At 68.7% G+C, this 112,547-nt stretch carries 112 protein-coding genes, 4 tRNA genes, 1 other RNA gene and 2 pseudogenes (1 of these 119 running past the window's edge); 43 read left to right on the forward strand and 76 right to left on the reverse strand.

Going from position 1 to position 112,547, the window contains the following annotated elements; all coding sequences use genetic code 11:
• Positions 1-533 precede the first annotated feature (533 nt).
• The 4 genes from ACPW96_RS14625 to sigK all read right to left on the reverse strand — a co-directional run bounded on the left by ACPW96_RS14625 (position 534) and on the right by sigK (position 3,847).
• Positions 534-1,418 carry an aminodeoxychorismate lyase gene (locus ACPW96_RS14625; protein ID WP_425883953.1) on the reverse strand — a complete coding sequence of 295 codons (885 nt, stop codon included), beginning with the start codon at positions 1,416-1,418 and terminating at the stop codon, positions 534-536.
• A gap of 278 nt (positions 1,419-1,696) precedes the next feature.
• On the reverse strand, positions 1,697-2,326 hold the full coding sequence (locus ACPW96_RS14630) for a DNA-directed RNA polymerase subunit beta (protein ID WP_425820834.1): 630 nt from the start codon (positions 2,324-2,326) through the stop codon (positions 1,697-1,699).
• Between the two features lie 28 nt (positions 2,327-2,354).
• Entirely contained in the window at positions 2,355-3,260 is a 906-nt protein-coding gene (locus tag ACPW96_RS14635; RefSeq protein WP_425883955.1) for an anti-sigma factor domain-containing protein, read from the reverse strand.
• The gene (gene sigK / locus ACPW96_RS14640; protein ID WP_425883956.1) at positions 3,257-3,847 is read right to left on the reverse strand and encodes an ECF RNA polymerase sigma factor SigK; all 591 of its coding nucleotides are present in this window, start codon (positions 3,845-3,847) and stop codon (positions 3,257-3,259) included. The genes ACPW96_RS14635 and sigK overlap by 4 nt, the downstream gene beginning before the upstream one ends.
• A gap of 285 nt (positions 3,848-4,132) precedes the next feature.
• On the opposite strand from sigK, the gene ACPW96_RS14645 reads away from it, so the two are divergent.
• Positions 4,133-4,798, forward strand: a complete 666-nt coding sequence (locus tag ACPW96_RS14645; protein ID WP_425883958.1) for a fasciclin domain-containing protein — start codon at positions 4,133-4,135, stop codon at positions 4,796-4,798.
• 70 nt (positions 4,799-4,868) lie between these two features.
• Here ACPW96_RS14645 and ACPW96_RS14650 read toward each other — a convergent pair whose 3' ends face one another.
• Positions 4,869-5,276 carry a VOC family protein gene (locus tag ACPW96_RS14650; RefSeq protein ID WP_425820831.1) on the reverse strand — a complete coding sequence of 136 codons (408 nt, stop codon included), beginning with the start codon at positions 5,274-5,276 and terminating at the stop codon, positions 4,869-4,871.
• A gap of 10 nt (positions 5,277-5,286) precedes the next feature.
• Positions 5,287-5,727 (reverse strand): helix-turn-helix transcriptional regulator, encoded by a 441-nt coding sequence (locus ACPW96_RS14655; protein ID WP_425883959.1) that lies wholly within the window; start codon positions 5,725-5,727, stop codon positions 5,287-5,289.
• A 71-nt stretch (positions 5,728-5,798) separates the two neighbouring features.
• Here ACPW96_RS14655 and ACPW96_RS14660 point away from each other — a divergent pair.
• A tRNA-Lys gene (locus tag ACPW96_RS14660) sits at positions 5,799-5,874 on the forward strand.
• A gap of 156 nt (positions 5,875-6,030) precedes the next feature.
• Positions 6,031-7,185 (forward strand): S8 family peptidase, encoded by a 1,155-nt coding sequence (locus ACPW96_RS14665; RefSeq protein ID WP_425883961.1) that lies wholly within the window; start codon positions 6,031-6,033, stop codon positions 7,183-7,185.
• A gap of 34 nt (positions 7,186-7,219) precedes the next feature.
• Here ACPW96_RS14665 and ACPW96_RS14670 read toward each other — a convergent pair whose 3' ends face one another.
• From ACPW96_RS14670 to ACPW96_RS14685, 4 genes are all read right to left on the reverse strand, one after another.
• Entirely contained in the window at positions 7,220-8,095 is an 876-nt protein-coding gene (locus ACPW96_RS14670; RefSeq protein ID WP_425883963.1) for a helix-turn-helix domain-containing protein, read from the reverse strand.
• Between the two features lie 73 nt (positions 8,096-8,168).
• Positions 8,169-8,858 (reverse strand): DNA alkylation repair protein, encoded by a 690-nt coding sequence (locus ACPW96_RS14675; protein WP_425820827.1) that lies wholly within the window; start codon positions 8,856-8,858, stop codon positions 8,169-8,171.
• Complete coding sequence (locus ACPW96_RS14680; RefSeq protein WP_425883965.1) at positions 8,859-9,443, reverse strand: isochorismatase family protein; 585 nt, start codon at positions 9,441-9,443, stop codon at positions 8,859-8,861.
• Positions 9,440-11,671: an MMPL family transporter gene (locus tag ACPW96_RS14685; RefSeq protein WP_425883967.1), complete on the reverse strand. Its 2,232-nt coding sequence runs from the start codon at positions 11,669-11,671 to the stop codon at positions 9,440-9,442. The genes ACPW96_RS14680 and ACPW96_RS14685 overlap by 4 nt, the downstream gene beginning before the upstream one ends.
• A 57-nt stretch (positions 11,672-11,728) precedes the next feature.
• Between ACPW96_RS14685 and ACPW96_RS14690 the strand changes: the two genes are divergently transcribed.
• Entirely contained in the window at positions 11,729-12,676 is a 948-nt protein-coding gene (locus ACPW96_RS14690) for an EamA family transporter (protein WP_425884213.1), read from the forward strand.
• A 5-nt stretch (positions 12,677-12,681) separates the two neighbouring features.
• Here ACPW96_RS14690 and ACPW96_RS14695 read toward each other — a convergent pair whose 3' ends face one another.
• The gene (locus tag ACPW96_RS14695; RefSeq protein ID WP_425820824.1) at positions 12,682-13,086 is read right to left on the reverse strand and encodes a hypothetical protein; all 405 of its coding nucleotides are present in this window, start codon (positions 13,084-13,086) and stop codon (positions 12,682-12,684) included.
• A gap of 193 nt (positions 13,087-13,279) precedes the next feature.
• Here ACPW96_RS14695 and ACPW96_RS14700 point away from each other — a divergent pair, with 193 nt between their 5' ends.
• Positions 13,280-13,768 (forward strand): GNAT family N-acetyltransferase, encoded by a 489-nt coding sequence (locus ACPW96_RS14700; protein WP_425883969.1) that lies wholly within the window; start codon positions 13,280-13,282, stop codon positions 13,766-13,768.
• Positions 13,769-13,775: 7 nt separating this feature from the next.
• Here ACPW96_RS14700 and ACPW96_RS14705 read toward each other — a convergent pair whose 3' ends face one another.
• A complete protein-coding gene (locus ACPW96_RS14705) occupies positions 13,776-14,642 on the reverse strand; it encodes an alpha/beta fold hydrolase (protein WP_425883971.1) in 867 nt (288 codons plus the stop codon).
• Between the two features lie 107 nt (positions 14,643-14,749).
• Positions 14,750-15,454 carry a TetR/AcrR family transcriptional regulator C-terminal domain-containing protein gene (locus tag ACPW96_RS14710; protein WP_425883973.1) on the reverse strand — a complete coding sequence of 235 codons (705 nt, stop codon included), beginning with the start codon at positions 15,452-15,454 and terminating at the stop codon, positions 14,750-14,752.
• A gap of 142 nt (positions 15,455-15,596) precedes the next feature.
• Between ACPW96_RS14710 and ACPW96_RS14715 the strand changes: the two genes are divergently transcribed.
• Together ACPW96_RS14715 and ACPW96_RS14720 are read left to right on the forward strand one after the other, a co-directional pair.
• Entirely contained in the window at positions 15,597-16,292 is a 696-nt protein-coding gene (locus ACPW96_RS14715; RefSeq protein WP_425820820.1) for a hypothetical protein, read from the forward strand.
• Between the two features lie 69 nt (positions 16,293-16,361).
• Complete coding sequence (locus ACPW96_RS14720) at positions 16,362-17,138, forward strand: DUF2382 domain-containing protein (RefSeq protein ID WP_425883974.1); 777 nt, start codon at positions 16,362-16,364, stop codon at positions 17,136-17,138.
• Between the two features lie 190 nt (positions 17,139-17,328).
• On the opposite strand, the gene ACPW96_RS14725 is transcribed toward ACPW96_RS14720, so the two are convergent.
• The 10 genes from ACPW96_RS14725 to ACPW96_RS14770 all read right to left on the reverse strand — a co-directional run bounded on the left by ACPW96_RS14725 (position 17,329) and on the right by ACPW96_RS14770 (position 26,594).
• Positions 17,329-17,404, reverse strand: a tRNA-Thr gene (locus ACPW96_RS14725).
• Between the two features lie 80 nt (positions 17,405-17,484).
• Positions 17,485-19,035 (reverse strand): alpha/beta hydrolase, encoded by a 1,551-nt coding sequence (locus tag ACPW96_RS14730; protein WP_425883976.1) that lies wholly within the window; start codon positions 19,033-19,035, stop codon positions 17,485-17,487.
• Positions 19,032-20,222 (reverse strand): DNA polymerase III subunit delta', encoded by a 1,191-nt coding sequence (locus ACPW96_RS14735; protein ID WP_425883978.1) that lies wholly within the window; start codon positions 20,220-20,222, stop codon positions 19,032-19,034. Before ACPW96_RS14735 ends, ACPW96_RS14730 begins: the two co-directional genes overlap by 4 nt.
• Positions 20,223-20,257: 35 nt before the next feature.
• A complete protein-coding gene (gene tmk, locus ACPW96_RS14740) occupies positions 20,258-20,932 on the reverse strand; it encodes a dTMP kinase (protein ID WP_425883980.1) in 675 nt (224 codons plus the stop codon).
• On the reverse strand, positions 20,929-23,625 hold the full coding sequence (gene topA, locus ACPW96_RS14745; protein WP_425883981.1) for a type I DNA topoisomerase: 2,697 nt from the start codon (positions 23,623-23,625) through the stop codon (positions 20,929-20,931). The genes tmk and topA overlap by 4 nt, the downstream gene beginning before the upstream one ends.
• Before the next feature lie 51 nt (positions 23,626-23,676).
• Positions 23,677-24,000, reverse strand: a complete 324-nt coding sequence (locus ACPW96_RS14750) for an Rv3654c family TadE-like protein (RefSeq protein WP_425820814.1) — start codon at positions 23,998-24,000, stop codon at positions 23,677-23,679.
• A complete protein-coding gene (locus ACPW96_RS14755) occupies positions 24,000-24,338 on the reverse strand; it encodes a TadE family type IV pilus minor pilin (protein ID WP_425820813.1) in 339 nt (112 codons plus the stop codon). The genes ACPW96_RS14750 and ACPW96_RS14755 overlap by 1 nt, the downstream gene beginning before the upstream one ends.
• The gene (locus ACPW96_RS14760; RefSeq protein WP_425883983.1) at positions 24,335-24,553 is read right to left on the reverse strand and encodes a DUF4244 domain-containing protein; all 219 of its coding nucleotides are present in this window, start codon (positions 24,551-24,553) and stop codon (positions 24,335-24,337) included. The genes ACPW96_RS14755 and ACPW96_RS14760 overlap by 4 nt, the downstream gene beginning before the upstream one ends.
• Before the next feature lie 92 nt (positions 24,554-24,645).
• A complete protein-coding gene (locus ACPW96_RS14765) occupies positions 24,646-25,545 on the reverse strand; it encodes a type II secretion system F family protein (RefSeq protein WP_425883985.1) in 900 nt (299 codons plus the stop codon).
• Positions 25,536-26,594, reverse strand: a complete 1,059-nt coding sequence (locus tag ACPW96_RS14770; protein ID WP_425883988.1) for a TadA family conjugal transfer-associated ATPase — start codon at positions 26,592-26,594, stop codon at positions 25,536-25,538. The genes ACPW96_RS14765 and ACPW96_RS14770 overlap by 10 nt, the downstream gene beginning before the upstream one ends.
• Positions 26,595-26,992: 398 nt before the next feature.
• Here ACPW96_RS14770 and acs point away from each other — a divergent pair, with 398 nt between their 5' ends.
• Positions 26,993-28,963 (forward strand): acetate--CoA ligase, encoded by a 1,971-nt coding sequence (gene acs, locus ACPW96_RS14775; protein WP_425883990.1) that lies wholly within the window; start codon positions 26,993-26,995, stop codon positions 28,961-28,963.
• A gap of 29 nt (positions 28,964-28,992) precedes the next feature.
• Here acs and ACPW96_RS14780 read toward each other — a convergent pair whose 3' ends face one another.
• On the reverse strand, positions 28,993-29,460 hold the full coding sequence (locus ACPW96_RS14780; RefSeq protein ID WP_425820808.1) for a RidA family protein: 468 nt from the start codon (positions 29,458-29,460) through the stop codon (positions 28,993-28,995).
• 83 nt (positions 29,461-29,543) lie between these two features.
• Positions 29,544-29,684 (reverse strand): annotated as a pseudogene (locus ACPW96_RS14785) (DUF4177 domain-containing protein); the annotation flags it as partial.
• Between the two features lie 98 nt (positions 29,685-29,782).
• On the opposite strand from ACPW96_RS14785, the gene ACPW96_RS14790 reads away from it, so the two are divergent.
• From ACPW96_RS14790 to ACPW96_RS14805, 4 genes are all read left to right on the forward strand, one after another.
• Positions 29,783-32,374 (forward strand): transglycosylase domain-containing protein, encoded by a 2,592-nt coding sequence (locus ACPW96_RS14790; RefSeq protein ID WP_425883991.1) that lies wholly within the window; start codon positions 29,783-29,785, stop codon positions 32,372-32,374.
• Positions 32,374-33,345 (forward strand): metallophosphoesterase, encoded by a 972-nt coding sequence (locus ACPW96_RS14795; RefSeq protein WP_425883993.1) that lies wholly within the window; start codon positions 32,374-32,376, stop codon positions 33,343-33,345. The genes ACPW96_RS14790 and ACPW96_RS14795 overlap by 1 nt, the downstream gene beginning before the upstream one ends.
• A 51-nt stretch (positions 33,346-33,396) precedes the next feature.
• Positions 33,397-33,473 (forward strand) — tRNA-Pro (locus ACPW96_RS14800).
• Positions 33,474-33,524: 51 nt separating this feature from the next.
• Complete coding sequence (locus tag ACPW96_RS14805) at positions 33,525-34,292, forward strand: HAD-IIB family hydrolase (protein ID WP_425820804.1); 768 nt, start codon at positions 33,525-33,527, stop codon at positions 34,290-34,292.
• Here ACPW96_RS14805 and ACPW96_RS14810 read toward each other — a convergent pair.
• Positions 34,289-35,569: an alpha-hydroxy acid oxidase gene (locus ACPW96_RS14810; RefSeq protein WP_425820803.1), complete on the reverse strand. Its 1,281-nt coding sequence runs from the start codon at positions 35,567-35,569 to the stop codon at positions 34,289-34,291. The genes ACPW96_RS14805 and ACPW96_RS14810 overlap by 4 nt on opposite strands.
• A 13-nt stretch (positions 35,570-35,582) precedes the next feature.
• The gene (locus tag ACPW96_RS14815) at positions 35,583-36,308 is read right to left on the reverse strand and encodes a FadR/GntR family transcriptional regulator (RefSeq protein WP_425820802.1); all 726 of its coding nucleotides are present in this window, start codon (positions 36,306-36,308) and stop codon (positions 35,583-35,585) included.
• Positions 36,309-36,403: 95 nt separating this feature from the next.
• Between ACPW96_RS14815 and ACPW96_RS14820 the strand changes: the two genes are divergently transcribed.
• The gene (locus ACPW96_RS14820) at positions 36,404-37,246 is read left to right on the forward strand and encodes a DUF1295 domain-containing protein (protein WP_425883996.1); all 843 of its coding nucleotides are present in this window, start codon (positions 36,404-36,406) and stop codon (positions 37,244-37,246) included.
• A gap of 2 nt (positions 37,247-37,248) precedes the next feature.
• Here the strand turns inward: ACPW96_RS14820 and galE are convergent, their stop codons facing one another.
• From galE to ACPW96_RS14850, 6 genes are all read right to left on the reverse strand, one after another.
• A complete protein-coding gene (gene galE, locus ACPW96_RS14825; RefSeq protein ID WP_425820800.1) occupies positions 37,249-38,268 on the reverse strand; it encodes a UDP-glucose 4-epimerase GalE in 1,020 nt (339 codons plus the stop codon).
• A gap of 51 nt (positions 38,269-38,319) precedes the next feature.
• On the reverse strand, positions 38,320-38,952 hold the full coding sequence (locus tag ACPW96_RS14830) for a thymidine kinase (protein ID WP_425883997.1): 633 nt from the start codon (positions 38,950-38,952) through the stop codon (positions 38,320-38,322).
• 71 nt (positions 38,953-39,023) lie between these two features.
• Positions 39,024-40,496, reverse strand: coding sequence for a malate:quinone oxidoreductase (locus ACPW96_RS14835; protein ID WP_425883998.1), 1,473 nt, complete (start codon positions 40,494-40,496; stop codon positions 39,024-39,026).
• 140 nt (positions 40,497-40,636) lie between these two features.
• The gene (locus ACPW96_RS14840) at positions 40,637-41,713 is read right to left on the reverse strand and encodes an aspartate-semialdehyde dehydrogenase (RefSeq protein ID WP_425820797.1); all 1,077 of its coding nucleotides are present in this window, start codon (positions 41,711-41,713) and stop codon (positions 40,637-40,639) included.
• Positions 41,714-41,811: 98 nt separating this feature from the next.
• Complete coding sequence (locus tag ACPW96_RS14845) at positions 41,812-42,396, reverse strand: DM13 domain-containing protein (protein ID WP_425883999.1); 585 nt, start codon at positions 42,394-42,396, stop codon at positions 41,812-41,814.
• A gap of 156 nt (positions 42,397-42,552) precedes the next feature.
• The gene (locus tag ACPW96_RS14850; protein WP_425821065.1) at positions 42,553-43,863 is read right to left on the reverse strand and encodes an aspartate kinase; all 1,311 of its coding nucleotides are present in this window, start codon (positions 43,861-43,863) and stop codon (positions 42,553-42,555) included.
• Between the two features lie 133 nt (positions 43,864-43,996).
• On the opposite strand from ACPW96_RS14850, the gene ACPW96_RS14855 reads away from it, so the two are divergent.
• Positions 43,997-44,488, forward strand: coding sequence for a hypothetical protein (locus ACPW96_RS14855; protein WP_425884000.1), 492 nt, complete (start codon positions 43,997-43,999; stop codon positions 44,486-44,488).
• A gap of 3 nt (positions 44,489-44,491) precedes the next feature.
• Here the strand turns inward: ACPW96_RS14855 and ACPW96_RS14860 are convergent, their stop codons facing one another.
• The 8 genes from ACPW96_RS14860 to ffs all read right to left on the reverse strand — a co-directional run bounded on the left by ACPW96_RS14860 (position 44,492) and on the right by ffs (position 55,394).
• Entirely contained in the window at positions 44,492-45,421 is a 930-nt protein-coding gene (locus ACPW96_RS14860) for a DMT family transporter (RefSeq protein WP_425820794.1), read from the reverse strand.
• Positions 45,421-46,014, reverse strand: coding sequence for a recombination mediator RecR (gene recR / locus ACPW96_RS14865; RefSeq protein WP_425820793.1), 594 nt, complete (start codon positions 46,012-46,014; stop codon positions 45,421-45,423). Before recR ends, ACPW96_RS14860 begins: the two co-directional genes overlap by 1 nt.
• Positions 46,015-46,016: 2 nt before the next feature.
• Entirely contained in the window at positions 46,017-48,254 is a 2,238-nt protein-coding gene (locus ACPW96_RS14870) for a DNA polymerase III subunit gamma and tau (RefSeq protein WP_425884002.1), read from the reverse strand.
• A 104-nt stretch (positions 48,255-48,358) separates the two neighbouring features.
• A complete protein-coding gene (locus ACPW96_RS14875; protein WP_425820791.1) occupies positions 48,359-50,884 on the reverse strand; it encodes a glycoside hydrolase family 65 protein in 2,526 nt (841 codons plus the stop codon).
• 31 nt (positions 50,885-50,915) lie between these two features.
• Positions 50,916-51,647, reverse strand: coding sequence for an HAD family hydrolase (locus ACPW96_RS14880; RefSeq protein WP_425820790.1), 732 nt, complete (start codon positions 51,645-51,647; stop codon positions 50,916-50,918).
• 198 nt (positions 51,648-51,845) lie between these two features.
• Positions 51,846-53,096, reverse strand: a complete 1,251-nt coding sequence (locus tag ACPW96_RS14885) for an acetate/propionate family kinase (RefSeq protein ID WP_425884004.1) — start codon at positions 53,094-53,096, stop codon at positions 51,846-51,848.
• 2 nt (positions 53,097-53,098) lie between these two features.
• Positions 53,099-55,234: a phosphate acetyltransferase gene (gene pta, locus ACPW96_RS14890; protein WP_425884006.1), complete on the reverse strand. Its 2,136-nt coding sequence runs from the start codon at positions 55,232-55,234 to the stop codon at positions 53,099-53,101.
• A gap of 63 nt (positions 55,235-55,297) precedes the next feature.
• An RNA gene (gene ffs, locus ACPW96_RS14895) (signal recognition particle sRNA small type) lies at positions 55,298-55,394 on the reverse strand.
• A gap of 209 nt (positions 55,395-55,603) precedes the next feature.
• Here ffs and ACPW96_RS14900 point away from each other — a divergent pair.
• The 4 genes from ACPW96_RS14900 to ACPW96_RS14915 all read left to right on the forward strand — a co-directional run bounded on the left by ACPW96_RS14900 (position 55,604) and on the right by ACPW96_RS14915 (position 60,194).
• Positions 55,604-56,587 (forward strand): AAA family ATPase, encoded by a 984-nt coding sequence (locus tag ACPW96_RS14900; protein ID WP_425821064.1) that lies wholly within the window; start codon positions 55,604-55,606, stop codon positions 56,585-56,587.
• Entirely contained in the window at positions 56,584-57,822 is a 1,239-nt protein-coding gene (locus ACPW96_RS14905; protein ID WP_425820787.1) for a DUF58 domain-containing protein, read from the forward strand. The genes ACPW96_RS14900 and ACPW96_RS14905 overlap by 4 nt, the downstream gene beginning before the upstream one ends.
• Entirely contained in the window at positions 57,809-60,085 is a 2,277-nt protein-coding gene (locus ACPW96_RS14910) for a transglutaminaseTgpA domain-containing protein (RefSeq protein ID WP_425884008.1), read from the forward strand. The genes ACPW96_RS14905 and ACPW96_RS14910 overlap by 14 nt, the downstream gene beginning before the upstream one ends.
• A gap of 24 nt (positions 60,086-60,109) precedes the next feature.
• A tRNA-Ser gene (locus ACPW96_RS14915) sits at positions 60,110-60,194 on the forward strand.
• Between the two features lie 388 nt (positions 60,195-60,582).
• Here ACPW96_RS14915 and ACPW96_RS14920 read toward each other — a convergent pair.
• On the reverse strand, positions 60,583-61,818 hold the full coding sequence (locus ACPW96_RS14920; RefSeq protein WP_425884010.1) for a tyrosine-type recombinase/integrase: 1,236 nt from the start codon (positions 61,816-61,818) through the stop codon (positions 60,583-60,585).
• Between the two features lie 10 nt (positions 61,819-61,828).
• Positions 61,829-62,410 (reverse strand): hypothetical protein, encoded by a 582-nt coding sequence (locus ACPW96_RS14925; RefSeq protein ID WP_425884012.1) that lies wholly within the window; start codon positions 62,408-62,410, stop codon positions 61,829-61,831.
• 128 nt (positions 62,411-62,538) lie between these two features.
• On the opposite strand from ACPW96_RS14925, the gene ACPW96_RS14930 reads away from it, so the two are divergent.
• Complete coding sequence (locus tag ACPW96_RS14930; RefSeq protein WP_425884013.1) at positions 62,539-62,718, forward strand: excisionase family DNA-binding protein; 180 nt, start codon at positions 62,539-62,541, stop codon at positions 62,716-62,718.
• Positions 62,719-62,737: 19 nt separating this feature from the next.
• Complete coding sequence (locus ACPW96_RS14935) at positions 62,738-63,451, forward strand: hypothetical protein (RefSeq protein WP_425884014.1); 714 nt, start codon at positions 62,738-62,740, stop codon at positions 63,449-63,451.
• Between the two features lie 208 nt (positions 63,452-63,659).
• On the opposite strand, the gene ACPW96_RS14940 is transcribed toward ACPW96_RS14935, so the two are convergent.
• The 5 genes from ACPW96_RS14940 to ACPW96_RS14960 all read right to left on the reverse strand — a co-directional run bounded on the left by ACPW96_RS14940 (position 63,660) and on the right by ACPW96_RS14960 (position 67,888).
• Positions 63,660-64,301: a DUF1345 domain-containing protein gene (locus ACPW96_RS14940; protein ID WP_425884015.1), complete on the reverse strand. Its 642-nt coding sequence runs from the start codon at positions 64,299-64,301 to the stop codon at positions 63,660-63,662.
• 104 nt (positions 64,302-64,405) lie between these two features.
• On the reverse strand, positions 64,406-64,963 hold the full coding sequence (locus tag ACPW96_RS14945; RefSeq protein ID WP_425884017.1) for a type 1 glutamine amidotransferase domain-containing protein: 558 nt from the start codon (positions 64,961-64,963) through the stop codon (positions 64,406-64,408).
• Positions 64,963-66,123, reverse strand: coding sequence for a glutathione-independent formaldehyde dehydrogenase (locus ACPW96_RS14950; protein ID WP_425884018.1), 1,161 nt, complete (start codon positions 66,121-66,123; stop codon positions 64,963-64,965). The genes ACPW96_RS14945 and ACPW96_RS14950 overlap by 1 nt, the downstream gene beginning before the upstream one ends.
• Before the next feature lie 131 nt (positions 66,124-66,254).
• Positions 66,255-67,424 carry a zinc-dependent alcohol dehydrogenase gene (locus ACPW96_RS14955; RefSeq protein ID WP_425884020.1) on the reverse strand — a complete coding sequence of 390 codons (1,170 nt, stop codon included), beginning with the start codon at positions 67,422-67,424 and terminating at the stop codon, positions 66,255-66,257.
• Positions 67,421-67,888, reverse strand: coding sequence for a hypothetical protein (locus ACPW96_RS14960; protein WP_425884021.1), 468 nt, complete (start codon positions 67,886-67,888; stop codon positions 67,421-67,423). The genes ACPW96_RS14955 and ACPW96_RS14960 overlap by 4 nt, the downstream gene beginning before the upstream one ends.
• 405 nt (positions 67,889-68,293) lie before the next feature.
• Between ACPW96_RS14960 and ACPW96_RS14965 the strand changes: the two genes are divergently transcribed.
• Both ACPW96_RS14965 and ACPW96_RS14970 read left to right on the forward strand, forming a co-directional pair.
• The gene (locus ACPW96_RS14965) at positions 68,294-68,992 is read left to right on the forward strand and encodes a TMEM175 family protein (protein WP_425884023.1); all 699 of its coding nucleotides are present in this window, start codon (positions 68,294-68,296) and stop codon (positions 68,990-68,992) included.
• Between the two features lie 381 nt (positions 68,993-69,373).
• Positions 69,374-69,754, forward strand: a complete 381-nt coding sequence (locus ACPW96_RS14970) for a hypothetical protein (protein ID WP_425884025.1) — start codon at positions 69,374-69,376, stop codon at positions 69,752-69,754.
• Between the two features lie 184 nt (positions 69,755-69,938).
• Here the strand turns inward: ACPW96_RS14970 and ACPW96_RS14975 are convergent, their stop codons facing one another.
• Both ACPW96_RS14975 and ACPW96_RS14980 read right to left on the reverse strand, forming a co-directional pair.
• The gene (locus ACPW96_RS14975) at positions 69,939-71,972 is read right to left on the reverse strand and encodes an HAD-IC family P-type ATPase (protein ID WP_425884214.1); all 2,034 of its coding nucleotides are present in this window, start codon (positions 71,970-71,972) and stop codon (positions 69,939-69,941) included.
• Positions 71,973-72,130: 158 nt separating this feature from the next.
• A complete protein-coding gene (locus ACPW96_RS14980; RefSeq protein WP_425884027.1) occupies positions 72,131-73,015 on the reverse strand; it encodes a CPBP family intramembrane glutamic endopeptidase in 885 nt (294 codons plus the stop codon).
• A 342-nt stretch (positions 73,016-73,357) separates the two neighbouring features.
• Between ACPW96_RS14980 and ACPW96_RS14985 the strand changes: the two genes are divergently transcribed.
• The 4 genes from ACPW96_RS14985 to ACPW96_RS15000 all read left to right on the forward strand — a co-directional run bounded on the left by ACPW96_RS14985 (position 73,358) and on the right by ACPW96_RS15000 (position 76,057).
• Complete coding sequence (locus ACPW96_RS14985) at positions 73,358-73,612, forward strand: hypothetical protein (protein WP_425884029.1); 255 nt, start codon at positions 73,358-73,360, stop codon at positions 73,610-73,612.
• A 159-nt stretch (positions 73,613-73,771) separates the two neighbouring features.
• Positions 73,772-74,329, forward strand: a complete 558-nt coding sequence (locus ACPW96_RS14990; RefSeq protein WP_425884030.1) for a flavodoxin family protein — start codon at positions 73,772-73,774, stop codon at positions 74,327-74,329.
• A gap of 82 nt (positions 74,330-74,411) precedes the next feature.
• Positions 74,412-75,629, forward strand: coding sequence for an Acg family FMN-binding oxidoreductase (locus ACPW96_RS14995; protein WP_425884031.1), 1,218 nt, complete (start codon positions 74,412-74,414; stop codon positions 75,627-75,629).
• Positions 75,626-76,057, forward strand: a complete 432-nt coding sequence (locus tag ACPW96_RS15000) for a hypothetical protein (protein ID WP_425884033.1) — start codon at positions 75,626-75,628, stop codon at positions 76,055-76,057. The genes ACPW96_RS14995 and ACPW96_RS15000 overlap by 4 nt, the downstream gene beginning before the upstream one ends.
• Positions 76,058-76,164: 107 nt before the next feature.
• Here the strand turns inward: ACPW96_RS15000 and ACPW96_RS15005 are convergent, their stop codons facing one another.
• The gene (locus ACPW96_RS15005) at positions 76,165-77,496 is read right to left on the reverse strand and encodes a hypothetical protein (protein ID WP_425884034.1); all 1,332 of its coding nucleotides are present in this window, start codon (positions 77,494-77,496) and stop codon (positions 76,165-76,167) included.
• A 343-nt stretch (positions 77,497-77,839) separates the two neighbouring features.
• Positions 77,840-79,201, reverse strand: a complete 1,362-nt coding sequence (locus ACPW96_RS15010; protein WP_425884036.1) for a hypothetical protein — start codon at positions 79,199-79,201, stop codon at positions 77,840-77,842.
• A gap of 144 nt (positions 79,202-79,345) precedes the next feature.
• On the opposite strand from ACPW96_RS15010, the gene ACPW96_RS15015 reads away from it, so the two are divergent.
• Both ACPW96_RS15015 and ACPW96_RS15020 read left to right on the forward strand, forming a co-directional pair.
• A complete protein-coding gene (locus ACPW96_RS15015) occupies positions 79,346-80,650 on the forward strand; it encodes a molybdopterin-dependent oxidoreductase (RefSeq protein ID WP_425820756.1) in 1,305 nt (434 codons plus the stop codon).
• A gap of 50 nt (positions 80,651-80,700) precedes the next feature.
• Positions 80,701-81,132, forward strand: coding sequence for a hypothetical protein (locus tag ACPW96_RS15020; RefSeq protein WP_425884038.1), 432 nt, complete (start codon positions 80,701-80,703; stop codon positions 81,130-81,132).
• A 45-nt stretch (positions 81,133-81,177) separates the two neighbouring features.
• Here the strand turns inward: ACPW96_RS15020 and ACPW96_RS15025 are convergent, their stop codons facing one another.
• Genes ACPW96_RS15025 through ACPW96_RS15035 form a run of 3 tightly spaced genes read right to left on the reverse strand, consistent with a single transcriptional unit; the run spans position 81,178 to position 83,152 of the window.
• Positions 81,178-81,882 carry a class I SAM-dependent methyltransferase gene (locus ACPW96_RS15025; RefSeq protein WP_425820754.1) on the reverse strand — a complete coding sequence of 235 codons (705 nt, stop codon included), beginning with the start codon at positions 81,880-81,882 and terminating at the stop codon, positions 81,178-81,180.
• The gene (locus ACPW96_RS15030) at positions 81,879-82,496 is read right to left on the reverse strand and encodes a TIGR04282 family arsenosugar biosynthesis glycosyltransferase (protein WP_425820753.1); all 618 of its coding nucleotides are present in this window, start codon (positions 82,494-82,496) and stop codon (positions 81,879-81,881) included. Before ACPW96_RS15030 ends, ACPW96_RS15025 begins: the two co-directional genes overlap by 4 nt.
• Positions 82,493-83,152: a glycosyltransferase family 2 protein gene (locus ACPW96_RS15035; protein ID WP_425884039.1), complete on the reverse strand. Its 660-nt coding sequence runs from the start codon at positions 83,150-83,152 to the stop codon at positions 82,493-82,495. The genes ACPW96_RS15030 and ACPW96_RS15035 overlap by 4 nt, the downstream gene beginning before the upstream one ends.
• Positions 83,153-83,263: 111 nt before the next feature.
• Between ACPW96_RS15035 and ACPW96_RS15040 the strand changes: the two genes are divergently transcribed.
• Together ACPW96_RS15040 and ACPW96_RS15045 are read left to right on the forward strand one after the other, a co-directional pair.
• Positions 83,264-84,007, forward strand: coding sequence for a response regulator transcription factor (locus ACPW96_RS15040; RefSeq protein ID WP_425884040.1), 744 nt, complete (start codon positions 83,264-83,266; stop codon positions 84,005-84,007).
• A complete protein-coding gene (locus ACPW96_RS15045) occupies positions 83,994-85,169 on the forward strand; it encodes a sensor histidine kinase (protein WP_425884042.1) in 1,176 nt (391 codons plus the stop codon). Before ACPW96_RS15040 ends, ACPW96_RS15045 begins: the two co-directional genes overlap by 14 nt.
• A gap of 2 nt (positions 85,170-85,171) precedes the next feature.
• Here ACPW96_RS15045 and ACPW96_RS15050 read toward each other — a convergent pair whose 3' ends face one another.
• The 5 genes from ACPW96_RS15050 to ACPW96_RS15070 form a co-directional block, all read right to left on the reverse strand.
• A complete protein-coding gene (locus ACPW96_RS15050) occupies positions 85,172-86,221 on the reverse strand; it encodes an NAD-dependent epimerase/dehydratase family protein (protein WP_425884044.1) in 1,050 nt (349 codons plus the stop codon).
• A complete protein-coding gene (locus tag ACPW96_RS15055) occupies positions 86,218-87,030 on the reverse strand; it encodes an MTAP family purine nucleoside phosphorylase (RefSeq protein WP_425884046.1) in 813 nt (270 codons plus the stop codon). Before ACPW96_RS15055 ends, ACPW96_RS15050 begins: the two co-directional genes overlap by 4 nt.
• Positions 87,031-87,165: 135 nt before the next feature.
• Positions 87,166-87,381 carry a hypothetical protein gene (locus ACPW96_RS15060; protein ID WP_425884048.1) on the reverse strand — a complete coding sequence of 72 codons (216 nt, stop codon included), beginning with the start codon at positions 87,379-87,381 and terminating at the stop codon, positions 87,166-87,168.
• A 273-nt stretch (positions 87,382-87,654) separates the two neighbouring features.
• Positions 87,655-88,512 carry a MerR family transcriptional regulator gene (locus tag ACPW96_RS15065; protein ID WP_425884050.1) on the reverse strand — a complete coding sequence of 286 codons (858 nt, stop codon included), beginning with the start codon at positions 88,510-88,512 and terminating at the stop codon, positions 87,655-87,657.
• A 15-nt stretch (positions 88,513-88,527) separates the two neighbouring features.
• Positions 88,528-89,319 (reverse strand): alpha/beta fold hydrolase, encoded by a 792-nt coding sequence (locus ACPW96_RS15070; protein ID WP_425884052.1) that lies wholly within the window; start codon positions 89,317-89,319, stop codon positions 88,528-88,530.
• Between the two features lie 352 nt (positions 89,320-89,671).
• Here ACPW96_RS15070 and ACPW96_RS15075 point away from each other — a divergent pair, with 352 nt between their 5' ends.
• On the forward strand, positions 89,672-90,628 hold the full coding sequence (locus tag ACPW96_RS15075; protein WP_425884053.1) for a serine/threonine-protein kinase: 957 nt from the start codon (positions 89,672-89,674) through the stop codon (positions 90,626-90,628).
• Here ACPW96_RS15075 and ACPW96_RS15080 read toward each other — a convergent pair.
• The gene (locus tag ACPW96_RS15080; protein ID WP_425820744.1) at positions 90,625-91,443 is read right to left on the reverse strand and encodes a YhjD/YihY/BrkB family envelope integrity protein; all 819 of its coding nucleotides are present in this window, start codon (positions 91,441-91,443) and stop codon (positions 90,625-90,627) included. The two genes, ACPW96_RS15075 and ACPW96_RS15080, sit on opposite strands and share 4 nt — an antisense overlap.
• Positions 91,444-91,799: 356 nt before the next feature.
• On the opposite strand from ACPW96_RS15080, the gene ACPW96_RS15085 reads away from it, so the two are divergent.
• Positions 91,800-92,954: a glutamate--cysteine ligase gene (locus tag ACPW96_RS15085; RefSeq protein ID WP_425884055.1), complete on the forward strand. Its 1,155-nt coding sequence runs from the start codon at positions 91,800-91,802 to the stop codon at positions 92,952-92,954.
• A 148-nt stretch (positions 92,955-93,102) separates the two neighbouring features.
• Entirely contained in the window at positions 93,103-93,318 is a 216-nt protein-coding gene (locus ACPW96_RS15090) for a hypothetical protein (RefSeq protein WP_425884057.1), read from the forward strand.
• A 17-nt stretch (positions 93,319-93,335) separates the two neighbouring features.
• Here the strand turns inward: ACPW96_RS15090 and ACPW96_RS15095 are convergent, their stop codons facing one another.
• Positions 93,336-93,659, reverse strand: coding sequence for a hypothetical protein (locus tag ACPW96_RS15095; protein ID WP_425820741.1), 324 nt, complete (start codon positions 93,657-93,659; stop codon positions 93,336-93,338).
• 154 nt (positions 93,660-93,813) lie between these two features.
• Here ACPW96_RS15095 and ACPW96_RS15100 point away from each other — a divergent pair, with 154 nt between their 5' ends.
• The 5 genes from ACPW96_RS15100 to ACPW96_RS15120 all read left to right on the forward strand — a co-directional run bounded on the left by ACPW96_RS15100 (position 93,814) and on the right by ACPW96_RS15120 (position 98,615).
• Positions 93,814-94,152: a hypothetical protein gene (locus ACPW96_RS15100; RefSeq protein ID WP_425820740.1), complete on the forward strand. Its 339-nt coding sequence runs from the start codon at positions 93,814-93,816 to the stop codon at positions 94,150-94,152.
• Between the two features lie 96 nt (positions 94,153-94,248).
• Positions 94,249-94,452 carry a hypothetical protein gene (locus ACPW96_RS15105; RefSeq protein WP_425884059.1) on the forward strand — a complete coding sequence of 68 codons (204 nt, stop codon included), beginning with the start codon at positions 94,249-94,251 and terminating at the stop codon, positions 94,450-94,452.
• A gap of 193 nt (positions 94,453-94,645) precedes the next feature.
• The gene (locus tag ACPW96_RS15110) at positions 94,646-94,849 is read left to right on the forward strand and encodes a hypothetical protein (protein WP_425884061.1); all 204 of its coding nucleotides are present in this window, start codon (positions 94,646-94,648) and stop codon (positions 94,847-94,849) included.
• A gap of 116 nt (positions 94,850-94,965) precedes the next feature.
• Positions 94,966-97,332 (forward strand): arylsulfatase, encoded by a 2,367-nt coding sequence (locus ACPW96_RS15115; RefSeq protein WP_425884062.1) that lies wholly within the window; start codon positions 94,966-94,968, stop codon positions 97,330-97,332.
• 101 nt (positions 97,333-97,433) lie between these two features.
• A complete protein-coding gene (locus ACPW96_RS15120; RefSeq protein WP_425884064.1) occupies positions 97,434-98,615 on the forward strand; it encodes an AI-2E family transporter in 1,182 nt (393 codons plus the stop codon).
• A 49-nt stretch (positions 98,616-98,664) separates the two neighbouring features.
• Here the strand turns inward: ACPW96_RS15120 and ACPW96_RS15125 are convergent, their stop codons facing one another.
• From ACPW96_RS15125 to ACPW96_RS15145, 5 genes are all read right to left on the reverse strand, one after another.
• On the reverse strand, positions 98,665-99,489 hold the full coding sequence (locus ACPW96_RS15125; protein WP_425884065.1) for an MBL fold metallo-hydrolase: 825 nt from the start codon (positions 99,487-99,489) through the stop codon (positions 98,665-98,667).
• Between the two features lie 150 nt (positions 99,490-99,639).
• Complete coding sequence (locus ACPW96_RS15130; RefSeq protein ID WP_425884066.1) at positions 99,640-100,224, reverse strand: pyridoxamine 5'-phosphate oxidase family protein; 585 nt, start codon at positions 100,222-100,224, stop codon at positions 99,640-99,642.
• Positions 100,115-100,531: an arsenate reductase ArsC gene (locus ACPW96_RS15135; protein WP_425884068.1), complete on the reverse strand. Its 417-nt coding sequence runs from the start codon at positions 100,529-100,531 to the stop codon at positions 100,115-100,117. Before ACPW96_RS15135 ends, ACPW96_RS15130 begins: the two co-directional genes overlap by 110 nt.
• Positions 100,532-100,579: 48 nt before the next feature.
• Entirely contained in the window at positions 100,580-101,488 is a 909-nt protein-coding gene (locus ACPW96_RS15140; RefSeq protein ID WP_425884070.1) for a metalloregulator ArsR/SmtB family transcription factor, read from the reverse strand.
• A gap of 84 nt (positions 101,489-101,572) precedes the next feature.
• Positions 101,573-102,889, reverse strand: a complete 1,317-nt coding sequence (locus ACPW96_RS15145; protein WP_425884071.1) for an NAD(P)-binding domain-containing protein — start codon at positions 102,887-102,889, stop codon at positions 101,573-101,575.
• An 86-nt stretch (positions 102,890-102,975) separates the two neighbouring features.
• Here ACPW96_RS15145 and ACPW96_RS15150 point away from each other — a divergent pair, with 86 nt between their 5' ends.
• The 4 genes from ACPW96_RS15150 (at position 102,976) to ACPW96_RS15165 (ending at position 105,126) form a co-directional block, all read left to right on the forward strand.
• Complete coding sequence (locus ACPW96_RS15150) at positions 102,976-103,326, forward strand: metalloregulator ArsR/SmtB family transcription factor (protein WP_425820730.1); 351 nt, start codon at positions 102,976-102,978, stop codon at positions 103,324-103,326.
• Entirely contained in the window at positions 103,323-104,012 is a 690-nt protein-coding gene (locus tag ACPW96_RS15155) for an aquaporin (protein ID WP_425884073.1), read from the forward strand. The genes ACPW96_RS15150 and ACPW96_RS15155 overlap by 4 nt, the downstream gene beginning before the upstream one ends.
• 106 nt (positions 104,013-104,118) lie before the next feature.
• Positions 104,119-104,823, forward strand: coding sequence for a TIGR00266 family protein (locus ACPW96_RS15160; RefSeq protein ID WP_425820728.1), 705 nt, complete (start codon positions 104,119-104,121; stop codon positions 104,821-104,823).
• A 96-nt stretch (positions 104,824-104,919) separates the two neighbouring features.
• Complete coding sequence (locus ACPW96_RS15165; RefSeq protein WP_425884075.1) at positions 104,920-105,126, forward strand: three-helix bundle dimerization domain-containing protein; 207 nt, start codon at positions 104,920-104,922, stop codon at positions 105,124-105,126.
• Between the two features lie 26 nt (positions 105,127-105,152).
• On the opposite strand, the gene ACPW96_RS15170 is transcribed toward ACPW96_RS15165, so the two are convergent.
• From ACPW96_RS15170 to ACPW96_RS15180, 3 genes and pseudogenes are all read right to left on the reverse strand, one after another.
• The gene (locus ACPW96_RS15170) at positions 105,153-105,338 is read right to left on the reverse strand and encodes a hypothetical protein (protein WP_425884077.1); all 186 of its coding nucleotides are present in this window, start codon (positions 105,336-105,338) and stop codon (positions 105,153-105,155) included.
• 141 nt (positions 105,339-105,479) lie between these two features.
• On the reverse strand, positions 105,480-106,325 hold the full coding sequence (locus tag ACPW96_RS15175) for an SGNH/GDSL hydrolase family protein (protein WP_425884216.1): 846 nt from the start codon (positions 106,323-106,325) through the stop codon (positions 105,480-105,482).
• Between the two features lie 48 nt (positions 106,326-106,373).
• Positions 106,374-107,456 (reverse strand): annotated as a pseudogene (locus tag ACPW96_RS15180) (glycosyltransferase family 4 protein); the annotation flags it as partial.
• A 138-nt stretch (positions 107,457-107,594) separates the two neighbouring features.
• Here ACPW96_RS15180 and ACPW96_RS15185 point away from each other — a divergent pair.
• Positions 107,595-108,185, forward strand: a complete 591-nt coding sequence (locus ACPW96_RS15185; protein WP_425820724.1) for a DedA family protein — start codon at positions 107,595-107,597, stop codon at positions 108,183-108,185.
• A gap of 88 nt (positions 108,186-108,273) precedes the next feature.
• Here the strand turns inward: ACPW96_RS15185 and ACPW96_RS15190 are convergent, their stop codons facing one another.
• The 6 genes from ACPW96_RS15190 to ACPW96_RS15215 all read right to left on the reverse strand — a co-directional run.
• Positions 108,274-109,038: an ABC transporter permease gene (locus ACPW96_RS15190; protein ID WP_425820723.1), complete on the reverse strand. Its 765-nt coding sequence runs from the start codon at positions 109,036-109,038 to the stop codon at positions 108,274-108,276.
• Positions 109,035-109,862: an ABC transporter ATP-binding protein gene (locus tag ACPW96_RS15195; RefSeq protein WP_425820722.1), complete on the reverse strand. Its 828-nt coding sequence runs from the start codon at positions 109,860-109,862 to the stop codon at positions 109,035-109,037. Before ACPW96_RS15195 ends, ACPW96_RS15190 begins: the two co-directional genes overlap by 4 nt.
• Positions 109,859-110,233: a DUF1048 domain-containing protein gene (locus tag ACPW96_RS15200; RefSeq protein ID WP_425820721.1), complete on the reverse strand. Its 375-nt coding sequence runs from the start codon at positions 110,231-110,233 to the stop codon at positions 109,859-109,861. The genes ACPW96_RS15195 and ACPW96_RS15200 overlap by 4 nt, the downstream gene beginning before the upstream one ends.
• A 2-nt stretch (positions 110,234-110,235) precedes the next feature.
• Positions 110,236-110,580: a PadR family transcriptional regulator gene (locus ACPW96_RS15205; RefSeq protein WP_425820720.1), complete on the reverse strand. Its 345-nt coding sequence runs from the start codon at positions 110,578-110,580 to the stop codon at positions 110,236-110,238.
• A 176-nt stretch (positions 110,581-110,756) separates the two neighbouring features.
• Positions 110,757-112,040, reverse strand: coding sequence for a DUF6716 putative glycosyltransferase (locus ACPW96_RS15210; RefSeq protein WP_425884079.1), 1,284 nt, complete (start codon positions 112,038-112,040; stop codon positions 110,757-110,759).
• Positions 112,037-112,547: the 3' portion of an N-acetylneuraminate synthase family protein gene (locus ACPW96_RS15215; RefSeq protein ID WP_425820718.1), read on the reverse strand. It continues 362 nt past the right edge of the window; 511 of the gene's 873 nt are visible here — the last part of the coding sequence; its start codon lies off the right edge, out of view; it ends in the stop codon at positions 112,037-112,039. The genes ACPW96_RS15210 and ACPW96_RS15215 overlap by 4 nt, the downstream gene beginning before the upstream one ends.

Consider the following 112,547-nt stretch of genomic DNA (forward strand, 5'->3'; position numbering starts at 1 on the left):
GCGGCCGTCGGGTGCACCATTCTCGCGCGGACGGCGGCTCTCAGGGGACTCCGCCGACCGTGTCGGCAGCACAACGGAGGGGATTGTGCGCGACACTCCGAGCACGGATGCCGAGGGCCGGCGTGTCCCGAGGGATCCCCGCCGTTGTGCTGACAGCGGCCGTCGGGTGCACCATTCTCGCGCGGACGGCGGCTCTCAGGGGACTCCGCCGACCGTGTCGGCAGCACAACGGCGGGGATTGTGCGCGACACACCGAGCACCGATGCCGAGGGCCGGCGTGTCGCGAGGAATCCCCGCCGTTGTGCCGGCAGCGGCTGTCGGGTGCACCATTCTCGTGCGGACGGCCGTTCCCAGGGACTCTGCTGACCCGGTTGGCAGCACAGCGGCGGGGATCCTAGGCGACACACCCGTCACGGATGCGCCGGGCGGGCGTGTCGCGACGGATCCCCGCCGTTGTGCTCGCCGAGCCCCGCCCGTGTGCGGTGCTCGGCGAGCCCGCGCGTGTGCGGTGCTCGGCGAGCCCGCCGGCCGACTCAGTCCCTGGGCGACAGCAGGTAGGCGTTGATCTCGCCGGTCAATTCCGCATCGTGGGCGACAGGGGCGCCGTCGATCGCCGTGATCGGGGCGGCGAGTCGCACGCTGGACACGAGCCACGCGGCATCCGCCGTCGCGAGCGACGCCGCGGGCACGGCCTCGTACGCCGTCTCGAAGCCACGGCCCTCGAGGAACTCGAACAGGCTGACCTGGGTCGTCCCCTGCAGGATCGATCCGCTCGGTTCCGGCGTGACGAAGCGGTCGCCGATGCGCAGGATCACCGAGGCGGTCGGGGCCTCGAACACGATGCCGTCCGAGGACACGAAGATCGCGTCATCCGCCCCCCGGCGCTTCGCCTCCCGGATCGCCGCCATGTTGACGGCGTATGACAGCGTCTTGGCGCCGAGCAGCAGCCACGGAGCCCGCGCGGCCGCTCCGCTGTCGAGTCCCCGATCGAGGGTCACGATGCGGATGCCCCGCTCGCGCACAGCCCGGAAATCCGCAGCGTGCGCCGCCGTCACCCACGCCGTCGGTGCCGGACCATGCTCAACGCCCCGGCTCAGGATGAGCTTGATGACCGACTCACCCGGCTCGCACGACGCCGCGGCGACCTCGATCGCCGCTCGCCACTGGGCGAGGTTCGGCTCTGGCAGATCGCACAGCCGGGCCGAGTGCACCAGCCGGTCGAGGTGCGCCTGCACCTCTTGCGCGTGACCGCCGACGACACCGATCGACTCGAAGATCCCGTCGCCGCGCTGCGTGCTGAGCTCGCCGACGCTGAGCGCGGGCGCGGAGGGGTCGACGCGCTGGAAGGTGGCGCCGAAATCCTCGCGGGTGTCATCGGATGCGGCTGGTTCGATCATGAGCGCGAAACGCCAGGTCATGAAACCGAGCCTATCCGGGCACAAACGAGCCGGGCCGCAGAACGCCTCTGTGCCCTTTTCGGAGAGGCGTTCCGGGCACAAAAGTGCCGGGCCGCAGAACGCCTCTGTGCCCTTTCGGAGAGGCGTTCCGGGCACAAAAGTGCCGGGCCGCAGAACGCCTCTCGGCGCGAGGCCGCTCACAGCGGCAAGTATTGGAGCCCGGGGTTACTGCGGCCCGGCTATTCGATTGTAACGGATGCCGCCGGACGGGTATTCCTATCGGTCCGAGATCCCCGAGCTCAGAGCAGTGAGCCGGTGCGCCACAGGCGCGCCGCCCCATCGAGGTCGCCCGCGTACGTGGACAGACGGAGCGCCCGCGTCGTGAGGGCGCTGGCGCGCTCGGTCTCGGTGAACTCGTAGTCGTCGGCGAGATGCGTGGCCCCGGATGCCTGCACCCGGCAGAAGGAGGCGGCGCGGTCGAGCGCCACCGCGAAGTCGCCCTCGAACACGCCTCGGAGGATCGTGTCGCTCAGTGCGATCAGCTCCTCGGGCCCTGCGGGCGACGGGGCGCCGGCCACGACGGCGTCGACCGACCCGAGCTCTGCGCGCCCCCGTTCGTAGAGCAGGCTCGCGGTGGCGGGGTCGGCGTGGATCATCAGCTGCAGCAGGTAGATCCGCCACAGCGTGCCGGGGAGCGTCTTGGCAGGCGACCGAGACCACAGCTCCGCGATGGTGTCGATGCCATGCTCGTCGGTGAAGGCCACGAGCCGGTCGATCACCTCACCCTCGGGTTCCTCCCGCACCCGAGCCATGAGGGCCTGTGCGGTCTGATGCGCCACGCGGGACACCTCCGCGGGGTCCTCACTCCCGAAGAGACGATCGAAGAGTTCGCTGGGTCGCCGCACGGGCTTGTGGAAGGCGTCGCTCACCCTTCCAGGCTAACGGGGCCCGGGCCGCTCAGGCCGTGGAGATCACCACGATGGGATCGGTGGTGGGCGCGCCGGTCGGCGACCCACCCGCCGGCTCTACGGTCATCGCCACGGCGTCGCCGGGTTGGATGCCGGGTTCCAGCACGGCCGTCGTCGAGGCGGATGACGCATCGAACGTGCCCGCCGAGATCGCCGTATCGCCTCGCACGTACCAGAGCTCGAAGGTCTGATCGCCGGCCAAGGTCGGCAGACCGTCCGACACGAGCACGGCCTCGCCCAGTGAGGGCGACCAGTGCAGCGTGGCTTCGCCGCCGCCCTCGATCTGCGCCTCGGCGGTCTGGGCGTCCGGCGCGTCCTCGATGCGTTCGAGGGCCACGACGGATGCCGGCCGCGTGAGGCTCTGGACGAGACTGGTGACGCCGACACCGACTCCGAGCAGCAGGGCGATGGATGCCGCGAGCGCGAACCACGTGCGCGCCGCGCGACCGCCGCGCCGAGGGGTCTCCCGCGTGGCGCGTCGAGAGGAGGCGTCTGGGCGCGCACCGACATCCGGTCGGGCAGCGGTCGCCGAATCTGCGGCATCCGCCGGTGGCAGGGCATCCGCGACATCCGAGGCACCCATGACGTCTGCGGAACCCGTGACGTCGGCGGCACCCGTGCCGGCCGCGGCACGGGTGCCGCCGACCGCACCCGCTCCATCCACAGCGTCCGGCGCAGCGTCGAGCCGGGCGAAGAGCGCGGTCTTCACCGTCTGCGGGGGCGGCACCTCGTCCACCATGTCGGCGAGCCGGGCGACGACGGCCAGATCGCTCTCCGCGACCGCGGCCCACTCGGGGTGCGCGACAAGAGCGGCCTCGAAACTGCGCTCATCGTCGGCGCTCAGCGCACCGAGCGCGTGTCCGGCCGCAAGCTCTGCGAACTCTCTCTGGTTCATGTCGTCACCCCCATCTCCACCCTCAATCGGCTCAGCCCATCCCGCATCCTGGTCTTGACCGTCCCCAGCGGCGCCCCGATCAGCGCCGCGATCTCGCTCTGACTGTAACCCCCGAAATATGCGAGCACGATGGCTTCGCGCTGCAGCTCGGGCAGGGCCGTGAGTGCCTTCGCGACCTCTTCGCCTTCGATGCGCAATTGCGCCTCCTCGGCGACGGAATCGTGAGCCACCTCCGTGTCACGAATGCCCACCCGGTAGTCGCGATCGGTGCTCGCCTGGGCGGCGCGCACTCGATCGACGGCTCTGCGGTGGGCGATCGTGAGAACCCAAGATCTTCCCTGACCCCTATTCGGAGCGAAGCGCGCCGCGGATTGCCACACTTCGAGGAAGACTTCCTGGAGCACTTCCTCGCTCTGCGATCGATCGACCAGCACGCGCAGGATGAGACCGAAGGCTCGCGGCGACAGCATGTCGTACAGGTCGCTGAATGCTGCGCGGTCTCCGGCCGCCACGCGCTCGAGCAGCACGCCGGCGTGGTCGACAGCACCACTCCCGTCGCCGGGCACCTCGAAGCCGTCGATAACCATCGACTCCAGCATGCCCCACGCGGGCGCCCACGCGCGCGCGACCCGGCCGATCGCGCCTCGTCCGGGCAGGCCGCGGGCCGGCGGGTGGGCGTCTCGCACACCCGCCGTCGCCGCCGCGAGCGGTGCTGCCGCGGCATCCGGTGTCGCTCTCCGAAATCCGATCCCGAATTCTCCAATCCGATTCCCGAGCCGTCCCGAAGACCCTGTGTAGGCCGCCTTCCGGGTGACCACAGCACCGCTCGCATCTGCGACGCCTTCCGGCGCCGCATCACCAAGGAGGACCAGATGTCCCGCAAGAAGCTGTATCTGCTCGGCCCCATCGCTTTCGCCGCGGCGATCGCGCTCAGCGCCTGCTCGCCCATGGCCAGCGGCAACACCACCGAGGAGTCCTCGGCTCCGCCGGCCGCCACCGAGGAGTCGGAAGCTCCGATGGCCGAGGAGATGGACCCTGCCGCCAACCTCGTCGGCGCCGGCTGCGCCGGCTACGCGGAGGCCGTTCCCGATGGCGCCGGCTCTGTCGCCGGCATGGCCCAGGACCCGGTGGCCACGGCCGCCTCGAACAACCCGATCCTCACGACGCTCACCGCGGCCGTGTCCGGTCAGCTGAACCCGGAGGTCGACCTGGTCGACACGCTCAACGGCGACGAGTTCACCGTCTTCGCGCCGGTCGACGACGCCTTCGCGAAGATCGACCCGGCGACCATCGAGACGCTGAAGACCGACACCGCGCTGCTCTCGGCGATCCTGACGTACCACGTCGTCCCCGGCCAGATCGTGCCGGATGACATCGCCGGTATGCACACCACCGTCAACGGTGCCGACCTCGAGGTCACCGGCAGCGGAGATGACCTGATGGTCAACGGCCAAGCCGCAGTCATCTGCGGTGGGGTCCAGACTGCAAACGCCACCGTGTACCTGATCGACACGGTGCTCATGCCGCCCGCGAGCTAGGGGGACACAGCTCGCGGGTTGGGGGGCGGAAGAAGCCGCCGGCGCTGATGCGTCGGCGGCTTCTTCGCGCCTATGCGGCCTGATTGATGCGGATGATGTTGCCGGCGGGATCGCGGAACGCGCAGTCCCTCGGTCCCCACGGCTGGTCCATCGGCTCCTGCAGCACCTCGCCGCCGGAGGCCATCAGACGCTCGAACGTCGCGTCGAGGTCGTCGGTCGAGAAGACGTAGGGCCCGAGCGAACCCTTGGCCAGGAGGCGATGCAGGGCCTCTCCGTCATCCGGCGAGCGCCCCGCACCCGGTTCTGAGAGCACGATCTCGAGCCCCGGCTGTGTCGGGAACCCCAGGGTGACCCAGCGGAATCCGTCGGAGGCGACGTCGCCCCTCGTTTCGAGGCCGAGCGCGTCACGGTAGAAGGCGATCGCCGCGTCGACGTCGTCGACGGTGATCGGGCAGTACTGGAATGCGATGGTGGTCATGCCATCGAGGCTAGCCATCGCCGCGATCCGCGGCTTCTCCGATCCTGCTCGATGTGACCCGCAGGGGCCGAGTGAGAAGCCTCGCGATACACGCGGGCATCGCCTCCGTCGCCTCGTGCGGCCGGGCGCGGTAGGCGCTCGGCGTCTCCCCCACCAGCTCTGTGAACCGGGAGCTGAACGAGCCGAGCGAGGTCGCACCCACGGCGATGCACGCATCCGTCACGCTGGACCCGGCCCGCAGCAGCGCCATCGCGCGCTCCACCCGCCGTGTCATCAGGTAGGCGTAGGGCGTCTCTCCGTAGGCCTCACGGAATTCGCGCGAGAAGTGCGCGGGCGACATGAGGGCCTTCTTTGCCATCGTCGGCACGTCGAGCGGCGCCGCGTACTCGCGGTCGATCAGGTCGCGCGCCCTGCGCAGGTGGGCGAGGGTCTCCGGGCTCTGGGGTGGCACGATGCGAAGGTAGCAGGATGCCGGAGGCACGGCTCTCGCTTGCTCCGCACCTGCCGTAGATTGGATGCATCGGGCCTGTAGCTCAGTTGGCAGAGCATCGGACTTTTAATCCGCGGGTCGAGGGTTCGAGCCCCTCCGGGCCCACCACATGTGTTAAGAGCACGTAAACCCTCAGGGAAAGGGTCGCGCGCGCTTCGCCGGGCGTCCTATCGTCGGGCTATCACCTTCGCGCTGGGTGTCGGACCAGTCCACCGCGACGCACCGCCGCTAGCAGTTCAAGCCCCCTTGACGATCGGACGGACCATGCGGAACTCGACGCGCTCTCGCTGGAAGCTCGCGCTGGCGAGCTCGACCATCATCACCCTCACGGCGCTCGCCTCTGCAGCCGCGAGCCCCGCCACAGCGGCGGTCCCCGCGTCCACTGCGGCAGGGGCGATCGAGGGCAGCTACATCGTGATGCTGAAGTCCGGCGCTCACGTGGACACCATCCTCGCCAAGCTGGGGAGCGTCCTGCCCGCCGGGGTCGTCACCCAGACCTTCGGGGCGCTGGGCGGATTCGCGGCCAACCTCTCACCGGCACAGGTCGCCGCCGTACGGCAGAGCCCGCTGGTCGACTTCGTGGAACCGGACTCCCTCATGACGACGCAGGAGACCTGGGGCCTTGACCGGATCGATCAACCGAGCCTGCCGCTGGACGACAGCTACACCCCGGCGGGGACGGGCGCCGGTGTTCGTGCCTACATCATCGACACGGGCATCCAGAGCACCCACCCGAACCTCGGCGGTCGCGTGAAGAGCGGATACACAGCGATCCAGGATGGTCGCGGAACGCAGGACTGCAACGGTCACGGCACGCACGTCGCCGGCACCGTCGGCAGCAGCACGTATGGCGTGGCCAAGTCCGTCTCGCTCATCGCCGTCCGCGTTCTGGGGTGCAACGGATCAGGATCCACCTCCGGGGTGATTGCGGGGATGGACTGGGTGGCCACTAACGCGACGCGGCCCGCCGTGGCGAACATGAGCCTCGGCGGGGTCTACAGCGGCGCCACCAACGCCGCCGTGAAGCGGCTGACCGACAGAGGCATCACCATCGCTGTCGCCGCGGGCAACGACAGCCTCTCCTCCTGCTACTTCTCCCCCGCCTCTGCGGCGACGGCGCTCACCGTGGCGGCCACGACCCGCAGCGACGCGCGCGCGTCCTTCTCGAACTACGGCGGCTGCGTCGACCTGTTCGCCCCCGGCAAGGACATCACCTCCACCTGGCTCTCCGGCGGCACGAAGACCATTTCGGGCACCTCGATGGCGTCCCCGCACGTCGCAGGGATCGCCGCGCTCGTGCTGCAGGCGAACCCCACGGCCTCTCCCTCGACCGTCGCAGGCATCGTGAAGGCGGATGCCGCGAGGGGCAAGGTGACGAGCGCGAACGGGACGCCGAACCTGCTCGCACAGGTGCCCTGAGCCGACGCCGTCCACGGGGCCGCAACGCCCGGGATCAGCGCGGAACCGGCTCAGTTCCTTCGTTGGTCGCCGTCCAGCTCGCGAGCATCTGCAGCCCGTCCTGACTGCGCGAGCCGGCCTCGGCGGTGTACGCGATCAACAGCAGAGCCCGGTCGTTGCTGAGCTGCATGCCCTCGTACGCGAGGTCGAGGTCCCCGACGACGGGGTGGCGCACGAGCTTGATCCCGGTGCGATGCTCCCGCACGTCGTGTGCGGCCCACATCACCCGGAACGCCGCACTCTCGGCCGACAGCTCGTCGACGAGCTGGGCCAGCACGCGGTCATAGGGCGCCCGCCCGGTCTCGGCCCGGAGCAGGGCCACGGTCTGATGCGCGGCGTCCTCCCAATCCCGGTAGAACCGCTGCGCGGCGGGTTGAGTGAAGACGAAGCGTGCGAAATTCGGCCCAGCCGTCGGCGACAGGTCCACGTCTGAGAAGAGCACAGCGGCGAGCGCGTTGGCCGCGAGGATGTCGAGCCGTCCGTTCTGCACGATCGCCGGCACCCCGGACATGGCATCCAGCAGCCGCCGGACCCCGGGCGAGACCTGCTGCGGCGCCGACCTGCTGCCGCGCGGTGAACGCACGCCGGGATTGGCCGCCCGCACCAGTTCGCCCAGGTGCGCGTGCTCGGCGTCATCGAGCTGCAGCGCCCGGCTGATTCCGTCCAGCACCGCCTGAGAGACGCCCTTGGCGTTGCCTCGTTCCAGACGCACGTAGTACTCGACGCTCATCCCCGCCAGCAGCGCGACCTCTTCCCGGCGCAGCCCGGGAACCCGGCGTCGGCCGCCGAAGTCCGGCAACCCGGCCGCCTGAGGGGTCAGCCGCGCTCGCCGGGAGACGAGGAACTCGCGGATGTCGCTGCGGCCGTCCATCCCTCAACGGTACGGCGGTGCACCGCATCGTGGGAGGCTCCCGGATTAACCCTCAGCGCGGCGCCCGTGCGGCTCAGAGCGCCGAGCGCGCGGTTCGGCGCGCCTCGGCGGAGAGATCCGCGCCCCGCCGTGCGAGGAACTCCTCGAGACGGGAGCGATCGATCCGCCCGATCTCCCGCAGCGCCACGCCGACGTTCGTCTGGACGAAGCGCTCCGGATCGGCGGCGAGCAGCTCGCAGAGGGCGAGGGCATCGTCGGTGTCGCCGGAGCGGATGATCAGGAAGGTCGCCGTGATGGCGGCCCGCCGATGCCACCATGTGCTCGAGTGGGCGAGCTCGAACAGCTCGTCGCGGGGCTTGTCGATCAGCCAGAGTCCGACCACGCGCGGTGCCGAGCGGTCGATCAGGTCCCAGGAGTCGATCCGGTCGATCCGGCGCATCCAGAGGTCGTGCAGCTCCCGGCGCTGCTCGTCGGTGACACCCCTCTCGCGCACCCGGAAGTCCATGATGCTGACGGCCGCGAGGCGCGCTTCGTAGAGCTCGGAGTCCAGCAGGCGGTCGATCTCGGCCGGGTCGAGGCGGGAGTGCGCCTTGGCGATAGCGAAGACCGTTGCCATCCGCACGCCGATCACCCGGGTGTCGGGACGCGTGATGCGCTTCTGGATCTTGGTCTTCTCATCGGCGGATGCCTCGGCCTCGAGCTGCCCGATCACCTCGGCGGCGCTCGCTCCCGGCGCCGCATCCATCCCCGGCTGGGCGCTCATCTACGGCTGCGTGACCGCGAGTTCGGCTCCCGCATGGGCGAGCTCGGCGAGGGCCGCGTCGCTGGAGGCCGGTGCGACTCCTGCCACCAGATCGGTGAGGATGCGCACCCGCCGACCATGTTCGATGGCGTCCAGCGCCGAGGCACGCACGCAGTAGTCCGTCGCGATGCCGGCGATGTCGACGTCGAGGATGCCGCGCTCGGCGAGCAGCTCGGCGACGGTGCGGCCGTCATCCGTCGTGCCCTCGAAGACCGAGTAGGCCGGCACACCCTGTCCCTTCTTCACGTGGTGGGTGACGGCTGCCGTGTCGAGCCCCGGGTCGTACTCCGCACCCGGCGTGCCGGCGACGCAGTGCGCGGGCCATGTGTCGACGAAGTCGGGTTCGCCCTCGACGGCGAAGTGCCCGCCGTTGTCGTGGTCCGGGTGGTGCCAGTCGCGCGATGCGACGACGAGCGCGTAATCGTCGGCGTGGGCGCTCACGAATTCGGTGATGCGCTCGGCGACCGCGTCGCCGCCCTCCACGGCGAGCGCTCCGCCCTCGGTGAAGTCGTTCTGCACGTCGACGATGAACAGCGCCTTGGTCATGAATCGAGGGTACGCGCCGCCTGCGCATCCGTGCGAGAGAGCCCGCTCGGCCACCAGATCGCCTTGCCGATGTCGTAGGAGACGGCCGGCACGAGCAGCGACCGCACGAGGAACGTGTCGAGCAGTACACCGAAGGCGACGATGAAGGCCAACTGCGCGAGGAACAGGATGGGAATGACCCCCAGCGCGGCGAAGGTCGCCGCGAGCACGAGTCCCGCGGACGTGATCACCCCGCCCGTCGCGACGAGTCCCCGCAGAATGCCCGGTCTCGTGCCGTGCACGAGCGACTCCTCACGCACCCTCGTCATGAGGAAGATGTTGTAGTCGATGCCCAGCGCAACCAGGAAGACGAAGCCGTACAGCGGCACCGCGGGGTCGGCACCCGGGAAACCCAGCACGTTGTTGAAGACCAGCGCACTGACGCCCAGCGCGGCGCCGAACGACAGGATCACGCTGAGGATCAGCAGCACCGGAGCGAGGATCGCCCGCAGCAGCAGCATCAGGATCAGCAGGATGACGAGCAGCACCACCGGGATGATCAGGGTGCGGTCACGGATGGACGTGTCGTTCGTGTCGATCGCCACCGCGGTCACTCCGCCGACCAGAGCGGCGCCCGTCCCCAGCTCACTCTCGAGGTCGTCGCGCAGGTCGACGACGGTCGCCTCCGCCTCGGCGGAGTCCGCGGCCGCGTCGAGGGTGAGCACCAGCAGCACCTCACCGTCGACCACGGTGGGTTCTGGAGCGGCCGACCCCGGAGGGCCTGGCACCGTCAGCACGGCCTCGCCGCCGTCGACTTCGACCGTGGCCTGCCCGGTCGGAGAGTCCTCCGACGCCACTGCGACCGCATCGATCCCCTTCACGCCGGTCGCGACATCCGCCGCCGCCGCCAGATCGTCCTCCGCCACCACGACGTACGCGGGACTCCCCGAGCCACCGGGGAAGTGCTCGGCGAGCACCTCCTGACCATCGCGCGCCTCGCTGTACCCCAGCACCAGGTCGCTCGAGGACACGCCGTCGGCCTTGAGCTGGAAGACGCCGACGGATGCCACGAGCAGCAGCACGGTGGAGAGGATCCAGATCACCCGTGACCGGCGCGCGATGAAGCGCGCCGTCTTCGGCCAGAGCCCTCGGACGGGGGCGGTCAGGTCGTCGGGGATGTCGTGGCGCGTGTCGCCGGGCTTGGGCGCGAACGGCCAGAACGCCGCCCGGCCGAAGACGGCGAGCAGCGCAGGAAGGAAGGTCAGAGCGGCCAGCACCGAGAACACGATGCCGATGGAGGCTATGGGCCCGAGGGCGCGGTTGGTTGCGAGATCCGAGAGCAGCAGGCACAGCAGACCTGCGATCACCGTGCCGCCCGACGCGATGATCGGCTCGAAGGCGCCGCGCCAGGCCGCCTTGGTGGCATCCCAGCGCGCCAAGCCCGATCCGATCGCCTCCCTGAAGCGCGCGACGTAGAGCAGGGCGTAGTCCGTCGCGGCGCCGATCACGAGGATGAACAGGATCCCCTGCACCTGCCCGTTCAGTACCACGATGCCGGCGTACGCCAGCCACCACACGGTCAGCAGCGCGACGCAGAGGGCGAAGACAGACGTCAGCAGCACGAGCACCGGCAGCAGGGGTGAGCGGTAGACGATGATGAGGATGAGGAAGACGGCACCGAGGGCAACGCCGAGCAGCAGACCGTCGATGCCGGTGAAGCCCTTGACCAGATCGGCCGTGAAGCCGGCGGGACCCGTGACCCATACCTCCACCCCGTCCGGAAGCACGTCGGTCACGCTCGCGCGCACCGCCGCGACGGTCTCCCGCGAGTCGTCGGCGTCGATCGGCACGAAGATCTGCACCGCTTCGCCGTCCTCCGAGACGATCGGCGGCGACACACCCTCATTGACGCCGTCGAGGTCCGCGAGAGCATCGGCGAGCCCCTGCAGATCGCTCAGCTGGGCGTCGGTGAGCTCTCCGTCGCCGGTCGCGACCACGACGGCGGGGATGCTGTCGGCGCCCAGGAAGTCCGGCAGCACATCGGCCACCTTGGTCGCATCCGCACTCTCGGGGAGGAAGGAGGACTGGTCGTTGGTCGATACTTCGTCCACCTTCCCGAAGTACGGCCCGCCGATGGATCCGCCGACGAGCCACACCAGGATAAGCAGGACCGGGATGCCGATACGCACCCAGCGCGAGATGGGCCGAGGGGCGGCCTGGCGAAGCGACCGGCGAGTAGTCTGCGACATATCGCTAGCTTATCTAGCAAAATCGGATCCCGCACGCCGCCTTAGGCTGTGACGACGATGTTCACCGTGGCGATTGGCCTGATCGGTGCTCTCGTCTACGGGGGCGCCGATTTCTTCGGCGGTCTGGCGGCCAGGCGTCTGCCGTCCGTGCTCGTCACGGCCATCGCCGCAGCGACCGGGCTGGCGCTCTTTCTGGTGGCGGCGCCGGCGGTCGGTGGCACGTGGTCGGCTGAGGCCGCCGGGTGGGGCGTGCTCTCCGGCGTCTTCGGCGCTGTCTCCGTCGCACTGCTCTACGCGTGCCTCGCCATCGGCCCGATGAGCATCCTGTCGCCGCTCACGGCGCTCGTCTCCGCCGTCGCCCCCATGGTGTGGGGACTTCTCGTCGAGGGTGAGGATCTCGGCGCCCTCGGCTACGCGGGCATCGCCATAGCGCTCGTCGCAGTGGTGCTGATCGGCTTCATCCCGGGAGAGAGAATCGTGCGACCGACGGCCCGCGCGGTGGTGATGGCGATCGGCGCGGGGATCTCGATCGGAGCATTGCTGATCACGCTCGACCAGCCGTCGGGTGACAGCGGCTTGGTGCCGCTCATCGCCAGCCGGGCCGCGAATCTCACCCTGATGGTGGCGGTCATCGCTCTCATGGCGCTCGTCGCGCGGGTGCGCCCCGGGGTGTCGGGTCCCTTCGCGTCGCCCGCCGCCGGCATCCCCTACAGGGGAGCGCTCGGTGGCCCCGCCCATGACAAGAGCGCGGTCGCCGCGCCCGCCGCTGTTCGTGGCGCTGTCGCCATCGCGGTGCTGTGCGGGGTGCTGGATGCCGCGGCTAACGCGCTGCTGCTGTTCGGCCTGCGGCTGGGCGAATTGGCGGTGATGTCGGTGCTGACCGCCATGTACCCCGCCGGAACGATCCTGTTGGCGGCGGTGGTGCTGCGGGAGCGCATTGCGCCGGTGCAGTGGGCGGGTCTGGTGCTCGCGCTGACCGCCGGTGGTCTCTTCGCCGTGGCCTGAGGGCCTCAGCCCTCGAGGAAGAGCAGAACGAGCGACAGCGCCGCTGCGAACAGGCCGAGGGCGGCGAAGCCCACCGCGAGCAGGCCGATCGAGCGCACGGCCGGCGAGCCCCGGTGCAGCCGCATCCGGTCGCTGCGGCCGACCCGGTAGAAGATGTCGGCCATGTCGGCGCCGTGCAGTGACGTGTGCTGCGCATGCGAGAGCGGCGCTTCGCCGATCTCGCCGTCCTGATCGATCCAGCGGACGAGGTGACCGTCGCCATCCGGCTCGACCACGCCCCGGGCGGGCAGCCAGGTGCCGTCGGCCAGCTTCACGATCAGAGCGGTCAGCGCGAGAAGCACTCCCCCGCCGAGGCCGATCCACGTGAAGATCTCGGCGATGGCGCCGATCACGTCCGAGGTTGAATTCACTGAGCCACCTAAGGGAATCGAACCCTTGACCTATTCACTACGAGTCAGATCCCTGCCGACCAGTGCCGGGTGGCTGGACCTCGAGGCTGCCACCTCGAAGAAGCTATGCGTGACCGGGCATTTAGCGCCCGATCCGTCCTCGTGCGTTGGCTCTCAGTGTATCGGATCGTCGCCGGCGAGTAGTGTCGCCGCTGTGACTGCTCTTCATCACCGTCGGCCGGAGGAGTCCGACCACATCCGAGTCGTCGAAGCCATCCCCGTCTGGTGGGGGATGCCGCCCGAAGCTGCACCGAGCCGCTTGCTCCCGCGACTGTTCTTCCAGCACTTCGCGGACACGTCCATCCTCGTGGAAGACGACGGCGGACAGCTCGCGGCGTTTCTGATCGGGTTCCGTTCAGCATCCCGGCCGCACACCGCGTATATCCATTTCGTCGGCGTGGCTCCCGGGCTGCAACGGCGGGGAGTCGCCCGAGATCTCTACGAACGATTCTTCGCGATGATGCGAGAACGAGGATGCACCAGAGTCGACGCCATCACGGGTCCCATCAACCGGCCCTCGCAATCGTTCCACCGCGCGCTCGGGTTCGCTCTGGGCGGTGACACGGAGATCGAAGGCGTGCTCGCCTACCTCGACTACGACGGACCCGGCGAGCACCGAGTGACCTTCAGCCGTTCACTGTGACGAGGTTTCAGGGCTGGTCCAGCACCTCGCGGAGTTTTGCAGCGAATGCCTCGGGCTGGCCGGCATAGCCGAACTCGCCGCCCATGAAGCCGCCGTGGTGGCTGGGGAAGATCGTCGCGTTCTGGCCGAGCTGTTCGGCCAGCGCGATCGCCGTCCGACCTGTGTAGACCTTGACCGACTCCTCCCCGACCGCCACCACGATCCGTGTCGGCGCCGCCTTCAGGGCCTCGAGATCCGGCTGGTAGAGGGGCACCGCCCAGGACCGCTCTGACAGCAGCGGATCCTCGCGCCCGCCGTCGTCCTCGCTCGGCATCCCGAACGCGGCCGGGTCCGGCGCCGGCTGGGCGAGGTACTCGTCGGTGATCTCGCCCTCCCACGAGGTCATCGCGATGAATGCCGCCATCCCCGCGCCCCAGCCTTTGTCCTGGTAGACCTGCGTGTAGGCCGCCCGGGCGAGCTGGACGGCCTCCGCATCCGGCAGCACACAGTCGATGGGCGGCTCGTGTGCGACCAGCGTCGACACGTCGTCCGGGTGCGCCGCGACCAACGCGAGCGCGGTCACCGCGCCGCCGCTGCTGGCGAGCATCTCCACCGGGCCGGCTCCCAGTGCCTCGATGATCGCGTGGACGTCCTCAGCCTGGGTCTCCGGCTCGTTCGTGACCCCACCGTCCTTGCGCGTGCTCCGGCCGAGCCCGCGCGGGTCGTAGGTCACGACCGTGCGGTCATCGAACAGCTTCACCTGGGCCTGGAACCCGCTCGCGTCCATCGGCTGGCCGATCATCACCAGCGGCGGCCGGCCATCCGCGGTCGGCAGCGGCCCGTGGACGTCGTAGACGAGGTCGACCTCTGCCAGCTCGAGGGTGTGTTGCGTCACCTGCGGCTCCTCTATAGCGAACGGACTCACCGGATGCTACGACGCGGTATCCGCAGGGCGCCAGCCCGGATCATCCGCTCATCGCATTCCCGGATACTGGCACGCCGTCATTGGGAGAGCTGCTGGCTCAGGCGGTCGAGCAGGACCTCGAGGGACACTTCGAACTCCTCGTCGCTTCGGTCCTGGCTCAGCAGGGGGCGCAGGCGAAGAACCTCGGGTGCGACCTCCAAGGAGAGTTGACCGTCGCCCTCCGGGATGGTCGCGCCACCTTCGTCGAGCGGTTCCTCGACCGGTCCTGTCTCTGCGCCGCGGACCGCGGACTCGAGGAGCAGCTGACCGAGCAGGAAGCTGCTGAAGGATCGGTAGGCGTCAACGGCCTGCTCGTCGGTGAACCCGTGGCCGAGCAGGGCGCTGAGGAACGTGTTGACCACCTCCACGCTGCGCAGCGGCGGCCGCAGCCACGGCGCGGCCGGGTGGCGGGTGGCAACGAGCGGGAACGCCTTCGGATGCTCGATCGCGATCCGGCGGACCTGGTGAGCGACCGTCTGCAGGAACCCCTGCCAATGCTCGGCCAGCTCCTCGTCCAGGCTCGAAGTCAGATCGCCCATGAGCAGTGCGACGACGCCCTCGAGCAGGTCCTCTCTGCCGTGCACGTAGCGATACAAGGACATCGCTTCGACGCCGAGCTCCTGCGCCAAGGACCTCATCGACAGTCCCTGCGCCCCGGACCGGTCGATCTGGGCCAGGGCGGTCTCGACGATCAGCTCACGACTCAGACGACGCGCCGAGGTTGCTGCCGGCTTCTTCTTCACGCGCTGTTCCATACCGCACTCTCCCGCATCCACGCAAGGCCACCGCACGCGGTGAGCCGTGCGGATACGCTCACGCTAGTCCCGCTTACGGTGTAAGCCTGCAGACAGGCTCAGCCGTGAGACATCTATCCAGGAGGCAATCATGGCCAACTACAGATCGAACAATCCGAACAGTACGTCAGCACGCCCCGCCACGATCGAGAACGACACCGCGAAGGAATCGCTCGTGGGCACCGAGCGGCGCGGGCGCCCCGCGAACGTCTCGTGGGGATCCATCATCGCCGGGGTCGTGACGTTTCTTGCGGTGACAGTGTTGCTCTCGCTGGTCACCGCGGGCATCGGTCTCGGCGGCTCCGGCGTGGGTGCGGGCATCTGGAGCGTGATCGCCCTGGCGATCGCTCTCGCCGCAGCCGGCTTCGTCGCCGGTGCCCTCGCCGTTCGCAGCGGCCTGCTGCACGGGTTCCTGACCTGGGCGACCTCCCTCGTCGTCGCTCTCGCCCTCACCGTCTGGCTCAGCGCCAGCCTGCTCGGCGCCGTCGGCGGCGTGGTCAGCTCCGCCACCCAGGCCCTCTCCGGCACCGATGTGACGCAGGTCGTCGAAGACGTGCAGGGCAACGTCGACGAGGAAGAGGCCCAGGACCAGGCAGACGAGGCATTGGATGACGCTCAGCAGACCGCGGAGGACGCCGCCGACACCGCGCAGGCGGGCTCGTGGTGGGGATTCGTCGGCCTGCTGCTCGGCGCGGTCATCGCGGCCCTCGGCGGGATGTTCGGAGTACGCACCGTCGTCAACCGCGACCGCGAGAACGACGCCGTGATCGTCAGCGGCACCCGCTGACCGCCCGCACCCGACCTGTAACCGCAACAACCCGAAAAGCCTCGCCGCGACACACACTGGAGGAAACAAATGATCAGCACTGACAACATCGGCGCCCTCGTCGGCAGCACCGTGATCGGCTCGGACGGCGACAAGATCGGCACCGTCGGCCAGGTCTACGTCGACCCCGACACGGGACGGCCGAACTGGATCACCGTGCGCACCGGGCTCTTCGGCATGCGCGAGTCCTTCGTCCCGCTCGACGCCGCCGAGCAGACGGGCGACGACATCCGCGTGCCCTACTCGAAGGACTTCGTCAAGGACGCCCCCAACATCGACCACGAGGGAGCGCTCGAAGAAGACGAGACCGACAACCTCTACTCGTACTACGGCGGGGGCTCGGCCGGCTACTCGCGCACCGCCGACGACGACCGCGGAGCCGACACAAACGGCACCGTCGGCCACGACACCTCCGGCCCCAACACGGACGACGCGATGACCCGCTCAGAGGAGCGGCTGCACGTCGGCACCGAGAAGGTGCAGACCGGTCGCGCGCGACTGCGCAAGTACGTCGTCACCGAGAACCAGACCGTCACGGTTCCGGTCACTCGCGAAGAGGTGCGCATCGAGCGCGAGCCGATCACGGACGCGAACGTCGGCGACGCCCTCAGCGGCCCCGACATCAGCGAGGAGGAGCACGAGGTCATCCTGACCGAAGAGCGCCCCGTCGTCGCCAAGGAGACCGTGCCCGTGGAGCGCGTCCGCCTGGACAAGGAGACCGTCACCGAGAACGAGACCGTCACAGGAGAGGTCCGCAAGGAAGAGATCGAGTTCGACGACGAAACCACCCGCACTGACCGACGCTGACCGTCCCCGCACTCCCCGGGTTCGCCGTGAATGGCGGCCCCGGGGGTGTGGCATGTCACGCGGCGCTCCAGCGGCGCGAACGCGCCGACAGTGGCGGAACCAACGACGAGAGCCCGGCCGATGGCCGGGCTCTCGTCGTTGGTGACACATGTCGCGACTCGGATGAGACGCATGTGGCGACTCATCGCAGTGGAGCCACCTAAGGGAATCGAACCCTTGACCTATTCATTACGAGTGAATCGCTCTGCCGACTGAGCTAAGGTGGCGCGCCTCGCTCGCGCGATGCACAAGCATCGATATTACCTTGTCACGAGGGGTGCCGCGGACCAGCCCAAGATGCGGCGGGCTACTCGCAGCGAATGTCCTCGGCAGGTGCGTTACCCTCCAGAAGATACGCTTCCACCGCGTCGTCCACGCACGCGTTGCCCTTATTGAAGCCGGTGTGTCCCTCCCCGACGCGGGTGACGAGCACCCCGGAATCGAGCTGACCCGCGAGGGCGACCGCCCACTCGTAGGGAGTGGCGGGGTCGTTCGTGGTCCCGATGACCAGGATCGGCGCGGCGCCGGCGGCCGCGATCGGGCCCCGCGTGCCGGTCGGCGGGTAGGGCCACGGGCCGCAATTGCCGGAGAGGTTCCAGTACGGCGCGATGGTCGGTGCCTCATCTTCGAGGATCGCCTCAGCGGCGGCCTCGTCCTCCGCGGTCCAGTCGACCGGGTAGTCCATGCAGTTGTAGGCGTGGAACGCCTCCGAGAAGTTCGCGACGTAGACCCCGTTCGCGCGGTCGTTGTACCCGTCGGCCGAGAAGAGGATCGCCTCCGGGTCACCGGCCAGCGCATCGACGAGCGCCCCCGTCAGGAACTCCCAGCTGCCCTGCGAGTAGAGCGGGTAGACGATCCCTGTGAGCATGGTGTCCGCGCCGACCTCGCGCCCGTCCGCGGCCTGCATCGGGGACCGGTCCACGCTCGCGAGCAGCGCTCCGATGTCCGCCATCGCCTCATCGACCGTTCCCCTGAATGGGCACTCGCTCCCTGCGAGGCAGGCCCTCATGTAGGCGCGGAGCGCCGACTCGAAGCCGAGCGCCTGGGTCGTTCCCGCCTCCAGGAGGGAGGTGGAGGGATCCACGGCGCCGTCGAGCACCATCCTGCCGACGCGATCGGGGAACAGCTCCGCGTAGGTCGCCCCGAGGAACGTGCCGTAGGAGTAGCCCAGGTAGTTGAGCTTCTCGTCGCCCAGCACGGCCCGCAGCAGATCCAGATCACGGGCCGCGCTGTCGGTCGTGATGAATTCGAGGATGCCGTCGCTGTTCGCCTGGCAGGCCTCCGCGAACCGGCGGTTGCCGTCATCCAGGTGCGCCTCCCATTCGGGCGTTCCACGGGGCGCAGGGGGGATGTCGTAGAGGTAGGCATCCATCCCGGCGGCGTCCAAGCAGGTGACGGGCGTGGACTCGCCCACGCCCCTCGGATCGAAGCCGATCACGTCGTAGTCCTGCATCAGCCGCTCGCCCACCGCGAAGCTTGCGGAGTCGCGGATCAGATCCACGCCGCTGACCCCGGGACCGCCGGGGTTGGTGAGCAGCGACCCGATGGCATCGCCGCCGGTTGCCGGCTGGCGGATCACGGAGAGCTCGACCTCGCCGGCCGAGGGGTCGGCCCAGTTCAGCGGCGCCGTCACCATGGTGCAGTCGAAGCCATCGCAATCGGTCCACTGGAGAGTCTGGCCGTAGAAGGGCATCAGCCCGGCTGCGACACCGTCGGTGTCGGGCGTGGCAGTGGGGATCGGCCCCGTCCGCTGGCCCGGGATGAGCGAGTAGAGACAGCCGGACAGGGCGATGGATGCGGCGGCGAGTCCCGCGACTACGGCGAGACCGCGGCGCACGCGGGACGGGAACTGCTTCACGGAGTCCTTCCGCTCGTGACCGTCACGAGCCAGCTTTCGAGGGCCAGGGTGGGCGCGACGTTCTGCTCGAGAGCCAGACGCGTGTCTGCCAGGTGATCGAGTACGACCAGGGTGCGTTCGGGCGTCCACGCGTCGGCGAGCGCCTGCAGTTCCGGCCGGAGTTCGCGATTGATCAGGTCGTCGTCTCGGCCGAACTGCAGCAGCACGACGTCGCGGAACATCGACTGCAGGTCGGTCAGCACGCGGTCGATGCCGTCGCGCAGACTGCGAGTGGCCCGCCGCTTCTGCTCGTCCTCGAGCGCGGACAACTGGGATCGGACCGCCGGCGGGATGGCGGCCCCTTGTGCGACGCCCACCGTGCGCAGCAGCGACGAACGCTCGGCGTCATCACGCTCGGCGGTCAGAGCCTTCGCGTCCTCGGTGGCGGCGGCCACAATGCGCCCGGCGACGTCGACCACGTCGCCGACGCCTCTCGCCCGCAGCACGGCGCGCAGGGTGTCGTCCCGCCGTGCCCGCGACGCCGGATCGGTGGCCAGGCGCTGTGCCATGCCGATGTGCCGCTGGGCGTGCCGGGCGGACTGTTCCGCGACCGCCATGTCGACGCCCGTGCGGGTCGCGATGAGGCGGGCCACGTCGTCGATGCTCGGCTCGTGCAGGCGCAGTCCGCGCACCCTCGAGCGGATGGTGGGGAGGAGGTCTGCCTCGCTGGGAGCGCAGAGCACCCATACCGTGCGCTCTGGCGGCTCCTCCAGGGCCTTCAGCAGCACGTTGGACGTGCGCTCCGTCATGCGGTCGGCGTCTTCCACCACGATCACCCGATGCCGGCCGGCGGCCGGCGCGAAGTACGAGCGCTCGACGAGCGCCCGGGCATCCTTGATGGAGATGATCACGCCCTCCGTGCGGAGGGCGGTGAGATCCGGGTGCGTGCCGGCGATGACCTGCCGCATCGTGGCCTCGTCACCCTCGTGCTCCGCGATGAGGGCGGCGGCGAAGGCGTACGCCAGCGTCGAGCGACCCGATCCGGGCGGGCCGGTCAGCAGCCACGCGTGGGTCATGCTCTCGGGTTCTGCCACGGCGGATCGGAGCGCGTCGACGGCGTCATCCTGACCCCAGACGGCGCCCCACGGGAGCCCGGGCGGGCGGTGGGTGGCGTCGCCGCCGACGCCCGCTCGCTCCTCCACCTGCATGCCGACCAGCCTAACCGCGGGCACCGACGGCCCGGCTAACGCGCAAGGGCGCCGGCGACGCGGTCGCGCACGGCCGCCGCGAGCCGGTCGACGGGCAGCGTCGCGTCGAGCACCAGGAAGCGGTCGGGCTCGGCGGCGGCGAGCGCGAGGAAGCCCTCGCGCACGCGAACATGGAACTCGTCCCGCTCGGCCTCGAGGCGATCGAATGGCTTGTGGTCTGCGTGCAGCCGGTCGCGCGCGACAGCGGGGTCGAGATCGAGCAGCACGGTGACATCCGGCAGCAGCCCGCCGGCGGCCCAGAGAGAGAGGTCGCGGACCTCGCCGGCGTCGAGCACGCGTCCGGCACCCTGGTAGGCGACGGACGAGTCGAGGTACCGGTCCTGGATCACGACGTCGCCGCGCTCGAGCGCGGGGCGCACCAGGGTCGCGATGTGGTGAGCGCGGTCCGCGGCATAGAGCAGGGCCTCGGCGCGGGGCGCGATGTCGCCGCGGTGGTGCAGCACGATGTCGCGCACCAGCACTCCGACGTCGGTGCCCCCGGGCTCCCGCGTTCTCAGGACACTGCGGCCCGTGGAGGTGAGCCATTCGCCGAGCAGGGTCGCCTGGGTCGTCTTGCCCGCCCCGTCACCGCCTTCGAGGGTGATCCAGACGCCGCGCCGGGTTCCGCTGCTCGCCTCGGTCTGCTGCCCCCGCGGTACGGGGTCGATCACTTCTTCTTCGCCGGGGCCTTGCGCGCCGGAGCCTTGCGCGTGGCCATGCGCTTGGGCGCCGGTCCATTGGCGCGCTTGTCGGCGAGCATCTCCACTGCGCGTTCGAACGTGATCTCCTCGACCGTGGTCCCGCGCGGGATGGTGACGTTCGTCTCCCCGTCCGTCACGTACGCGCCGAATCGGCCGTCGCGCACCCGGATCGGTTTGCCGCTCGTGGGGTCGGCCTCGAACTCCTTGAGGGCGCTCGATGGCCGGCGCGCCCCGTACTTCGGCAGCGCGTAGATCTCGAGCGCCTGTTCGAGTGTGACCTCGAAGAGCTGGCTCTCGCTGTCGAGCGAGCGGGAGTCCGTCCCCTTCTTGAGGTAGGGGCCGTACCGGCCGTTCTGCGCGGTGATGACCTCTCCGGACTCCGGATCGGTGCCGACGACCCTCGGCAGGTCGAGCAGTCGCAGTGCCGTCGGGAGGTCGACGGTCTCGACGGACATGTCCTTGAACAGCGACGCCGTGCGGGGCTTCGGAGCGACATCCTTCTTCGCCGCAGTCTTCTTCTTGGGCGCGTCGACGATCTCGCCGGTCGACTCGTCCACCGCTTCGGGGTCCTCGGGCTCGAGCTCGGTGACGTAGGGGCCGTACCGTCCGTCCTTCACGACGACGAGCTTGCCGTTCTCGGGGTTCTCTCCGAGCACGCGGTCTCCGGCGACGGGCGCCTCGATGAGCTCCTGGGCCTTCTCGCGGGTGAGCTCGTCCGGCGCGAGGTCGTCCGGGATGTTGACGATCCGGGGCTTGCCCTCGGGATCCTCGGGATCGAGCACCTCGAGATAGGGCCCGTACTTGCCGAAGCGCAGCGTCGCCGTGTCGGTGATCGGCGTGGAGTTGAGCGCCCGCGCATCGATCTCGCCGAGATTGTCGACGATGTTCCGCAGCCCGACCTGTCCCTCGGAGCCGAAGTAGAACGACCGCAGCCACTCCACGCGCTTCTGCTCGCCCCGTGCGATGGCATCGAGGTCGTCCTCGAGCGCGGCTGTGAAGTCGTAGTCGACGAGGTCGGCGAAGTGCTCTTCGAGCAGGCGCACGACGCTGAACGCGAGCCAGCTGGGCACGAGGGCCTGACCCCGCTTGGCGACGTACCCGCGCTCGATGATCGTGTCGATGATGCTGGCGAAGGTGGAGGGGCGCCCGATGCCCTTCTCCTCCAGCGCCTTGACGAGGCTCGCCTCGGTGTAGCGCGGCTTGGGTGTCGTCGAGTGGCCCTTCGGCTCGACGTCGGAGACGCCGAGCGCGTCGCCGACGGCGACCACGGGCAGGGACTGGTCGTCGGCCTTGTCGGCGTCGCTGCGCTTCTCGTCGCGCCCCTCCTCGTACGCCTGCAGGAAGCCCTTGAAGGTGTAGACGGTTCCGGATGCCGTGAACTCGGCGACCCGGCCGCCGGCGTTCACGTCGAGCGTGACCGTCGTTGTCTCATAGGTGGCGTCGGACATCTGGCTGGCGACGGTGCGCTTCCAGATGAGGTCGTAGAGGCGATGCTCGTCGCGGTCCAGCTCGGAGGAGAGCGAGGCGGGGGTGCGGAACTCCTCGCCGGAGGGCCTGATGGCCTCGTGCGCCTCCTGTGCGTTCTTGCTCTTGCTCTTGTACACCCGCGGGTTCAGCGGCACTGCGCCCTCGCCGTAGAGCGCGACCGCCTGCGACCGCGCCGCCTCGATCGCCTGCGCGCTCAGCGCGACCGAGTCGGTGCGCATATAGGTGATGAACCCCTTCTCGTAGAGGCGCTGGGCGGTGGACATCGCCTGCTTGGCGCTCATCGAGAGCTTGCGCCCGGCCTCCTGCTGAAGGGTCGAGGTGGTGAACGGGGCGTATGGCCGCCGGGTTCCTGGCTTGGCCTCCACCTTCGAGACGGATGCCCGTCCGGCGGCCTCGATGGCTTTGGCGAGGTCGCGAGCCGCCGTCTCGTCGAGGACGACGACGGCCTTCTTGAGCTGCCCGAGGTCATCGAAGTCGGTGCCGCGCGCGATGGGGGCGCCGTCCAGGCGAGCGAGGCGGGTCAGGAAGGACTGCTCGTCCTTGGCGGCGAGCGCCTCGACGTCCCAGTAGCCGGCGGAGACGAATGCCATCCGCTCGCGCTCCCGCTCCACGACCATCCGGGTTGCGGCCGACTGCACGCGACCTGCGGAGAGGCCCGTCTGCACCTTGTACCAGAGCACCGGGGAGACGTCCCAGCCGAAGAGGCGGTCGAGGATGCGACGGGTCTCCTGTGCATCGACCAGGGCGAGATCCAGCTCGCGGGTGTTGCCGACCGCGGCCTGGATCGCGTCCTTGGTGATCTCGTGGAAGACCATGCGCTTGACGGGAACCTTCGGGTTCAGCACCTGCAGCAGGTGCCACGCGATGGCCTCGCCCTCGCGATCCTCATCAGTTGCCAGCAGGACCTCGTCTGCGCCCTTGAGCGCGCGCTTGAGTTCGCTGACCGTCTTCGTCTTGCGATCACTGACGACGTAGTACGGGTCGAAGTCGTTCTCGATGTCGATGGAGTACTTGCCGTAGGCCTGCTTGTGCTCCGCCGGGATGCTCTTCTTGTCGGCGAGGTCGCGGATGTGCCCCACCGAGCTCAGCACCTCGTAGTCGTCGCCGAGGTAGCCCTGGATCGACCTCATCTTCGTCGGGGACTCGACGATGACGAGCTTCTTGCCTTGTGCCAAGGGGCATCCTTTCTTCGAAGCACACCATACACACCCCTTACTGGGTGCGGCTCACAGCGTCGGCGGCGGAGCGGCCCGGGCGGAGGCCCGGACAGCCATTCCCGCATACGTGTCCTCTACCGTGACGGTGGCGACCAGACCTTCCACCTCGCAGGCGGTGACTCGTGCGCCGTTCGCCGCCGCGACGTGGGCGGCCCTCGTGCAGGGCTCTCCGAGAACAGCACCGGATGCCGCGTCCGCGGCGGCCAGCGCCGCCGCGTCCGCCGTTCCCGCCGCGCGCTGGCCGGCCACCGTGGCGCCGCCCACGACGGCGAGCCCCAGGGTGAAGCAGGCCAGGCACGCCAGGGCGCCGACGGTGACGACCGCGCCCGCCATCAGAGCCCGCCGGCCAGGGCACAGCTTGTCGCCCGCAGGGTGAGGGGAAGCAGACCGGCGGCGCGGACGGCGGCCGATGCGGTCACGCAGACGAGGTCCCCACGCCGCTCGATGTCGGCCCCGGCATCCGTCACCGCTGCCGCGACCACCGCACCTGCCCTCCCCTCGGCTTCGCCGCGCGCCACCAGGCGGGCGGCATCCGCCGCCGCATCCTGCAGGCGCACCTGCTGCGCCCCCGCCGCGAGTGCTCCCGCACCCAGCGCGAGGGTGAGCAGGATCGCCGGAAGCACCACGGCGAACTCGGCGGCGACCGACCCACCGTCATCCGCTCGCCTCATGCCACGGTGAGGGCGCGGCGCACGAGGTCCGTGAGCATGCCACGTACCTCGTCGCTGCGCATGATGACGACCAGCATGCCGGCGAATGCCACGGCCGCCATCGTGGCGATCGCATACTCCGCCGTGGCCGCGCCCGTGTCGTCGCCGAAGATCTGCGTGGCACTGCGGCGGGTGAGCCGGGGGATGCCGTGTGCCGTGGGCTTCCAGGGATTCATGGTTCTCCTCTTTCTTAGGTGTCGAGTTCTCTTGGGAGTGCTTGCGGGTCGAGTTGTCTGGTGGATGCGACGGAGTCCGTGCGGGCGGGCTGTCAGAGCGAAAGCGGGGTGGTCGTCAGGACGCTCAGCATCATGGGCGCGACTCCGAGCAGGAGGAATGCGGGCAGCGTGCACACGCCCAAGGGAAGAAGGAGCTTCGATGCCAGATGCGACGCACGGAGCCGGCCTTCGGTGCGAGCCGCGTGCCTCGCGGACGCCGCGGACGCACGGAGCAGGTCGACCGCGGGCACTCCGGCCGCACGCGAGAGAGCGAGGATCGGCTCGATGTGATCTCCGGGGCCGGGGCTGCTGCCGGGCGCAGCCGTCACCAGTCGGCGGGCGCGCTCGACCGAGACTCCGCCGCTGAGCGCGATCGCCACCAGTTCGGCATGCAGCCCCGGAATGAACGCCGGCGGCTGGGCCTTGCGGACGAGCGAGGCGGTCCATCGTCGGGCCAGCAGGAGCAGCCCCACTCCCCCCACCAGGCATGCCCAGCCGAGCGGTCCGCCGACGAGCACGCGAAGCGTCTCGAAACCCAGCGCCGACCCGAGCGCGACACCGACAACCGGCAGCCACAGCATGAGGCGGGCGCTGCCGGCAGGTTCGGCGAGGGCGATGCGCACGTCGTCGGCCGCCTCGTGCGCGTCGCGCAGCGCCTCGGCGAGCCCGCGCAGGCTCTCGGCCAGCGGCGCGCCGACGGTGGTCGCGACCTCCCAGGCGGCCGCGACGTCTTTCCAGGCGCCACCACCGGCGAGGATCGCCTCCGGAACCGTTTCGCCCGCCGCGATTCCGGCCACGACCCGCAGGGCGGCGGGGTCCCCCGATTCGCCGAGGTGACGCCACGCACCGGCGGGGACGATTCCCGCCTGCAGCAGCACGGCCAGCCGCAGCACACTGTCGGCCACCGACGCCGGCGCCGGCTCCTTGGATCGAGCCCGCCGTGTCAGGACCACAAGGTGACCTCCTCAACAGTGAGTCGGCCGTCATCCAGTGTGAAGCGGCCGGCGTGCGCGAGCCGGCGGACCCCCGACGGCGACCGCTCCAGGTGCAGCACCAAGCCGATCGCGCTCGTGACCTGACGAGCCAGGGCCCGGTCATCCAGTCCGGCGAGCGCACCGAGAGCCTCGAGTCGGGCCGGCACATCTCCCAGACCGCTGGCGTGCAGAGTGCCGGCACCACCGTCGTGGCCCGTGTTGAGGGCAGCCAGCAGCTCACGCACCTCTTCTCCGCGGCACTCCCCCACCACGAGCCGGTCCGGGCGCATGCGGAGCGCTTCGCGCACCAGCCGGGCGAGGCCGATGGCACCGGCGCCCTCGAGGTTCGCCTGGCGCGCCTCCAGCGCCACGTGGTGAGGATGCCGGATGCGAAGCTCCGCAACATCCTCGATCGTGACGATCCGCTCCGTCGCCGGGGCCTCCGCGAGCAGCGCGGCGAGCAGGGTGGTCTTGCCGGTGCCGGCGGCGCCGGTGATCAACAGATTGGTGCGTGCTCGGACCGTCTCGACGAGCCACTCGCGCATCCCGGGCACGAACGCGCCATGCCTCTCGAGCTCGTCAAGACTCGGCTGGGCGAGGCTGGGCACCCGCACGGACACCACGGTTCCCGACGTGGACACCGGCGGGAGGACCGCGTGCACACGGATGCCGCCCTCGAGTCGCACATCGACGCACGGCGCGGCTTCATCGATGTGACGACCGCCGAGGGCGATGAGGGCGGTGGCGAGTTCGCGCACCTCCCTCTCCGCGGCACGCCACTCCGGGTCGCGCACGGAACCGGCGCCCCGATCGACGAAGAGGCCGTCGGATCCGTTCAGGAAGAGGTCCGTGACGTCCGGATCTGCGAGGTACGGTCCGAGCGCCCCGAACTCGGGCCCCGGCACGCGGAGCGGCGGCCGGCCAGGCCGGGAACCGCCCGGTGCGAATGCGGGCGGACGCTCGGCGGTCACCGAAGAGGCGGTGCTCCCCTCGATGCCGCGGGGAATGACGACGAAGCGCTCGGGCATACGCCGAAGCTAGATGCGCGGTGCAAGCGGCAGCACCGGCGCTCGGCGATCGGTGCGCGATCGATTCTCCGACGAGCCTGGGGAGGAGAGGGCCGGGAAACGAGAAGGCGGCATCCCATGGGGGGAATGGGATGCCGCCATGCGCGACACATGATCGGGGGGTGATCGGGTGTCACAATGCCAGAACCGAACGTTCGGCCGGTGATGAGCATACGCATACATCCGTTCACCTGCCAAACAAATCCCGGGTTTACGGAACCGGTATATCGGTCGTGTCGGGAAACGAGGCATCCACCGACTTTCGGCGGTAGCCGCCGAAGCACCTCGGAGATAGATTTCACCGTGTCGTCAGAAGAACCGGGCACCGCCGGGATCCGCCGCAAGGGAGCGCGCAGCGCATGAGCAGTCAGATCGATCACCTCTTCAACGAGACCCGGCGCTTCGCGCCGCCGGAGGAGTTCGCCGCCGGGGCCGTCGCAACGGCCGAGCTCTACGAACGAGCCGCCGAAGACCACGAGGAGTTCTGGGCCGAGCAGTCCCGCGCGCTGCTGCACTGGCACACTCCGTTCAGCCGGACCCTCGACTGGTCGAACCCGCCCTTCGCGAAGTGGTTCGACGACGGCGAGCTGAATGTGGCCTACAACTGCCTCGACCGGCACGTGGAGGCCGGGAACGGCGATCGACCGGCGCTGCTCTGGGAGGGCGAGCCGGGCGACGCCAGGGTCGTCACCTACGCCGAGCTCACAGAGGAGGTCAAGCGGGTCGCGAACGTCCTGACCGATCTGGGGGTCGGCGCTGGCGACCGCGTGGCCATCTATCTGCCGATGATCCCCGAGGCGGTCGCCGCCATGCTCGCCGTCGCCCGCGTCGGCGCCATCCACTCGGTCGTGTTCGGGGGGTTCTCCGCCGACAGCCTGCGCGCCCGGATCGATGACGCGGGCGCGAAGCTGGTCATCACGGCGGACGGCGGCTATCGCAAGGGCAAGGTGTCCGCGCTCAAGCCGGCCGTCGACATGGCCCTCGCCGACCGCAACGGGTCGGGGGAACAGCAGACCGTCGAGCACGTGCTCGTGGTGCGCCGCGGCGAGAACGACGTGGACTGGGTCGATGGTCGCGACATCTGGTGGCACGACGTGGTGCCGGCGGCATCCGCCTCGCACGAGGCGCAGCCGTTCCCCGCGGAGAATCCGCTGTTCATCCTCTACACGTCCGGCACCACCGGCAAGCCCAAGGGCATCCTGCACACCTCCGGCGGCTACCTCACCCAGGTCGCATTCACCCACCGGAATGTGTTCGACCTCAAGCCCGAGAGCGACGTCTACTGGTGCACGGCGGACATCGGGTGGGTCACCGGCCATTCCTACGTGACGTATGGTCCGCTCGCCAACGGCGCCACGCAGGTGCTCTACGAGGGGACGCCCGACACACCGCACCCAGGACGGTGGTGGGAGATCATCGAGAAGTACAAGGTCTCGATCTTCTACACGGCGCCCACGGCGATCCGGTCCTTCATGAAGATCGGGCGCGCGATCCCCAAGAAGTTCGACCTCTCGTCCCTGCGCCTGCTCGGCTCCGTCGGAGAGCCGATCAATCCCGAGGCGTGGATGTGGTACCGCAAGATCATCGGCGGCAAGACGGCGCCCATCGTCGACACCTGGTGGCAGACCGAGACCGGCGCGATCATGATCTCGGCGCTGCCGGGCGTCACGGAGACGAAGCCCGGATCGGCCCAGGTTCCGCTCCCGGGAATCGAGATCGAGGTCGTGGACGAGTCCGGCGACCACGTCGGCGAGGGCAACGGCGGACTGCTGGTCGTGACGAAGCCGTGGCCGAGCATGCTCCGAGGCATCTGGGGCGACCCGGATCGGTTCGTCGAGACCTACTGGGAGAAGTTCCGCGACAAGGGCTACTACTTCGCCGGCGACGGCGCCCGGCTGGATGAGGACGGCGACGTGTGGTTGCTGGGCAGGGTGGATGACGTGATGAACGTCTCGGGACACCGGCTCTCCACCGCCGAGATCGAATCAGCCCTCGTCGCTCACGAGGCGACCGCCGAGGCCGCCGTCGTCGGGGCCTCCGATGAGACGACGGGGCAGGCGGTCGTCGCCTTCGTGATCATCAAGGAGAGCTACCTCGCCGAGCACTCCCCCGAGGGGCTTGCCAACGCCCTTCGTCAGTGGGTCGGCGAGCAGATCGGACCGATCGCGCGCCCCCGGGACGTCTACATCGTGGCCGAGCTGCCGAAGACCCGGTCGGGCAAGATCATGCGACGGCTGCTGCGGGATGTCGCGGAGGGCCGCGAGATCGGCGACACCACGACGCTCGCCGACACGGCCGTGATGAGCGTCATCTCGGCGCAGGTGCACTGACCGGTCCAGTGCGGTGACCGGACATCGGGTCACGCGAAGGTGAAGACGACCTCTACTTCGACGGGGCTGTCCAAGGGAAGCGCGGTCACACCCACGGCGGATCGGGCGTGCCTGCCGGCCTCGCCGAAGATCTCCCCGAGCACCTCACTGGCGCCGTTGATGACACCGGGCTGGCCGGTGAACTCCGGGACCGAGGCGACGAAGCCGGTGAGCTTCAGCACCCCGCTGAGGCGATCCACTCCGCCGACGGCCGCGGCGGCGGCGGCCAGCGCGTTCAGGGCGCACTGACGGGCGTACCCCTTCGCATCGGCGGCGCCCACCAGCCCGTCGCCCTCCCCGACCTTCCCCGTGCCGGGCATGGCGCCCGCGACCATGGGCAGCTGGCCGGAGGTGTAGACCAGGTCGCCATATGCCTTCGCCGGTACGTATGCGGCCACGGGCGGCACCACCTCGGGCAGCTGGATGCCCAGATCGACGAGTCGCTCGGAAACGGTCACCGGGGGTCTCCCTCGAACTGCCTCGCCGCCTGCGCGGCGGCAGCGATTCCGGCGGCGTTGCCGGCCGGCTCGACGCCGACCGGACGCTTCAGATACGCCACCAGTCCGCCCTCGGGGCCGGTGACCACCTGAACCAGTTCCCAGCCCTGTTTGCCCCAGTTGTTGAGGATGGCGGCGGTGTTGTGAATCAGCAGCGGCGTGGTGAGGTATTCCCAAGTGGTCAATGGAACTCCCGGTGGATCGGCGGAAAACCGGGGGCCGAAGCGGCGCAACCCCGCGCCCGTAAAGGGTTCGCTCAGGTATCTCCCCTACGATCAAGCCTATGCCTGTTAAGAAACGGACGGCTACGGGCGTGCTCGGCGGACTCGCCGGCCTCGTAGGCCTGAGCGCTGTCGCCGGTGTATTGATCACCGCGACCGTGACCCCCGCCATCGCCGTTTCCGGCGCCGCCGCATCGAGCGCGATCACGATGTTCGACCAGCTGCCGAGTGCGCTCGAGATCGATCAGCTCATGCTGCCGACCACGCTGTACTACAAGAATCCCGACACAGGCGAGGACATCGTCCTCACGAAGTTCTGGGATCAGAACCGCATCCCGGTCTCGTTCGAGGAAGTCCCCACCGTCATGTACGACGCGATCCTCTCCAGTGAGGATCCTCGCTACTACGAGCACGGGGGTGTCGACCTCATCGGCACGACCCGCGCCGTGCTGACCAACATCCGAGGCGGATCGGAGACCCAGGGCGGGTCATCCATCAGCCAGCAGTACGTCAAGAACGTCCTGATCCAGCGCTGCGAGGCGGACGCGGAGACGGAAGAGGCGAAGGCTGCCTGCTTCTACGAAGCCACGCAGTCCAGCGGCACGGAGGGCATCCAGCGCAAGCTTCAGGAGATGCGCTACGCCATCCAGCTGGAGAAGGAGTACTCGAAGAACGAGATCCTGCTCGGCTACCTCGACATCGCCAACTTCGGCGGCACCAACTACGGCATCGGTGCCGCGGCGCAGTACTACTTCGGCGTCCCGGCGAGCCAGCTCAGCCTTACGCAGGCCGCCACGCTGGCCGGCATGGTGCAGAATCCGAACAGCTACCGGATCGACCAGCCGACCAACGAGGTCAACGGCGCCGCCGACGGCTACTCGAAGGCGAAGGGCCGCCAGACGTATGTGCTCGGCCGCATGCTCGAAGACGGGAAGATCACCCAGGAGCAGCACGATGCCGCGGTGGCGGAGCCCATCACCCCCAACATCGTGCAGCCGCAGACCGGCTGCGCTGCGGCCCTCGGATCGGCCTACTTCTGCCAGTACGTCAAGACGATCATCCAGAGCGACCCCGCCTTCGGCGCCACTGACAAGGATCGCGAAGAGGCGCTCAAGCGAGGGGGGCTGAACGTCTACACCTCGCTCGACGTGCGCCTCCAGCTGCCCGCGGAGCAGGCGATGCGCGACTGGGCTCCGGGCAGGATCGACGGGATGAGCTTCGGCGCGGCCTCGGTGAACGTCGAGGCCACGACCGGCCGCGTCCTGTCGATGGCCCAGAACACGACATTCACGGAGGACCTCGCCCTGTCGGCAACCGACCCCGCCTACTCCTCGTTGGTCTACGCCTCGGACAAGGCGCACGGAGGTTCACAGGGCTTCCCCGTCGGCTCCACCTACAAGCTGTTCACGCTGATCGACTGGCTCGAGAAGGGCCACTCGCTGAACGAGACACTCAACGGCGTCAACCGTGTGTTCCCGCGCATGAAGGCCAATTGTCAAGGCGATTGGGTCAACACGACCAGGACGAAGATCGACAACTTCGCCAAGGACGGTGGCTACACCGGCACCGTCTCGCAGTTCACGAAGGCGTCCCTGAACAGCGGATTCCTCGCGATGGCCGAGAAGCTCGACCTGTGCGACATCAACAAGGTCGCCGACCGGATGGGCGTGAAGACCGGAGACGGGCAGCTCACCTACCAGAGCAACCCTGACGTCGGATACATCGCGAACGTCGCCTTCGACGTGCTCGGCTCCAAGAACATCTCGCCGCTCGCCATGGCCGGCGCCTACGCCACGGTGGCCAATAAGGGCATCTACTGCACGCCCAAGGCGATCGACCGGGTCACGGACGCGAACGGCCAGGAAATCGCGCCGCCGGTGTCGACCTGCACCCAGGTGATCGCCCCCGAGGTCGCTGCGACGGCCGCGTACGCCCTCCAGGGCGTCATGAACTCCGGCGGCACCGGTGCCGCCTCGAACCCCCGCGATGGCACTCCGCTGATCGGCAAGACGGGAACGCACAACACGTACCAGACCATGATGATCGAGTCGAGCACGAACGCGACGACCGCCGTCTGGGTCGGCAACGTCAAGGACGAGGCGACCCTCTACAAGCGCTACTACAACGGCGTGGAACTCGCCCAGCTGCGCCACAGGATCGCTCCGGTGATCCAGCGAGCGGCGAACGCCGTGTACGGCGGCGACGAGTTCCCGCGACCCGACAACAACCTGACGCGCCAGGTCCTCACCAACTTGCCCAGCACCGTGGGGATGCCGGTCGACCAAGCGCGCGCGACGCTTCAGGAAGCGGGCTTCACCGTGCTCGTCGGCGAGGCGGTCGATTCCGGCGAGGCCGAGGGCATCATCGCCCGGCAAGACCCGGCCGGCGGCCGGATCGCCGGTGGGGCGACAGTGACCATCAACCCGAGCAACGGCCAGGGGATTTCGGTCCCCGACGTCTCGGGTCAACGACCGGAGCAGGCGCTGAGCGCCATCCGCGGCGCGGGCTTCGGCAGCGCCGCACCCGGCACCTGCACGGAGGACGCCAATGCCGATAAGGCGGGTGTGGTCACATCGACGAACCCGGCGGCCGGCTCCGTGACCAACCGCAACGCACAGATCAGCGTCAACTACTCGCGCGACAAGTGCCCCTGATGGCGGGTGTCACCCGCTCCCCCGCCGTGACCGCGGTCGCGGCGGCGGCAGCTCTGGGCGCGGCCGCCGCAGTGTGGGGCGTCGGGATCGAACGACACCTGTTCACCATTCGGCGTGCCACCGTGCCGATCCTCGAACCGGGCTCGGAACCGATCCGGGTGCTGCACATCTCGGACGTGCACATGGCGCCGTGGCAGCGCCGCAAGCAGGGGTGGATCGCCTCGCTCACCGCGCTCGACCCGGACCTCATCGTCAACACCGGCGACAACCTGGGGCACGCCGACGGACTGCGCGGGATCCGCGCGGCCTTCGCCGGGTTCCGCGGCATCCCGGGCGTCTTCGTGCACGGGTCCAACGACCACACCGCACCGTCGCCTCGCAACCCGCTGCGTTACTTCACCGGGCCGTCCAAGAAGCACCCCACGTCCGAACCGCTCGACACCGACGGGCTGGACACCTTCATGTCCTCCACGCTCGGCTGGCAGGACGTCAACAACACCGCGACGAGCATCGAGGTGCGGGGGCACCGAATCGACGTGTTCGGCGTCAGCGACGCGCACCGCGAGTGGGACCGGCTCGATGTGCTGCCGGGAATGGTCGAGGACCTTCGTCAGGGCGAGGTCGACCTGAACGGCGATGAATACGGCCACGACGGCGAAGACCGGCATCCGCTCACGCTCGGAGTCACCCACGCGCCGTACCGACGCGTGCTCGATGCCTTCACCGGTCTCGGCGCCGACATGATCTTCGCCGGCCACACCCACGGCGGGCAGGTGCGCGTCCCCGGGTTCGGGGCGCTCGTCGCCAACTGCGACATCCCGCTCAAGCAGTCGCGCGGGTTGAGCTCGTGGACGGACGGCCGGACGGTGCCCCTGAACGTCAGCGCCGGCCTCGGTCACTCCATTTACGCGCCGGTCCGCTTCGCCTGCCTTCCGGAGGCATCGCTGCTGACTCTGGTGCCGCGGTCGTGAACCCGGTGGACGAGGGCGGTCTGCCCATCGGGTAGACTCGGAGGGTTGCCACGGGGTGTGGCGCAGCTTGGTAGCGCGCGTCGTTCGGGACGACGAGGCCGCAGGTTCAAATCCTGTCACCCCGACCAGCAAAGGGGCTTCGCCGACAGGCGGGGCCCCTTCCCGGTAGAAGGAGAAGCATGAGCATCCCCCAACTCGTGGCGTTCGACCTCGATGACACCCTGGCCCCTTCGAAGAGCGCGATCGACCCGCAGATCGGCGCGTTGCTGATCGCGCTGGCCGAGCGCGTCGAGGTCGCCATCATCTCGGGCGGGCAGATGGGCCAGTTCCGCGCGCAGGTCATCGACCGGCTGCCGGATGCTCCTGCCGAGACGCTCGAGCGCATCCACCTCATGCCGACCTGCGGCACCCAGTACTTCCGGTACGACGGCACCGACTTCACTCCCGTCTACGCCCATCACCTCACGGAGGACGAGAAGGCGCGAGCCCTCGCCGCCGTCGAGGAGGAGGCCCGCCGCCTCGGCCTCTGGGAGGAGCAGACCTGGGGTCCCATCCTCGAGGACAGGGGCTCGCAGATCACCTTCTCGGCGCTCGGCCAGGCCGCTCCCCTCGACGCCAAGACCGCCTGGGACCCGACCGGCTCCAAGAAGTCGGCGCTCCGCGACGCCGTCGCTGCGCGCGTCCCGGACCTCGAGGTCCGCTCGGGCGGGTCGACATCGGTCGACATCACCCATCGCGGGATCGACAAGGCGTACGGGATGGGGAAGCTGTCGGACCAGACGGGCATCGCCCTCGATGACATGCTCTTCTACGGCGACCGGCTCGACCCCGACGGCAACGACTATCCCGTACTCGCCCTCGGCGTGCCATGCGAGGCCGTGGAGGGCTGGGAAGACACCGCCGCCCACCTGGAGCGGCTGCTGCCCGCCCTTCCCGTCCGGGTCTAGATCTTCGCGGTCGGCACACGCCGCGGCGCACGCGCCGGAGCGGGCGGGGCGATCGGTGCCAGACGAGCGAGCTGGGTGACGTGCTGCGGACCGAGCTCCTCGAGCGACGCAACCCCGAGCAGCGTCATGGTGCGCTCGATCTCGCTGCGCAGGATCCCGATCATGCGGTCCACTCCCTCGCGACCGCCGGCCATGAGGCCGTAGAGGTACGCGCGACCCACCAGGGTGAACTTCGCTCCGAGGGCGACGGAGGCGACGATATCCGCGCCGTTCATGATGCCGGTGTCGATCATCACCGTCGCGTCGTTGCCGACCTCGCGCACGACCTTCGGCAGCAGGTGGAACGGGATCGGAGCGCGGTCGAGCTGCCGACCGCCGTGGTTGGAGAGGATGATGCCGTCGACGCCGGCGTCGATCAGCCGCACCGAGTCCTCGACGGTCTGCACGCCCTTGACGACGATCTTGCCGGGCCACATGCCGCGGATGACATCCAGATCGTCGAAGCTGATCGTCGGGTCCATCGCGGCGTTCAGCAGTTCGCCGACCGTGCCGCCGGTGGTGCTCAGCGAGGCGAACTCGAGCTTGGGAGTCGTGAGGAAGTCGTACCACCACCACGGACGCGGGATGGCGTTGACGATGGTCCCCACGGTCAGCTGGGGCGGGATCGAAAACCCGTTGCGCTTGTCGCGCAGGCGGGCGCCGGCGATCGGGGTGTCGACGGTGAACTGCAGGGTGTCGAAGCCGGCCTCCGCGGCACGGCGCACCAGGCCGTATGAGATCTCACGGTCGCGCATGACGTAGAGCTGGAACCAGTTGCGGCCGTGCGGGTTCGCCCTCTTGACGTCCTCGATCGACGTCGTCCCCAGCGTGGAGAGGGTGAACGGGATGCCGGCGGCTGCCGCCGCCGACGCCCCCGCACTCTCTCCCTCGGTCTGCATGAGCCGGGTGAAGCCCGTGGGCGCGATGCCGAACGGCAGCGCGCTCGGCCCGCCGAGGATCGTCGTGGACGTGTCGATGTCGGCGGCGCCGCGCAGGATGCCGGGGTGGAACTCGACGTCCTCGAACGCCTGCCGGGCGCGTGAGAGCGAGAGCTCACCCTCGGCCGCGCCGTCGGTGTAGTCGAACGCGGCCTTCGGGGTGCGGCGCTTGGCGATCGCGCGCAGGTCGCCGATCGTGAGCGCCGCCTCGAGGCGGCGCTTGCGCCCATCCAGTTCCGGCTTCTTGAACTGCATGAGCTCCAGAAGCTCGGTCGGCTTGGGCAGCTGGCGTTTCACCATGGTGATCCTCTCGTCACGCGCCGAGGCGCGTCTGGGTGTAATACCCCGTGATGTGGTCGTGGATGAGGGTGCGGGAGAGCTCGGCATCGTGGCGTGCGATGGCGTCGACGATGCCTCGGTGCTCGCCACGAAGGCGGTCGGCCGTGGCCGACCAGTCGGTGATGGATGCGGCGGCGGCGCGCACGTAGGACTCGACGGACGTGCGCAGACCCGCCATCATCGCTGCGACCACGACGTTGCCGGATGCCTCCGCCAGGGACAGATGGAACTGGGCGTCGAGAGTCAGGAACTCATCGGGGGTGAGGTCGACGGCATCCATCGCCGAGAGGGCCTCGTGCACGGGACCGAGATCCGGCTCGTCCGCGGCAGCCACGTCGGCGGCGACCGCCATCTCGAGCAGGAGCCGCGTGGCGACCACGTCGGCCAGCGGGAAACCCTGCGCCGCGACCTGCAGGCGCAGCAGCGCGGACATCCCGCCTCGGGGGGTGGCGATGATGATCGCTCCCGACGTCGGACCGGAGCCGGTTCCGGTGCGGACGAGGCCAAGCACCTCGAGCACGCGAAGCGCCTCGCGCACGCTGGAGCGGCCCACTCCGAGCCGGGCGGCGAGCTCCCGTTCCGGCGGGAGGCGGTCGCCCGGGGCCAGGCGGCCGTCGAGCAGCTCGGCCTCGATGTGCTCGAGGACCCAGCGCCACGCGCGCGTGCCGGACGGCGGAGCCGTCAGATCGGTCGCTGCCATGCGTCTCCGTCCTTCGCCGTCGGTGCTGTGGTGTGACCACACTAGCCTGTGTGGTCTGACCACAGCAAGCTCCGGCGGGGTCTAAGGTGAGCGGCGTGGACCCCCTCGCCCTCGTCCTCCTCGTCGCGTCGCTCAGCTGCGTCGCGTGCTGGCTCGCCTCGCTGATCACCAAGGACACCTCGTGGGTCGACCGCCTCTGGTCGGTCGTACCGGTGGTCTATGTCTGGATCTTCGCCGCTGCCGGGTTGGTGGACGGCGGCGACCCGGCCAGGCTGCTGCTCATGGCCGCCCTCGGAACGGCATGGGGCGTGCGCCTCACCTTCAACTTCGCGCGCAAAGGCGGCTACACCGGCATGGAGGACTACCGGTGGGCTGTGCTGCGCGCACGCATGAAGCCGTGGCAGTTCCAGATCTTCAACCTGTTCTTCATCGTCCTCTACCAGAACGCGCTGCTCGTCCTGATCACCCTTCCGGCCATGGTGGCGTGGCAGAACCCCGCGCCGTTGAACGCGTGGGACGTCGCCTTGGCGTTGATCTTCGCGGCGTTCCTCGCCGGCGAGACGGTGGCGGACCAGCAGCAGTGGAGCTTTCAGGCGGCGAAGCGACAGGCCGGCGGCACCCTCGAGCCGGGTTTCGTGACCACGGGCCTCTGGCGTTTCAGCCGGCATCCGAACTTCTTCTTCGAGCAGGCGCAGTGGTGGGCGTTCTACGCGATCGGCGCCGGTGCCGCTGTGGCGTCGGGCCTGGGACTCTGGGGCGGAGCGCTGAACGCGACCATCGTGGGACCGGCTCTGCTCACGCTGCTGTTCCTCGGCTCGACGGCCTTCACCGAGTGGATCACCAGTTCCCGCTATCCGCGCTACCGCGAATATCGGAGAACGACGTCGATGCTGGTGCCGCGGCCCCCGCGGCGCGCCCAGGCACCGCGCACCGCCTGACCTCAGGCGGTCGCGTATCCCTGCGGGTTCTTGGTCTGCCAGTTCCAGTAGTCGCCGCACGCGTCGTCGATGGAGCGCGTGGCAGCCCACTCGAGTTCTGCCCTCGCCTTGCTCGGATCTGCGTAGCTGGCGGCCACATCGCCGGGCCGACGCGGCTGCACCGCACGCGGAATCGGCCGGCCGCTGGCGCGTTCGAAGGCCTCGATCAGCGTCAGCACGCTGACCGGCTCGCCGGTGCCGAGGTTGTAGATCTCGTAGCCCGGCTGAGCGCGCTCGAGCGCGGCCACGTGACCGGCGGCCAGATCGACCACGTGGATGTAGTCGCGCAGGCCGGTGCCGTCCGGAGTGTCGTAGTCGTCGCCGTAGACCGCCACCTGGGGCAGCGCCCCGATCGCGACGCGCGAGACCACGGGCATCAGATTGTTGGGGATGCCGCGAGGATCCTCGCCGATCAGCCCGCTGGAGTGGGCGCCGACGGGGTTGAAGTACCGAAGGCTCACCGCGCGGAGGTCCGGGTCTGCGGTGGCCGCGTCGTGCAGGATCTCCTCGATCATGCGCTTTGTCTTGCCGTAGGGATTGGCCAGATCGATGCCCGTGGGCGACGTCTCGGTCAACGGCAGGGACTCGGGCTCGCCGTACACCGTCGCCGAGGAGGAGAAGACGATGGTCGGGATGCCCTCCGCCTTCATCACCTTGAGGACCGCGATCGAGGACCCGACGTTCACGTCGTAGTAGCGGACCGGCTCGGCGACCGACTCGCCCACCGCCTTCAAGCCGGCGAGGTGCACGACGGCGTCGACGGGTGCGTTGTCGCGGACGAATGCGGCCAAGGCGTCCTCGTCGCGCGCATCCGATACCAGGAGCGGCACGCGGGCACCCGTGATGCGCTCGATGCGCCGAACGGCTTCTTCGCTGGAGGCGGAGAGATCATCGACGACGAGGACGTCGTGACCGGCCTCGACGAGGGCGACGGCCGTGTGTGCCCCGATGTACCCGGCTCCGCCGGTGAGAAGAACGCGCATGTCTCCAGCCTAGCGAGCGGCGGAGTGAGCGCCCGTCCCGGTGCGGTGAGGTCAGCGGCCGTCCAGGTGGCCTCCGGACTCCTGCAGGTAGCAGAGTCCGCAGAGCGACTCGTACGTCACCTCGATGTCCGCATCCGGTGCCGAGGCCGTGTCGATCGCGACCTGGTCGCCGTCGAAGACGAAGCGCCCGCCGATGACCCGCCCGTTGAAGATCGCCTTGCGGCCGCAGCGGCAGATGGTCTTCAGCTCTTCGAGGGTGTGTGCGATCTCAAGCAGGCGACGAGAACCGGGGAAGGCGTCGGTTCGGAAGTCCGTGCGGATGCCGTAGGCGAGCACCGGGATGTCATCGAGCACCGCGATGCGGAAGAGATCGTCGACCTGGTCCGGGGTGAGGAACTGCGCCTCATCCACGAGCAGGCACGCCACCGCCTGACCTGTCTCCTTCAGCACACGAGCCGCCTCACGCGCGAACGCCTCCCGAGCGCCCTCTCCGGGCGCCAGGAGGAAATCGACCGTGCGGGACACCCCCAGCCGGCTCTCGATCTGATCGGCGGCCTTCGTGTCGATCGCCGGCTTGGCCAGCAGCACGTTCTGATGCCGCTCCTCGTAGTTGTACGCGGCCTGGAGAAGAGCTGTCGACTTGCCGGAGTTCATCGCCCCATAGCGGAAGTAGAGTTTGGCCACCCGCCGAGTCTACGAAACCTCCGTCCTGCTCCCGGCCAACAGCACAGCGTACGGATGGAGACGGCGGATGCTCAGGCGGAGATCGCGAGCACCTGAGCGGTCTGCGTGACCGAGGCCCGGGCGACCGCCGGATCGACGTTCAGCGACCTGCCGTAGCTCGGGATGAGCTTCTCCAGGCGAGGCTCCCATGCGGCGATCTGGTCGGGGAAGCAGGTCTTCAGGAGACCCAGCATGATCGAAACCGCGGTCGATGCACCGGGCGAGGCGCCGAGCAGGCCGGCGATCGTGCCGTCCGCGGAGGTGACGACCTCCGTGCCGAACTGCAGCACGCCGCCCTTCTTCGGGTCGCGCTTCATGACCTGGGCGCGCTGCCCCGCGCCGAGCAGCTCCCAGTCCTCGTCTTTCGCCGTGGGCATGAACGTGCGAAGGCTGTCGACCTTGGCGTGGTGATTCTTCAGCAGCTCGCCGACCAGATACGTCAGCAGCGAGGGATTGTCGATGGCGACCTTCATCATCGGCCACAGGTTCGATGGCCGCACCTGACCGACGATGTCGAACATCGACCCGTTCTTGAGGAACTTCGGGCTGAACGTCGCGAAGGGACCGAACAGCAGCGATGCATCGCCGTCGACCACTCGCGTGTCGAGGTGCGGGACGGACATCGGGGGCGCACCGACCGATGCCTGCGAGTACACCTTCGCCTTGTGCTGGGAGACCAGCGCGGGGTTGCTCGTCTTCAGCCACTGCCCGCCGATCGGGAAGACGCCGTATCCCTTGATCTCGGGGATGCCGGAGCGCTGGAGCAGCTTCAGCGCCCATCCGCCGGCCCCGACGAAGACGAAGCGGGACTTCAGCTGCCGGGGCGTGCCGCCGATCGTGTCGCGGGAGCGGATCAGCCAGGTGCCGTCCTTCTGCTGCTTGAGCCCGCGCACCTCACGGTTAGTGAACACCTGTACGCCGTTGTCCTTGAGGTGATCGAACAGCTGGTGCGTCAGCGCGCCGAAGTCGACATCCGTCCCCGCGGGCACACGGGTCGCCGCGAACGGCACGCCCCTGCGGCGCCGCTTCATGAGCAGGGGTGCCCACTGGTGGATGACTCGGGAGTCCTCGCTGTATTCGATCCCGGCGAACAGCGGCTCCTTCTTCAGCACCTCGTAGCGCTTCTTGAGGTACGCGACGTCCTTCTCGCCCTGCACGAACGTCATGTGCGGTGTGGCGTTGATGAACGTCTTGGGCTCGTCGAGGATCCCGGCCTGCACCAGTGACGCCCACAGCTGCCGGCTCTGCTGGAACTGCTCGTTGATCTGCACGGCCTTGGCCGGATCGAGCTTGCCGTCGGCGCCTTCCGGCATGTAGTTCAGTTCGCAGAGGGCGGCATGGCCCGTTCCGGCGTTGTTCCAGGCGTTGGAGCTCTCGAGCGCGACGTCATGCAGGCGCTCGTAGGTCACGATCTTCCAGTCCGGCTGGAGTTCGTGCAGGAGTGTACCCAGGGTGGCGCTCATGATGCCGCCACCGATGAGGACGACGTCGACGGATTCGGTCACCGCTCAAGTCTAGGGGCGCGCGTCAGCAAGCCGGGGGCGTGGGGCGGAGCCCCACAAAGAACGCGCGTCAGCAAGCCGGGGGCGTGGGGCGGAGCCCCATCAAGAGAAGTGCGCGCCTCGGACAGACCCGCCCGGCCCGCTCACACCGCGGCGGTCGTTCCGAGCCGCGCGGCGACGACCTCTGCGATCTGCACCGCGTTGAGGGCGGCGCCCTTGCGCAGATTGTCGTTGCTGATGAACAGCACGAGGCCCTTGCCATCGGGGGCGGATTGATCCGCCCGGATGCGGCCGACGAAGCTCGGGTCCTTGCCTGCGGCCTGGAGCGGCGTCGGAACCTCTTCGAGCGCGACCCCGGGGGCGCCGGCGAGCACCTCGCGGGCACGGTCGGGGGTGATGTCGCCGGCGAACTCCGCGTGGATGCTCAGGGAGTGCCCGGTGAAGACGGGTACCCGCACGCAGGTGCCCGCAACGCGGAGGTCGGGCAGCTCGAGGATCTTGCGGCTTTCGTTGCGGAGCTTCTTCTCCTCGTCGGTCTCGTTGTCGCCGTCATCGACGAGGTTGCCCGCGAAGGGGATCACGTCGAACGCGATCGGCGCGATGTACTTCTCGGGCTGAGGGAAGTCGATCGAGGACCCGTCGTGCACGAGCCGCAGCGTGTCGCCCTGTGCGAGCACGCCCTCGACCTGCCCGAGCAGCTCCTCGGCGCCGGCCAGTCCGGAGCCGCTGACGGCCTGGTACGTGCTGACGATCAGCCGCTCGAGACCGGCCTCGGCGTCGAGCACCTTGAGCACCGGCATCGCGGCCATCGTCGTGCAGTTCGGGTTCGCGACGATGCCCTTGCGCGCCTCGTCGATCGCGTGGGGGTTGACCTCGCTGACCACGAGGGGGACGTCGGGGTCCATGCGCCAGGCGCTGGAATTGTCGATGACGAGCGCGCCCGCGTCCGCGAAGCGGGGCGCATGCGCCCGGCTGCCGGTGGCGCCGGCAGAGAAGAGGGCGATGTCGATACCCGCCGGATCGGCGGTCTCGACATCCTCGATCACGACCGTCTTCCCCGCGAACTCCACGGCCGTCCCGGCTGACCGCGCGGTCGCGAACAGGCGCAGCTCGCGGATCGGGAATGCGCGCTCCGCGAGGATCTGACGCATCACGGTGCCGACCTGGCCGGTGGCGCCGACGACGGCGACGGAGAGTCCGGTATCGGAGATGTGTGTCATGAGCGTGGTCCTCTGCTCTCTCGGCGTAACTGCCCATTCTACCGTGGCACTCCGCGCGGCCGTCGTCGCATGACGGCGGATGCCGGGCGCCGACCTTGTCAGGAGAGCGCCGCAGCCCCGAACGACACGGAGAACTGCACGCACCAGAGGTCGACGCTTCGGAACACATCGAGATCGACGTCATCCGGAATGTCGTAAAGTTGATCGCCGAGATTCCCCTTGATCATCCCCAGATCGACGAACGGGTGCCCGCCGGCGGTGAACCAGCCGTCCGTGCCTTCCACGACCGGCCCCGCACTCAGCCACACGTGCACGTCGGGACCGTTGGTCGTCGCGAGCGATTCGAGAGCGAGCTGCCGACGGCCGTCGGGAAGGAGTATGACCCGCGCCGTGCCCGTCGTCTCGTGCTCATGACTGAGAAAGGTCCCCGCGAGCAGGTCGACAGGTTCTGTGCGCTGGGGCGCCTCGGGTGTCGATGCGGGCTCGAGCGGGGTCGCCGACGACGGCGTGGGAACGGCAGCCGTCGGAGTCGCCGCGGCCGGAATGTCGTCGTCCACGCGCACGTCGATGAACAGAAGCCACGGCTGGAACACCAGTCCCCCGACGACCAGCGCGCAGATCGCCAGCCCGGCAGCGATCCCCCACAGCCACCGCGCCCGGCCCGACATCCCGCTGCGAGCCACTGCGCACCCCCTCGACGCGCCGACGCTACCTCCAGCCGCTGGAGTGCCGCTGGGAATCGATGCCGAAGACAGGACTTCCGGGGAGCGCAGGACGAAACCATAAGAATCGTCCTGGGGCGGCGATATCTCCTGGTCTGGGGGCGGCGGCCGAGCCGCTCAGCGGCCGGTACCCGCGTGCACCGTCGCCTCGACGTCGCCGTCCAGCCCGTACGCCGTGTGCACCAGGCGCGCGGCTTCGGCCAGATCGTCGGCGCGAACGAGCACCGAGATGCGGATCTCGCTCGTGGAGATCATCTCGATGTTGACTCCGGCGATCGACAGCGCCTCGAAGAGGGTCGCCGAGACGCCGGAGTGGGTGCGCATGCCGACCCCGACCACCGACAGCTTGCCGATCTGGTCGTCGTGCACGAGGCTCTCGAAGCCGACCTCCGCCTGGTGGGCGGAGAGAGCCCGGAGCGCCGTCGCCGCATCCGCCTTCGGAAGCGTGAACGAGATGTCGGCGACCCCGGTCGCGGCGGACGAGACGTTCTGCACGATCATGTCCACGTTGGCACCGGAGCGGGCGACGATCTTGAAGATCTCCGCCGCCTTCCCCGGCACGTCCGGCACGCCGATGATGGTGATCTTCGCCTGGCTGAGATCGGTCGCGACTCCCGCGACGATGGGCTCTTCCATGCCTTCTCCCTCTCCGTCGGCGCCCAGGGCGCTCAGTGCGACGCCGTTCAGGCGCATCCCCTCGCCCCACACCAGTGTTCCCTCACCTGAGGAGAACGTCGATCGGGCGTGGATCAATACCCCGTGCCGGCGTGCGTATTCGACGGCGCGGATGTACAGCACCTTCGCGCCGTTGGCGGCGAGTTCGAGCATCTCCTCGCTCGAGACCCGGTCGAGCTTGCGGGCTCGGGGAACGACGCGGGGGTCGGCGGTGAAGATCCCGTCGACGTCGCTGTAGATTTCGCAGACGTCGGCCTCGAGGGCTGCGGCCAGGGCCACGGCGGTGGTGTCCGAGCCGCCACGACCCAGAGTCGTGATGTCCCGGGTGTCCCGGTTGAATCCCTGGAAGCCGGCGACGATGACGATGGCTCCCTCGTCGAGGGCCTCCCGCAGGCGGACCGGAGTGACATCCACGATCCGCGCCGCGCCGTGCTGGGCATCCGTGATCATGCCCGCCTGGCTGCCGGTGAAGGAGCGGGCCTCGAATCCCATGGAGTGGATGGCCATCGCCAGCAGCGCCATCGAGATGCGCTCACCGCTGGAGAGCAGCATGTCGAGTTCGCGAGGAGCGGGAATAGGCGCGACCTGGTTCGCCAGATCGAGAAGCTCGTCGGTGGTGTCGCCCATCGCGCTGACCGCGACGACGACATCGTGCCCGGCGCGGCGGGTGTCGACGATCCGCTTCGCCACGCGCTTGATGCTCTCGGCATCGGCGACGGACGAACCGCCGTACTTCTGCACGATCAGCGCCACGATGAGACCCCCGGGAAGCGTCGGCGCGGGATGCCGCACCCGAAGATCCATCTTAGGGACGGGCGCATTCCCGCGAGCCCATATGACGTCACCGCGGCTGCCGCGCCATGACCGCCGCCGCTAGAGTGCAGCCATGGATGCCGGGCTCGAGCAGTGGACCGACTTCAATGTGGCGATGCTCGGCGCCACGGCGGCGCTGGCGGGCCTCGTGATCGTCGCGGCGAGCGTCAACATCCGCGAAATCATCACGTCCGGCACGCTGACGCCGCGACTCGCGGCGGGGATCTCGGCACTGGTCCTCGCCCTGATCGTCTCGGGCATGGCCCTCGTCCCCGAGATCGACCCCGTGTGGTTCGGCGGGCTGATCATCTTCGCGACGGCCGTCGCGGGGGCATTCCAGCTCAATGCGACGCGCGTGATCGCGCGGGACCCCGCCACGGAGGATCGGGCCCGGGTCGCCAAGTCGGTGGCCGGGTTCCTGCCCATCGCCGCCTACCTCGCCGCGGGCGTGCTCTTGGTCGCAGGTCAGCCCGGCGGACTGATCATGGCGGCGGCCGGCGCGCTTCTTGCGATCGTGTCGGCGATCCTGATCTCGTGGATCGTGCTCGTCGAAGTGCTGCGCTGAACCTCAGCCGGGTGCGATCGGTGGCACGCCCTCCGGTGCGCGCCGCACGCGCAGACCGCCCGTCGCCGCCAGCCAGCAGCCTGCCAGCACGATCGGGAAGCCGAGCAGCAGCGCCGGACTCAGGTCCTCGCCCAGCACGATCACGCCGAGCGCGATCGCAACGATCGGATTGACGTAGGTGAACAGCGGCGCCCGGGCGGGTCCCACCCTGCCGATCAACGCGAAGAATGCGATGAATGCGACCGCCGTGCAGAGCACGCCGAGCAGCACGACGGCGACGGTGGCCTCGACGCTCGGAGTGGGATGAGGGGTGAGCAGCGCGATCGGAAGATAGAAGATCCCCACGGCGGCGAGCGAGATGGTGATGGTGCCGAGTGCCGGAACCGCGCCGAGCTTGCGGGCCACGATGAACGGCGCGATCGCGTAGCAGATCGCCACCAGGAGCACCTCCCCGATCGCGACCAGCCCGGCGCCGCCGTCGATCCCGAGCCCCGGTCCGACCACGATGATGGCGACACCCAAGAACCCGATGACCAGGCCGGCGAGGCGCGCGGGCTTGAGCGACTCCCGGTCTCCGCGGGTGAATGCGAAGAGTGCGGCGAACAGCGGAACCGTCGCGACCAGCAGACCGGTCAGTCCGGAAGGCAGAGTCTGCTCTGCATGGCCGAGAAGCAGGAACGGACCCGCCATCTCGAGAGCGGCGAAGGCCAGCACCCATCGCCATTTCTCGATCGCGGGCCGGAGCGCTTCCTGACGCAGGGCGAACGGCAGGAGCAGCAGCGCTCCGATGAGCGTGCGGCCGCTCACGATGGCGGCGGGCGAGTACGACTCGACGGCGACCTTGATGAACAGGTACGGCACCCCCCACAGCAGCGCCATGGCGGAGAAGAGCAGCCAGGCACGCGTGTCGTACCGTTGCAGCACGGTGGTCATCAGACGGTACGGCGGCCTTCGAACGCCCGGCCCAGCGTCACCTCGTCGGCATACTCGAGGTCGCCACCCACGGGAAGGCCGGATGCGAGGCGGGTGACCCGGATCTCGAGGGTGGTCAGCAGGCGGCTGAGGTAGGTGGCCGTCGCTTCGCCCTCGAGGTTCGGGTTGGTGGCGAGGATGACCTCCTGCACGGTGCCGTCGGCGAGGCGGTGCATCAGAGAGGTGATCCGCAGGTCGTCGGGGCCGACGCCGGCGATCGGGCTGATCGCGCCACCGAGCACGTGATACAGACCACGGAACTCCCGGGTCCGCTCGATCGCCGCCACGTCCTTGGCGTCCTCCACGACGCAGATCAGGGTCGCGTTGCGACGCGGATCGCGACAGATCGCACATCGCGTCTGCTCCGAGACGTTGCCGCAGATCTCACAGAACCGCACCTTCTCACGCACCTCGGCCAGCAGCTGGGCAAGGTGCGAGACGTCGAAGGAGGGCGTCTGCAGGATGTGGAACGTGATGCGCTGCGCCGACTTCGGGCCGATCCCGGGCAGGCGACCGAACTCGTCGATCAGGTCTTGGACGATGCCGTCGTACATGCCTAGTTGAACCTCGTCGGCGGCTCGTACGGCTCTTCGCGTACGAAGCGCGCGCCGAGCACCTGTCGGACGACGGGCTCGCCGTATCGCTGCACGCCCGCGGACCGGGCCGCCGCCTTCTGCACCTCGCGGATCGCCGCGGGCGCGGGTGCGGCAGGGCCGAGGGCGTCCACATCCGGTTCGTCGCGGTCCTCTTCCGGCAGCGGTTCGAGCTCGTCCGGGATGACCTCGCCCTCCCGCTCGGGCGCCAGGGTGGCCACGCGCGCCGGCGCGGGCGCGGGTGCCGCGTCTTCCGGTTCGTCGTCGACGGCGAACTGGCCGACCGCGGACGGCCCGGCGGCGGTATCGGTGTCGGTGGGGATCGTGGCGACCGCCCATTCCGTCACGGAGGCCGTGCTGGCCGCGGTGACGGACCGGCCGGGATGCGGCGGCGTCTCCATCACCGGGGTCCGTGGGGCGGCCGATCGGCGAGGGGCATCGGCCGGCGGCGACGCATCCCCACCGACCGGAGGGGCTTCGGGCGCGGATGCGTCCGTCGCGTCGGAGTCGTGCCGGGCGAGGTATTTCACCCGCACCCCGAGCACGCCGAGGATCGCGTTGCGCAGATCTTCGCTGACACCCTGACCCCCGGTGAGCTGCCGGAACTTCGCGACGTCGCTCTGACTCTGGAACGCGAGGGTCAGCACATCGGCCTCGAACGCGAGCACTCGTGCGTTGCTCGCCACGAGCCACGATGGCCGGCTGATGTCTTCGAGCCGGGCGAGCACCTCGGGCCACGCGTCGCGCAGCCGCTGCACGGTGACCGGCGCGGTGGGGGCGGGCATGCGGGTGGAAGCCGGTGGATGCGTTGCGGCGGGCTCGGCCGCAGTCGGTGTCGACGCTTCGACAGGCTCAGCGACCGGAGTGGGGGCGGCGGGGGCCGGGGCGGGGATCGGTGCCGGCGTTGCGAGTCGGGCAGTGGCAGCCGGGGGTGCGAGAGCCGAAGCGGGAACAGCGGCCGAGCTCGCAGCGGCCGAGCTCGCAGCGGCCGAGCTCGCAGCGGCCGAGCTCGCAGCGGCCGAGCTCGCAGCGGCTGGGCTCGCAGCGGCCGAGCTCGCAGCGGCCGGGCTCGCAGCGGCCGAGCTTGCGGCGGCGGGGCCACCTGCAGAAGCGAGCACGCGGGCGACCATGAGCTCGAGCTGCAGCCTGGGCGAGGTCGCGCCGGTCATGGCATCGAGCGCGGCGCTGACCAGGTCGGCGGTGCGCGAGAGGCGTTCGGACCCGAAGATGTTCGCCTGCCGGGACATGCGCTCGAGTTCATCGGCCGGGACGCCGCGCAGCACGGCGGCGGCGCCCTGCCCGGTCGCGGCGATGACGATGAGGTCGCGCAGGCGCTCGAGCAGGTCGTCGACGAACCGCCGCGGGTCCTGCCCCGTCTGGACCACGCGGTCCACCGCCTGGAAGGCCTCGGAGGCATCGCCCGACGAGAACGCGTCGACGACCTCGCCGAGCAGCTCCGCGTGCGTGTAGCCCAGCAGGGAGACGGCCCGCTCGTAGGCGACGACGTCGCCCTCCGACCCCGCGATCAGCTGGTCGAGCAGCGACAGCGTGTCGCGCGGGGACCCGCCCCCGGCCCGCACGACGAGCGGCAGCACACCCGGCTCGACCGTCACGCCCTCGGCCTCGCAGAGCGAGGCGACGTACTCGAGCATGGCCGCCGGCGGCACCAGGCGGAACGGGTAGTGGTGGGTGCGCGAGCGGATGGTGCCGAGCACCTTGTCGGGCTCGGTCGTCGCGAAGATGAACTTGATGTGCGGCGGGGGCTCTTCGACGAGCTTCAGCAGGGCGTTGAAGCCCTGCGGCGTCACCATGTGCGCCTCGTCGAGGATGAAGATCTTGAACCGGTCGCGCGCCGGCGCGAAGATCGCGCGCTCCCTCAGGTCACGGGCATCGTCGACGCCGTTGTGGCTGGCCGCGTCGATCTCGACGACATCGAGGGAGCCCCCGCCGTCCCGCGAGAGCTCGACGCAGCTGTCGCAGGTGCCGCACGGGGTGTCGGTCGGGCCTTCCGCGCAGTTCAGGCAGCGGGCCAGGATGCGGGCCGACGTCGTCTTGCCGCATCCGCGAGGGCCGGAGAACAGGTAGGCGTGACCCACACGATCGGCGCGCAGCGCCGTCATGAGAGGCTCGGTGACCTGCGCCTGACCGATCATCTCGCCGAAGGATTCCGGCCGATACCGGCGATACAGGGCTGTGGTCACGCACCCAGCCTAGAGCGTGCCTCCGACACCGTTCTCCGGCGGACGGAAACGGCCCCCCGGCAACCGGCAACCGGTCGGCACGCGCCGCCTCAGCGGCATCCGATTCAGCTGTCGGCGCCGACCGTCGCGTCCGATCCCGCGATCAGCATCGAGTCCGTGATGACCGGGATCGCCGCCGTCACCGTGGGGACGGATGCCGTCAGCAGCGTGCCGTCGTCCCTCCGGATGTCGGCCCACTGCCGCAGCGACGGACGCCCCGGCCGAACCGGCCCTTGACCCCTGAGCGGGGCCACCGCGTCCTTGCCGGGCGAGGCGGTGTACGAGACACCCCGCACCTCGAATGTCACCGGGTCGCCGGACGGGACACGGGCGGTCAGCGCTTCACGGGTGATCGAGACGTGCAGCGGGGACCCGTGCCAGTGCAGCGTGAACGAGAGTTCGGGCCAGTCCGCCGGAAGACGAGGATCGAAGGTGAGATCGCCGAAGTGATCCCGCATCCCGCCGAAGCCGGCGACGAGCGCGGTCCACACCCCGCCCGCCGACGCGACATGCACCCCGTCGGCGGCGTTGTGATGGAGGTCCGCGAGGTCGACGAAGATCGACTTCTGGAAGTACTCGAGCGCGAGGTCCTGATATCCGACCTCGGCCGCGAGGATGGACTGCACCACCGCCGACAGCGTCGAGTCGCCCGTGGTCAGCGGGTCGTAGTAGTCGAAGTCGGCGAGCTTCTCCTCCGCCGTGAAGTGGTTGCCCTGCAGGTAGAGCGCCAGCACGACATCCGCCTGCTTCAGCACCTGGAACCGGTAGATGACGAGCGGGTGGAAGTGCAGCAGCAGCGGACGCTGCTCCTTCGGCGTGTGCTCGAGGTCCCAGACCTCCCGCTCGAGGAAGAGCGAATCCTGCGGGTGGATGCCGAAGGCCGGGCTGTAGGGAATGTGCATCGCCTCGGCGGCACGCTCCCACGCCTCGGGCTCTGCCGGATCGAGGCCGACCCGCTCGACCATGTGCCGGTACGACTCGGGCGCGTCCGTCGCCATGTCGCGCACGACGTGCGCGGCGAAGCGCAGGTTGAAGCGCGCCATGACGTTCGTGAACAGGTTGTCGTTGACGACGGTCGTGTACTCGTCCGGACCGGTCACGCCGTGGATGTGGAAGGTCTCCTCGCCGTCGCTCTGCCGCCAGAACCCGAGAGTGGACCAGAGGCGGGCCGTCTCGACGGCCACATCGATGCCCTCGCGGTAGAGGAATTCGACATCCCCGGTGGCTCGCACGTACTTGGCCAGCGCGAAGCTCACGTCGGCGTTGATGTGGTACTGCGCCGTGCCCGCCGCGTAGTACGCGGATGCCTCTTCTCCGTTGATCGTGCGCCACGGGAAGAGAGCCCCCGCCTCGTTCAGCTGCCGAGCCCGGCGGCGCGCGGCGGGCAGCATGAGCGTGCGCATCCGAAGCGCGTTCCGCGCCCAGAGCGGCGTCGTGTAGGTGAGGAACGGGAGCACGTAGATCTCGGTGTCCCAGAAGTAGTGCCCGCTGTAGCCGGAGCCGGACACGCCCTTCGCGGGGACGCCGGCGCCGTCGGCCCTCGCCGCCGCCTGGGCGAGCTGGAACAGGCACCAGCGGGTCGCCTGCTGCAGGTCGTCGTGGCCGCCGATGCAGACGTCAGAGCGCTCCCAGAAGCCGCGCAGCCACGCGCGCTGCTTCTCGTACTGGGCCTCGACGCCCTCCGCCTCCGCACGGTCGAGCGTGCGGCGGCAGCGGTCCACGAGCTCGCGGGCGGGCACGCCGCGGGACGTGTGGTAGCTCACCACCTTGCTGAGACGGATCGGGACGCCGGCCTTCGCCTGGATGCGGAAGACGTTCTTCGCGATGTCGGGCTCGATCAGGCTGCGGGCGTTGTACTGGTTCTCGGTCTCGATGAGGTGATCCGCCACGACGGCGATCGTCATCCCGGAATCGTTGACGCGGTAGCTGAGGGCGGAGCGCGTGCCGTCCTGCCAGTACTCCTCCGGCTGCAGCACCCGCTCGGCGATCCGCTCGGCCTTGCGGGGGTCGAACCCGCCCTTCTTCGTCGCGTTCGGGGTGCCGCCGTAGACGTCCTCGCCGTCCTGCCGGTTCAGCAGCTGACAGTTGATCGTGACGGGGGCATCGGCGTTCAGCACGGTGACCTCGAGGCGCATCACCGTCAGGTGCTTCTCCTCGAACGACACGAGCCGGTCGTAGTCGATCTGCACCTCCTTGCCGCTCGGGGTGCACCAGTGGATGCGCCGGCGCAGGACGCCGTCGCGCATGTCGAGCTCCCGCTCGTAGGAGCGCACGTCGGCGACGTCGAGCGAGAGCGGCTCGTCGTCGACGTAGACCCGCATGACCTTGGCGTCGGGCGCGTTGACGATGGTCTGCCCGACCTCCGCGAAGCCGTAGGCCTGCTCCGCGTGCCGGATCGGCCAGGTCTCGTGGAAGCCGTTGATGAAGGTGCCCTGCTCGTGCGCCTGGCGGCCCTCCGGGTGATTTCCCCTCAGACCCAGGTAGCCGTTCCCCACCGAGAAGAGCGTCTCGGTGACGCCGGCATCGTCGAACGAGTACCGGGTCTCGATGAGACGCCACGGGTCGACGGGAAAGCGATCGCGATCGATCATTCGGTGCCTTACTGATTCAGGATTCGGAAGTTCAGTGGACGAAGGCCGACAGGTCGTCGACGACGACGTGGGCACCCGCTTCTCGGAGCGCCTCCGCGCCGACGCCGCGATCGACGCCGACGACGAGGCCGAAGCCGCCCGCTGCGGCGGAGGCGACGCCGCTGATGGCGTCTTCGACCGCGGCGCTGCGCGCCGGATCCACGCCCAGCATCCGCGCCGCCTCGACGAAGACGTCCGGCGCGGGCTTGGACGGCAGGTCGTCCCGCTCGGCGACGACCCCGTCCATCACGACGGGGAATCGGTCGCGCAGTCCCGCGACCGCCAGCACCTCTTCGGCGTTCTTCGAGCTGGAGACGACGGCGATCGGGGTTCCGGTGGCCGACAGCTGGTCGAGCAGCGCCAGCGACCCGGGGTAGGGCTGCATCCCCTCCGCGCGCAGCACGCGCGAGAAGACGATGTTCTTGCGGTTGCCGATGCCGCAGATCGTGTCGGCCTCCGGGGAATCCGATGGGTCTCCCCACGGCACCTCGACGTCGCGGCTGCGCAGCAGGCTCGCGACACCGTCGTAGCGCTTCTTGCCGTCGACGTAGTCGAAGTAGTCCTGATCGCTGTACGGCGGCGTGATGTCCCATGCCTCGAAGAGCTCGTCGAACATCGTCTTCCAGGCGTGCATGTGCACCTCGGCCGTCGGCGTCAGCACGCCGTCGAGGTCGAAGAGCACGCCTTCGTACGATGCGAGGTCGGGCAGGGCGTCGTCGGTCACGTAACCTCCGGGTGTCCGTCAGCGTTGGGCGAGGGCGGCGGGTGCCGCTGGGTGGAAGGAGGACATCGGCTCACCGTCGGGCCTGGGCCGGCGACGTGCACGGATCGCCGCCGCCATCGATCAAGCGTAGTGCGGGCGCACGGGCGGGTCGACCGTCACCGGGCACATGCACACGCAAGTTTCCTGGGCGTTTCGCCGTCAGGCGTTCGCGGCCGCAAGCGCCTGACGCGCGATCTCCAGTTCTTCGTTCGTCGGCACGACCAGCACGCTGACTTTCGAGGCATCCGTCGAGATGGTGCGGATGCCGCGGGCCGGCGTCTCGTTGCGCTCCGCATCGATCTCCACTCCTGCGAAGCCGAGCGTCTCGAGCGCCGCCGCGCGCACCGCCGGAGTGTTCTCGCCCACACCTGCGGTGAAGGAGATCACGTCCACGCCGCCCAGCTGGGCGAGGTAGGCGCCCGCGTAGCTCCGTAGCCGGTGGACGTACACCTCGAAGGCGAGCATCGCCCTGCCGTCCCCGCGCTGGATGGCCGTGCGGATGTCCCGGTAGTCGGAGTACCCGCTGATGCCCAGCAGTCCGCTGCGCTTGTTGAGCAGGTCATCGAGGTCGTCGATCGTCATCCCCGCCCGCCGGGCGAGGTGGAAGAGCACGGCAGGATCGATGTCGCCGGAGCGGGTGCCCATCACGAGGCCCTCGAGGGGGGTGAGGCCCATCGAGGTCTCGACCGAGCGGCCGCCGTCCACAGCGGTGACCGACGCGCCGTTGCCCAGGTGGAAGACGATCTGCTTGAGCTCCCCCAGCGGTCGGCCGAGGTAGGCGGCCGCCTCTTCCGACACGAACTTGTGGGAGGTTCCGTGGAACCCGTAGCGGCGGATGCGGTGGGTCTCAGCGAGCTCGGCGTCGATGGCGTACGTGTAGGCCGCCGGGGGCAGGGTCTGGTGGAACGCCGTGTCGAACACCGCGACATGCGGCACCGAGGGGAACGCTTTCCTCGCCGCGACGATCCCCTCGAGATTGGCCGGGTTGTGCAGCGGCGCGAGGACCGACAGCTCGTCGATGTTGATCTCGACCAGCGGGGTCACGATCGTCGGCTCGAAGAACCGGGCGCCGCCGTGCACCACCCGGTGCCCCACGGCGACGGGCGGATGCTCGGCGAGCGACGGACCGTTCTCGGCGAAGGCGTCGAGCATGACCTGGAATCCCGCCGTGTGATCGGGGATCGGCACCTCGCGGGTGTACGTCGCGTCGAGCATCGTCGGCGCCGGTGCGGGGCCGCCCTCCGTCGCGGAGCCTGCCGATGGTGCGAACACGGTGTGCTGCGACATCCCTCCCGTCGGTGCCCCGATCCGCTCGACGAGGCCGGTCGCCAGCACACGCTCGGTCTCGACCTCGAGCAGCTGGTACTTGAAGGAGGACGATCCGCTGTTGACGACGAGGACGATCGACATGGCTAGGCGTCCTGCGCCTGGATCGCGGTGATCGCCACGGTGTTCACGATGTCATCGACGAGCGCGCCGCGGGAGAGGTCGTTGATGGGTTTGTTGAGGCCCTGCAGCACCGGCCCGATCGCCACCGCCCCCGCGGAGCGCTGCACCGCCTTGTAGGTGTTGTTGCCCGTGTTGAGGTCGGGGAAGATGAACACCGTCGCGCGACCGGCGACGGAGGACCCGGGCATCTTCGCGGCGGCGACGGCGGCGTCCGCCGCGGCGTCGTATTGGATCGGGCCCTCGACGAGAAGCTCGGGTGCCCTCTCTCGCACGAGGGCGGTTGCGACGCGCACCTTCTCGACGTCGGCGCCCGAGCCGGACTCCCCCGTCGAGTACGAGAGCATGGCGATGCGCGGCTCGATGCCGAACTGGGACGCGGTGGCGGCGGAGGAGACCGCGATGTCTGCGAGCTGGTCGCTCGTGGGGTCGGGGATCACGGCGCAGTCGCCGTAGACGAGCACCCGGTCGGCGAGGGCCATCAGGAACACGGACGAGACGACCGAGACCCCCGGCTTGGTCTTGATGATCTCGAACGCGGGCCGGATGGTGTGCGCGGTCGTGTGCGCAGCCCCCGACACCATGCCGTCGGCCAGTCCCATGTGCACCATGAGGGTGCCGAAATACGAGACATCCGTCACCGCGTCTGCCGCTTGCGCGTAGGTGACGCCCTTGTGTGCGCGCAGCCGTTCGTACTCCCGGGCGAATCGGTCGACGTGGACGGGATCGAACGGGCTCAGGATGCGGGCGTCGCGGATGTCGATGCCGAGTTCGATCGCGCGGCTGCGGACCTCGATGTCCTCACCGAGGATCGTGAGCTCGGCGACGCCGCGCGAGAGCAGGGTGGCGGCGGCTCGCAGGATGCGGTCGTCATCGCCCTCGGGCAGCACGATGTGGCGCCGCTGGGCACGGGCTCGTTCGATCAGCCCGTACTCGAACATCAGAGGTGTGACGACGGTCGCCCGGGCGACGCCCAGCGACACCGTCAGCTCCTCGGTGTCGACGTAACGCTCGAACATCGCGAGCGCCGTGTCATAGCGGCGCTGCGAGTCCGCGGCGAGGCGCCCCCGCGTGTTCATGACCCGGACGGCGGTCTCGTAGGTCCCCAAGTCGGTCGTGATGATCGGCACGTTCGAGCCCAGCCCGTCGATCAGGCGGTCGATGGACTCCGGGAGCGGGAACGGGCCGTTCAGCACGATCCCGGCGATCGACGGGAAGGTTCCGGAGGAATTCGCGAGGAGCGTGGCGAGCAGCACCTCGGTGCGGTCGGCGGGGATGATGACCACCGCGCCCTCGGTGAGGCGGGGAAGGACATTGACCATGGACATGCCGGCCACGACCACCCCCAGGGCCTCACGGGTGAGCAGTTCGGGATCGCCCTTGATGAGCGTCCCCTCGACCGAGCGCAGGATGCCGCGGATGGAGGGGGCGACGAGGAAGCGGTCCTCCGGGAGCGCCCAGACGGGCACGACCCGGCCGCGCCCGGCGGCTCCCTCGGCGGCGTCGACCGAGTTGCGGATCGCGGCGACGATTCCCGCGAGGTCTTCGGGGTCGGCGCGATTGGCGACCACGGCGAACAGCTGTGCGCGGCCGTGCGCGAGTTCGGTGAGTGCGAGGTCTGAGATCTGGCCCATCTCCGCGGCCGTGCGCGCGGTGCTGGTGCCCAGCTGCTCGCCCCGGCCCTGCAGCGCGCGGCCGCCGAGCACGAGCAGCACGGGAGCTCCGAGGTTCGCGGCGATGCGAGCGTTGTAGGCCAGCTCGGCCGGGCTGCCGACATCCGTGTAGTCACTGCCGACGATGACGACGGCGTCGCAGCGAGCCTCGACCGCCTTGTAGCGACGCACGATGGTCGCGAGCGCCGCCTCCGGATCTGCGCGGACGTCGTCGTAGGTGACACCGACGCAATCCTCGTACGGCAGATCGACGCCGTCGTGGGCCAGCAGCATCTCGAGCACGTAGTCCGGCTCGGCGGTGGAGCGGGCGATCGCCCGGAAGACTCCGACGCGGGGCGTTGCGCGCGAGAGGGTGTCGAGCACGCCCAGAGCGATCGTGGACTTGCCCGAGTGTCCTTCGGCCGACGTGATGAAGATGCTCTGCGCCACCGGTTCAGCCTACGGGGCGAGGTCGCCGGCACGGCGGTCGGAGCTTCGATGCGTCCCCGGGAATGGAAAGACTCTCCGCGCACCCGGCAGAGCCTGGTTACCCTTGCTACGTTTCCGTCCTGGGGGAGTTGGCCTGGATACCGCCGCGCGGAGAGCTGAGAGCAGTCTAACAAGGGCCGACGGGACATTCGAATCCGCTCCCGCACCCATACGGGATCAGGCACTTCCCAGGAGCCGACTCGTCCCGCGCGGGATACGATCGAAGAACTGGGGCGAGGTCGCCCTTCACGACGGATGCGAGGGGGTCGCATGAAGCAGGCCGCGATGACGGATGCGGCGGCTCCCGCTTCAGGGACGACCGCGACTCTCATGTCGCCCGGGGAGATGAACGGTCAGCGTTTCGAGCGCGCGATCAGCGGCATCCTCGACTCCATCGGCAAGGTGATCGACGGCAAGCCGGAGGCCGTGCGCAGCGCGGTCGTCACCCTCCTCGCCGAGGGCCACCTGCTCATCGAAGACGTGCCGGGCGTCGGCAAGACCATGCTCGCCCGCGCCCTCGCCGCAACCATCGACGCCACCGTTCGTCGCATCCAGTTCACGCCCGACCTGCTGCCGGGAGACGTCACCGGGGTCAGTGTGTTCAATCCCGTTGATCGCGAGTTCGAGTTCAAGGCCGGCGCGATCTTCGCGCACATCGTGATCGCCGACGAGATCAACCGCTCATCCCCCAAGACCCAGTCGGCGCTGCTCGAGGCCATGGAGGAGGGTCAGGTCACGGTCGACGGCCAGACGCACCTGCTGCCGGAGCCTTTCCTCGTCGTGGCGACCCAGAACCCGCTCGAGATGGAGGGGACGTACGCCCTCCCCGAGGCGCAGCGCGATCGCTTCATGATGCGCATCTCGATGGGCTACCCGGATGCTCGGAGCGAGGCCCTCATGCTTCGGCAGCGGGACACCGTCAACCCCCTCGAGCAGGTGGAGCCGGTGGTCACGGCCGCCGTCGTGTCGGACCTGATCGCCCACGCCCGGGCGGTGCACGTCTCCCCCGCGATCGAGGACTACGCCGTCGCCCTTTCGCAGGCGACCAGGACGCATCCGGACCTCCGGCTCGGGGCGAGCCCACGGGCGACGCTGCAGCTGGTCCGCGCCGCCAAGGTGTGGGCGGCACTGGACGGCCGCGCCTTCGTCATCCCCGATGACATCGCCGCGCTGCTCATCCCCGTCTTCTCGCACCGCCTCATTCCCACCCGCGCGGCGGTCGGCTCGCGGGCCCGCGGAGCGGGAGACACCGTGCCCGCCATCCTCGAGCGGATCGCCGCAACCGTCCGCGTGCCACTCGCCGCACGGCCATGAGACACATCTGGCCCCTCACGATCCGGGGAACCGGAGCCGTCGTGCTGGGCATCGCGTGCTTCATCCTCGCCGGCGAACTCGCCCTCCCTGTGCTGACGTACTTCGCGCTGCTGCTCTTCGTCGTCGTCGGCGTGAGCGTCGCATCCCTGTATTCGATGAAGCGGGGCGCGAGCGTCACCCGCGCCCTGTCGACGGATGTCGCGACCGTCGGCCGGGAGTCCACCGTGACCGCCTCCGCCGGCCTGCGCTCGGCCCTGCCCGTTCCGCCGGGGCTCTGGTCCGATGGGCTGCCGAAGGCCCTCTCGGGCGAAGCGCACGGCACCTTCCCCGCACTTTCATCCGGACTGAGCGGCGGGGAGCGCTCCGTAGAGCTCTCGTACCGGATCACCGGGGTGTCCCGCGGCGTCCACGCGATCGGCCCCCTGACGATCACCTCGACCGACCCCTTCGGCTTCGCGCGGCGCCGGCTCGTTCTCGGCAGCCGCACGCCGGTCACGATCGTCCCCTCGGTCGCCGAGCTGCCGCCGCTCTCCAGCGCGGCGGGAGAGGTCGGCGGTTCACTGCACTCCGCGACCACCCAGCTCGGGCAGGGCGCGGACAACCTCATCGCGCGGCCGTATGCACCCGGCGATTCCATGCGCCGCATCCACTGGCGTGCGACCGCGCACCGCGATCAGCTCATGGTCCGCCAGGAGGAGCAGGAGTCGACGCCGGAGGCGACCGTCGTGCTCGACCGCGGGGTGCTCCGGTGGTCGAACGACGCCCTGCGGGCACCGGGCACCGATCCGGCGTTCGAAGCGGCCGTCTCGGCCTGCGTGTCGGTGACCGCGCGGCTCGCCAAGGAGGGCTACACCGTCGAGGTGATCGACAGCGACGGCACCGCGCTCTCCGATCCGCTCGACGGGGATGCGGACATCGACACGCTGCTCGCCCGCTTCGCGACGGTCACCGCACGCCGCGACGATCACCTGGCCCGGCTGACGGCGCTGTTCGCCGGCGTGACGACCGGTCCCGTCATCTTGATCGTCGGGCGGCTGGACCCCCAGGACGCCGAGGCCCTCGCGCCGCTGGCGCACCACTCGACGCTTCCGATCCTGCTCGCGGCCGCACCGCGCGCGGGAGCGCTCGAGCGGGCCACCGAAGCCGGCTGGCGCTGCGCCGAGCTCGAGGCAGACGGAGATCTCGCCAACGTCTGGTCTCGAGTCGGACGGGGGTCGAACCGTGTCTTCGCGTGAGGCCGTCGCCCCGGTGCGCCGCGGACCCGACGTCGCCCTGACGATCGGCGCCGCTCTCACCCTGCTCGCCGCGCTCATCCCTCTGCTGCGCGTCGTGGCGCCGGGATGGTGGTTCGCGGGGACGCTGCTGATGGTGGCGCTCATCTTCGCCGCGGGGTACGTCGCACGTCGGTTCGCTCTGCCCGCTGTCGCCGTGACGCTCATCGAGGCCGGAGTCTGGCTCGTGCTGCTCACGCTCATGTTCGGGCGCAGCACCGCTCTGCTCGGCGTGATCCCGACGCCGGCGACCTTCCGCAGCGTTCCTCCGCTGCTCGAGGCGGCGGCGCAGGAGATCGCGCTCGGAGCGGCCCCGCTGGCCGCCGGCGTACCGCTCTCGTTCATGACCATCGCGGCCGTCGGCGTGCTCGCGATGGTCATCGATCACGTCGTGCTCACCGCGCGGATGCCGCTGCTCGCGGCCGTCGGGCTGATCGCCGTCTCGCTCATTCCGGCGATCGCCGTGCCCGGTGAGGTGGAGGTCACGTCATTCGTCCTGCTGGCCGCCGGCATCCTGTTCCTGCTGCGCGCGGAGACGCGCACGCGGGAGGCCGGTCGCGTGCAGTCGAGCACCGCCCCGAGCGGCGTCTCGGCCGTCGCATCCGGCATCGGCGCGATCGCGGTCGTCGTCGCCATAGCGGCCACGCCGCTGCTTCCGGTGGCGGAGGCGCAGCCGGGTGCCGGCTTCGCGCCGCGCGGCAATTCCATCGATCCATCGCTCGAGCTGGGCAGCGATCTGCGCCAGCCCAGGGAATCGGAGGTGCTGCGTGTGCGCACCGACGCCTCCACCACCCCCTATCTGCGTGCCGCGACGCTGTCGGAGTTCACCGGACGCGTCTGGCTTCCCGACGTCGGCGGCACGACGCCGCTGGAAGACGGGCTCGAAGAAGTCGACGTGAACGATGACGTGCGGGTCACCGAGTACACGACCTCCGTCGAGATCGTCGACCTGACCAGTCGCTGGCTGCCCATCTCGTATCCGGCGGTCCAGGTCGACGGGCTCGAGGGCACCTGGGCGGCGATGATGGAGAACCGCACCGTCGTCAGCGAGGAGTTCGCGTCGAACAGGCAGACCTACGAGGTCGTGACGCATCTCCCGCGCCCGACGCTCGAGCAGGTCCGTGGCGCCGAGGCGGGGCTGGGCATCGCACCGGATCACACCAAATCCGTCCCCGCGCAGGTGCCGGCCATCGTCGTCGACCTCGCCCGCCAAGTGACCGCGGGCACCACCACCGACTACGACGCGCTCGTCGCCCTGCAGCGCTGGTTCCGCGGCGGCGAGTTCACGTACTCCCTCGACGCGCCCGTCGACGACTCGTTCGACGGCACGGGGCTGCAGGCGATGGCGGAGTTCCTCGAAGTGAAGTCCGGATACTGCGTCCACTTCGCATCGACCTTCGCCCTGATGGCGCGCGTGCTCGAGATGCCCTCGCGTGTCGTCGTCGGATACCTGCCCGGCACATCGACGGGAGAATCGGTCGACGGCGAGACCGTGTTCTCCGTCATGAGCTCGCAGCTGCACGCATGGCCGGAGGTGCACTTCGAGGGAATCGGCTGGGTGCCCTTCGAGCCGACGACCGGGCTGGGGGTCCCGACCACCTTCGCCCCGGCATCCGTACCGGTGACGCCCGACGGCACCGACGTCGAGCCCCAGAACGCGGACGGCGCCACCCCCGCGCCCACCTCATCGATCCCTCCCGGCGAGCCGGGCGGTCCGCCGCTGGTCGGCTCCTCGGGCGTCGAGGCGGCCCCGTTCGATCCACTGCCGATTCTCGCCGCCGCGCTCGTCATCGCCCTGCTGCTGGCCGTCCCCGGAGTGTTCCGCGAGGTGCGCAGGCGCACCCAGATCGCCGCGGCGCGCGCCGGTGACGCCGGCGCCGCGTGGCGGGAGCTGCAGGAGACCGCGCTCGACATGGGCATCGCGGTTCCGGCGAGCGAGAGTCCGCGCGCGCTCGGGAAACGGCTGGTGAGCGCACACGGCGCACCGCCGGATGCCGTCGCCGCACTCGTCGAGGGCATCGAGCGATCGAGCTACGCGCGCAACGGCAATCACCAGTTCGGCCACGGTCCGCAGCTCGCGGATGCCGCCATCGCCGCCCGCGTCGGAATGATGACGGCGGCCGACGGTCGTCACCGCCTGCTCGCGATCGCCGCACCTCGCTCACTCCTCATCCGCCCCGGCTCGGTCTACGCCGATGGTTCGATGACCCCCGCCGCATCGAGATAGGATGACGGAGGCTCTTTGAGCCGTGGAGGATTCGCCTAGTGGCCTATGGCGCACGCTTGGAAAGCGTGTTGAGTGAAAGCTCTCAGGGGTTCGAATCCCCTATCCTCCGCTCCCCCGATCCCAGTGTCTGCAAGGGATCGCGCGCGACTTCGAATTGCGTGGCACACCTACTGGCACAGTTAAGGCCGATTTCGGCCCTCTGAGAGGCCCGTTTTCCGCGTTTTCATGCGGGCTGGAAGCGAGCCTGTTGCGACATGGCGGCGTCATGACACAACAGGCGCTAGCGGTTTTCGGACATGCCACGACCGTGTCGCATGAGAGCGCGCCTTCTCCGAGCCGAAAGTGTAGCGATCGAGCGTGGCTGCGTTCCAGGCTTTCGCGGCATAGCCTCGGCCCTCCGCTTCGCTCCGGGCCTGCGGTATTCCACGTCCCGGAACTCCACCCCACTCGGTCGCTGGTTCGGCGGATGTCGGAGCAGGCGATAACTGCCTAGGGTCTTAGGTCGCCGTCAGGGCCGTCCCACCGGCGGGCGTCGGCGCGAGCAGCTGGCCAACCAGATCGGCGGCACCACGTTGCAGGGTACGCACCGCGTGCGAGTACGTGTTGAGCGTGGTCTGGATGTCGGCATGGCCAAGCTGCTCGGAGACGATCTTCGGGTGGACGCCGGCACGCAGCAGCAGAGTGGCGTGCGTGTGCCGCAACTCGTGAAGATGCAGCCGGTCGAGGTCGGGATGCGCGTCTCCGGCTTTGTTGACCCGCTCACGCCACTGCCTCGAGAACTGCGTCGGGTTGTGCGGCCGCCCATAGCGGTTGCAGAAGATCAGCTGCTCGCCCCGCGCGAGCTCCGGCTCGACAGCACGCAGCAGATCCCGCTTGGTCCGCAACGCCTCCGCCAGCCGAGTGTCGATGTCAACGTTCCGCACCCGGCCACTCTTGGTCTGCCTGAAGTCGATGATCGGCTTCTTCCCGGCTTCCTTCACGTACGACATCGCGCGAGCGATCGTGATCACGTTGTTCTCGAGGTCTACGTCCTTCCAGCGCAAGCCGAGGATCTCCCCGCGGCGCATTCCAGTACCGAGCAAGGTGAGCCAGGCCAGCCACAGATAGTCGCCGGTGGACTCGGACCACTCCAGGAACAGTCGTGCGTCCTCCGCAGACCACGTCATCATCTCGGGTGGCGCCGCCTCGATCTTCGTCGGCGGAGACGCCCGCTTAGCGGGGTTCAGCCGGATCAATCCATCCTCGAGCGCATGCTGCAGGACTTGCGAGACGAGGACGTGCACGTGGCGGACGGTGGCCGGCCCCAGCGGATCGCCGACGTGTCCGCGGTCCTTCCGGCCGTTCCTCTCGAGCTGTCGGTAGTAGCGGTTGAGCTGATCCTTCGTGATGTCGCTCAGAGGCGTACGGCCGAGCGGGCTGGCCTCGACGTGCACGCGGTAGTGCTTCCGGTACCCGGCGAGCGTTGTCGCACGCACGCGGAGACCGTCGAAGTACTTCTGCGCGTAGACGTTCAAAGTCTCGCGCGTGACCTCCACGTGACTCCCCCGCCGGATGTCGACCTGCACCTCGGCCAGTGCTTCCCGCGCCTCGCGCTCCGTCTCAAATCCGCGGCGGAACCGACGAACAAACTCTCCATCCGGTCGAACGACCCAGTAGGCGATGCGGAACCGCGTCTCGTCGGACGGTGTGGCGTAGGGCGAGACCGTTCCCTCGTGGTTGACACGTCGAGCCATGACTCGCCCTTCAGTGGATGGACGGTCCGCTCGCGGCAGCCCTATCGGTGACCGGGCCCGTCGCGTCCGCGTCGGGAAGCCGTAGCCCCGCGGCAAGGCCGTCAACGCGCGCACGGTTCATCAGACGCGTCGCCGTGCTCTGACTCACGCCTAGGCAATCGGCGACCGCCTTAAGTGGCGGCAAGTTGACCGCAACGGCGAGGCGATACGTGGTCGCTGCATCCGCCACATTCTGCTCGGCCGTCCGGCCCGTTCGCTTCCGCATCCGATCAAGGTACGCCGCCCCCGACGGTGCGGAATCGGACCCATCGGCGACCGTGGAAACCATGAGGCCCGTGGCCTGCAGCACAGCCTGCACGCGCACCTCGCGGAGGGTCAGGCTCGTCACCTCGTCGCCCTCTCCCCCACGAGCCACTGTCACCAGGTCCGCCGCACTGCGCCCGAGCTTCGGATCGAAGACCACCTGAACCTGGATCGCCCCTGGCACTCCGGGCTCGCCTCGGAGAACTCCCGTCCACCGGCGAGGGACGCTCACGCCGTTACCCAGCTGGATGCGCTCGGGGCTGACGTCGGTCGTCTCCAGCTTCACCATGCCGCCAGTATCTCAGGCCGTCAAACGCTGAACAAGGCATGACATGACGCATTCTTGACACATATGGCTCACACTCGTGCTACCGTGTGGGCTATCGCTGACATAGGTGGCTCAGGAAGGGGCGGATCATGAACCGGTCAGAGAACTCATTGGCACTCACATACAAGGACGCAGCTGTGCTCGTTGGCGTCGAGTACCGAACGATCAGGGCGGGAGTGGAACGCGGCACGATCCCCACCATTCAGCTCGGGCCACGTCGGATGATTCCCCGCGCCGGCCTGCTGAGGGCCTTCGGCGTCGAATCCTGATCAAGCCGAATTCGACATCGTGGTCGACGCCCGGCTCCCCGCCGAGTGGCTGGGAAGCATCCGCATCGACGACCTCAGCGATCGTGCGTTCCGGATCCTCGCCGGCGCCCTCATGTGGTGCAACGGCCAGGGAACCGACGGATCGATACCCGCTCGCTACACGCGGTACCTCCATCCCGACGGCAACGACCAAGCCGCATTCGACGAGCTCGAGAAAGCGGGCATTTGGACGCGGGTGGACGACGGCTACTTCCTGGACGGCTGGTCGACTGATCTGAGGCAGTCGACTGCGGCAGAAGTAGAGCGTTACCGAGAGTCGTCACGACTGCGACAGAAGGCATACCGCGACCGACGTCGAGTTGGAGTAGCGACCGCAGCCCCCTCGCCTCCCGACTACCCGATGAGTACGCGTGACGTTACGCGTGATCCGACGCATGACGTGACGAATGACGTGACGGCGAACGTAGGCTCAGGCTCCCTAATTGGTCCAGAGAAGAGAAGCGCCTACGCGACGCGCAACGTCACGCGTAACGCGGACTCCCCCTTCTGCCGGAAACACCCCGCCGGCACCCCAGAGCCCTGCGGTGCGTGCGCGCGCGCCCGGCTGGCGCTGGCAGCCCGCCACAGCACCATCGCCGGACTCGGGTGGGACTGCTCGAGCGACGGCCACAAGCTCGTGGTCGACGGGACCTGTGCAGTGTGCGACCATCGTCCACTTTCGCATCTGCCCTGATGCGACCGCCGCTGCCCAGCGCAGATTAGACCATGTACGCAGTGTGACGGTCATCATGCGGCGACCGCTGACGGATCCCTACCTGGGCGTCGGCTGGCGATTGTTGCAACAGTCCGCAGAGGGGGCGCTCACCGATTGCGTTGCGGCGTCACCGCACGGGAGCTCCTGCCGCAGTGAGGTCTGCGAGATGGGCGCCGACGCGTACGGCTCAGCCCTGTCCGAGGTTCGTTACGAGGTTGATGGAGACTGCGATCAGGACCGTGCCGAAGAAGAACGACAGGAGTGCGTGGAAGAGGGCTTTGCGACGGATTTCGCTGTTGACGGGTTCGACCTCTGGCGCGGCGTACGACATTCCGATGGTGAAGGCGAAGTAGGCGAAGTCGCTGTAGGTGGGGTCCGCCTCCTCCTTGGTGTCGAACCCGTCGCGGCCCTGATCGACGTAGTACATGCGCGCATACTTCAGCGCGTAGACCGTGTTGACGAGCGCCCAGGCCACCATCGTGCCGGCGACACCCAGGATGACGAGCGCCACCGACAACGCATTTCCGCTTTGCTGGCGGGACTCGATGAGTGCGAGCACCACGGCGACGATGCTTGCGATGCACGCCGCGACAATCGCATTGTCGGTCACGTGAGAGTCCGACTCCTCTCGAGCGACTCGTTGGGTGCCGGGTGAATCCAGCCGCCACAGCATCCGCCATACCCATACGAGGGCGATGATGCCGGCAGTGCACCATCCGGCGAGGGGTGCCAATGCGGGCGAAGCCGCTAAGGCCGCGATCGCGCCCGCCAGAGCACCGGCCCCGACGCAGATTAGGGCGCGGCGGGTCGAAAGGACCCGATCGTTCATGATGCTCCTCAGTTGGGTGGTCGTGTGCGCGCCCGTGCCGCCGGCATCGCTGCAAGGCATGCGATCCCAGCGGCAGGGCGCGAGTTGTCGGCAGGCGGTTGGACTCAGGCCGGCTGCCGCTCCTTCGCGAACTCCTGGACGATTCGTTCGCATAATGCGTCGAGGTCATCAGGTGATCGGCTGGTGGTGAGGGCGCCGTCGGTGACGACCGGTTCGTCGACGGTCTCCGCTCCGGCGTTGCGCAGGTCGGTGCGGAGGCTTGGCCAGGAGGTCAGGCGGCGGCCGCGCACCCGGTCCGCCTCCAGGAGCGTCCACGGCCCGTGGCAGATCGCGGCAACGGGTTTGCCCGAATCCACGAAGTCGCGGACGAACGCGATGGCGGTGGGGTCCATCCGGAGTTTGTCCGGGTTGACCGTCCCGCCGGGGAGCAGGAGTGCGTCGAACTCGTCAGGTGTGGCGTCGCCGACGCGCCGGTCCACGGGGAAGGTGCCGGCGTCCTCCAGGTCGCTGTTGCGTGCGGCGATCTTCCCGTCCTTGATGGAGAGGAGCGTCGTCTCCCCGCCTTCCCGATCGAGGGCCTGCCGTGGCTGCTCGAGCTCGACCCGCTCGACCCCGTCGGCGGCCAGGATGGCGACCCGGCGCCCGTTCAGCGCGCCGGCCATCACGACCCCGCCAGCGCGAGATCGGGGTGCAGGACCACTTTGGTCCAACCGTCGTCGCGGTTGTCGAAGTGCTCGTAGGCTTCCGGTGCCTCATCGAGCGACAGTTCGTGACTCACGATCCAGGACGGCGTCGCCTTACCGCCTGCGATGAGGTCGCGCAGTTGGCGGTTGTAGCGCTTGACCGGGCACTGCCCGCTGCCGAGCTTCTGCCCGCGGAACCAGAACTCGCCGAAGTCGAACGCGACTTTGCCTTGTTTGGCCAGTACATCGGGGGCTCCTGGATCCTGCGGGATGAACACCCCGACCACACCGATCTCACCGGTGAAGCGAACCGACTTGACCAGGCGGTTCAACGTCAGGGTGGGGTCCTCGTTCCCGTCGGGATCGTGTGCCTGGTAGCCGACGCATTCGCAGCCGTTGTCGGCCCCGAGTCCCATGGTCATCTCGTTCACCGCCTCGACCGGGTCGACCCGTGAGTCGTCGATCGGGATCGCCCCGATCTCCTCCGCCTTCTTCAGCCGGTCGGGATGCCGGTCGACCACCATGACTTTGCCGGCGCCCTTGAGGATCGCGGAGTAGGCGGCCATGCATCCCACCGGCCCTGCCCCGTAGATGACCGTCTGGTCGCCGGGCTTCACGTTGGCGAGTTCGGTGGCGTGGTATCCCGTCGGGAAGATGTCGGCGAGCATTACGTAGTCGGTCTGCTTCTCCTCGGCATCCTCTCCCAATCGCAGGCAGTTGAAGTCGCCCCACGGCACGCGTAGCAGTTCCGCCTGGCCGCCGGCCCACGGGCCCATGTCGGCGAAGCCGTAGGCGGCGCCCGCCCACTCCTGCTTGGGCTGGGCGGTGAGGCAGTAGTTGGTGTAGCCGCGTTCACAGTTCTTGCAGTGGCCGCAGGCCACATTGAACGGAAGCACGACGTAGTCGCCGACCTTCACCTTGTCGACTCCGTCGCCGGTTTCTATGACCTGACCCATGTTCTCGTGGCCGAACCAGCGGCCGGTCTCGAAGTCGGTCCTGCCCTCGTACATGTGCAGGTCCGAGCCGCAGATGTTCGTTGTCGTGATCCGAACGAGGACGTCGGTCGGCCGCTCGATGCGGGCATCGGGCACGTCGGTGACGGTGACCTTGCGTGGACCTTCGTAGACGACAGCTCTCATTTCCTTACCTTTCGTCGTTGCTGATCGATGAAGGGATGCCCGCGACAAGGCGGCGGGCATCCGTGATCTCCAGTTCTCTCCGGGGCGACCTCCTCTCCGGGGAATGGTGCAAGAGGTGGGTCCGGCGTCGCTCAGGGCGCGAAGACGGCGCGTACGCAGCCGTCCTGCTTCTCCTTGAACATCTCGTAGCCCTGGGGTCCGTCATCCAACGGCATGACGTGGGTTGCGAGGTGCTCGGTGACGAGTTCGTCGCGGGCCATGCGCTCGAGCAGCATCGGGATGTAGCGGTGCCCGTGCTGCTGCGCGGAGCGGAGCGTGAGTCCCTTGTTCATGATCGGGCCGAGCGGGAACTTGTCGACGAATCCGCCGAAGACGCCGAGGACGAAGACACTGCCGCCCTTGCGTGCGGCGAAGATCGCCTCCCGCACGGCGGTGGGCCGGTCGGTCTGCAGTCGCAGCTGCTGCTTGACCTGGTCGTAGGCGAAGTCGATCCGGTCGGAGTGGGCCTCCATCCCGACGGCCTCGATGCAGACATCCGGTCCCCGGCCTCCGGTGAGCTCGCGCAGCTCCGCGAGCACCTCGCTCGTCTCGTAGTTCATCGTCTCCGCGCCGATCACGCTCTCCACCTGGGCGAGGCGCTCCTGGAACCGGTCGATGACGATGACCCGTTCCGCGCCGAGCAGGATCGCGCCGCGCGCCGCCATTTGACCGACGCCGCCGGCCCCCCAGACGGCGACCGTGTCGCCCGGTTTCACGCCGCCCAGGTCCGCGCCCATCCATCCCGTGGGGGCGGCGTCGGAGGCGAACAGCGCCCGCTCGTTGCTCACGCCTTCGGGTACCGAGAAGGCGCCTTGGTCGGCGTACGGCACGCGGATGTACTCCGCGTGACTGCCGGCCCACCCGCCCAGGGCGTGGGAGTAGCCGTAGCAGCCTCCGGGCGCCTGACCCCAGAGAGCTTCCGGGATGCCGGCGTTGGGGTTGCCGTTGTCGCACAGGGAGTACAGCTCGTTGCGGCAGTACCAGCACTTTCCGCAGCTGATGAACGAGCACACCACCACCCGGTCGCCGATCTGATGCTTCGTCACGGCGGACCCGGTCTCGACGACCTCGCCGAGGAACTCGTGACCCAGCACGTCTCCGGCGCGCATCGTGGGCACATAACCGCCGAGCAGGTGAAGGTCGGACCCGCACGATGTGGTCAGGATGACCCGCACGATGATGTCCTGAGCGTTCAGGATCTGAGGGTCATCGACGTTTTCGACCGCGAGCTTGTTCACTCCGGTCCAGCACAGAGCCTTCACAGCACACCCTCGCCCTTCGCCTCATCCTCGGCCTTGTCTACGGCCGCCCCGAGCAGCGTGGTCGGCCGGTGGCCGTGCGGCCGGGGAGTCGCCCGCAGGATCTCGCCCGTCTCGAACAGCTGTTTCGCGTCGCGCAACGCGGCTCGCAGAGCCTGATCCGGGTCCTCGTCGCCCACGACCGGCTTGAGATCCGCACCGTCGCGAACGCGGGCATGCACTTCGAATCCCTTATCGGCCGGCGCGTCCTTGAGGCGGACCTCCAGCACGTCCGCCATTCGTCGCAATGGTTCGGGATAGCCGTTCTGGGTGAAGGCCGTAGCGTCCCCGAGGATCGTGACCGCCTTCCAGCCCTCCGGATGCCGGCCATCCCCGTCCGTATCGTGCTTCTTCCGGACTAGTGACCTGGTCACCAGCCCCACGGCAACGCCGGCCGCCCCGACAGCGACCGCTGTTTTCACGCCCATCTTTCCTCCTTCAGGTAAGAGGGCGACGTCCTCCCAAAGACGCCCTCGGGATCGAGTCCGGTCATCGTTGTCGCACCCCCTCGATCGACGGAGGGGGGTTCCCACGCGCCGGCGATGGGAGGACAATGCGGTCCCGCGGCCAAGCCGTCTTCCAGGGCGGGACGGGACCCTGCTTCGGCCGCCCTTACGACGCAGTGCCGAGCCGTGCGGGCGGGCGGGGCGCGCGAATTTTCCTCTGGTCGTGCGGGCCTGTAAAGTCCCTCCGCTGTCCGTCAGAGGGCGTCCATGATCGCATCCACTGGAGCAAGTCGATGGCGCCGCCGGCGAACCGGCGGCAGCTGTTGGCTCTCAGGTCGACCATCGGCTGTGTCGCAGACGGGCGTCGACGAGAGGATCGGGGACCACATGCGACAGCGGAAGAGCAGCGCAACGCGCTCGGACCCGAGCCGCGCGGTGGCTTTCAGCGACGCCATCATCGCGATCGTCATCACGCTCCTCGTCCTCGATCTCAGGCCACCGGAACATGAACCCGGGGGCCTGCTGAAGGCGCTGCTGAACGAGTGGCCGACCTATCTGGCGTACGCGGCCTCGTACATTTATCTGGCGGTGATCTGGCTGAACCACAAGGCCGCCTTCACGCGAATCCGCGAGATGGACCGCGGCCTGCAATGGGCCAACCTTGGCATCCTCGCGACGCTTGCACTGGTGCCCTGGCCCACCGCGGTGATCGCCGAAACCGCCAGGACGGGGAATCTGACGGATGAGCGCGTCGCGGTGGCGCTCTACGCGCTCGTCGGGGCGCTGCTGTGCCTCTCATGGCTGGTGTTCTTCTCGCACCTGGCGCGCCATCCAGACCTCACCACGGACGAAGTGGACGACTCGTACTTCGCGCGCGAGCGCCCCCGTGCCCTCATCGGGGTGGTGCTGTACTTGGCGGCCGGACTCGCCGGCGTCCTGATCCACCCGCTGGTGGCGTCGGTCGTCTTCCTCCTGCTGCCTGTCTTCTACGGCATCACCAGTCACGGATTCGACCAGCGACCTTCCCTCCTCCGCGGCACCAACGACGACAACTTCGGGAGCGATCGCCTACCGGGAGGCGGCTGAACGATCGCTCCCGAACGCCCGCCAGGAGAATCACGCCCGGGGCTTTTCGCGACCCGGCTGAAGCGCCTGGCGGTGTCCGCGTGGGGGTCCTCAGCCGGGCCGCCCCCCGAATCGCATCGCGTCGGCGCGGTGTGTGCTGCCGTTGCCGGCTCAAGCCTCGGTAAACCCGAACGTGCAAATGCCCCGAAGCGGCTGCTCCTACGAACGTCGAGGCTCGCAGCCAAGGACGACTCGCAGCTGACCTAGAGAACGTCGCTCGCGAACTCAACGAGTCGCAACCCAGGACCAACGGAGAAGAGAAAAGCGCAATGCACGCAGGCACTTTCCAGTGGGGCGTCGCGATCCCTTGTCGGAGTGAGGGTTGCGTGACAACCTGGTTACATGGCTCGCGGGCGTCGAGATGCCAAGCGCCAGGCGACGCAAGCGAGGGAGGAATCGGACCGCCAGCGCGCGCTCGAGGACCGTCGTGCAGCAGAGGCCCGTGCCGCGCGCGAGCGTCAATTGATCAAGCGTTGGGGCAGCGCGCACGGTGCTCTGAACCGGCTTGGCTCGCTGTCCAAGGAGTTGGATCGCCTCCACCGCCAGGAAGCGAACCTCCTTGCGGAACGTGACGAACTCGTGAACGTCCTTCGCGCCAACGGGCAGACCTGGAGCGCGCTGAGCTCGCGCACCAACCTCAGCCGCCAGGCATTGATGAAGCGGATCGACCAAGCTTCAACTGATGGGGATGTGGCACCCGCGTCGGGCAGTTCGCAGGGCTGAGCGAGTCCGCAGAACGACCAGCTTGCGGGCGCTCGGTTCAGCGTCGTGTAGCGACAACGTGGACGGATTTCCTAGCGGGTGGTCATCTGGTGCCAGGGCTCATTGACGAGAGCGTCCCGCAATTTCGATCGAACCCTGCCAAAAACGAGCCGGCCGGTTCAGCCGCTCCATGTAGGAGCGCCGGTCAACGTGGTCTTGGAGCCGGAGGGGGCTCAACCTTCGTGCGCACGGTCGAGTGGGCTGGTGCCTGTCGCAGGAACGACTGCTGCACGATCCGGGCGACGCCGATGAGGACGATGCCGGCGCCGGCCAGCCACAGGAGAAGCGCCATCGCCTCCGGTCGGGGCATGACGAGCTCGAAGAACTGCACTATCAGCGGCACGTTCATGGCGAGATAGAGACCTCCGGCCATCGCGGCGACGATCGTGGCCTTGATCCACGTCAACGGCAGCGAGACGAGAGTGAGAACCCACAGGCCAAGGATTCCGACGAGAATCGTCGACCCGGTGCGGATCTCCTCGATCGGGACCTCCCACCTCCCGCCGGCGATGCGCGAGTACACGGTGAGCGCGAGCGCGACGACGACCCCGGCGGGGATGGCGAAGCTCAGTGATCGGCGGAGGAACCCAGGTACGTATCGCTGTGCGTTGGGGAGAAGGGCCAGGAAGAACGCGGGGATGCCGATGGTGAGCCCGTCAGTGATGGAGAGCTGCCGGGGAAGGAACGGGATCTCCATGATCAGGAGTCCAAAGAGAATCGCGATGCCCGTGGCGTATGCCGTCTTGGTGAGGAAGAGCATCGACACGCGCTCGATGTTGGCGATGACGCGCCGCCCTTCGGCGACCACGGTGGGCAGGTGTGAGAACTGGCCGTCGAGCAGCACGAGACGCGCGACCGCCTTGGTGGCGGCAGAACCGGAGTTCATAGCGATGCCGATGTCGGCCTGCTTGATCGCGAGTGCATCGTTCACCCCGTCCCCGGTCATGGCGACGACGTGGCCGCGGGACTGCAACGCGATCACCATGTCCTTCTTCTGCCCGGGAGTGACTCGACCGAAGACGTGCTGCCGTTCGAGGACGTTGCCGAGCTCGACCTCGTCGGTCGGCAGTATGCGAGCGTCGAAGCCCTCGGGAACATCCAGCCCGAGCTCACGCGCGATGGCGGCTACCGTGTGCGGGTCGTCGCCGGAGATGATCTTCACGTCGACGCCCTGGTCGGCGAAGTAGCCCAACGTTTGCGCCGCGTCCGGGCGCAGTTGTTCCGAAAGCGTCAGCAGCGCGACGGGCTCGAGTTCGGCCGGGAATGACTCGTTGGCTACGTGCGCGTCGTCCAGCTCCGTGGGGGAATGGGCGATCAGCAGCGTGCGCCGGCCCGTCGACGCAAGCTCTGCCACAGCATCTCCGAGCGATGCGTGACCCTGCGCGGCGCACGGTCCATCCCACCGAACAGGACGGGCCGCGGCATCCGGGAAGATCATCGTCGGCGCCCCCAGCACCCACGTCCCGTCGATGACCCCCGAAAACGACACCGCGCTCCACTTCCGTCTCGAGGAGAATGCGATCTGACGCGTAGGAGCGAGCGGAGTCGACACCCCGAACCCACCCGCGAGGCTCTTCGCCGTCGCGTTGGCGTCGGGGGCCGCCCCGAACCAGGCCAGGGCATCGCGCCACCCCAGCGCGCCGCGGTCATCGAGCGGGTGTTCGGCGTCGAAGGCGATGTCCCCCTGCGTCAGCGTTCCGGTCTTGTCAAGGCAGACGACATCCACACGCGCCAGCCCTTCGACCGCCGGCAGCTCCTGCACGAGCACCATTTCTCCGGCGAGCCGTGCGGCGCCGACCGCGAAAGCGAGGCTGGTGAGCAGCACGAGCCCGAGCGGGATCATCGCCGTGATGACGGCAATGGAGTCGACCGCGGCCTGGTTCCAGGATCCGTCGGAGAAGGCCTGCTGCCAGCCACCCTGCACCTGCACCTGGGCGTTGGTGACCAGCAGCGCGATCGGGCCTATGCCCCACGACACCCACTTCAGGACGCGGTTGATGCTGTCCTTCAATTCCGAACGCATGAGCGAGAACTTCTTAGCCTCCTCCGCGAACTGGTTTGCGTAGGAGTCCGCGCCCACCTTCTGCACGACCGCGGAGCCGCGGCCCGAGACGACGACCGAACCGCTCAGGACTCGGTCGCCCGGGTGCTTGTCGACGGGGTCGGACTCCCCGGTCAGCGATCCGCCGCTGCACCTCGGCGGCGGTCAGGCCGGCGATCAGGGGTGGAGCGGCCAGGCGCGCGGGGTTCATGCGCTCACCTTAGGCCCGTCGGAAGGCACTGCCGCATGCTCGACGACTGTCCGGCACTGCGTGAAAGCGCTTCACAGATGGGAACTTAGACGGAGCTGCCGGATCTTGACGTCGGGGGGACATGGCGCACTCGATGCCACAGATTGCGCGACCGCAAGTCCCGCGCCGCGTCGGCTGCGAGTCCAAGCCGTCCGCGGGTGGCGAGGGTGAGCCCTACGACGGCTAACACGTAGACCCCGAGAATGACCAGGTCGCTCGTGTCACCCAAACCACCACTGGAGCTGTTGGTCGGCTGAGCGAACGTCAGGAAGTTCTGGGCTGGCGTGAAAGCAGCGTGCAGCAGGAGGCAGATGAGTATGCTGCCGGTCCGGTTGTAGAGCCACGTGTAGAAGAAGGCGAGAATCATAGGGACGACAAATCCTGCTGGCCCGTACAGCGGGACGTGCCAGATGCCCCAAGCGAGTCCCACCACGAGCGTGGACAGGACCGGCGAGTGCCGCTTCTGCAGTCGTGGAAGAGCAAATCCCCGCCATCCGGGTTCCTCGAGCCCGCCCCCGACGGTGGCGACCAGCAGGAACGTGCCGAAGTAAGCCGGCGCGAGACCGGCGAGTGAATCGAAGTTGAGGCTGTAGCCGAGCGCCAGCAGGACGAGGTTGATAACCGCGTAGATGGCCACCGGTAACAGCAGCGCGATCAAGTAGTACCCGAAACTGACTCGCCACACGAGGAGCGTTCGCAGCCAGCCGCGCACGGATGCACCGGTCAAGCGGGTGACGCACAGCGCGGCCGCGAGCGGCCCGAACCCGCCCAGAAGGAATGCGACCCTGCCGCCGCCGACCGTGGCTATCCCCCAGAGCGTCCATGAGACCGCGTAAGAGAGCAGGAAAAAGGACACGAGCGGGTGACGGCTGACCCAACGTCGCGCAATCCCTCCTCCCGCAAGTTCCACCGGCTCGTGCACTGCGGTCACTCCGTCGCCTCTCGCCTCACGGTCTGGCGCCCGCGACAACGGAGGCTCATCGGACAGTGGCTGACCGGTTGCCGCGCGGGGAACCACGTTCAGCGGGGGCGACGGCTGCGAGGGGTTGCGGATCATCACTCCCTCACCTTGGTCCTCGCCTCAGCGGAAGAGCAGTGCCGAAGGTCCTACGCACGCAACACAGGTCGACGATCGGCACCGGAGGTGCGCAGACATCGAGGGCCGCGTCTATGCCTTCCCGGGGCGACTGGGAGGGCGCACCTCCGCGTCGGCGTCGGCGTCTTCGATGAGCTGGGAGCGATCGTCAGCGGACCTTTCCCGATCGCCTTTCGAGTGGGCCCGATCCAGGGCGGCCGCGCGCCGTTCCCCCTGACCGGCATAGTCCACGCCGACGTCCATGAACGCCTCAAGATCGGCGGCTTTCGCACGTTCGTCCGCAGCGATGTCTCGGGCATCCGCTTCATCGTCTCGTCGATCGGCGTCAAACAGGATCTTGTGGGTCCTGTCCGTTCGAGGGCTGTCTTCACCTTCCGGACCAGCCGCGTTGGGATCGTCGACTTCGCCGTCGAGATGATCGGAGCCACGTGAGTCAGCCACAGCTACATCTAACACCAGCGCTAACGCAACGAGAGCGCGGAGTGGATCTCCGCTCTCCATGCACCGGGACCAAAGGCCCTACCCCGGCGGGCGGGGCCAGAGGAGCATGAATGTCGACGGTCGTTGCCGTCGCCGGTCCAGGGAGATGTCATGCGAGCTGTCGTGGTCTACGAATCACTGTTCGGAAACACTCACGAAGTCGCCAGCGCGATCGGCGACGGCGTCGCGGAGGTCATGGCGGTCACCGTCCTCAGTGTCTCCGACGCCACCCCCGCACTCGTCGAAGGAGTCGACCTGGTCGTGGTCGGCGGACCCACCCATGTGCACGGTATGTCGCTCGCCCCGACCCGTGATCAGGCGCAGAAGATGGCGGCCGATTCCGGCGGTGAGCTCCACCTCGACGAGAACGCTTCGGGAATCGGCGTTCGCGAATGGCTGGAGCGCTTGCCCGCCTCCGACGCGATGGCAGCGGCGTTCGACACCCGGATCAACGTCCCGCGCGTTCTCAGCGGTGCCGCCTCCGGCCGGATCGATCATGCCCTTCGCCGGCGCGGTCTCCGAGCGGTGAGCACGCCGATGAGTTTCCTGGTCAACACCTCCAACCAACTGGAATCTTCAGAACTTGCCCGCGCACGAGCCTGGGGCATCGACGTCGCCCATGATGCGATGTCGACAGACGCCGCCGACACTACCGCGGCGCGCCGCTGAGCACGCGTCACCGATCGCCCCGGAAGGCAGAAGTGAACCTGTTCCAAGCAGTCCTCGCCCCGACGCTGGCCGTGGCACTCCGATGAGCGACGTACCCGTCGTCAAGAAGCATCGCGTGCGACGCCTCGTGCTCACCAGCTTTGGGTCCGTGGCCGCGCTACTCGCCCTTGGAGTCGGCGCAATCCTCACGGTGGGGGGGTTGTTCGTCCCGGCGGTGTACCTCCAGCCATGGAGCACCGCCTATTACCAGCAGTTCAGTGATCCGCGGATGCAGGTCGTCGCCCACGCGGTGCTCGCCCCGAGTGGCCACAACATGCAGCCCTGGACAGTGCGACTCGACGTTGCCGATCCGGAGGTGCTGTACCTCTACACCGACCCCACCCGCCTCACCCCCGCCGTCGATCCGCTTGCACGGCAGACAATGGTCTCGGAGGGCACGTTTCTTGCCTATCTGCAGGTCGCCGCCGAGCACCTGGGATACACGGCGTCTTTGGGTCTGTTTCCCGACGGGGCCTACGACGAGACCGATCTCGAGAACTCGATGAGCGCGTTGCCGGTCGCCAGAGTCACTCTGGTCAAAGACCCCTCCGCGGCCACCCAGGACTACGCATCGCTGTTCCTCTCGGACACGAATCGCTCGCCGTACACGGCGGCACCGCTGACTCCTGCAGAGACCAATGTGCTCACCGCCCTCGCTGACGCATCGCCGGCGACCCTGTCCATCCTCAGCGATGCCCAGGACATGGCCACCCTGGGTGGCTTCGGGCGCCAAGGAACTCTGATCGAAACTCGATACGTCCCCGCGACACGGGAGAGCAATGCGGTGTTCTCCAGCACCGAACAGGCCAAGAACGAGTCGCGCTCGGGATTCGCTGTCGAGGGTCAGGGAACCGGCGGCTTCATGAAGTACTTCTTACAGGGGCTCATCACTATCGTTCCCTCAATCAACGATGACGACAGCGCCGCCAAGAATGCCATCGCGCTCACCACCGCCGGCGTGGAGCACACCGCGGCGTACGCGCTGCTCAGCACCCCAGGGAACACCCGAACGGACCAGGTCGAGGCGGGCATCCTCTACGCGCAATTCTCCCTCCGCGCCCGCACACTAGGGCTGGTGATGCAACCCCTCAGCCGGGTGCTGCAGGAGTATCCCACCATGGCCGCCGCCTATGCTGCGATTCACGAGCAATTCGCGGTCGAAGGCGAGACGATCCAGATGCTCGTGCGAATCGGTACCGCCACCACCGAGTACCCGGTGACGATGAGACGAGACGCGAACGCACTGGTGCACACACCATGACCCGCTGGACGCGCCGAGCACTCATTGTCTTGGCGTACTTCTGTGCAATCTCCGCTGTCGGTGGTGGAGTCCTCGGTGTCGCCGCAGACGGAGCCGGCGTTCCACTCGAGTACCTGAAGGGCACCGCGTTCACGTCCTACCTGATCCCCGGTCTGATCCTGGGCATTGTGATCGGTGGGACGCAGACGCTTGCTGCGATCACCACCCAGCGCCATCACCCGTATAGCCACATCGCATCGACCGTCGCCGGGTTCGGGATGATCATCTGGATCTTCGTCGAGCTCGCGATCACTGGATACGTTTGGCTGCAGACCCTGTACCTCGCGCTCGGAATCGCAGAGATCGCGCTCGTGCTCCTACTCATGGGAATGCTCCGTCCACTCGCGCGAACACGCCTCGCACGCGCATCAGTTCGTTCAGCGCCATGACCTCACCCACGGATCTTCCGCGAGACGGGCGGGCCAGGCCATCAACGGTTCCGGCTCTTCTGGACAGCACCCTTCTGCGCTTTCCGAATCCAGACCGCATGCTCAAGTCACTCGATCCGCGGTGTGAATCGGCCCACGGTCGCCAGATTGAAGCGGACATCCGCCCCCGCCCCCGACCGTCCCGGCGCTCCGCCTGGATAGGCCGCCGGGCCGGCCGGATAGGTCGGAGGATGCGGGGTGTGCGCAGAGTCACCGCGGCGGTTCCAGAAGTCATCGGGCGGGTCATCATCCCCGGCCAGCGTGTACTTGCAATAGCTGGTGCCGAGCACGAACTCGTTCGCGTCGTCTTCGAACCCGACGTCATCGATGAACAGCACACGTGCGTACCCGACGTTCGTGGGTCCGATGTTGGGATCCGTGAGTCCGTACATCGCAGACGGCCAACGCCACGAACTGACCGAGCCGGAGACCTTGAACGTCTTGACGGCGGCCGAGAGGTCCCGGCGGGTCAGCGTCGCGGGCATCGTGTCGCCTTTGGCGCGCGGCTCGAGACCGCCGGGCTCGCCCTCCTCGCCCCGGCCGCCGTGCCCGATGAACATCTTGCCCGGATTGACCGGGAACAGGATCTCCTTCACCTCGAGCGTAATTGTGCCGGCACCCTGACCCGGCGCGCCGCCCTGGCCGGCGAGTGCCCGCACCGCCGCCCCGGTTGCATCGACCACACCCGGATAAGTCGTGTGATCGTCCGCATCCTGGCTGTTCGACCAGCGAGTCGACGTGTATGCGGGAACCCCGACCGGAAAGTCCAGAGGCGTCGTGTCTATGCTGCCGCTGTGAGCTCCGTCGGCCTGGAACTCGAGCGTGCGGCACCGGATGGTCACATTCGTGCCCGGGAAGCGCAGGGGCGCCGCGATAACGATGTGGTCCGCCACCAGCTCCAGCTCTGCGAGGTCGAGGACCTCAACGCCGTCGTAGCCTCGCAGCACCGGGTCCCGGGTGGGCGACCAGATCATGAACGAGGCGGAGATCGTGACCCCGCGCCGGATCGGGCATTCTCGGGTGTTGAACAGCAGGTCGTCCTCCTGCGCGGGGATCTGCTTGATCGCGACGGTGACGTAGTCCTGCCACACCGGCAGCTCGCCTCGCGCGTTGAGCACCGCCGGTGGCTTCGGGATCCCGGGGAGAGGGGGCGGGAGCTCGGCTCGGGCCGGCGCCGCGGGCGCGTTCGCAGAGATCCACGTGACTGCCGGCGGGGGCGTTGCGGGCAGGGTCGCCACACCGATCACGGCGTCGTCGAGGATGCGGCGCAGCTCCACCTTCGTCCCGCCGGGAACGTCCAGCTCCAGTTGGTCGCCCGGGGCCAGCACGTCACGGCCGTGGGCTGCATTCGCCACCCATGCCCGGGCGTGCGACGTCGTGATGTTTCCGATCCGGAACATGTCACCCTCCATGCCGACCGAGCCGGCTGACCATCGGCCGACCTCGTCGGGTCGCCTGAACGGCACGCTATTGCGAAGCGACCGCGGAACCATCGGGCAAATGCCCTATTCCGACCCGTCTGGACGGTTAGGCGACGCCCGGTGCGCCGGCCAGGCTCGAGGGCGGCTTCTTCGGGCGAGCAAAGCGATACATGCTTTTCGCAAGGCCCTCGTATGCGGACGAGGCGGCGGCGTAGCTTGCGGTTCATGGCTAACAACGATGAGGAACGTCACGTCGTCCCGAACGAGGACGCGGCCGCGAGGTTACGAACTCCGGACGGATCGGTGTTCGCCGGGGCTTCGCCTACCAGCCGGTCGCCAGCGCGTGCTGCACGGCGAGCGCGAACACGATCTGCCCGCCGAGGCCCCAGCGACGCCATCGATACGAGAGCAGCGCCGTGCCCACGAGCAGCCACGGCACGAATGGCAGCCAGATCCGTTCGACCTCCGCCTTGCTCATTCCCGAGAGATCGGCGAGCAGCACCGTCGCCAGGGCGGCGAGAGCGATCCCGACGACGACCACGTCGTCGCGCGCACGGAAGCGCAGTCCTCTCGCGCGCTGAAGGGCGACCGCGAGCCCGGCGCCGACGAGCGGGCCGGCGCTGAACGCGAGCGCGGCCAGATTCGCCCAGACCCAGTACGGGAAGGGCCGGTTGCTGGCGACGCCCGCCCAGTACCTCTCGACAAGCACGGGGTACGCCTCCCACCATGCGAAGCCCGACACCGCGAAGGCGAGCACGACGAGCACGGCCGTCCCCGCCGCCCACGGGAGCGGCGACCACCGGCGCGCGAGCAACAGGATCGCGACCGCGAGCACGCCCAGCAGCGGCAGCCCGTACGACAGCAGCACGCAGTAGCCCAGAAGAAGACCGGCGAGCACGGCCCAGCCGGCCGTCGCAGCCGGCCGCCGCGCGGTGGCTGCGAACGCGAGGGCGCACAGACCCCACGCGGCGAAGGCCGCGAACATCGCGTCGGCGGAGACCGACATCCAGATCGCCGCCGGTCCGAGCACGAGGAAGGGCGCGGCCCTCCTCGCGGCCGTTTCGGCACCCAGACGGCGGAGGGTGAGGAGCACGGCGACGGGCGTCGTCGCCGCCACGACGGTCACCGCCATCCCCGCCGCGAGCCCGCTTCCCAGCCCGAGGTGCACCAGCGCAACGAAGAACAGCACCGCCCCGGGCGGATGTCCTGCGATGTGCACCGGCCAGTTGTCGGGCGAGTCGAGCGGGATGTGCGCGATGTAGTCGCGCAGCAGCGCCCCGACGTCGGTCACGGCGCGAGCGGTCCGCAGGTACTCATACTGCGTCTCCAGGATCGCCGAGAGGCCCTTCGCGCCGTCGACGGTGGCGAGGCTCAGCATCCAAGCGAGGCCCGCGCCGAATGCCGCGAGCTGCAGTGCGGGCCAGCGCATCCGGGCCGCCAGATCGACGGCATATCGCATCGCGAGGATCGCCACGACGATCGCCGCGAGCGTCCCGGGGCCCACGCGCGGCATCCACTGCGCGTGCAGCGGGGGAAACCACCGCACGTGCACGTTCAGGCCCGACAGCAGCGGGAAGAGCATCGCGGCGGCGATGAGCAGGACGGCGACGCCGAGTCCGATCCACGGCGCGGCGGCGACCGCGCGCGAGCGCGTCTGAGGTGCGGCGAGCAGGTCGTTCGTCACATTCCGAGGCTAAACAGCCGGCGGTATCCGCGCCCGGCCGAGACCTTACGTACTCGGAACGTCTATCGTCCGCGGTTCGTCACATCTGCCCCCGATTCCCCGCGATCCCCCGCCCTAGAGTCGGCTGGACGAGGAGGTGGTCGAGTGCTTCTCACCGCGAGACTGCAGCGCATCCTGCACCAGATCAGGCATGCGGTCGCGTCCCCTGCGCGCAACCCCCGGCACGCCGTGGTTCTCGGGCGCCTGCTGGCGCTGGCCTTCCTGACCTGCTTCGCCACCGGTCTCTACAGCCACTTCCTGCAGGACCCGCTCCCCTGGATGGTGTTCCTGAACCGGCCGGTGTGGATCTACCAGCTGACCCAGGGCATCCACGTCACCGCCGGCATCGCGTGCTTCCCGCTGCTGTTCGCCAAGCTCTTCACCGTCTTCCCCGAACTCTTCCAGAGCCCCCCGGTGCGCTCGTTCGGGCACCTCGTCGAACGCGCGTCCATCGCGCTCTTCGTCGCGGCATCCCTCATGCAGATCACGATCGGATTGCTGAACACGTACCAGCTCTACGCACTGTTCGGCTTCTCGTTCCGGCTGACCCACTATGCGCTGTCGTGGATCGTGATGGGCTCGCTCCTCATCCATATCGGCGTCAAGCTGCCGGTGATCACGCGGTACTGGCGCAAGCGCGACGCGTACGCAGCGAATGGAACGCTCGTCATTGACGGAGAAGACCCGGATGCCGAGCTCGAGGTCGCCGATGAGCTGCAGCGGCTGACCGGCCGGCAACAGGCGCACGGGGTGACGGGGCGAGTGTTCGCGTGGATGGACCGGACCCCCGCGCCACGGGAGGCGCGCGCGGTGCGCGAGACCCGGCGGGGGTTTTTCGCGACCGTGGCCGTCGCGACCACCGTCCTCGTCGCCACGACGGCTGGTCAGTCGTTCCGGATCCTCGACCCTTTCAACGCCTTCGCGCCCCGCAAGAAGGGCGTCGGCCCCCAGACCCTGCCGGTCAATCGCACCGCGAAAGCGGCGGGGGTGCTCGATACCGCCACGGCACCCGAGTGGACGCTGACGATCGTGAACGGGAGCACGCGGGAGGTCTTCTCCCGCTCACGGCTGAGGGCACTTCCGCAGCGGGAGGAAGTCCTGCCCATCGCCTGCGTCGAGGGATGGAGCCAGGACGCCGCGTGGCGCGGGCCCCGCCTGAGCGACCTGCTGGACGCCGTCGGCGCCGCCCCCGACGCCCACGTGCGCATCACCAGCCTGCAGCAGCGGGGCAACTTCGGGGTCACCGAGATGCAGCCGGAGTTCGCGCGCGATCCGCTGACCCTCGTCGCGCTCGAGCTGTTCGGAGAAGAACTCGACATCGACCACGGCTACCCCGCGCGCATCATCGCGCCAGGGCGACCGGGTGTGCTCCAGACGAAATGGCTCAGTGTGATCGAGGTGATCGCGTGAGCGCGGTTCCCGGACCCTCGCGCACACGGCGGACGTGAAGCTTCTGGACGATGGAGGACGTCCGCACGATTCTCATCGGCTCGGGTGTGCTGGTTGCCGTCATCGGGGGGATCGTGCTGCTGAACGACATCCCGCCGCGGCAGTATCCCGCGATCATCGTGTGGCTCGTGGCAGTGCTGATCGCGCACGACGTCGTGATCGCGGGGATCGTCTTCGGGGTCGCATTCGCGGGTCGACGGGTCGAGGGACGGATGCCGCACCGGTCGATCCTGGTCGCGCAGGGTGCGCTGGCCGTCGGCGGGATCATGGTGCTTCTCGTCGTGCCGGAGATCGTCAAGAAGGCGGTCGGAACGGCGAACCCCAGCATCCTGCCGCTGGACTACGGCGACAACCTCGCGATCCTGCTCGTCGCGCTCGCCGTCGCCGCGACGGCCGCGATCGGGCTGCATGCGGTGCTCGACCGGCAGCGGCGACGCCCCTAACTTAGGGCGAGACACATGCGGGTGGTCTGACGGATGACGGGGGCGTCAGGCCTGCGGCGCGACGGATGCCGGCGGTGTGAGGGATGTAAAGCGTCGCAGCATGACGAACCGCCGGTCGCCGGCCGCCCAGGCGTCGCCGAGCACGAGACCGCATTCGCCAGCGATGCGCGCGAGCGCCGCCGACCCGAGCCGCGCCCACGGGAAGGCGCCGCTCTCGTGCCCCTCTTCGCCGATCGCGGTGAAGACGGCACACTCGTGCAGTTCCGGATCCGCGTCCACCTCGACGACCAGCACGCCATCCGCCGCCATCAGCTCAGCACAGCGCTGAAGCAGAGCCCGCGGGTCTCCCCCGATGCCGATGTTCCCGTCCATGAGCAGCACCGTCGCCCAGCTGCCCTCGAGCGGGAGCCGCTCGAAGACCGACCGGTGCAGCACGCGGGAGCCGTCCGCCGCGGCATGCGACGCCGCTTCCCCCGAGATGTCGATGCCCAGCGCCGCCAGGCCCCTCTCCTCCGCGGCACGCAGCATGCGGCCGGGGCCGCAGCCCACGTCGAGGAGCGGTCCGGCGAGGCCCCTCAGCACTGCCACGTCGACCGGGTTGGCCGGCGCGCTCCAATCCGCCACGTCGAGCTGCAGCACGGGGCTCGCTTCCCCGACCCTGCGCAACGCGAGCCGACCGCCGCCCCCTCCCCCGAGGAGCAGCGCGTAGGGCTCGTCGCCGCCGGCACCGAAGGCGATCAGGCCGCTCACGCCGCCCGCCCCTCTCGCGTCGCACCCGCAACGGCTCGCGCGAGCCTGGAGTCCGGGATGCCGGCCGCCACCGCGGCGGCGTCGGCGGCGAGGTCGATGTCGCGCAGCGTGCGCAGCCGCTCGACCGTGAGTCCCGCACCGACGAGGGCCGAGAGCTGCCGGGCTCCGGTGTCGGCGCGCGACATGGGAACGCCACGCACCAGGTCACCCCGAGGGGCCCGGAGACCGAGAGCCCAGAAGCCACCGTCCTCGGCCATGCCGATCACGGCATCCGTGTCGGTGGGCCATCTCAGGTCGGCGGGCGTGACCTGGGGGGTGTCCATGCCGATGAGCAGGGTGGGCCCGTCGAGCTGGTCGAACAGGGCCCCAATGCGCTGATCGAGGGTGCCCTGACGCTGCGGCACGACCTCGAATCCCTCGATGGGCAGTCCGCTCGGCTCGCCGTCGAAGTACAGGATGCGTCGATCGGCGGTGGTTCGGGCGGCGGTACCGAGAGTGTCGCGCAGGCTGGCCTCGGCGATCGCCGCCGCCGCCTCGAGGGTGTAGGGCGGGTGAAGACGTGTCTTGACTTTGCCCGGAAGGCAGGCCTTCGCGATCACGACGAGCACGCTCATGCACGCACCTCGCGCAGGACGCGGTTCATGTCCTTGACTGCGGTGAGCGTGCCGCGCACGGTTCCGGTGACCTTCGACCTTCCGATGCGCGGCGAGTAGGCGACATCCGTCTCGACGATCCGCCAGCCCGCCACCGCCGCGCGCAGCACCATTTCCAGCGGGTACCCGCTTCGCCGATCGCGGATGCCAAGCCCTTGAAGGGCGGCGGTGCGCGCCGCCCGCATCGGACCGATGTCGGCGACCTTGACGCCCGCGAGGCGGGCGATGTGCTGGGAGAGGAATGCGTTGGCCACGCGCGCATGCACCGGCCATGCCGAGCGCTGCGTGGGCACCCGGCGGCCGAGCACCAGGTCGGCGCCGTCGCCGAGCAGTGCGACGAGCCGCGGCAGGTCGGCGGGATCCAGCGAGGCATCCGCGTCGCACACCGCGACGATCGGGGCGGTGGCCGCCTCCATCCCCGCTGCGACGGCGGCACCGAATCCCTTCCGCGCTTCGAAGACCACGGTCGCGCCCGCGGCTCGCGCCGCCTCGGCCGATCCGTCGGTCGAGCCGTTGTCGACCACGATCGCGCGATACCCCGCCGGCAGGCGCCCCAGCACCCACGGCAGCGCCGCCGCCTCGTTCAGGCACGGGAGCACGAGATCGACGTCAGCCATCCTCCGACGCTAGGCTCGCGCGATTTCAGCGTCACCGCGAAAGTCTTACGGAACGCGGAAGGCTCTCGCCGAGGCCCGTTGGCCGCTCGCACGCGGGCGTACTGTGGGCAGGTGATCGCCGAAGCCTCGCGCACCCTGGGCAACGAGGATCTCATCGATCGACGCGTGCTCGTCGTCGATGACGATCCCACCGTTTCGGAGGTCGTCGCCGAGTACCTGCGCTCTGCGGGCTTCGTGGTGGACCGCGTCGGGGACGGCTACGAGGCGATCGAGGCCGAGGCGCGCATCTCGCCGGATCTCATCGTGCTCGACCGGATGCTGCCGGGCATCGACGGGATCGAGGCGTGCCGCCGCATCCGCCGCACGAGTGCGACTCCCATCATCCTGCTGACCGCGCTCGGCAGCGAGGAAGAACGCATCCGGGGGTTCGAGGCGGGGGCGGACGACTACCTGACGAAGCCGTTCTCGCCGCGCGAGCTGGTGCTGCGCGTGCAGTCGGTGCTGCGCCGATCACTCGGAGAATACGCGCCGGAGTCGGCCCTCGATCGTGGACCGTTCCACATCGACCCTGCCGCCCGCGTCGCGATGATGAACGGCAGGCTGCTTCCCCTCACCGTGCGAGAGTTCGACCTGCTCTCCTTCCTGGTCAAGCACCCGCGCCAGGCCTTCAGCCGCGAGGAGCTGCTCACCGCGGTGTGGGGCTGGACGTACGGCGACCTGTCCACGGTCACAGTGCACGTGCGGCGCCTTCGCGAGAAGATCGAACCTGACTCGACCCAGCCGACGCTGCTCGCGACGGTGTGGGGCGTCGGCTACCGCCTGGACATCGGAGAGGATGCCGATGAGCTGGCCTGATCTGCTGCAGGTGGCGGGGCTGTCGCTCGCGATAACGATCGCTGTCGGGGGTGTCGCATTCGCGGCGCTGTGGGCGCTGCGCCGATCGTCGCTCATCGTTCAGGTGTGCGTCCTGATCTTCGCCGCGGTGCTGGCGGTGATCCTCAGCATGGTCGGGGCGTCGTGGCTGATGTTCCTCTCCGACCACGACCTGACGGTCGCCGTCAACGTCGCCGTCATATCCGGGACGGTCTCGCTGGCGCTCGTGGCATGCCTGGGCATCGTCGTGGTGCGCAATGCGCGGTCGCTCTCGCGGGCGGCTCGCAGCATCGGCGACGGGGAGCGAGTGGATGCCGTCGGCCCGCAGTCGAGCGCAGAGTTCCGGGCTCTCGCGGCGGAGCTCGTCGCCACCAGCGCGAAGCTCGCCGCGTCGCGTGAGCGCGAGCACCGCATCGAGGAGTCGCGGCGCGAACTCGTCGCGTGGATAGCGCATGATCTGCGCACGCCGCTGGCCGGCATCATGTCGATGGCGGAGGCTTTGGAGGATGACCTCGCGACCGATCCGCAGCGGTACCACCGGCAGATGCGCGAGCAGGTGAGCCGGCTCTCGGCGATGGTCGACGACCTGTTCGAGCTGTCGAAGATCGACTCGGGTACGCTGCGCCTCTCGCTGCAGGACGTCTCGCTCTACGACGTGATCTCCGACACGGTCGCGGATCTTCGTCCCGTCTCGCACGGACGCGACATCCGGATCGAGGAGGGCCTCGGCCGCAACGCCGTCGTGCACGCGGATCCTCGGGAACTGTCTCGGGCGATCTCGAACCTGCTTCTGAACGCGATCCAGCACACGCCGGCCGGTTCGCCGATCACGGTGGCGGCGTCGGTGGTCGACGGGCGGGCATCGATCACCGTCATCGACAACGGCGGTGGCATCGACGAGCAGGATCTGCACCGCGTCTTCGAGCCCGGCTGGCGGGGTGCGAGCGCACGCACGCCGGAGGCGCACCCCGAGGCGCTCGGCGAGTCGCTGCGCTCCAGCGGTGCCGGACTGGGGCTCGCCATCGTGCGGGGGATCGCCGTCGCGCACCAGGGCGAGGTCACCGTGCGGAACGTGCCTGGTGGATGCCGCTTCGACCTGATCCTGCCGAGCACGGCCCGGGGCCGTGAAGAGTCTTTCGCCTGAACTCAGGCCCGAAGGGGCGCCTTCGCGAACTCGCGCATGCCGTCGGCGAAAGGCACAATGGGCGCCCAGCCGAGTTCGGTGCGGGCGCGATCGGATGACGCGGTGATGTGACGCACGTCGCCCGCCCGGAATCGCCCCGTGATGACCGGCTCCGGCCCGCCGTGGGCCAGCGAGAGCCGCTGCGCGACCTCGAGGATCGTCGAGACCCTGCCGGAGCCGACGTTGAACGGGCGCGCGGTCGAGGGTTCGGCATCCGCTGTCCATTCGGCGGCACGAAGATTCGCCGCCGCGATGTCGTCGACGTGGACGAAGTCGCGCCGCTGACCGCCGTCCTCGAAGACCTTCGGCGCTTCCCCCCGCTCGAGCGCGGAGCGGAAGATCGCCGCGACCCCGGCGTAGGGGGTGTCGCGGGGCATGCCCGGACCGTACACGTTGTGATAGCGCAGCATCGCGGCGGTGCCGCCCGTCTCCTTCGCCCAGACCTGAACGAACTGCTCCTGCGCGAGCTTCGACACGGCGTACAGACTCCGCGGGTCGACCGGGGAGCCTTCCACAGTGAGCGCCGGCGTCAGGATCTCCCCGGTGACCGGGTCGCGCGGTTCGAACATCCCCGTCCGCAGGTCGCCCTCGTACCGGGGACCGGGCCGGACGTCTCCGTCGGAACCGACATAGCGCCCCTCTCCGTAGACCACCATCGACGACGCGAGCACGAGCCGGCGCACTCCGGCCCTGGCGAGCGCCGCGATCAGCTCACCGGTGCCGAGCACGTTCGCCCGGACGTAACCCGGCGCATCGGCGACATCCACGCCCATGCCCACCTTCGCGGCCTGATGGCTGACGACGTCGACACCCACGAGGCAGCCATCCAGAGCACGCGCGTCGGTGACGTCGGCTCGAACGATCTCGACGCTGGCGGAAATCGCCGGCGTCGAGGGGTGCACCTCGGGTGAGAGCAAGTCGAGGACTCGCACGTCCCACCCGGCGGAAAGAGCGGCGTTCACGACGCGTGAGCCGATGAATCCCGCGCCACCGGTCACCAGCAGAAGGCTCATTGTGCTTCCATCCGCAGTACCTCGGCGACAGCCGCGCCGTCGATCAGTTCACGGGGGGCATAGTCGAGGGGCACGGATGACGCGATGCGCTCGATCGCCGAGACCAGATGTGGCCGGGCCTCGGCGAGGCGGGCGAAGACCATCTCCGCGGTCACGGCCTCCTCGGCCTGCTCGCCGCTGTCGACGTCCGTGACGACGCAGAGCGCGACCATGTCGATGCCCAGCTCGGCCGCGAGCGCGGCCTCGGGATAGAGCGTCATGTTGACGAGGTCGATTCCGGCCGAGCGGTTGATCCTCGACTCTGCGCGGGTGGAGAAGCGAGGCCCCTGGATGACCAGGACCGTCGCGCCGTCGACGAGCTCGGGGCACGCCTCCAGCGCCAGGCGGCGCGCGTGCGAGTCGAACGGATCGGCGAAGGGCAGATGCCGCACCGTCGATGCGTCGAAGTACGAGTCGGCTCGCCCGTGCGTGCGATCCACGAGCTGGTCGGCGACAGCGATGGTCCCGACCGGCAGGTCGGGGTTGAGCGAGCCCACGGCGGCGGTCGATATGAGCACGCGCACCCCGGTGGACGCGAACGCCCAGATCACCGCACGGGCACGAATGAGATGCGGCGGGACGCAGTGATCGGCGCCGTGCCGAGGCACGAATACCGCCTCGGTGCCGCAGATCGTGCCCCTGGTGAGCTCCACGTCCCCGAAGGGCGTGGCGACGGTGAAGGCCGTCGAGTCCTTATCGTCGAAGAGCGCGTACAGGCCTGAGCCGCCGATGACGGCGACCTTCGCCCTCGTCCCGCGGTCGTTACTCACCAGTCCAGGCTGTCACTGCCGACTCATCTGGACTGGGGTGGACCATTACAGAACGATGACCGATCGACCGGCCCCGACCGTCAGCGCTTTCGCGTCGAGCGTTGATCCTTCCCCCACCGACAGGACGGCGCTCGGTCACCGGTCGAGCTGCATCCTCCGCCAGGATGCCGCGGCGAGCAGCACGAAGGCGCCGACGCAAGGAAGGACCAGCAGCAGCTGTGCGGGGGTGGCGGCGGTCATCGCGCCCAGGAAGACCTGGCACGCCAACGCCGGCCACGTGTCACCGGACGGCGGGCCCAGATCGGCGGCGAGGCCGAGCGGGAGCAGCGCGGCGGCGAGAGCGATGCTCATCAGCACGGCCCAGCTCGCGTACACGATGAGTTTCGCCAGAGCGATGGTCGAGCGGCGGACAGGCAGAGCGAAGAGCGACTCGGGCGACTTCGTCGAGGTGGTGGCTGCTCACGAGAATGGCGGCCCCGTCACCCACCCGACACAACAGGCTCTCCCATTCGCAGACCGCACCACCAGCGCTGTCGCCGCGGCCCGACCGATCGCCAAGAATCGTCTCGCCGGCCTCGTCGTTGCCGACGCTCGCGGGCGATCGCGACGGAAGTTGAGCCGGCGTCAGGCCTCCTCGAGCGGGGTTGCTGACTCGTGGTTCGTCGTGGAGATGAGGTCGGGCGGCGAGGACTCGGCGATGGGGGGGATGCGCCCTTCGGGGATTCGTTCGAGCCGATTCCAGCCACGCCACCCGCGCTGCTCGAGGATCGCCAGCAGCTCTCGAGCGACCGGCGCCGACTCGGTCATGGCCGCGTCCAGCAGGGCGGTGAGCGGCTCCGTCTGATCGGCGTTGCCGATTTCCAGCTCGCCGCTCTGGACTGCGCGGATGCGGAGGTGCTCTACGAGGTCGGCGAGTTCGACGACTCGGGGGTCCCCCGGCGGCCATTCCGGCGCGGAGCCGAGGAGGCGGTAGAGCCGCGTCATGTCCGGGTCCTCATCCAGGTGACGGTTCTTCTCGGCGATCACGGCGTCGATGCTGAGCGGATCCTGCGCCGCGAGCATGATCCAGGCGTCCCGCTCGAGCTCGATGTAGGCCTCACCGACGCCGACCCCGCGCAGCCGGTCCAGGTAGTCCAGGACGACCTGGGGAAGGGCCAGGTGATCGCCGGCGGCGAGCTTCGCGATCCGCTTGCGACTCGCCTGGAGGCGGCGGATGTCGGCGTTCAAGGCCTTGTCGATCTCCCCGACTGCGCGGGCGAACTCCTCGGAGTCGGCGACGAGGAGCTCCTGCACGCGGGCGAGGGGAACACCCGCGTCCGCCAGCACGCGGATCCGGATCAGCCGCACCACGGCGGCGGTGTCATAGCTGCGATAGCCGGAGTGGTCGCGTTCCGGCTCGGGCAGCAGACCGATCTGGTGATAGTGGCGGACTGTCCGCACCGTCACCCCGGCGTAGGAGGCCAGTTGGCCGATCGAGAGCATGGGCTCCAGACTGCCTCAACCGGCGACGCCGCGGACCGCCTCGGCGATCGCGCGGAAGTCCCTCCGGAGGATCGCGCCGTGATTGCTGGCGACCTTGGCGTGAATCGTGATGTGCGGGTTTCGTTCGGTCACCGCGGGCACGCTCGCCCGGATCTTCTCCTGCCCATCCCCCTTGCTCCCGAACGACGTTCCGGATGCGAGGACATACCGCGTCGGGACGGTGATTCTGTCCATCACCGGGCCGAGCTGCCGTTCCCGCGCGAGCCGGCCGACTTCGATGTTGCATTCGGCCATCTCCACCGCGGTCATCCGCGGCGTGAGCCCGGTCACGCGCAGCGGCACCGTCAGCCATCTCAGGCGACGGAAGGCGGTTCGGATGCCCTGCTCCATCTCGTCTGTGAGCCAGTCGTGTGGCTGCGCCCCATCGACCAGCACCGCGCCGATCGTCCGGTCCGGATTGCGGCTCGCCCAGTGTGCGGCGACGAATGCACCGTACGACCACCCGACCACCAGCGCCCGGTCGGCACCACGAGCATCGAGCACGGCCCTGACATCGCGGACGGCGGCCTCGAACGAGTAGTCCGCCGAACGTCCGGACGTGCGCCCTCGAGCCCGCTCGTCGTAGGTGATGTGCCGCCAGTCCGGCCCGAGTTCGGCGAGAACCCGCCGCCAGTAGCCCTGCGTCGCGAACTGGCCGTTCAGGTAAATGACCGGCGTCCCGGAGCCACCCGAATCGGTGACAGCCAGACCCGTGTCGTCGACCGGCACCAAACCGGTCCAGGTCGGGGTCGAGGTCCTGTCGATCATGGCGTCTTCCGTCCCACTGCGGCGATGGACCAAGCCTGCAGGGTTGACGCTGCGTGAGGGTCAACCTTCCTTCAGACATCTCCCGGCACTCGGAGGCGGCCGCCCGACAGAGGAACCGACCGAAACATCGCATCCACATCCATGCCGGAACGTTACGAACCGGCGGGCGCTGAGGATTGCACGTTTTGCGGCCAGCGCGCGACGTCTCCGGCAGTGCGTGCCCGGCGCTTCCCGCTCAGCCGCCCGCGCGGTCGTCGACTTCATCACTCGTATTTGCACGTCCCGCGCTCGTTGTCAACGGGGCGAGAAGCGGAACGTCGTCGCGGTACCGTCCGTCTGGGAGTGCGGCGAGATGCAGGTTTTCGCGCCGCTGGAGGACGAGATGGCACAGGCGGAAGCAAGCGCGACGTTCGCGATGCTCGATGGGCGCTACCGGTTGCACGAATGCGTCGGCCAGGGCGCGACCGCGAAGGTGTACCGGGCAGACGACCTCGCACGTGAACGCACGGTCGCGATAAAGATGCTACGGGACGACTCGGATACCGGCACGGGACTGGCCGAGGCGCGAAACGAAGTGGCACTTCTCGCGTCGTTGGATCATCCCGCGCTGGTCACGCTCCTCAACGCCAACCTCACTCCCGGCGAGCCCGGGTACCTGGTCATGGAGTTCGTCGACGGCCCGACGCTCGCCCACCAGCTGCTGAACGGCCCGTTGGACATGCGGGACGTGGCATACCTGGCGTGCGACCTTGCGTCCGCGTTGCACGCCGTGCATGGGGCGGGGATCGTGCACCGTGACGTCAAGCCATTGAACATCCTGCTCACCCACACCGACATGCCCGGGCGCTCCTATCATGCGAAGCTCGCCGACTTCGGCGTCGCCTCCATGATGGACGGTGGGTCCGCGCAGTCGCACGGCGTCGCGGTGGGAACCACTGCATATCTGGCGCCGGAGCAAGTTCGCGACGAGGACATCGGCCCCTCCGCCGACATCTACGCCCTCGGACTCGTCCTCGTGGAAGCGATGACTGGGCAACGGGCGTTTCCGGATGCCGCCGGGATCGGTGCTGCCATCGCGCGGCTGCTCGAGCCGCCGCGCATCCCTGAACAATTGCCACGTGGATGGTCGCGACTCCTCCGGCGCATGACCGCCCCCGATCCCACAGACCGTCCCGCGGCCAGAACGGTCGCTCAGCGAGCGTTCGCACTCATGCGAAGCGGACCGGCCATGCAGCCGGTGCCGGGCATCTCTCGCCGTCCCGGCACGGTGGGGACGTGGGCTCCGGGGGCCGACGCGCGCTCTGCCTAGACGTTCGGCGAAGTTCGCCGTTCGCCTGATGCGGCGCGGCCTGCGGGATACGAGACCGAGTTGCGCCACGCCCGCCCGCTTTGGCTCAGATACGCGACGCGACCGACGGCCATGGCGATCAGCAGGATCCACGCAAGCACCAGCAGCCAGCCGATGTAGGTGAACGCCATACCCAGCACGCCGAATCGGTTCGCCGAGTCGGCCAGGAGCGGTGGCAGCACCAGACGGCCCAGCAATCCGGCCGTGGCAAAGCCCGCCCCTGCCAGCAGCGCGCCGGGGAGAAGCTGTCGCAGGGTGACGCGTCGATTGACCACCAGCCAGGAGGCGATCCACCAGAGCAGAGCCCAGGCCGCCACTTCCACCGCGAATCCGACCACCGACGCGGCACCGTCACCGCGCAGCAAGATCCGGGAGGCGACGACCACCGAGAGCCCAGCGATCACCGCGATGACCGCGGCGAACCAACGCCACGCGGACTTGACGCTCGATGCGGGCGCGCGCCAGATCGTCCGAACGCTGCGTTCCAATGCCCGTGCGAACGAAGTGGCGGCGATCACCAGGAGCACGACGCCGATCACACCGGTCGCGCGCAGTTCCTGCGCGCCGCCGGGCAGAGACTTCTCGAGGATCTCGGCGGTCGCCGCGTCGAGCCCCAGGTGCTCGGCCACGATCGGACCGCTCTGCGGGTCGAGCCGTGAGCGGACCGCCCCCGCGACGATCAGGATGGGCAGCACCGACGTGAAGGCGTGGGCGGCAAGGGTCATGCCGCGGTCGACGAGCTGAATGCCGCCCACTTCGCGGCCGACTCGCAGCATGAAGCGGCCCCACCGCGATGCGGCTCCCGTTCGAACCAGTCGATTGGCGGTCCACCTGGCCATAGGCACCTCACGAGGGTGTGCGATGAGGCGCTGCATCGCCTATTCACGTCCGAGGCTACACCGGCACCCACGGCCGGCCGGGCGGTGACGTGCTCGATTATCCGACGCATCGATGCTGCGATCGGCTCGACTTGGAGAAGCGGCGAGAGGACATCGTCGGATCGGGGCTTCCGCCCTTGTCTGGTGGCCGACGCGCCGGCGGGAGTACTGTTTCCCGGAGGCCTCGTCGAGCCCCTCGTGCGTGCGCGCGAGCTGTGGGCGGTGAGACGCGGCATTGGTCGAAGGATGACGCCATGGATCCCCGCACCACGTCTGCCGCACCCCTGCGTCGCAGCGGGGTGGCCGCCAGCCGCCGCATCCGATCGATCGGCGTGGAGGAAGAGCTGCTGCTGGTAGGAGCGGAGACTCTTCACCCGGTCCCCGTCGCCGGGGATCTTCTGGACGCAGCGGCCGGTGCTTGGCAGGGCTCGCGCCCGCTCCTCGAGTTCGAGGTGAAACGCGAGCAGATCGAAGTCGTCAGTCCGCCCCGACTCTCGCTGGACCAGCTGTCCGCCACGATCCTCGAGGGGCGCCGTGCGGCCGACCTTGCTGCGGGGCGTGTGGGCGCACGTGCTGTCGCCCTCGCGACGGCGACGCTCCCCTGCGAACCTCACCTCGTGTCCACGGCGCGCTACCAGCGGATGGGCGAGCGATTCGGGCTGACCATGGTGGAGCAGCTCACCTGCGGTTTCCATGTGCACGTCGACATCGAGTCGCCAGACGAAGGCGTCGCGGTCCTCGACCGCATCCGCCCCTGGCTGCCGGTGCTGCTCGCGATGAGCGCGAACTCCCCGTTCTGGCAGGGCAAGGACACCGGCTTCGCCAGTTACCGCTATCAGGCATGGGGGCGATGGCCCACCGCCGGACCCTACGACCGCTTCGGAAGCGCGGAGGGTTACCGGGCCGCGATCGAGGCGATACTCGAGACCGGCGTCTCCCTCGACGAGGGCATGATCTACTTCGACGCGCGCCTCTCTGCGCACGCGCCCACCGTGGAGGTCCGTATCGCGGACGTGTGCCTCCGCCCGGACGACGCAGCTACCATCGCCGTTCTCATCCGCGCCCTCATCGAAACGGCCGCGCGCCGGTGGCGCGCAGGGGAAGAGGCCGACGATATCTCGACATCGGTTCTGCGTCTGGCGTCGTGGCGTGCCAGCCGTTTCGGGCTGAGTGAGAACCTGGTGCACCCGATCACCCGTATGCAGTGCACCGCCCGGGAAGCCGTCGCGGCTCTGTTGAGCCACATCGAGGAGGGCTTCGAGTCCCCGATGGAGAGCACACTGATCCGGGCCAGCCTCTCCCGAATGCTGGATCGCGGGACGGGGGCGTCCGAACAGCGAGAGGCATGGACGATGACGGGCGAGTGCCGGGATGTCGTGGCTGCCGCCATCGCCGTGACGCACAACTGATGCGGGCGAGGCTCAACGCCCGCGCCGACATTCACAGCATGCAGTCCGCCGTAGCATCCGGAATCATTGCGTTAACACGGTTGTTCTACCATCGCACGAGCGATGCGACGGGTCTGACAGTTCAGAACGGCGAGGAGGTGAGGATGGCGTGACGTCACCGCAGTACGAGATCAGCGTCTGGGAGCGCTACGCCACCGAATTCGCCCTTGCCCTCGCCGACACCCCCACCCGCATCCGATCCGTGCGAGTGGCGTATTTCACCCACGGGTTCGATGTCGACTTGATCGCCGAAATCAGCGGCTTCCCCGTGTGGAGGATCCGACAGGCGATCCAGGACGGCCTGCCGCACCGACGAACCGACTGATCGATGGTCGATGCCCTTCAGGCGATGAGTCCGATCGGGGCCACGCGACGCGGGGGTTCGTCCATGATGTGCAGTCCCGCGGGGTGATCTGCGGCTTCGTGCAATCGCAGCAGCCACGCTCCGTTGAGCCCCTCGTCGGCACCATCCTCGTCGAGACGGAACGCAACGGGAATCGATGCGTCCATCCAGACGGTCAGCTCTCCGCGCGACCGATCCGGGAGAGTGAGACAGAAGCACTCGCGCTTGCGCAGCTTGGAGGTGATGACGTCGCGCAAGTGCCGCAGGGTATGGTCTTCGATGTCCACTTCGAGGCCGTGCGTGCCGTAGATGAAGGTGCCCATGGCAGGTACGATGCGCCGCTTGCGAACTGCGAAACAGGGGCTGGCGTCGGCGGGATCGATGTGCTTACACCCTTCAACATCTGACCCTCCCCACGGCGCCCGGACGTTGTCAACCCCCGCGCCGGATCGCGGTCTCAGTCCTACCGTGGCGTGCATGAAGCACGTGACCTTCGGCGACAAGGCCCTGTTCATGGGCGACGAGGAAGCGGACACGCTGCTGGAGTATGCGCGTCTGCTCTCAGACACATCGGCGGCAGACACCGTGACGCTGAGCTGCATCAGCCCGGACGGCAACACGGTGGAGGCGTCCTTCCTCCTCAATGCGAACACGGTCCTGATGATCGAGACCACGAACAGCGAGCTCGACCCGCCGGAGAACGGCCAGGCGATAAAGGAGATGCGTGAACGCATCGACGCGATCGCGCGGCCACAGCAGGCGACCACCGAAGAGGAATGGGACCACGTCGACGAGGAGATCGCCGATGCCCTCTAAGCGGGCATCGCGGTCGGTGCGACCGGCGCCGGATCAGGACGATTCGCGGATGGCAAGCCCCTGCAGGAGTGCCCTGCGAACGCGGAAGCTGGCTTCATGAACGATCGAGACGACATCAAACGGCCCTTGGACCACCTGCCGCCGCCGGAAGAACGCGACGACGCGATCGACATCGAGGAGCCGCACTACCCGGATACCGGTGAGGCCACAGGCGGATCCCCGGCGTCGCCCGCGACCGCCGCCGAGCCCGATAAGCCGAACCGTCACGGCGTCGACAAGCTGCCCCCGACGGGGCGCTGACCGTCACGCCGAAAGCCCGCACCGCGTTCTGGGTCGCCGACACGACACTCCGCGTCAGGTCGAGACGTCATTGCGTCAGGTCGAGACGTCGTTCTCGATGTCCTCCGCGAGGTCATCGATCCTCTCGCGGCCGCAGATCCACACCGACTTCGTGAAGCCGCTCCTCCAGGACATGGGTCACATCGTCTTCCACATGTCCATGCCGGATCTCATCGCGTACCTCTTCGACGACCCGCTCGACGGCATCGACTTCGTCTGCGCCAGGCGGGTTCTCGCTGAGTTCTCTGTCGGCACTCATCTGGGACGCTCCTTTCCGGGATGCCGCCGCCGTTCCGCCGCGGCGGAGGCGGCTGGTCCTCAGCGTGCCACGCATCGGCTCACGAAACCACAGGGTTGACTTCGGCGGCGGGCAGAGCGATTCCAGCAGCACCTGCATCATTCGAAACGGGTGACGCCATCCCCCCTCGAACGCGGTTGTCTGGGGTGTCGACATCCGAGGAAGAAGGAACGCTCATGTCTCCTGACCGTCATGCACGTACGATGCTGCCCATTCCCGACATCCAGCCCCCCGGGCTGACGACGTACGATGCGAAAGACCCGGCAACCTCGTTCCCGCCGATCACACCGTTGCTGCCGCCCGATGGCGCTCCGAACGTCCTGATCGTGCTGCTGGATGATGTCGGGTTCGGTGCGTCGAGCGCCTTCGGCGGGCCATGCAGCACCCCGAACGCGGAGAAGCTCGCCGCCGGCGGCCTGAAGTACAACCGGTTCCACACCACGGCACTCTGTGCGCCGACCCGGCAGGCGATGCTCACCGGCCGCAACCACCACTCGGTCGGGATGGGGAGCATCACCGAGACCGCCACCTCCGCGCCGGGCAACAGCTCGCTGCGGCCGAACACCAAGGCTCCTCTCGCCATGACGCTGAAACTCAACGGGTACTCCACCGCACAGTTCGGCAAGTGTCACGAGGTGCCGGTCTGGCAGTCCTCGCCGATGGGGCCGTTCGACGCGTGGCCCTCGGGCGGCGGCGGGTTCGAGACGTTCTACGGCTTCATCGGCGGGGAGAACAACCAGTACGAGCCGGCCCTGTACGACGGCACGACCCCCGTCGAGCCGCCGACGACACCGGAGGAGGGGTACCACCTCACCGAGGACCTCGCCGATCGCGCCGTGAGCTGGATCCGGACGCAGAAGGCCCTGATGCCCGAGAAGCCGTTCTTCGTGTACTTCGCCCCCGGCGCCACTCATGCGCCGCATCACGTGCCGGTGGAGTGGGCTGACAAGTACAAGGGGCAGTTCGCCGACGGATGGGACGCGCGGCGCGAGCGCACATTCGCCCGGCAGAAGGAGCTCGGGGTCATTCCACCCGAGACGGAGCTGACCGCCCGACACGACGCCATCCCCGCATGGGACGACATGCCGGATGAGCTGAAGCCGGTGCTGGAGCGCGAGATGGAGGTGTACGCGGGCTTCCTCGAGCACACCGACTTCCACGTTGGGCGGGTGATCGACGCGATCGAGGACCTGGGCGTGCTCGAGAACACCCTGATCTACTACATCGTCGGAGACAACGGCGCCTCGGCCGAAGGGACGCTCAACGGGGCGTTCAACGAGATGGCCAACTTCAATGGAATGGGCGCCCTCGAGACACCCGAGTTCCTCGCGTCCAAGATCGACGAACTGGGCACGCCGAGCTCCTACAACCACTACGCAGTGGGCTGGGCGTGGGCCATGAACGCTCCCTTCCAGTGGACGAAGCAGGTCGCATCGCACTGGGGGGGCACACGCAACGGCACCATCGTGCACTGGCCGAACGGCATCCAGGAGAAGGGCGGGCTTCGCAGCCAGTTCACCCACTGCATCGACGTGGCACCCACCATCCTCGAGGCGGCCGGTCTGCCCCAGCCGACGGTCGTCAACGGGGTGCAGCAGGCCCCGATCGAAGGCACAAGCATGCTGTACTCCTTCGACCGACCCCACGCCGAAGAACAGCACGACCTGCAGTACTTCGAGATGTTCGGCAACCGAGGCGTCTACTTCCAGGGAATGAGCGCAGTCACCAAGCACCGCACGCCATGGGAACTCGTGGGGGGAACGGTGCCGCCGCTGGATGACGATGTCTGGGAGCTCTATGACGGGACGAGCGATTACAGCCAGGCGCGCAATCTCGCCGCCGAGCACCCGGAGAAGCTTCGTGACCTGCAGCGACTCTGGCTGATCGAAGCGGTCAAGTACAACGTGCTGCCGATCGATGACCGCACGGGGGAGAGACTCAACCCCGAGCTCGCTGGCCGACCGACGCTGCTGCACGGCAGCACGCAGCTGCTGTTCGGCGGCATGGGACGGCTTTCGGAGAGCAGCGTGGTGAGCATCAAGAACAAGTCGTTCTCAGTGACCGCCGAGGTCGACGTACCCGAAAAGGGTGCGGAGGGTGTCGTCATCGCGCAGGGCGGCCGGTTCGGGGGATGGAGCGTCTTCTTCACCGGCGGCAAGGTCAACTTCGTGTACAACGTGCTCGGCATCCACTCCTTCGCCACCGTCGCGGATGCCCTGCTGGAGCCGGGGAAACACCAGGTGCGCGTGGAGTTCGCCTACGACGGCGGGGGCCTCGCGAAGGGCGGCGGGGTCACCCTCTACTACGACGGCGTCTCCGTGGGAACGGGGCGAGTCGGCGTGACGCAGCCGATGATCTTTTCGGCCGATGAGACAACCGACGTCGGCTACGAGTCGGGCACCTCGGTGAGCCCGGAGTACTCGGCGCGCACCAGCCGGTTCACCGGACGGATCCACTGGGTGCAGATCGACACAGGGGATGACGACCACGACCATCTCATCGATCCGGACGAGCGCCTGCGGATCGCCATGGCGCGGCAGTAACCGGCGTCGGCGCCCGCGTCGGGCACGAAGAGCCCGCTCCCGGTCGCGTTCATCCGATGCGGATGATGTGGCCGATGCGGGCGGCGGAATACGGTCCATCCATGAGCGAACCGACGGATGCTGCAGTGTCAGAGCGCGGGCACGCCGCCGCCGTAACCACGAGCGAGGTGGCGAGCCCTTCACCAGCGGTGGACGAGCGCCGGGCCGGCGCACCCTCGGCGAGGCGCCGCGGCATCCTCGCCATGGTGGACCACCCACTGGTGGTGGCCTTCGTGGCCACCCTCGGCGTACTCGGAGCACTTCTCATCGGCTCGGCGATCGGCTCGATCGCGACCATACTCACCTACATCGTCCTCGCCCTGTTCGTCTCGCTCGGACTCGACCCCGTCGTGCGCCGGCTCGAGCGCGCCGGCATGAAGCGAGGGGCGGGCATCGCCGTGGTGTTCGGCGGATTCGCCGTGCTCGTCGCCCTGTTCCTGATCTTCGTGCTGCCCCCGGTCCTCGCGCAGATCGTCGAATTCATCGTGTCGATCCCGCAGGCGATGACCGACATCCAGCAGTCCGACTGGTTCATGAGCCTCAGCGACGACCTGCAAGCCTCGCTGGGAGCCGGACTCGACCAGCTCTCCGGTTCGCTCTCCGACCCGCAGACGATGGCCGCCATCACCGGCGGTGCCCTCTCGGTCGGCCTGGGAGTGGCCAGCTTCGTGTCCGCCAGCTTCATCGTGGTCGCTTTGACGCTGTACTTCCTCGCCTCCCTGACCGGGATGAAGCAGGCGCTCTATGCGCTGGCACCGGCCCGCAACCGTCCGCGGCTCTCCGACATGACCGAGCGGATCACTGCGTCGGTCGGTGGGGCTCTGATCGGCTCCGTCACCCTCTCGTCGATCAACGCGAGCGTCGTCTTCGTGCTGCACCTGTTGATCGGCCTGCCCTTCCCCGCGCTGATGGCGGTGATCGCTTTCGTTGTGACCCTGATTCCGCTGTTCGGCTCCGTGATCTTCTGGATCGTGGCCACCATCGTCGCGTTGTTCTCGAGCCCCGACCAGGCGCTGATCTTCGGCATCGCCTACCTGATCTACATCCAGCTCGAGTCGTACGTGGTGAGCCCGCGGGTGATGACGCGGGCCATCGCGATTCCGGCCGCTCTGGTGCTGATCGGGGCCCTTGTGGGCGGTGCGCTGGCGGGGGTGCTCGGCGTGCTCCTCGCACTCCCGGTGATGGCTTCGCTTCTGCTGATCCTCAGAGAGGTCGTCGTCCCCCAGCAGGATCTCAAGACCTGAGCCCCTCCGGCCTGGCGAGTCCTGGGCACTCGGCGAGAGCCCGAAGCGCCTATCCGGACTCCTTGTCGCTCGCTGTCTTCGCGGCGAGCCGCTGCACCTGCCATTCATGTACGTCGGAGAGCCAGTACAGCGGGGCCGACGGGCCGACCCGGGGGTCATCGGGATCACGACCGTCGCGCAGAGCCTCGGTGTAGGCCCTGTCCAATTCGATTCGCGTCCGCAGCTGATCACGAGTGCCGACGGAGCCGTGCCCGGGGATGACGACAGCGACGTCGTTCGCCACATCCTCGAAGAGTCGCAGCGCGTCGAGGTAGTCCTCGATCGGATCGGCGGCCTCCAGGTCGAGGAAGGGCATCAGGATGTCGGAGAGCATGTCGCCCGCGACCAGGACGCCCCGGTCTTCGATCAGCAACGCTGCATGACCAGGAGCATGCGCCCGATGCTCGATGATGCGGATCGATGGGCCGCTCCAGGGAATGCGCTCGGCCTGTGCGGGCAGACCGGTGATCAGACCGAGCAGCTCCATGGGAATCTCGTCGGCGTGCTCCGGCGGCAATCCCTCGGCGATGCGGTCCTTCCAGTCGGCTTTCGACAGCGCTTCTCGGATGGATGACGCACCACGGGCGGTCCCGTAGCGCGGCGCATCGCCCAAGTCCGGGTGCCAGAGCACGTGGTCCCAGTCGGGATGCGTGGAGAAGCCCGCCACGACGGGCCTGCCCAGCCCGCGGATCTCGGCCGCGAGGGCCGCCAGCTCGTTTTCCGTGATGCCCGGGTCGATGAGCAGCACGCCGTCCGCACCCTGCACGACTACCGCATTGCTCTGGAGGAACTCGCTCTCGTGCACCAGCACGCCCTCCGCCACCTGCTTCAGCATCGGATGCCTTCCGCTCGTCATCTGCACCGCTCATCGAGACGCTACCGGGTGCCGAACTGCTCGAACAGGGAGGGCCGGGCCTCTGGCAGGAGATGATGGCCGAACTGCGTCGCTCGCGCCTCGATCTGGACCTCCCGCCGGCTGAGGGGCCTAGACCCTGATCCGCTCGTCGTGGTCGTCGAGCACGAACGAGTCGAGCGTGAGGGCGCGGTAGAGGCGATGTTTGGCCGCTCCGCTCAGTTGGGCCCTCCCCCACTCGCGCAGTCCGCTCTCGAGCGAACGCGCGTTGTAGACGGAGAGCGCATCCTCGAACGTGGCGTCATCGACGGGCCCGGCATCCGCCGAGACGTAGAGCGCGCTCCCCTCGCCAGGCGCCTTGCTCGAATCGAAGATCACAAGTGACACGCGTGGATTCTCGGCGATGTTTCGCGAGTGTCGCGCGCCCGGCTTCGACGCCCAGACGAAGAGGTCCAGCTCCCGCGCGGCGAACCAGACCGGGGTTGCCCACGGCATCCCATCGGCGCCGTCGCAAGTGTGAGGTACGAGTTCTCCGATACGAGGGCGCGCGCGAGCCGCTCCGGATCGAGGGCAGCGTTGTCGGCCATCTCGTATGGGCGGTCGCCGCTCACGCCGCTCCGCGTTCCGGAAGCAGGTCCGCCACCAGCGCCGCGATGCGGGCGCGGATCTCATCCCGGATGGGCCGGACGGCGTCGATGCCCTGACCGGCCGGGTCATCCAGCTCCCAGTCCTCGTAGCGCTTGCCGGGGAAGATCGGGCAGGCGTCACCGCAGCCCATCGTGATGACCACGTCGGACTCCCGCACGGCGTCGACCGTCAGGATTTTGGGCGTGTGAGCGCTGATGTCGATGCCCTCCTCGGCCATCGCCTCGACCGCGACCGGGTTGATCGTGTCCTTCGGCGCGGAGCCGGCGGAGAGGACCTCGACGTCGTCGCCACCGAGCGCACGGAGGTATCCCGCGGCCATCTGGGATCGGCCCGCATTGTGCACGCAGACGAACAGGACGGTGGGCTTATCGGTCATCGGAGTCTCGCTCTCTCTCTCTCTCTCTCGGAAAGCATAGACCGGTACCTATTTGTTATGGGGAACGGAGCCTGAACTCTGCGGGACGAGTTCGTTCAGCAAGCCACCCACCCGGAACTCGATGTCGTCCCGGATGGCGCGCACCCGCTCGATCGGCTTGCCCACGGGGTCCTCCAGGTCCCAATCGAGGTACCGGCGCCCGGGATAGATCGGGCACGCATCTCCGCATCCCATGGTGACGACGACGTCGGCGGCACGAACAGCTTCGTCCGTGAGTGGCTTGGGGAACTCGCCCCCGAGCGGCACACCGATCTCGTCGAGCGCGGCGACGATGGTGTGACGCACCTCCCCCGCGGGCTCGGAGCCGGCCGTTGAGACGGCGACCCGGTCGCCCGCGAGCTGGCGGAGGATCCCCGCAGCGAGCTGCGACCGGCCGGCGTTCTGCACACAGACGAACAGCACCCGCGGGACGCCCGTCGCGGTGGACTCGGCGCGGGCCAGCGCTTCCAGCCGCGTTGCGGCGAACGTCGCCGTCCGGCTCGCCAGCATCGATGACCTCGGTCCGCGCGCGAGCAGTTCGCAGCTCTCCACGACCTTCGCATGCACCGTCTCCCGGCCGAAGACGCCACGGAAGCGGACGGCGAGATCGTCGGCGATCCGATCCAGGTCGGGCTTAGTCTCGGCGGGGAACCGGTCGCCCAGCAGGGCGTCGACGCGGTCGGCATGCACGGTCGCGATCGAGTACCAGACTCGCCTGCCCTCCGGCTCGCGCACGACCACACCATCGTCGTGCAGCGCCTTCATATGATGGCTGACGGTCGGCTGACGGAGCGAGAGCGCCTCTGCAAGCCGACCGACGAGTGCGCGACCGCCCTCGGAATCACGGATCAGACGCAGGATCCGGGCGCGCGTCGGATCTCCCAGCGCCGTCAAGGCGAGCGCATCCCCCTGATCCATAGACGACAGTCTATCTACAGGGATCAGGGCCCGTCCGTCGCGACGGCACCGCTTCGCCGTTCGATCAAAATCGTGTCTCTCCACTCAGGAGCAGCAACCGCCTCCATCGCCGAGATCGGTGGAGCAGACCCCGGTCGCCGGCAGCACGAGTTCGACGTTCGCGGCCGATGCGGTGTCACCCGCCAGCCATGCCGTCACAGACCGCACCTGCTCGTATCCGGTGGCGAGAAGGAAGGTCGGGGCGCGGCCATAGGACTTCATCCCCACGATGAAGAAATCCTGCTCGGGATGGGTGAGCTCGCGGAAACCGTGAGGCTCGACGGTGCCGCACGAGTGGACGTTGGGGTCGATGAGCGGAGCGAGGCGCTTGGGAGCCTCCACGATCTCGTCGAGCTCCAGCCGGATCTCACGCAGGATGTCGAGGTCCGGGCGGAATCCCGTGGCATTGACGACCACGTCGGTGGCGTGGGCGACCACTTCGCCGTTCCGGTGGCCGACCAGTTCCACGGCCTCGGAGGTGCGGCGGCCACGGATGATCTCGAACCCGTCGAGGACGTCGATCAGGCCGTCGGCGACTGCCTGATCCACCCTGCTGCCGAGCCGGGCGCGGTCGGCGAGCTCGTCATCCGTGGATGCTGAGACGCGCACGGCCTGGGCGTTGCGGATCAGCCAGGTGATCGATGTCCCGGGCTCCTGCCTGGCCAGCTCGACCAAGCCAAGCAGAGTGTTGGCGGCGGAGTGACCCGCGCCGACGACGGTGGCGCGGCGCCCGGCGAACCGCCCGCGGTCGTGGCCGAGAACGTCCGGGAGGGCCGGGGTGACCGCTTCCGAGATCTCGCCCATGCCCAGCAGTTCCAGCCCGCTGGAGGAGAGCGAGTTCGGCGAGAGATACGTCCCGGAGGCGTCGATCACCGCGCGCGCCGCGATCTCTTCGACGGTGCCGTCCGATGTGCGGATGCGCACGGCGAACGGCGTGGCCGCGCGTCCGCGGGTACGCGTGCGGTCCATACCCTCACGGGTGACGCCGAGGACGTGGACGCCGGTGCGGACTCGGGACGCGATGGGCTCCACGTCGGCGAGCGGGGCGACGTACTTCTCCACCAGTTCGGTGCCGGTCGGCGCGCGCTCGGGATCGGGCAGCTCCCAGCCGCGCTCTTGGAGCAGACGGCGGGATGCCGGGTCCACGAGGTGCTTCCAGGGCGAGAAGAGCCGGGTGTGACCCCACGCCCGCACGCTTGCCGCCACCTCGTCGCCCGCTTCTAAGACGACGAAGTCGATACCGCGCTCGACCAGGTTCGCCGCAGCGGCCAGCCCGATCGGGCCTGCGCCGATGATGGCGACCGGAAGCGTCGACGATCGATTCGTCGTCGCCGCGCGGGGTGTGAGATCGAGCAGTGTCACAGGAGCCTCCACGGATATCGATCAACTTCGATACTCGATTTTGCCTGCGTGTATCGATATCTGTCAATATCGATTAGTCTCGATGTATGACCACGATGCTCGAGGTGACCGATGTCACCGCCGGCGCCTGCTGCACCCCCCTCGTGCGCGAACCTCTGAGCGCCCCCGAGGCGGAGCAGCTTGCGACGACGATGAAGGCACTCGCCGATCCGGCGCGCCTGCGTCTGCTCTCCATCGTGGCGGTCTCGGAGAACTCTGAGGCATGTGTGTGCGACCTGATCGAGCCGATCGGGCTGAGTCAGCCCACGGTGTCGCACCACCTCAAGATCCTGACGACGGCGGGCTTCTTGACCCGCAGCAAGCGCGGAACCTGGGCTTATTTCAGGCTCGTTCCCGGGGCCTTGGACCGGATCTCTCAGCTCCTCGCAGCCACGTGAGCCACACCGCACGCGCTGCCGCCGGAGAGTTCCTCGGCAGCGCAGGACTCGCCGCGATCGTGGTCGGCTCAGGGATCGCGGCCCAGCGCCTCTCCCCCACGGACATCGGCCTGCAGCTGTTCGAGAACGCATTCGCCACGGCCCTCGGCCTCACCGTCCTGATCCTCGTGTTCGCCTCCGTCTCGGGCGCGCACTTCAACCCCGTCGTCACGCTCGTCGACATCGCGCTGCATCGACGCGAGTGGGCCACGGCCGCCGTCTACGTACCGGTGCAGGTGCTCGGATGCATCGCAGGAGCAGTGCTCGCGAACGTCCTGTTCGCGGCGCCGACGGTCCAGTGGAGCACCACCGAGCGCTCCCGCTGGCCGCTGCTGCTCTCGGAGGTGGTGGCGACAGCGGGACTCATCCTCGTCATCTTCGCCTTGGTGCGCACCGGGCGATCGCACCTCGCCGGCCCGGCCGTGGGCGCCTACATCGGCGCCGCGTACTTCTTCACGTCCTCGACCAGCTTCGCCAACCCGGCCATCACCGTCGGGCGCATGTTCACCGACACGTTCGCCGGGATCGCGCCGGCATCCGCGCTGCCCTTCGTCTTCGCCCAGGTCGTCGGGGCGGCACTCGGCTGGGCGGCTGTGCGCTTCTTCTTCCCCATGGCGGTGCCCGAGCCGGCGGTTGTCCCCGGCTGATGGCGGCGGTGTGCGTGGTAGGCGGGATCCTCGTCGTACTGGGGTAACCGAACAGCCGATGCGGGCAACCGGCCTCCACGACCCCCTGCGCGCATACAGTGGCCTCATGCAGCCCGTCATCGCCGGAACGACCATGCCGATTCTCGAGATCACGCTCGAGCCGGGAGAATCGATCGTCGCCGAAGGCGGTGACGTCGCCTGGCTCAGCCCTGGAATGCAACTCGACACGTCCACCGCGCACGGCAGCGGTGGGCAAGGCGGATTCATGAGCGGCCTCAAGCGGGTGCTCGGCGGCGCGCAGCTCTTCCTCACGCGCTACACCGCCCCCAACGGCGGGATGGTCGCCTTCGCCGCCCAGCTCCCCGGCACCATCCGCGAGGTCGCGATCGACGCGGCCGACACATTCATGATCCAGTCCGGTTCGTACACCGCCAGCACCACGCAGGTCGAGGTCTCGGTGGCACTGCAGAAGAAGCTCGGTGCGGGGATCTTCGGCGGCGCGGGCGTCGTCTTCCAGAAGCTTTCGGGCGAGGGCAGGGCCTGGGTGCAACTCGCCGGCGAGATCACCGAATACGAGCTGAAGGCAGGCGAGTCGCTGCTCATCCACCCCGGGCACCTGGCGATGTTCCGCGCCGAGATGCAGCTCGAGTTCGCCAGCATCAAAGGAATCAAGAACAAGTTCTTCGGCGACTCGCTCTTCCTCGCGCAACTCCACGGCCCCGGACAGGTCTGGCTTCAGTCGATGAACCCCGCCAAGCTGGCGGCAGCGATCGAGCCCTATCTCCCGGACCGCAACCCCGACCGAGCCTGAGCGGAAACGGCTCTCAGCCGGGCCGCGAGATGCGTCCTCCGCGCGACGGCTTCGGGCGGTAACGTGGGCGGACATTCGCTTGCCCGGGAGATCCACATGACACAAGAACCCCCTGACGCAGAGCTCACCATCAACGAGATCGCCGAACGGCTCGGAGCCCAATTTCCCCAACTTCCGGCATCCACGATCCAGGGCGTCGTGACCGAGGCGTACGACGAACTGAAGGACGCGAGGGTGCGCGATTTCGTCGAGGTGCTCGTCGAGAAGCAGGCCAAGAAGCAGCTGAAGCACATCCAGCCCTGAGGCCGGTCCGCGACGGCCCGCTCCCCTCAGAGATCTGGAGAGCCGGCCGCCGCCCGAGCGGCCGAGGCCGTTCGGAGATCGGTATGCAGGCCGCTCCGAGCCGCCGCGCGGCTCTCCTCCCTCCGCAGGGTGGACGCGTACACGAAGCCGAACACGGCTACGACGACCGGGATGGGGACAAGCGCCCAGCTCACCGCGGCCCAGTCATCCACAGCTCGTTCCTCTCCGGCGAACGGAACGAACGCCGGAGGACTGCGATGGCGCTCGCTTCCGCTCCAGCGAACCGCCCCGAGGTTAACGCCGGGGTGAACCGCAGGTGACGAATAGTCGACGGGCGCGGGGCGCCGCTATCCCTACCCGTCGATGCGGCTGCCCGATGCGCGCCGGATCAGGACCAGGTCGGTGTGCTTGGGCACAAGACCGTCGCCGGCAGTGCGGCCTTGCAGCCGTCGCTTCGCCCACGGCACCGCGTGGCGCAGGAGCCAGGCGGTTCGCGTCATCGCCGTCGGCTCGACGTCGGCCTCCTCGGCGTGCAGCAGCTGCTCGAGCCGGCCGAGCGGACCCGCGTCGGGCACGCCGAGGCGCGCAGCCGCCTCGTAGGCGAGCAGTCTGTGCCCGCGGGAGTTCAGATGCACGGCGTCGTCCGCCCACAGCGATGTCATGCTGACCGCGGGCACCGCTTCGAGGTCGAGCAGCACGGCCCCTGTCGAGCGCGCGAGGCCGCGCAGCTGCGAGTTGAAGCGGGCGAAGCGCCGGGCGAGTAGGCGCGACGCGCGCCTTCGCGGCAGGAACGGGGTGACCAGCAGCACATCGCAACCGGATTCGCGCAGACGGCGTACTCCATCCCCCAGACGTGCGGCGAGCGCCTCGGGGTCCGCCCGCAGCCGCACGAGGTCGTTCCCGCCGACCAGCACCGATACCAGATCCGCCTTCAGTTCGAGCGCGCGCGGAATCTGGTCGCACACCACGTGCTCGACGAGACGGCTGCGCACCGCGAGGTTCGCGTACCGCAAGCCGGCACCGGACGAACCCGAGTGAGCGAGCAGCTGCGCCAGCCGGTCCGCCCAGCCGCGATACTCCCCCGCCGGCATTCTCGATCCGTCGCTGAGGCCTTCCGTCACGGAGTCGCCGAGCGCGACGTATCGACGGATGCCGCTCTGCGGAACAGCGGGGGTTGACAGGCCCGGTCGTTCTCCCACCCTGCTGAGCCGGCGCTCATCAATCCGCTGCAGGGCTGCGGCGTCGGCATAGTGCTCGAGAAGCCGATCGCCGAGGGCCTCCCAGGATCGCCCGAGCACTCCCGCCCGCCCGGCCGCTCCCAGCGCCCTCGCCTTGACGTGGTCGCCCGCGAGGTCCGCGACCGAGGCGCGCAGCGCCGACAGGTCGCCCGGGGGGTACAGCCACCCGTTGATGCTGTTCTCCACCAGATCGACGGGACCGCCTCGGCCGGTCGCGACAACGGGAACGCCGCTGGCCAGAGCCTCTTGCACACCCTGGCAGAACGTCTCGCTCTCACCAGGGTGCACGAACACATCGAGGCTGGCGAGCGCCTCGGCGAGCTGAGCGCCGCCGAGGAATCCCGTGAAGACGGCCCGCGGAAGCTCCCGTTCCAGGCGCGCGCGTGCGGGGCCTTCGCCGATGATCACGAGCCTCACCCCGGGGAGATCGCTGAGGACGCGGAGGTCCTCGACCTGCTTCTCGGGTGCCAGACGGCCGGCATAGCCGACCAGCGTCTGTCCGGGCGCGAGCTGCGCCCGCCACCGTCCGCCGCGCCGCTCGGGGTTGAATCGCTCGAGATCCACGCCCCTTCCCCACAGCCGAACGCGATCGATCCCCAGCCCGTCCAACTGCGACGCGGCCGGCGTCGAGGGGGCGAGGGTGAGGGTCGTCCGGCGGTGCAATCTGCGGATGTGGGCGGCGACGAGAGCCGCTCCGCCCGGCACCCCGTACTTGGCGGCGTACGCGATCACATCGGTCTGGTAGATGGCCACCGAAGGGACCCGCAGCAGATTCGCCGCCACCGCACCGTGCCATCCGAGCACCAGCGGCGACGCGAGATGCACGACGTCCGGGGCGAAGTCGGCGAGCAGCCGTGTGACGTGCGGCGTGCTGACGACCGCCACCCGCACCTGCGGGTAGGACGGCAGCGACAGCGAGGGAATCCGCCTCGTCGGAGCGACCGGCACTCCCGCGCTCGCACCACCCGGGCCCGGGGCGATGACGAGCACCTCGTGGTTCCTCTTCTCGAGATGCGTCAGCACCTGAAGCACCGAATTGGTGACGCCGTTCATGTGTGGAAGGAAGGACTCGGCCAGCAGCGCGACTCTCACGGTTAAAGAGTGGCGCGGCAACGGCGGCGCCGCCGGCGCGGGCGGCGCCTTCGGCGGAGAGTTCATCGGCCGCTCCCGTCGCCTTAACCGACCGGCCCCGTTCGGCAACCATTCACGCGCGACTGCTACTCAGGACTCGTGATCGACGACCTTCTCTCGGACCTCGCCGCGGGGCCTTGGGCGCTCCCGCTTCTGTTCGCGATGGTCTTCGGCGACGCCTTCCTCGTCGTGATCCCGGGCGAGGCGGCCGTGACGGGCTTCGCGGCGCTGTCGGTCGTCAGCGGCGAGCCGCCCCTGGCCGCTGTCGTCGTGGTTGCAGGCGTGGCCGCCTTCGCCGGAGATGCGACGTGTTACGTGATCGGCCGCACCGTCGGGCTCGACAGGTGGAGTTGGACAGGCAGACCACGACCCCGCGCGCTGCGCGCCTGGGCGACGCGGCGGCTGACCAGAAGCACCGCGGCGATCGTCTTCACCGCCCGATTCATCCCGTTCGCGCGGATCGCCGTGAATCTGACGGCCGGCGCCGAACGGGTGCCGGCGCCGCGTTACCTCGCGCTCTCGGCGCTCGCGGCGTTCGCGTGGGCGACCTATCAGGCCTTCATCGGCGCGGCTGTCGCCCGCGTGCTGCCCGACTCGCCGGTCGCTGCCGTCGTCCTCTCGATCGCCGTCGCCCTCGGTATCGGCTGGGCCTTGGATGCCGTGCTGAACAGGCGCCTCACGCGGAGCTAGGAATCGCAGGCCCGTGCTCGATCACAGACGACGCCGCCCGCTCCCGGAGTGGGAGCGGGCGGCGTTCGGCCGTTGCGAGGTGGGCGCGTCAGCTGATCTTGCGCCGGTAGATCGCGATCGCGAACCCATACGCGACGATCAGGATGCCGACGAGCCAGGCCAGGGCGACCCAGATGTCGGTGCCGACCGGCTGCTGGTCGAACAGCGCCCGCAGGGTGTCGACGATCGCGGTCACCGGCTGGTTCTCGGCGAACCAGGCGACCGGAGCCGGCATCGTGTCGGTGGGCACGAATGCGGAGCTGATGAAGGGGAGGAAGATCAGCGGGTAGCTGAACGCGCTCGCTCCATCCACCGTCTTCGCGGAGAGCCCCGCGATCACGGCGATCCAGGTGAGTGCGAGGGTGAACAGGATCAGGATTCCCGCGACCGCCAGCCACGCGCCGAGCGATGCACCCGTCCGGAACCCCAGGACCACACCGACGGCGATGACGATGGCGACCGACACCAGGTTCGCGGCGAGGGACGTGAAGACGTGGGCCCACAGCACGCTCGATCGTGCGATCGGCATGGACTGGAAGCGTTCGAAGATGCCGCCCTGCATGTCGAGGAACAGCCGGTACGCGGTGTACGCGACGCCGGATGCGATGGTGATGAGCAGGATGCCGGGAAGCATGTAGTCGATGTACGACTCCTGCGATCCTGTGTTGATCGCGCCGCCGAACACGTAGGTGAAAAGGAGCATCAGCGCGATCGGGGTGACCGCGGTGGTGATGATCGTGTCGGGGCTGCGCAGGATGTGGCGAAGCGAGCGGCTTGTCAGGACGGCCGTATCGCCGAGCACGTGGGTGGTCATCGGGGTTCCTTTCCTGGTGCGAGGGAGCCGTCCTTGCGTTCCTCTTCGCTGGCGTCTGATTCGCCTGTCTCGCCGACGAGGGCGAGGAAGACGTCCTCGAGCGACGGCTGCTTCTCGATGTATTCGACCTTGGCCGGCGGGAGAAGTCGCTTGAGTTCGGCAAGGGTGCCGTTCTGGATGATCGTGCCCTTGTGCAGAATCGCGATGCGATCCGCCAGCTGCTCCGCCTCATCGAGGTACTGGGTGGTCAGCAGGACGGTGGTGCCGCCCTTCGCGAGTCCCTTGACCGTCGCCCACACCTCGAGCCGCGCCTGCGGGTCCAGGCCGGTGGTCGGCTCGTCGAGGAAGATGATCGGCGGGTCGCCGATCAGGCTCATGGCGATGTCGAGCCGGCGGCGCATTCCGCCCGAGTACGTCGCGGCCCTGCGACCGCCCGCCTCGGTGAGGGAGAACCGTGCCAGGAGATCGTCGGCGATCGCGCCGGGGTTCTCCAGGTGACGGAGCTTCGCGACCAGTACCAGGTTCTCGCGGCCGGTGAGCACTTCGTCCACCGCGGCGAACTGGCCGGTCAGGCTGATCGACTGGCGGACGTCACCCGGCTGGCCGGCGACGTCGAACCCGTGCACCGCAGCTGACCCCGCGTCGGCCTTCAACAGGGTGGCCAGGATACGCACCACCGTGGTCTTGCCGGCGCCGTTGGAGCCGAGAAGGGCGAAGATGCTGCCCGGTGCGACGTCGAAGTCGACCCCGCGAAGAACATGGAGGTCCTTGAATGACTTCTCCATGCCCTGCACGCGGATGGCTGGTTGGATGGCGGTGGTCATCGTTCCTCCTCCTTGCCGAGTCCCCGGATGGTCTCCGTCAGGCGGGCGCGCTCCTTGTCGATCCAGCGCTTTCCCGCGTAGGCGGCCGCGAACGCCTCCGCGAACTCGACCGGGTCGTCGCCGACGATCTCATCGACGGGCGTCCCATCGGCGGCGGTCCGCTCCCACAGGTCGGCGAAGTCGTTCAGCATCGTCATCATCATCGTGGGGTCGCCGTCGGTGATCCCGCCGTTGTACATGAAGTAGCGCTCGAAGGCCTTGGCAGCCGTTCCGTACGGCTCCGGCAGCGCCGCGATGCGGGCCTTGTACTGCCGGTACGCCTTCTTGTCGTCGAGCGATCCCGTCAGGAATTCGATCCACTTTGCGGCCATGATCACTTCTCTCCTTGGTCTTGATGTGTGCCGTGGAGCTGTTCGATACGTTCTGCGAGGAAGCTCCAGGTCCTCCAGAACTCGGCCAGTTGTTCGCGCCCTTGCGCGTTGATCGAATACACCTTTCGCGGTGGTCCCTTCTCGGAGGGGACCTTCTCGACGTCTACGAAACCTCGCTGCTCGATGCGGACGAGGAGGGCGTAGACGGTGCCTTCGACCAGGTCGGCGAAGCCCTGCTCACGCAGGCGCGCCGTGATCTCGTACCCGTAGGCGGGGCTTCCGGCCACGACCGCGAGCACGATGCCCTCGAGCGTGCCCTTGAGCATCTCCGTCATCTGATTGGCCATCTCCGACCCCCCATCTACTCTGTGTTGCTGACTACTAGTAGACGGTAACACTAAGTACCGGTAGTTAGCAACACTGAATAGCAGATCGATCTGCGAGCGCCCCGCAGCGGCCGCCCATCGAGGCCGGCAAGCCCGAGGCTGCGGGCCGGCGACGTGGTGCCGGGGCTCCTGGACTCTCAGCGAACGGAGCGCTGAAGCGCGGGGCGGATCGGTGTCGGAATCGCGGGCTCCGCAGGCGGGGGGTGATGAGCCGCCAGCCTGGCGACGCGCACAAGCGGGGTTCCCACCACGAGGGCGAAACACCCGACCGCGCTGCGGTCGAGCCTGCCCAGCACCTGCTTGCGTTCCCAGGCATCGCGCAGGCGTCCCCCGCGCCGGACGAGCGGAGGATGCCGCTGGAGAGCACCGCTGCGCCGGAGTGCGACCGATTCGTCGAGCGCACCGATCCAGTCATCATCGCCAGGATCATGGAAGTAGTTGTCTCGAAGCCAGGACGGCTCCGGATGCCGGAACGCGCGGTCGATGACCGCATCCTCGTGGGCGAACAGTCCGCTCTCGCGGAAGACCGTGTTGATCAGGTCCGCCTCGACGCCGAACGTGTCGAGCGCGATGACCGGGATGCGGCGGGCCACGGCCTCGATCGCGGCGGTCGAGCTGACGGTGACGAGCCCCTCTGCGGTGTCGAGGGCCCGAGCCATCGGCCCGCGGGAGATCACGAGGTTCGAAGGAAGGGCGCCGAGCTCACCCAGCAGCTCCGGATAGCCGTCGCGCTCGGCGTGGGTCTGGCTCTCACCTTTCACGGCGCGCACCTTGACCACCACCCTCCTGGACGGATCCGCCGTCGCTGCGGCCACGAGCATCCGGGCGATCCGCGTGCGATCGGCCCGCTCAAGAGGAACGACGGCCTGGGCCGCGAAGACGAGATCCGTGCTGCGAGCACCGGACGTGGGTCCCGACCCGATCTGGGCGAAGGGCAGGCGCGACAGGGCGAAGCGCTGCTCGAACCCCTTCTCGACGGCGAGCTCGCCGAACTCGCGCACCTCGCGGTGGGAGTGCAGGACGAAGAGGTCGCATTGCGTGCGGTACAGGAGCGCCTTGCGGGTGGCGGGGATCGAGATCCCCGGCAGGCCGGTGACGATCACCGCCGAGGGCACCGCGGCCGCGACCAGGCGCGCGAGCACCCGCACGAGCGGGCCCCTCGCCGCGAGCAGCACGGCGTCGGGCTGCCGGCGCGAGAGCGCGCCGGCCAGCGCGTCGTACGCCACGCGTCGCACACGACGGCTGTCCAGACCGCTGCCCGTCAGCGCCGCCGACTGCTGGGCGGCGCTGACCACCAGCGGGGTCTCGAGCACCAGCATCCGCGCATCGATCGCGTCGGGACGAGAGCCGAGCAGGGCGGCGCCCCACTTCACGTAGGAATCGGTGTCGGCGATGCCGACGACACGCAGCGGGCGTGTCACACCGGAACGCGACGCAGCTTCGCCATCGGGGCGCGCTCACCGGGGAAGACGCGCTTGACGCCATCGCCGAGGGCGGTCTCGATGATCCGGATGTCGCGCACGAGGTGCGCGAGGCCCGCCGGCTCGAGCGAGGCCGCGTGGTCAGAGCCCCACATGGTGCGGTCCAGGGTGATGTGACGCTCGACCGCCACCGCACCGAGCGCGACGGCGGCGAGGGAGACCTGCAGGCCGCGCTCGTGTCCTGAGTAGCCCACCGGCACCCCGGGGTACCGATCGCGAAGGACCGGGATCACGCGGAGATTCGCCTCCTCAGGCTCCATCGGATAGGTGGACGTGGCATGCAGAAGGATGAGCCGGTCGGTGCCGAGCACGTCGATCGCGGCGTCGATCTGCTCGATCGTCGACATGCCCGTGGAGAGGATGATCGGCTTTCCGGTGTCGCGCAGCGCGACCAGAAGATCGATGTCGGTCACGCTCGCCGAGGCCACCTTGTGGGCCATCACCCCC

Source organism: Micromonospora sp. DT81.3 (assembly GCF_049847225.1).
Taxonomy (GTDB): domain Bacteria; phylum Actinomycetota; class Actinomycetes; order Actinomycetales; family Microbacteriaceae; genus Microbacterium.

Bases quoted from the DNA above. Each gene is read 5' to 3' on its own strand.
- ACPW96_RS14625 (WP_425883953.1), bottom strand. From the start codon at position 1,418: ATGACCTGGCGTTTCGCGCTCATGATCGAACCAGCCGCATCCGATGAC.
- ACPW96_RS14635 (WP_425883955.1), bottom strand. From the start codon at position 3,260: ATGAACCAGAGAGAGTTCGCAGAGCTTGCGGCCGGACACGCGCTCGGT.
- sigK (WP_425883956.1), bottom strand. From the start codon at position 3,847: ATGGTTATCGACGGCTTCGAGGTGCCCGGCGACGGGAGTGGTGCTGTC.
- ACPW96_RS14645 (WP_425883958.1), top strand. From the start codon at position 4,133: ATGTCCCGCAAGAAGCTGTATCTGCTCGGCCCCATCGCTTTCGCCGCG.
- ACPW96_RS14650 (WP_425820831.1), bottom strand. From the start codon at position 5,276: ATGACCACCATCGCATTCCAGTACTGCCCGATCACCGTCGACGACGTC.
- ACPW96_RS14665 (WP_425883961.1), top strand. From the start codon at position 6,031: ATGCGGAACTCGACGCGCTCTCGCTGGAAGCTCGCGCTGGCGAGCTCG.
- ACPW96_RS14670 (WP_425883963.1), bottom strand. From the start codon at position 8,095: ATGGACGGCCGCAGCGACATCCGCGAGTTCCTCGTCTCCCGGCGAGCG.
- ACPW96_RS14675 (WP_425820827.1), bottom strand. From the start codon at position 8,858: ATGAGCGCCCAGCCGGGGATGGATGCGGCGCCGGGAGCGAGCGCCGCC.
- ACPW96_RS14680 (WP_425883965.1), bottom strand. From the start codon at position 9,443: ATGACCAAGGCGCTGTTCATCGTCGACGTGCAGAACGACTTCACCGAG.
- ACPW96_RS14685 (WP_425883967.1), bottom strand. From the start codon at position 11,671: ATGTCGCAGACTACTCGCCGGTCGCTTCGCCAGGCCGCCCCTCGGCCC.
- ACPW96_RS14690 (WP_425884213.1), top strand. From the start codon at position 11,729: ATGTTCACCGTGGCGATTGGCCTGATCGGTGCTCTCGTCTACGGGGGC.
- ACPW96_RS14715 (WP_425820820.1), top strand. From the start codon at position 15,597: ATGGCCAACTACAGATCGAACAATCCGAACAGTACGTCAGCACGCCCC.
- ACPW96_RS14720 (WP_425883974.1), top strand. From the start codon at position 16,362: ATGATCAGCACTGACAACATCGGCGCCCTCGTCGGCAGCACCGTGATC.
- ACPW96_RS14735 (WP_425883978.1), bottom strand. From the start codon at position 20,222: ATGCAGGTGGAGGAGCGAGCGGGCGTCGGCGGCGACGCCACCCACCGC.
- ACPW96_RS14750 (WP_425820814.1), bottom strand. From the start codon at position 24,000: ATGGCGGGCGCGGTCGTCACCGTCGGCGCCCTGGCGTGCCTGGCCTGC.
- ACPW96_RS14755 (WP_425820813.1), bottom strand. From the start codon at position 24,338: ATGAGGCGAGCGGATGACGGTGGGTCGGTCGCCGCCGAGTTCGCCGTG.
- ACPW96_RS14760 (WP_425883983.1), bottom strand. From the start codon at position 24,553: ATGAATCCCTGGAAGCCCACGGCACACGGCATCCCCCGGCTCACCCGC.
- ACPW96_RS14770 (WP_425883988.1), bottom strand. From the start codon at position 26,594: ATGCCCGAGCGCTTCGTCGTCATTCCCCGCGGCATCGAGGGGAGCACC.
- acs (WP_425883990.1), top strand. From the start codon at position 26,993: ATGAGCAGTCAGATCGATCACCTCTTCAACGAGACCCGGCGCTTCGCG.
- ACPW96_RS14790 (WP_425883991.1), top strand. From the start codon at position 29,783: ATGCCTGTTAAGAAACGGACGGCTACGGGCGTGCTCGGCGGACTCGCC.
- ACPW96_RS14795 (WP_425883993.1), top strand. From the start codon at position 32,374: ATGGCGGGTGTCACCCGCTCCCCCGCCGTGACCGCGGTCGCGGCGGCG.
- ACPW96_RS14805 (WP_425820804.1), top strand. From the start codon at position 33,525: ATGAGCATCCCCCAACTCGTGGCGTTCGACCTCGATGACACCCTGGCC.
- ACPW96_RS14810 (WP_425820803.1), bottom strand. From the start codon at position 35,569: ATGGTGAAACGCCAGCTGCCCAAGCCGACCGAGCTTCTGGAGCTCATG.
- ACPW96_RS14815 (WP_425820802.1), bottom strand. From the start codon at position 36,308: ATGGCAGCGACCGATCTGACGGCTCCGCCGTCCGGCACGCGCGCGTGG.
- galE (WP_425820800.1), bottom strand. From the start codon at position 38,268: ATGCGCGTTCTTCTCACCGGCGGAGCCGGGTACATCGGGGCACACACG.
- ACPW96_RS14840 (WP_425820797.1), bottom strand. From the start codon at position 41,713: ATGACACACATCTCCGATACCGGACTCTCCGTCGCCGTCGTCGGCGCC.
- ACPW96_RS14855 (WP_425884000.1), top strand. From the start codon at position 43,997: ATGGATGCCGGGCTCGAGCAGTGGACCGACTTCAATGTGGCGATGCTC.
- ACPW96_RS14860 (WP_425820794.1), bottom strand. From the start codon at position 45,421: ATGACCACCGTGCTGCAACGGTACGACACGCGTGCCTGGCTGCTCTTC.
- recR (WP_425820793.1), bottom strand. From the start codon at position 46,014: ATGTACGACGGCATCGTCCAAGACCTGATCGACGAGTTCGGTCGCCTG.
- ACPW96_RS14875 (WP_425820791.1), bottom strand. From the start codon at position 50,884: ATGATCGATCGCGATCGCTTTCCCGTCGACCCGTGGCGTCTCATCGAG.
- ACPW96_RS14885 (WP_425884004.1), bottom strand. From the start codon at position 53,096: ATGTCGATCGTCCTCGTCGTCAACAGCGGATCGTCCTCCTTCAAGTAC.
- ACPW96_RS14900 (WP_425821064.1), top strand. From the start codon at position 55,604: ATGTCGCCCGGGGAGATGAACGGTCAGCGTTTCGAGCGCGCGATCAGC.
- ACPW96_RS14905 (WP_425820787.1), top strand. From the start codon at position 56,584: ATGAGACACATCTGGCCCCTCACGATCCGGGGAACCGGAGCCGTCGTG.
- ACPW96_RS14920 (WP_425884010.1), bottom strand. From the start codon at position 61,818: ATGGCTCGACGTGTCAACCACGAGGGAACGGTCTCGCCCTACGCCACA.
- ACPW96_RS14925 (WP_425884012.1), bottom strand. From the start codon at position 62,410: ATGGTGAAGCTGGAGACGACCGACGTCAGCCCCGAGCGCATCCAGCTG.
- ACPW96_RS14930 (WP_425884013.1), top strand. From the start codon at position 62,539: ATGAACCGGTCAGAGAACTCATTGGCACTCACATACAAGGACGCAGCT.
- ACPW96_RS14940 (WP_425884015.1), bottom strand. From the start codon at position 64,301: ATGAACGATCGGGTCCTTTCGACCCGCCGCGCCCTAATCTGCGTCGGG.
- ACPW96_RS14945 (WP_425884017.1), bottom strand. From the start codon at position 64,963: ATGGCCGGCGCGCTGAACGGGCGCCGGGTCGCCATCCTGGCCGCCGAC.
- ACPW96_RS14950 (WP_425884018.1), bottom strand. From the start codon at position 66,123: ATGAGAGCTGTCGTCTACGAAGGTCCACGCAAGGTCACCGTCACCGAC.
- ACPW96_RS14960 (WP_425884021.1), bottom strand. From the start codon at position 67,888: ATGGGCGTGAAAACAGCGGTCGCTGTCGGGGCGGCCGGCGTTGCCGTG.
- ACPW96_RS14965 (WP_425884023.1), top strand. From the start codon at position 68,294: ATGCGACAGCGGAAGAGCAGCGCAACGCGCTCGGACCCGAGCCGCGCG.
- ACPW96_RS14970 (WP_425884025.1), top strand. From the start codon at position 69,374: ATGGCTCGCGGGCGTCGAGATGCCAAGCGCCAGGCGACGCAAGCGAGG.
- ACPW96_RS14990 (WP_425884030.1), top strand. From the start codon at position 73,772: ATGCGAGCTGTCGTGGTCTACGAATCACTGTTCGGAAACACTCACGAA.
- ACPW96_RS14995 (WP_425884031.1), top strand. From the start codon at position 74,412: ATGAGCGACGTACCCGTCGTCAAGAAGCATCGCGTGCGACGCCTCGTG.
- ACPW96_RS15000 (WP_425884033.1), top strand. From the start codon at position 75,626: ATGACCCGCTGGACGCGCCGAGCACTCATTGTCTTGGCGTACTTCTGT.
- ACPW96_RS15005 (WP_425884034.1), bottom strand. From the start codon at position 77,496: ATGTTCCGGATCGGAAACATCACGACGTCGCACGCCCGGGCATGGGTG.
- ACPW96_RS15020 (WP_425884038.1), top strand. From the start codon at position 80,701: ATGGAGGACGTCCGCACGATTCTCATCGGCTCGGGTGTGCTGGTTGCC.
- ACPW96_RS15030 (WP_425820753.1), bottom strand. From the start codon at position 82,496: ATGAGCGTGCTCGTCGTGATCGCGAAGGCCTGCCTTCCGGGCAAAGTC.
- ACPW96_RS15035 (WP_425884039.1), bottom strand. From the start codon at position 83,152: ATGGCTGACGTCGATCTCGTGCTCCCGTGCCTGAACGAGGCGGCGGCG.
- ACPW96_RS15045 (WP_425884042.1), top strand. From the start codon at position 83,994: ATGAGCTGGCCTGATCTGCTGCAGGTGGCGGGGCTGTCGCTCGCGATA.
- ACPW96_RS15050 (WP_425884044.1), bottom strand. From the start codon at position 86,221: ATGAGCCTTCTGCTGGTGACCGGTGGCGCGGGATTCATCGGCTCACGC.
- ACPW96_RS15060 (WP_425884048.1), bottom strand. From the start codon at position 87,381: ATGAGCATCGCTCTCGCCGCCGCGCTGCTCCCGCTCGGCCTCGCCGCC.
- ACPW96_RS15065 (WP_425884050.1), bottom strand. From the start codon at position 88,512: ATGCTCTCGATCGGCCAACTGGCCTCCTACGCCGGGGTGACGGTGCGG.
- ACPW96_RS15070 (WP_425884052.1), bottom strand. From the start codon at position 89,319: ATGATCGACAGGACCTCGACCCCGACCTGGACCGGTTTGGTGCCGGTC.
- ACPW96_RS15075 (WP_425884053.1), top strand. From the start codon at position 89,672: ATGCAGGTTTTCGCGCCGCTGGAGGACGAGATGGCACAGGCGGAAGCA.
- ACPW96_RS15080 (WP_425820744.1), bottom strand. From the start codon at position 91,443: ATGCTGCGAGTCGGCCGCGAAGTGGGCGGCATTCAGCTCGTCGACCGC.
- ACPW96_RS15085 (WP_425884055.1), top strand. From the start codon at position 91,800: ATGGATCCCCGCACCACGTCTGCCGCACCCCTGCGTCGCAGCGGGGTG.
- ACPW96_RS15095 (WP_425820741.1), bottom strand. From the start codon at position 93,659: ATGGGCACCTTCATCTACGGCACGCACGGCCTCGAAGTGGACATCGAA.
- ACPW96_RS15100 (WP_425820740.1), top strand. From the start codon at position 93,814: ATGAAGCACGTGACCTTCGGCGACAAGGCCCTGTTCATGGGCGACGAG.
- ACPW96_RS15105 (WP_425884059.1), top strand. From the start codon at position 94,249: ATGAACGATCGAGACGACATCAAACGGCCCTTGGACCACCTGCCGCCG.
- ACPW96_RS15110 (WP_425884061.1), top strand. From the start codon at position 94,646: ATGTCCATGCCGGATCTCATCGCGTACCTCTTCGACGACCCGCTCGAC.
- ACPW96_RS15115 (WP_425884062.1), top strand. From the start codon at position 94,966: ATGTCTCCTGACCGTCATGCACGTACGATGCTGCCCATTCCCGACATC.
- ACPW96_RS15120 (WP_425884064.1), top strand. From the start codon at position 97,434: ATGAGCGAACCGACGGATGCTGCAGTGTCAGAGCGCGGGCACGCCGCC.
- ACPW96_RS15125 (WP_425884065.1), bottom strand. From the start codon at position 99,489: ATGCTGAAGCAGGTGGCGGAGGGCGTGCTGGTGCACGAGAGCGAGTTC.
- ACPW96_RS15130 (WP_425884066.1), bottom strand. From the start codon at position 100,224: ATGACCCGGCCGGTCAGGGCATCGACGCCGTCCGGCCCATCCGGGATG.
- ACPW96_RS15135 (WP_425884068.1), bottom strand. From the start codon at position 100,531: ATGACCGATAAGCCCACCGTCCTGTTCGTCTGCGTGCACAATGCGGGC.
- ACPW96_RS15140 (WP_425884070.1), bottom strand. From the start codon at position 101,488: ATGGATCAGGGGGATGCGCTCGCCTTGACGGCGCTGGGAGATCCGACG.
- ACPW96_RS15150 (WP_425820730.1), top strand. From the start codon at position 102,976: ATGACCACGATGCTCGAGGTGACCGATGTCACCGCCGGCGCCTGCTGC.
- ACPW96_RS15160 (WP_425820728.1), top strand. From the start codon at position 104,119: ATGCAGCCCGTCATCGCCGGAACGACCATGCCGATTCTCGAGATCACG.
- ACPW96_RS15165 (WP_425884075.1), top strand. From the start codon at position 104,920: ATGACACAAGAACCCCCTGACGCAGAGCTCACCATCAACGAGATCGCC.
- ACPW96_RS15190 (WP_425820723.1), bottom strand. From the start codon at position 109,038: ATGACCACCCACGTGCTCGGCGATACGGCCGTCCTGACAAGCCGCTCG.
- ACPW96_RS15195 (WP_425820722.1), bottom strand. From the start codon at position 109,862: ATGACCACCGCCATCCAACCAGCCATCCGCGTGCAGGGCATGGAGAAG.
- ACPW96_RS15200 (WP_425820721.1), bottom strand. From the start codon at position 110,233: ATGGCCGCAAAGTGGATCGAATTCCTGACGGGATCGCTCGACGACAAG.
- ACPW96_RS15205 (WP_425820720.1), bottom strand. From the start codon at position 110,580: ATGGCCAATCAGATGACGGAGATGCTCAAGGGCACGCTCGAGGGCATC.